Consider the following 114,146-nt stretch of genomic DNA (forward strand, 5'->3'; position numbering starts at 1 on the left):
AACCCTCGACGACGAAGGCGTCTTCCTCAACGTTGTCGGAAAGTTTTGACCGTGGATAACAATGCGCTTGCCGAAACCATTACCAGCACCTCCCTCGAACTATCGCCTTGGAGGTCAAAATCCTGCAGCAACGCGGATTGCGAGGGGCTGCATGCGAACATCAACCCAATCCGTGATTTCCGGAAATAGAAGCATCCAAAAAGAGGATTAAGACATGAGACTGAGCGCGCCAACCGGGATTGTTTTCATTCTATCGGTTATTCTTGCAATATTATCTGTCTTGCCTGTCTTGGGCATATCGGTTCCTGTGGTCGCCGCCTATAGCTATTGGGTGCTGGCTGCTGCCTTTGCCATCCTTGCCGCCGGAAACTTGCTGAAAGGCCTCTAGCGCGCCCACGGGCGAATGCGGAGCCGGCGCATTGGTCGGCAGGGCTGTTACCAAAATCTGAGAACGCGATGAGCCTCCCGCTTCGCGGCTCAGACGGCCGGCGCCGGCAAATTTTGACCGCCTGATCTCCCGTCGTGCGGCAACGCGCGGCGGGAGATCTTTTTTTCGTCGGCGGGTCACTCAGCCGTCGTGGGCGTCCGGTTTGGAAGAATGCCTGAAAGATCGGCAATTGACGTTTCCTGCACGTTTAAATGAAGGGCGGCTACGCGAACTTTCCACCCTTCCGAGACGCAAGCGAACTTCTCCTTTCCGGCCCGCATCAGCAACCGCGATGGCGTTTCTCAACTTGGCAACATCGATTCCGACAAATGCTTCTCCATAATCTGCCACGACTCGTCCTCCTGTGGTGATGCCGCGAACGATCGCCACCTGGGAACGCGCAAACCGTTTGTTCCGCGGCTGTGCGGTCATATCTTACGCCCGAAGTAGAGCACGCCAGCAGCGCAGCGGCGGATGGCGTTGCACGATTATGTCGAGGCCTCCCTCGGCTATGCCTACCGCCCGGTCGACAACGACCGCCTCAACGCGCTGTTCAAATACACCTGGCTCTACGACCTGCCGGGCAACAATCAGGTGATCAGCGGTTCCACCGGCGACCTCTTCGCGCCGGCCCAGCGCAGCCACATCCTGTCGGTCGACGCCATCTACGACCTCACCCCGTGGCTGTCGGTGGGCGGCAAATACGGCTTGCGCACCGGCGAGGTGAAGTACCGCGCCGGCGCCGGCTTCGAGGACGAATGGCAAAAATCCTCCGCCCATCTCGCCATCCTGCGCGCCGACCTGCACGTCATCAGGAAATGGGATGTCCTGCTCGAGGGCCGCGTCATGCACATGCCCGAGGCCGACACCACCGACTACGGCGCCCTCGTCGCCCTCTACCGCCATGTCGGCGACAACTTCAAGGTCGGCCTCGGCTACAATTTCGGCAGATTCTCCGACGACCTCAGAGACCTTACCCTCGACGACCAGGGCCTCTTCCTAAACGTCGTCGGCAAGTTCTGACCGCCAAACTGCCTCCGCCAGCTCAGGAAGATCGACGTTCACCGATGGGTCCGCCTGCCACCGGCACCCGGGCGGCCGAACCAGGTACGCCATCTCGAGCTTTGTCCTTCGTGCAAGTTTCGGATGGGCACGTACGATGCCGTCGTCTCCGGCACGGCTCGGAAACCTGCGTCCTGACGACCGGTACCTGGGGTCCCAATCTCAAGCGCCACCAGGCGTAGCGTGTCGCTCAGACCGCTGGGTGGCGCAAACCGGCCACGGTCCCATAGGGCGATTATCATGATCGATTGACGTGCTACTATTTCACCCTTGGCGGCAAACGCCCCCGTCATGACGGCACGCTTAGACCAGATGAGCGCTTTGCGGCGAAGCCGCCACGTAATTTTCCTTGTCGAACAAACGAAGTTTGGAAAGGAAAATGCTTATGGAAAGTGGAGTGCGCCCCTGAGGGTGGACAGATTGGATTGAGGAATTGACCAGTCTTGTCGGGTTTTCGAAGAGAGAACCATGGCAAGATATCGCACGCACAGCATCGAATTTAAGCGTCAGGTCGCCCAGCCATTTCAAGGGTTTGTACAATGCACACAAAATCCTGTAACTCCGCCCACGGCGGCTTGCCGTGGCGGGGGATCAATGCCGTCAGCTTGCGCGCGACGCGCCGGCCGGAGATGGTCGCGTCGGCAATCCCCCCAGGCAATCGCGCGTCACGTCGTCGACGATGTTGAGCAGGCGGAACCTGCGGCCGCAGGCGAACTGGTCATGTACGAAGTCCAGCGACCAGCGCGCGTGTGGCCGCGCCTCGACCAGGATCGGTATCCGCGTGCCGACGGCACGCCGGTGTGACCGGTGCTTGCGCATCGCCAGTCCCTCCTCGTGGTACAGCCGATACGATGCGGTTGATCCCCGATGGCTCGCCCGCGCGCGTCCCTTTTCCCCGGCGGGTGGGGATTGTGAAGAGCCGCGATGCGGATTTCAGCGGTGTGCGGGCACGTTTTGCCATCATCCGCTGCGTATTCAACCATGCCTTCAGGCTTTTTCGTCCCAACATTATCGGACGATTCGCTGGCCGTGCAATCCTCGCTGAATCGCATTGACAACGTAAGACAATCACTGATATGAGCAGAATTCGTAGATGACATCGTGCGACAATGATCGGGATACTGTGATTGTTTTCCTGGAGGGAGACTGCGCACCCAAGGCAGACGGGCAGCTCATGCACGATCCGCTGCCGGAAAACACGACGCCGTGCGGGCCGACGCCCTTGGCGATTCCAACGAGCAGGAGGTAGTGGCGTAATGGAACCGGCAATCCCTGATCATCTCATCACCGCACGCACACGCCATCCGCGCGTGCCCGCTGATTACGAGCCGCCATACCCCTCCTTCATGGCGCGGCACGGGCCGTCTGTGAAGACCCTGGTCATGGCCTATTTCGGCGTGCAGTTCCGGGCCAGCGACGGGGCCGCTGCCAAAGGCCCGCTGGCCGCCATCGCCGCGTCCTTCACCGCAGAGGACGGGCCGGGCCATTGGGACCGTGCCGCCTATACGGACGAGCAGGGTTTCTCCAATGTCATTTCCATCGCCTACTGGGACCATACCGCCAGTTTCGAGCGCTGGTTCTCCACTTACGGGACCGCTTGGTCCGGTGACGATACAGCCGACGCGCGGCTGGGCTTCTTCACCGAAATTCTGAAACCGAGCGTCGAACGCTACGAGACCCTGTTTTCGGCGCCCGACCGAGCTGAGGGCGTTGCCGTAATCGCAGAGGGCATGAGCGGCATGGTGCGCGAGCACGCCTATTGGGGCGGCATGCGCGACCGAATCCCTCTGTCGCAAACAGATGCGATGGAGCCCACAGGTGCCCCGCGCATCGAGGAGGAGGGCGGACTCCTGCGCGTCATTCCGCACGACAACATCTGTCTCATCCGCTCCGGCCAGGACTGGACGGATACGGACCCGGAAGAGCGGCGCATGTATCTAGAGGAGGTCGAGCCGGTGCTTAAGGCCGGCATGGACTTCCTGCGCGACGAAGGCCTGTCCTGCGGTTGCTTCGCAAACCGCTATATGCGCGTGGTCGATGAGGCGGGCAGGCCGGTGGAGAAGTCCTTCGGCATGAGTTGGTGGAAGAGTCTGGCCCAACTCGAGCGCTGGTCGGAATTCCATCCAACACATGTCGCTATCTTCGGTGCTGCAATGAAGTATCTGTCCAGGTTGGGGCCCGCCGCCAAGCTGCGCCTATATCATGAGGTGACGGTCGCGACCGCTGATCAGCAGTTCTTCGAGTACAGGAACTGCCACCCCAAGACCGGCATGCTCAAGGCGGGCTGAGTTCCACGTCAGGATTCGTATTAGAAGCGGCGAATTGATGGTTGCGCCCGTTGCTGCCGTTCATGGCCGCTTCTGCCGATCCAAAGGTAAAGAGCACGTGCCGCCGCCGAATAGCTCCTCAGCAGCCTAGCTTCTCATTGGGCACGCGGTGCCAGGCGTTATCTATTGCGGCTACCGCGTGGTAACTTGATCTGCGATCAAGCCTCTCCTGATGATGCTGGAGTTTGGCATCAGCAATATTGCCCGTGCGGAGCCTACCGTCGACCGGCGCGACGATCAGCATCGGCATCGGTGTCGGAAAGGCTGGAACGCCTATTCCGGCTTCCTTATACGCAGGAGAAACCCCGCCTTGGGGCTGGGTCCCTCGCCGGGGCGATCAGTCCCGGTTGGGTCGGGACCAGATCAGCTGCAGGCCTTCCTCGCCTTCCACCTCGATCAGGGTGGCGTAGATCGGAGCGGCGAAGCTCAGGTCGTCCAGCTTGACCGAGAGATAGTCGCGGCCCTCGTTGGAGACCTTCTGCCAAGCGGCGCCGAGTTCGGCTTTGGACTAAGCCGCTCCTCCTCGCACGTTGTCCGCCTTAAGCCCGAGCGTCCTTTGGTCTATGTTGTTCTGTGACCTGGAACCTGGAGCGTGAGTTGCGACGTTGGTGGATGAAAAGGATGTTTCGAAGGAAGTCGCGCGCATTCGGCAGCGGCTAGCCGACCTGGATGTGGAGCGGACGGCGCTTACGCGCGAATTGGAAGCGCTGGAGCAAACACGGATTTCCGATAACGGTGCCGCCGGACAGCCCTCTTTTGCCGATGCCCCTGTCACCAACAACTCGTCATCGGCCGAGAAGATCGTGCTGTTCCGCCGTCTGTTTGCTGGGCGCCCAGATGTCTTTCCGGTTCGATGGGAAAACAGAAAGACGGGAGGTTCGGGATATTCGCCGGCATGCTCGAACGAGTGGGCGAAGGGGATTTGCGGCAAGCCGAAGGTGAAATGTGGAGAATGCCCACATCAGGCATTCATCCCGCCATCCGAGGAGATCATCGAAAAGCATCTGCGCGGCGGCGATGCCCGCTCGGGTGACTTTGTCGCCGGGGTGTATCCATTGCTGCAAGACGAGACATGCTGGTTCCTCGCCGCCGACTTCGACAAGGACAGCTGGGCGGACGACGCCAGGGCCTTGCTCGATACCTGTCATGCGAAAGGAATCGACGCCGGCCTGGAGCGGTCGAGGTCAGGGAATGGTGGCCATGTCTGGATATTCTTCTCCGAACCTGTGCCGGCAAGGGCCGCCAGGCAGTTGGGCTCGGCTCTGATCACGGAGACGATGGAGAAGCGCCCAGAGATCGGCTTCACTTCCTATGATCGCTTCTTTCCCAATCAGGACACGATGCCCCTTGGGGGCTTTGGCAATCTGATTGCACTGCCGTTGCAGAGGAAGGCACGCGAGAGCGGCAACAGCGCTTTTGTCGACAAGAACCTGCGGCCTTACGACGACCAATGGGCGTATCTGTCGTCCCTGCCCAGGCTATCGGCGGACATGGTCTTCCGCATCGCGGACGAGGCGGAGCTGTCGGGCCGGGTCTTGGGCGTCCGTATGCCGGTCGACGACGAACATGCCGACGAGCCGTGGAAGATGTCGCCGTCGCGTCGCAGCGCGCCACGGCGTATTGAGGCTGCGATCCCGCGGAACATCAAGATCGTGGTCGCCGATCAGGTTTACATCGACAGGGCAGAACTTCCGCCGGCTCTGATTGCGCAGCTTGTTCGTCTGGCAGCTTTCCAAAACCCGGAGTTCTATCGTGCCCAGGCCATGCGGTTGCCGACATTCGGAAAGCCTCGGGTTGTCTCATGCGCCGAGCTCTATCCCCAGCATGTCGCTCTACCTCGGGGTTGCCTCGAGGAAGCAATCGATCTCATCAAAAGCCATGGCGCCGTTGCCGATCTGGAAGATTGTCGTGAAATCGGCACGGCACTTCCTGCGACCGTTTCCTTCCAGGGCGAATTACGACGGCCGCAGTTGAGGGCTTTCGATGCTCTTGCTACCCATGAAAACGGTGTGCTTGCCGCGACAACCGCGTTTGGCAAGACGGTTGTCGCGGCGGCGCTCATTGCGCACCGTGCGCGAAACACGCTCATCCTCGTCCATCGACGGGAGTTGCTCAATCAATGGGTGGAACGTCTACGATCGTTCATGAGCATAGACCCGATGCAGATCGGCGCTATCGGTGGCGGGAAAAGAAAGCCGACGGGCATCATCGATGTCGCGCTCATCCAGAGCCTCGTCCGCAAGGGGGAGGTGGCGGACCTCGTCGCCGATTACGGCCATCTGATCGTCGACGAATGCCATCACTTGTCCGCGGCAAGCTTCGAGCTTGTCGCTCGGCGGTCGAAAGCGCGGTATGTCGTGGGTCTGTCCGCGACCGTTGCCCGAAAGGACGGACATCATCCCATCATCTTCATGCAATGTGGCCCTGTCCGCCATCGGGTCGATGCGCGGATTCAGGCAGCCGAGCGCGGCATGCGCCATCGTGTGCGCGATCGGTCGACGAAATTTGAATTGCCTCCGTCCCTGGCCTCGGCCGAGCGACCCTCGATGCCTGCGATCTATGCGGCTTTGGCTCAGGACGATGGCCGGAATGATCTGATCTTCGATGATGTGCTGAAGTCGCTCGAGGCCAAGCGTTCGCCTGTCGTTCTAACCGAGCGGAAGGATCACCTCGACTATCTTCGGCAGCGGTTCTCACCCTTCGTGAAGAATCTCGTCGTGCTGCGCGGTGGCATGTCTGCGGGCGATCGCAAAATGGCCGACGCGGCGATACGGGTATCGGAGGATCAGGAGCGCCTGATCCTCGCGACAGGCCGCTACATCGGCGAAGGCTTCGATGACGCTCGCCTCGATACGCTGTTCCTGACGATGCCAATCGCCTGGAAGGGGACTTTGGCGCAATATGTCGGCCGCCTGCATCGCGAGTATGACGGAAAAAGGGATGTCCTGGTCGTGGACTATGTCGATCAGGCTGTGCCGGTTCTCGCTCGGATGGCCGCGAAACGCCGCGCGGGCTATCGTGCGCTGGGCTACGTTCTTGAATAGTGGCGCCCCGCTGTCCGCGGCGCCCCGCCATGTTGCGAGGCGCCGCGGACAGCGGGGCCGTTATTATGCGGAGCGACACAGCGACAAAACCCAGAAAAGCCGGGGCCGTCAGCTCGCGACTCCGCATAATCCCGCGCTACGCATAATCGACGTTGGCGGCAGCGAAGATGCGGAAATGCGGGCCCTTGTCGGAGGGGTTCTCGACGCGAACCAGTTTGACTTTGACTTTGACGTTGAGGTTGAGGGTCTTGGTCGAACCGGTAAAGCTGCCCGTAGAAGTGAAGGTGCCGATGGTAGCCATGTGTCTCATTCGTGCGCCAAGAGTGACGGCTGGAATCCGTCACGCGCACTTGTTGCCCCTGCGGGGTGGGAAACCCTGCCGCCAACGTGCCGCAAGCACGGGGGTTGAAGCAGACGGGTGAGGTAAACCGGGTGCCTCCGGCGAGCCATAAATAAGCAGAACCCGTCAAAGTCGGGTGGCCCGGGACTTCCGTCCGTGGCCGGTCCGGCAAGCATGCCTGCTACGGGAAGAGTGATCGAACCGATGTTTGAAGCCTCGTTGCAACATGGAGCCTGCCAAACCGGAAGTGGGCAGGCCGGTCGAAAGGCCGGAGGAGCGCCGATCCCCGCTGGATTACCGGGGATCAGGGGCGTGCGCGATCGCGCACGTCAACCAACGGCCCAGCTTGCGGTGGCCGGAATCCTCACGGGGTAGAGTCGGTCCCTAAGGCAGGCGAAGGGACATCGGGTGAACTTGGGAACCTTGCTGCGTTCTCTCACGCTAAACGGCGCGAGATGATCGAGGCGACCGATGATCGGCGCAGCAGGGGGCGGAGTCTTCGTAGTAGTCCGAGGGCGGGAAAGCCGTCCACATGGCGAAGGGAGACAGTGGGTGGAGCAAGCCGGCAGGAGGTGGGTCGATGAAGCCCAATGCGGTGAATACCGCGTTCGTCCTCGACATGCAGCGCAAGCTTCACAGGTGGAGTGTCGCGGATGCCGACAAGGTGTTCGCGGATCTGTTCAACATCGTAGGCGACCGCAGGACGCTTTCGGAAAGCTGGCGTCGGCTGACCCGCAACAGGGGCAGCCGCACACCGGGAACCGATGGTGTCACGCGGAAGACGGTCGAAGAGCGGCCGGGCGGCGCGGCACAGTTCATTGAGGATATCCGCGAGGAACTGCGCAGTGGCACCTATCGGCCCGAGCCTGTCCGGCAAAGGCTGATCCCCAAGCCGGGCAAACCCGGCAAGGTGCGTCCACTCGGCATTCCGACGCTCAAGGACCGACTGGTGCAAATGGCTTTGAAGCTCGTGCTGGAGCCGATTTTCGAGGCGGACTTCTATCCGACCTCCTACGGCTTCCGGCCCGGCCGGAGCACCCATGATGCGCTGGCTAAAATCCAGCGGCGACTGCACCCCTCGTCAAGCGGCACCTCCGAGTACCGCTTCGTGATCGAGGGCGACATCAAGGGCTGCTTCGATGCTGTCGATCATCATGTGCTGATGGAGCGGGTACGCCGCCGCATCGGGGACCGTAAGGTTCTCGGGCTCGTACTCGCCTTCCTGAAGGCCGGGTCATGATCGAGGGCTCCGTCCGTCACCCTGTCACGGGTACCCCGCAGGGCGGCATCATCTCGCCGTTGCTGGCCAACGTCTATCTGGCGGCCATCGACGAGAGATACGGACGGTGGTCGATGCGTCCTCGCGAGCGACCGCAGAATGCAGCCGACCGGCGGCTATATGACCGCCGGAGAAATAGGCCGACATTCTTCGCCGTGCGTTATGCTGACGACTTTGTCGTGCTGACGGACGGGACGCGCGAGGAAGCAGAAGCCGAAAAGCTGGCGCTGGCGCAGTTCCTCGAAACGGAATTGCGCATGGAGCTGTCGATGGAGAAGACCAGGATCACGCAAGTCGGGGAAGGCTTCGACTTCCTCGGCTATCGGGTGGTGCAGACCAAGGCACGCCGCACCGGTAATATGGTCGGCAATCTCTTCATTCCGAAGAGCAAGCTGAAGGACTTGCGCTACAAGATCAAGGTCAGGGTGAAGGAGACGCCGACAGGCCAATCCCTTGCCAATCTCATCGACGATCTCAACCCGGTCATCACCGGCTGGCGAAACTATTACCGTTACGCCACATGGGCCACGCGGGACTTCGCCGGTCTGGATTGGTGGCTATGGGAGCGCATCGGGCGATGGCTGCGCAGGAAGCATCCTAAGGCGACGTGGCAATCACTGCGCCGCCGCTTCCTTGCAACAGCGCCTGACAGCCGCTGGCGATGGGTCGACGGACCGAAATCGCTGCGGTTCTTCCGGGAAGGCGGATCGCTCCGCTTCCCGCACCGGGGCATACGCATACCGAACGGATGGAACAATCCCAACGAGAAGTTCCGAAAAGGGGCCGATCGCTTCTGGGTATCGTTCAACACCCTCATGGTCGCATGAGGGCCACCCGTGGCGAAAGCCGCGCATGGAGAGCCGGAGGCTTGGAAACTTGCACGCCCGGTTCGGCGAGAGGGGCGCAGAAACCACCTGCCGCAAGGCAGGCAGGCGCTGTGCTCCTACTCTACCCTTGTTTGTCGGGCCGCGCATATCGCGACCTTGATGACGGTCGATGGATCGGAGGCGATCGACTGGCACCCCGACAGGGGCTGGAACGAAGTGGAAGGCGGCCGGGAGCGGCTTCTTGATCCGCGCGGAATGGCGGCGCAGCCGCCAGGAAAGCCGTGCAGACCGTTGCCGGGACAAGATCGAGAGACCGCCAGTGCGGGATCGGCCTTCGGTCAGATCAGTCACATCGAGGAAACAGCGGAAACAGGAATGAAGACCGGCGTTCCGTCATCGGCGTCACCGCCACACGACGGCCACCGCGATGCTGCGGTCGGAGGGGTGGACGGTGAATGCCAAGCGCGTCGAGCGGATCTGGCGGCGGGAGGGGCTGAAGGTTCCCCAAAAGCAAACGAAGAAGGCAGGCTGCGGCTGAATGACGGATCATGCGTCCGGCTCCGGCCCGAGCATCCCAATCATGTCTGGTCCTATGACTTCGTCGAGGTTGACAACGTAGGACAATATGAGCAGAATTCGTATATGACATCGTGCGACAATGTACGGGATGTTGTTATTGTTTTCCGGAGGGGAGATTGCGCATCCAAGGCAGAATACGGCGGTGTTCTACGTGAAGCAAACGAACTATCCGGTGTTTGAGCGGCTATCGCTTTGAAGGTTGGGTGGCTCAGTCGGTCTGGGGAGACCGGCGGTTGGGAATAGGGGAGACATAGCGCGATCGCGACTTGACCATCGGGTGGCTGTCCACCGAAGGGGGTCATCAATGCACGATGCTACTGCGCTGTCGATTGCCGTTATTGGAGCCGGACCGACGGCCGTCGCCGCACTCGAAAGCCTTATCCACTCGCGCAACATCATCGGCCCCGACGTGCCGCTGGACGTGACTGTGTTCGACCCGTCGCCGCATCCCTGGTGCGGCCATAGCTTTGCTTCCGATCGGCCCGAGGCGCTAACGAATACCTACACGAGCGACATGTCCGTGCGTCATTGGCAGCCAGAGCATGTGGGTTTCTGGCTCAAGGCGACTGGCAATGCAGAATTCGCAGGCAACAATTTCGCGCCGCGTTCCCTTATCGGCCAGTATTTCAAGGAGTCTGCCCAGCAAGCAGCTTCGAGACTGGGAGGCTTCGTGTTCATTCGCGAGCAGGTCACGGGTGTGGCGGTCATCGACGATCGCGCGCGCGTGCACACGCAGAACGGAGGCTTCCCCTTCGATTATGCAATCTTGTCCGTGGGCCGTTCAGACAAGTTCGATCCGTACGGATTGGAGGGTCAGGAGAACTTCTGCATCCGACCGTATCCCTTGAAGGATGCCCTGGCCGGTGTGGATCCTGACGAACACATAGGGATCATCGGCACCGGACTGACCGCGGTTGATTTGGTCATGGCCTTGAAGGCGGACAAGCATCGCGGCCGAATTACGCTTTTCTCCAGAAACGGTCTGCTGCCTGCGGTGCGCCCGCCGTCGCTCAATTACGAACTGCAGCGTTTCACGGTCAAGGGCATTGAGGATATAGCCGCAGCGAAGGGCGGGCTCACTTTGGAGGACATCGTACACCTCGTCCACGAGGAGCTCGACCACGCCTGCACATCTCCGGAACCTCTTACAGAAGAGATTTTTCCAACACGCTACGGGATCGACCGGTTGCGGCACCAACTGATGCATATCGATGATGGCAGAAAGGCCTATTCGATTTTAATCAAGACGCTCCTGGTCCTCCAGGACGCATGGTATTTCCTGAACCCGGCGGATAAAGCGCGCGCGGCTGGCTTTCGGCACATTTACTGCAGTCTATGCTGTCCCATGCCGCGATTCCGTGCGGCGCAGCTGCTCGGCCTCGCCGAGGCGGGCCAACTTGACGTTGTCCGTGGAGTAAGGTCGATGGCCAAGGATGCGAGCGGTCAATTTGTCGCTGTCGCAGCGGACCATCCACCGCTCCACTTCGACAGAGTTTTCTCCGCCGGCTCCAGTGGGACTGAGCCCGACCCCATGGCCATCCCGCTCGTCAACAGCCTGCTGCGGTCCGGACAGGGGCGTGCGCATCCCGTCGGAGGTCTCGCCATCGAACGCACCACCAGTCGGCTCCTGGATGTCCACAGCCGCCCACAGCCGCGCCTTTATGCGGTGGGCACGATGACGAGCGGAGCATTTCAGGTCTTGAACGGGTACTCCGTACTCAGGCTGCGCACGGGCCATATTGCCGACGCCATACTCAAGCACCACCGGGAGAGGCGTGATCGCAGATCAAGGCACCGCGCCGAAGCCCTGACTGAGGACGCCCTGGGGCGGCGGCATCCCTAGCCAGTGCCGAAGTTGAGCCTTGTTGGCATACAGGGTTGAGAAGGCGGCAAGTATGAGTTGGTTCACGTGGTTCTTTTCGATGAATCGGGGGATGTCCTCGGCGCAAACGGAACCCTTTGGCACTGGAGATAGCGAGTTCGTGCCGCCTAGCCTGTCTCAAGAGCGGGCAAAAGTCACTGTGCCCGGCACTCATCCCGACCGAGGAGACCGAGCCGGGGCAGGGAAAGCAGCATGACGTGGAGATCCTCGCATCCTTGCCGGGAGTGGGAAGGATCGTCCTCGCCACGTTGCTTGCAGAAGCCTTCGATGCCCTGCAGCGACGTGACTACGCCGCTTTGCGCAGTTTGGCAGGAGTCGCGCCGGTCACCAAGCGGTCGGGCAAGAGTTGCTTAGGCGGCAATCGCGATTTCCAGCAAGTTCGCCGGCAATGTCAGCTTACAACGGGAAGGTTCACCTCTACGGTCGCCATGGGGGCGCAGAGGCGCCCTTTCCGCTCAAATGTTCACGCGCCGTCACTACGCCGTGCAAGCCGCACGCCGGGGCCGCCGCCGTTCTCAGGAATGAACTCGATTCCGGCCGCTTCGAGTGAGAGCACGAGAGCCTGAACGATTGATGCGGACGCCGGTTTTGAACCACGCTCGATCTGCACGATCGTTCGCAAACTAACCTTCGATAAATCCGCCAACTCCTGCTGAGAAATGTCGAGAAGCCCGCGGGCCGCACGGATTTGAGATGGGGTCACTTCCATTACTCTGTATTGTCCGTTGCGCAAAAAGTGCAAATATGCTTATAATGTGAAGCGGCTGCTGAAGGTGTCGTTACCATCGCCAGCAGCCTGACCACAATCCAAGCTGTAAGGGAGCTCGGATCATGGATGATTCGGACGATACCACGACTTTGCCTTCCGTCACCCGCAGGCATTTGCTGGTAGGCACGATGGCGACAACGGCCGCGTGGCCGTTGCAGGAGGGAGCGGCGATTGCCGGCACGCTGGCCAGTAACCCTTCCTTCGACCCGGCGCTTTCGCTCTGGCATGAATGGAAGGCCGCCTATCTCCACACCGCCGCCCTGTGCCGCAAGCAGCAGCGTTTGGAAACGAAGCTGGTCGGCCGCGTCGGCTTCCCTCAAGCGGACGTCTATCTGCCAGACGAAGACGTCACCGTCACGGTCTCCTGGCTCGGGGACATCGAGGAGCTGTTGGGCGACGATCCCGCGCTGGCCGACATTCGTGCCCAGGCGGAAGCCGATCTCGCCGCCCATCAGGCGCGCTGGGACGATGCCGATGCTCAGATCGGCTATTCCGCCGCCAAACGGGAAGAGCAGGACGCATCCGACCGCGAGCAAGATTTGTTCGATAGCCTGACCCACACGCCGGCCACCTCGCTTTCTGGTGTGGCCGGCAAGCTCGATGCCATCCTGCGCGAGGGCGAGAGCTGGGAGGACTGCTCCGACTTCCCCTGGCCGCAGGTGCGCTCGGCGCTCGTCGATGTCGTGCGCATCGGGCAGGCGCTGCAGCCTGATGCCTTCATGCCGGGCAGCGAGCGCACTGGACCGTATCAGCGCCGCCACAGGGACGGCAGCTGCTTTCGGGTCTGGAAGGCTCCAGAGGGGAGCTGAAGCCATGGCCCGCCAAAAGCCTGACGCCCTCGATACCGAACTCACGCTCTGGGACCTCGCCGATCCTGAGGAGGCGGCCGCGGCGGCGCGTGATCTTTATGGCCCCGCCGCAGCCACTGCTGCCGCATCGGCCGCCTTTACCGCCCGCTATGCCGGACGGGAGGCAGACTTCCGTTTCTGGTTTGAAGTGTTCGTCAAGCTGTCTGCCGATCATGGACGGATCTCGTAATCGCATTGCACCCTCGTTCCCACTAGGTTTCGGGAAAACGGCCTTGTCTGCTTGAGGGGGAGCAAGCCGGAACGCGAACCAGCCCGTCAAGGCCGTAGCCGCTTCCCGGTGGTGCATATCGCACCAGCCTGGACCGGCTGGTTCCGGCCCGGCAAGGGCTTGGGAAGCAGACAAGGGATTGGTGGGCGCGCTGGCGCTCCACGCGTGAGGGCGAGCGGTGGCCGATTCGCCCGCTAAGAGGAGAGGAAGCGGCATTGGCGATGAGAGCTTCCCAGAACATACAACGCCCTATGCACCTTTATGTACCCGCCAGAACGACACGATGAAGATTCTGCTTTGAAGCCGCCGGTTGCCGGTGTTTCCTGCCTAAACGCACAGCGTGTTGGAGAACGGCATGGAAGACGAAGCCAAGTTCGAACGGGAAGACATCGGTCAGCCGGCCAACGACAACCACAGGCCAGCGCAAGAGGATGATGAGGACGCCGACATTGCACCCTGGCAGCGGGTGGACAGGGTGGTCCTGAGCATCGCCCGGCTGATCGGCCGCGATCTCGCCCGCGAGCACTTCGAGGCTCTGCAGGCGGCCAACGACAATAGGCGCCCGGCAGAAGAGGCAAAGGGCCACGGTCCGAAGGGCAGGGAAGAAGGATAGGGAGAAAGCTCCATGCACCGCGCCGCGTTCTACGCCCGCTATTCCTCCGACAACCAGCGGGAAGCCTCCATCGATGACCAGTTCCGGCTTTGCGAGGAGCATGCGGCACGCGAAGGCTGGAAAGTCGTCCAGCGTCAATCGGATGCAGCGATCTCCGGTTCCAGCATGATCCTGCGCCCCGGCATCCAGCAATTGCTCACCGACGCCCAGCGCGGCCTGTTCGACATCGTGCTGGCTGAGGCGCTCGACCGCATCTCCCGCGACCAGGCGGACGTGGCCACCCTGTTCAAGCATCTCCGCTTCGCCGGCGTGCAGATCGTCACCCTGGCCGAGGGGGAAATCTCCGAGCTGCATGTCGGCTTGAAGGGTACCATGAACGCGCTGTTCCTGAAGGACCTCGCCGACAAGACAAGGCGCGGCCTGCGGGGCAGGGTGGCAAAGGGCAAGGCCGGTGGCGGGCTTTGCTATGGCTATCGCGTCGCAAAGAAGGTGGACGCCAATGGCGAGCCGATCCGGGGTGATCGCGAGATCGTGCCGGAGGAAGCCGAAATCATCCTTCGCATCTTCCGTGAGTTCGCCTCCGGCAAGAGCCCCAGGGCCATCGCTGTTGACCTGAACAAGGAGAGCGTTCCCGGCCCGCTCGGCCGCGCCTGGGGCGACACCAGCATCAGGGGCCATGTCTGCCGGGGCACCGGCATTCTCAACAACGAGCTTTATGCCGGCGTCCTGGTCTGGAACCGGCAGCGCTTCCTCAAGGACCCGGCCACCGGCAAGCGTGTGGCGCGCCGCAATCCCGAAAGCCAATGGATCAGGACCGAGGTGCCGCATCTGCGCATCGTCGATGACGATCTCTGGCAGGCGGCCAAAGCCCGCCAGCAGGAAATCGCCAAGCTCTTCGAGGCAACGACGAACGGGGTTCGGGAAGCGCACAAAAAGCGGCTGCACATGACCCGGCGGCCGGTCTCGCTACTATCCGGCCTCATCACCTGTGGCTCCTGCGGTGGCCGGTATGGCCTCATCATGCGCGACCGGTTTGGCTGCCTCAATCATCACCGGCGCGGCACCTGCGACAACAACCGGACCATCCTGCGATCCAGGATCGAGGAACGGGTTCTGTCCGGCCTTCAGGATCGGCTGGTCTCGGCGGAGTCCGTCGCCGAGGCGGTGCGGGCCCACACCCAGGAGATGAACCGCCTCAACCGCGAGCGGCGAACCCAAGGCGAGGCCGACCGCAAGGCGCTGGACAAGATCGAGCGCGCCATCGCCGGCATCATCGCTGCCATCGAGGACGGCATGTATCAGCCGGCGATGAAGGCGCGGATGGAGGAGCTGGAGCGGCAGAAGGCGGAGATCATGGCCCGCCTGGCGGAGGCGCCGGCCGACATGCCGGACGTCCATCCCAACATCGCCAACGTCTACCGGGCGAGGGTGGTGACCTTCACGGAGGCGCTGAATGATCCGGATGGCGGCCGGGAGGCGGCCGCCGCATTGCGTTCACTGATCGGCGAGGTGGTGCTTCTGCCGGGCAAGAAGCGGGGCGAGGTTCACGCCGAGCTACGCGGCGAGTTGATGGGTATTCTCGACTTCGCCAATCCCTGCAAGGGCGGGAATCCTGGAGAAGTTGGGACAAAGGTTGAAGCCGGCCCCCGCAACCACCTTTGCTTGCTTGGCAACGTCGCCAACATCGGCTGGCCCCATGCGTCGGTCGTCCGGCGGCAAGTTATGATAGGGCGGGCCCTCCCGCAACCGATCCTACGTTACACCGTCCCAGAGTATCCAATAGCTGCGATCTGGTTTGCCAGGGCACTACGCTCTGCAGAACGCAACGATTACGTGGCACACAGCCCTCATGTCGGCCGGTCGTGCATCAACCTCGAAGCCCCGATCTGCTAAGCCGGTATCCGCAGGCTGCAGGTCCTAATGAATCGAACTGTCGGCACGCCCCCAACACAAGGGCAGCCCGTCAGGCTGTCCATTCAGGTGCGCGAGGGTGAATGCCGGATGGCGGAGACACTGCAAGGCGGTTCCGTTCACCACAGCCCGATTCGCAGGGCGCACCCGGCGAAAGAACAGAAAGTAATGGAATGAATTGCGCGCGCCACTGCATGGCATGTTGATCCATGCGGCCGTATAGTAAACAGGCATCTGAAAAAGAACCGTCGAATGGAGCATAGCAATGCCAGGCAAGCCAGATAATCCCGGCAAAGGTCCCCCTGATGGCCATCCGAACGGGCCACCTGATGGTGTGCCACCGGGACCGCCCGATGGCGTTCCGCCGGGTCCGCCGGAACCGCCCGCACCACCGCCGCGCAAGGTTGGATGAGGCCGGACCTTGGGCGCAGGGGAAACGGACAAGCCCCAGGCGGGGCCGGTGCCGCGCTGGGAGAAGCGATTTCCCGGTCGATTTGCATACGAACTCAAGGCGCTCAATGACGCCGGTGTCGGGCCTGAAATCGATGATGAAGCCCTCGCAGTGGGGCAGCTTGTCCTGACGTTTTCGTGGTCGCTTGACGCTGAGAGGACCTTGCGGCTGCAGGCGGTCTTTCCTGATTCCTATCCTCATTTTCGCCCGCAGGTATATCTGCTTTCGGGACTGGACCCCGTACCAACGCGGCACCGCAGTCCGATCGAGGGTAATTTGTGTCTGCTTGGCCGAGACACAGGCCAGTGGCGAACCAGCTGGTCCCTGTGCAAGTTGCTTCAGGAGCAACTGGGCCCCGCGCTCGACGGCGGCGATGAGGAAGATCCCCAAGGCGAACCAGCGGAATACTGGTGGAACGCGCTCGGTCGCAGCGGATCATACTGCCTCATCGACAGCAGCTGGGACCTTGGCGATGCGACACAGGGCAGCCTGCTAGTCCGCTATGTATGGGCAAGCGGAAACGATCAGGCACCCAATGGGGAAAGCGACATTCCCGTGGTCAGGGCCGTCGTTGAAGAAATCCGCGATGCTGACGGGTCGGTGCTACATCGCTGGACCTCCATCCTTCCCGTCGACCTGAAGAGTTCGGATCACGTAGTCGAAATTCCCTGGGTGCGGTCTGAGGATACGGTGTTTCCCGAGCCTGATCTGGGTGCGCAGATTCGAGCCATGCGCGACGCTCTTGCGTCACTGGCAAAACCGCAATTGCACAGCTACCGCCCCGGTCATCAATTTGAGTTGTTTGCGATTGCCTATCCGTCGGAACTGGCATTCGGGCAGACGGGGCTCGGTTGGACTTTCATCTTCACCCACGGCCATATCCAGGCCTTCAAGGTGCCGGAAAAACGCAAGGGCACGAAGAAATCGGCACATCTAACCGTCATCCCCGCGCTGCGCGCGGGTGCGGATGATCTCGGCCGGCGGGTACCGGCCGTTGCCGCGCTGAAGGACAAACGTGTGGTGGTTGTCGGCGCCGGCGCTGTCGGCGCGCCGGTTGCCATCGAACTCGCGCGCAATCGCTGCGCGACACTAGATATCATCGAACACGACATCGTCGAACCCGGCAACACGGTCCGCTGGCCATTGGGAGCATCCGCCTGGGCAAAGAACAAGGCATTTGCCCTGCGCGACTTTCTTGAAAGCGAATATCCGGGAACGCAGGTGAGCGCCCATCCGAGTTTTCTCGGATTTGCCGGGCAGGACGGTCAACAGCGAGACGATGATCTTCTCGATGAGCTTTTGCCAAAAGCGGACCTCGTCGTCGATGGCAGCGCCTCGCATGGCGTGACGATGCTTCTTGCCAGCCGCTGCCGTGAGGCAGGTGTTCCGCTCGTGAGCCTGTCCGCAACACCGACCCTGGAAGGCGGTGCAGTAGTGCGTCATGCTGAAGGCGGGGGCTGTCCGAATTGTCTTGAGCATGCCTGGCACGACAAAAATATCGAGCCGCCTCCAGGTCGGGGTGAGGGAGAAGACGATCTCATTCAACCGCCCGGCTGTAGCGAGCGGACATTTGTCGGGGCTGACTTCGACCTGCAGGAATTGTCCTTGCAGGCTGTCCGACTGGTTGTCGAGACGCTAGGCGGTGAGGAAAAAGTTAGCTCCGAAGTGCAGACACTAGGTTTTGTTGACGAGGACGGGAAACGTTGCCCGCCACGCTGGCGGGTTGATGACCTGCCCAAACACCCGAAATGTACATGCTAAAGGACGGGCGTGGCACGGCGGGTTTGGCGCGCGGGAACACAGTTTGGGTTCCCGAGGACGTGGTGCGCGATTGCGTGCTTTCGGCTGACGGACATTATCCGCTGGAAAGCGGCGGCGTTCTTATGGGATGGTGGTCTGTTGAAAACATCGCTGTCGTGACGGCAATGATTGGACCCGGACCGGAGGCGCTGCATGAACGCTACGCATTCCAGCCGGACCAGGACTGGCAAATTGAGCAGATTGCATTGCACTATGAACGCTCGGAGCGGCGGGAAACCTATCTCGGTGACTGGCACACGCATCCGGACGCAAGGAATGGCACGCTCAGCTGGACGGACCGCAGCGTGGTTCGACGCATCATCGCGACCCCTGCGGCGCGTTGTCCCGTTCCTCTGATGATGATCCTTTGGGGCGCGCCTGAGAGCTGGAATTTGTCCATGTGGCAAGGATGGCTTCGCCCGCGCAAATTACTGTGGGACAAGCTGGCGATCGACACCCTGCGTACGGCCACGTACCAACGGTGAGGACATTGAATCCGCCTATGCCGCCTCCCAAACCTGGTTCAAAATCCGCGCGGCGAGAGCTGCCTTGTCCTGCGGCAGGAAACGACCGTAGTGGTGCGCGACCATATCCGGCGTGTCCTGGATGGCGTAGCTCGCCTGCTCATAGGAACCTGTCCGCTTGAGGATATGCGTCGCGAGCACGTCGCGGACATTATGCGGGCCGTGAGGGAGGAGACCGGGAATCGCACCGCGTCCGGTATAGGGGTTGTAAATCCCATATCGCTGGATCGTCAGGCGCCAAGCCTCATAAAACGTGTTCTGGTCGTAGGAAGCGTCTCTGCTCGTCGTCTTCACCGTTTTGACGAAGAATGTGCCCGGATCCGGGGCGCCGCCGAGAAGCACACGCCTGTGCCGATCGATAAAGGCCTCGATACGATCGTAGAGGCCGCCCAAGTCAGGGAGGATCAGTCGAAATGGCTTGCTCCCGAAATAGGATGAATTGGCGTTCTTGAATGCGACCGATGGGATCAGCACCTCCCAACCCTTGTCACGTTCGCTCCATCGGATCTCACCGCGCTTCATGTCGGCGAGCTGGCGCTCGGATCGCGGCAGCCGCCCGCGTTCACAGACCATCAGCTGACGCAGGTTCTTCTGCCGCAATCCAAGGTGCAGCCCGAAGCGCAGCATCAAGAACGATCGGACGGCTTCCGCCGCCGGGCGACGATAGAGCCGCTCGTCCGGCATTAGCCGGAGAATCTCCTCGGTGATCTTCCGATATTCGCCGACCGGGCTTTCAGCCTCCAATACCGGCATGATCGGCTCGAACGGGTCACGGTGGACTCGCGCGACGCGCTGAATCTCCTTCACGCGGGAGGAGGCATGCTTGAAATAGACGTCGCAGGCATCGTCCCAGTCGGCACAGGCGCGGTCGATGTCCGCTTGTGTAACCAGTCCCTCAATCGGCCGGAGCCGTGATCCGAGACGAGGGTGCTGCCGCAGCCAGCCCGTTTCCCTCCGGGTGAGGGCGAGCGAAATGCGCAGCATATCCACCTCCCAGGCGGTATAGAAACCACGCCGCTTCTCGCGCCATTGCACGTACCAGTCCCATATCGAGGCGAAGACGAGCAAGCCGAAGGTCAGGTGCTGCAGCGGCACGCCATAGCCGCGGACCGGGCCGCGCGGATGCGCGGCCAATGCCCCGAACATCAGGCCGAGATGCTCGACCTTCTGCGATGCCGTCTCCTCGCCCCAGACACCGTTCCGCTGGAGACCGAATGCGGTGAGCGTCGCGGTTTTGAAGCGGATGAGCTCGGCCATTTCCATGGCGAGGACGGGTGGAGCATCGATGACGCCGGATCGCAGATCCGGATCGGTGAAGGACATGCTGTCTTCGTCCTGATCCGAGCATCTGTTTGGATAGCGTTCGTCCGCAGCGTCAGACCGACCGTATGTGATCCCTGGAAAACGGATGGCGTAGCGCTGCTTCATCGCGGCGGCCTGGAACCGCCTGTAGTCGGTCGAGCCCCTGATGATGACGCGCTGCACCCATTCGAGGATCTCCTCCTGTTCCTGGCGCGGGCGTGTGTTGAAATCGTCAGGCAGGTGCCAGGCGAGTCTCCGGCGCTCGGCCGGGGTGATGTCGTCGAGGACGTGGCCCGAGGCTGACCGCGTCTGATGCGGAAGCTTCGCCTTGAAATAGCCCGCAGGGAGGCGATACCGGCGCTCGATGCGACTGAGAACCTCCATGCTGGCCACGCTGCGGGGCGCCTTCGTTCCCTTCATCCAGTGGCGGATGGTCGAATGGTCGAGCTTTTCGTCATCGCGAATGACCGCACGGTGGAGATGCCAATAGCTGTCGCCGTGGCGGCGCATGTGCAGCTCCAACGCCTCCCGAAAGGTTGGCGGGTCGAGCCAGTCATCGAAGAGAGGTGTTGGGAACTCTTCGATCGTGCGCGGCTTGGTGCCGGGCTTCCGCCGGTTCGTCGCGGACTGCCGCTCCGATCGGTCCGCCGCGCCAATGTTGCCGGCAACGCTTGGCCTTTTCGCTGGCTGTCGCGGAGGCCGGCCGCGTTGCGGACGCGGCTTTGAATCCTGTGTGCTTCGGATTGTGGCGGAAGGGCGCTTGCTTGGATTTTTCGTGTTCCGCACGATTGCATCCAACGCCGGCTCGATCACCGCTCTCGCACCCCGAAGGGCATCCTTGTCGAGGCCGCATTGAAGGGCGATTTCGTCCCAATCGTAGCCGCGTACCTTGCGAGGCGGCGTTTGCGATTGGGCGATCAGACCAAGGAGAAATTCCTTGATCCGTGTGCTTTCCTGCGGGGGCAATGCTGGTTCGACACGGAGGCGGCAGAAGTCGGAGATCTTGCGGGCGAGCAGTTTGGTATGCGGAAAGTCAGGCATGTCGGCAGGCTATGAAGATTCTCTGTGGTGATTGATGAGGACGGCGGTTCTATCCGATTCGTCGCACCAGATGCCCAATCTCCTTGCCGATACGCTAGCACTGCCGATCGGACGGCTTTATGCTTCTGGTACCCTGGGCAATACCACAGGTTCCGGGTTGTGTATTTTCATCATCATATCGACGGTGTCGATATTCCTGCTCCCGATGATAGACGTGGTGGCGGTTCGAACCGAGGCGAAAGTCGAACAGCCATCGGGAGCAGCATGGGAAGATGATTGCAGCCCCGCAACCAGACCTAATCCTCCGCGAGCATTCGGAAGAACTCCTCCTCGGAGGCCTGCTTGGACGTCTGTAACTGATGCAGATCCTCGGGTTTGAGGTTGGTGTACCGGCGAAGCATTTTCCAATCCCGATGCCCGGTTACCAACGCGACGCGTTCAATCGACAGGCCTGCCTCGAATAGCCTGCTTGTGGCTTCATGGCGCAGGTCGTGAAAGCGCAGGTCCTCGATGCCGAGCTCCTTTCTTCCTCTTCGAAACGCCGTGCCCACCGATTTGTGGTGATAGGGAAAACAGCGGCCTTTCCCACCGGTTAGCACCTTTTGTTCAAGAAGAAGGCGCCATGCATCAAAACCTGCAAGGTTGAGGAGGGGGACCTTTTGATGGTTACCATCCTTGCGGCGCGGATCTTTCCTGTCGCGGATGAGCACCACGCGCTTCTTAAGATCGACGTCGCTCCAATCGATTTTGCAGATTTCCTCCTGGCGCATGGCTGTGGCGACCGCAAAGCGGACGATCCGACCCATTGGAATGATCGTGTTGGACTTATTGTCGAAGTAATCGAGCAGCGCATCGATCTCGTCTTCGGTAGGGCGCCGATCTCGCTCGAATGATCGGCCGACGAGGCCAAGCCGGGTGAGGGCGGCCCGGGCGAGGCGGACGCTTTCGGTATCGACGGAAATTCCGTGAACTGCGGCTGCGTGCGTTAAAACTGTCCGAAGATAGGATAGGTCAACGGAAAGGGTCACAGGACCCGCTCCCTGTTTCGCACGACGCTGGCCGTATTTGATGATAGCCGCGCGGTCGAGACGTTTAATCCGGGTGGTGCCCAGATCACGTTTCAAAGCTTCCATGACAGCCTGCTTTGAACGTCGGAGGGGACGCCCGACCTCATGGAGGTCCGAGACGTGCAGGTCAACGAGATCGGCAATAGTCTTGGCATCTCGAATTTGCCGGTGACTTGGTTCGCCACCAATGTCGATCAAGCGCTCTGTTTCTATCGCCCACTCGTTGGCGAGGGACTTGAGACGGAACGTCTGCGATGCATATTTTCCCTTTCGGCGAACGAGCGCTCTCCAGGTTCCCTCTTTGGTTTTGACTATGGTCGCCATGTTCCGTACAGCTTCCGAAATCCGTACAATTTCCGTACACCAAGAGATCAAAACCGGTACAAATCCGTACAAAATGATCCAGTTCCGTACAGTTCGTTCACGGTTTAGGCCATTGAAGTGTATCATAAATCATTGAAAAATAAAGAGAAAATATTCTCCGTCGCCCCGATGATGGACTGGACTGACAGGCATTGCCGGTTCTTTCACCGGCAGTTCACACAGCGGGCATTGCTTTATACGGAGATGGTGGTTGCCGACGCGGTGATCCGCGGGGAACAGGCGAGGCTTCTGGGATTCGACGCCTGTGAGCATCCGGTTGCGGTGCAGCTTGGGGGGAGCGATGCGGCCAAGCTGGCGGAAGCGGCGCGGGTGGCTGCCGGTTTCGGTTATGACGAGATCAATCTGAATGTGGGCTGCCCGTCCGACCGGGTGCAGTCCGGTGCTTTCGGCGCATGCCTGATGAAGGAGCCGGAGACCGTGGCACGTGGCATTGCTGCCATGAAAAGGGCGGTCGATGTCCCCGTAACCGTCAAGTGCCGGATAGGCGTGGACGATCAGGATCCCGAAACTGCCCTCGACCGGTTGGCGGATATGGTGTTCGAAGCGGGTGCGGATGCGCTTTGGGTACATGCCCGAATGGCGTGGCTGGAGGGGTTGAGCCCGCGCGAGAACCGTGACATCCCGCCGCTCGACTACGATCGGGTCTACCGGCTGAAGCAGCGGCTGGACGAGCGCTTCATTGGCGTCAATGGCGGCATCGGGAGTGTCGAGGAGGCGCTGGCGCATCTTCAAGTGGCCGACGGTGCAATGATCGGCCGCGCCGCCTATCATACGCCGGCGATTCTCGCGCAGATCGATAGGGAAGTATATGGCGACACCGACCGGATCGTCGATATGGGCGCGGTCATCGAGACGATGGCTGCCTATGCCGGGCGACACATAGCGGCGGGCGGCAGGCTTTCCCATGTCACCAGGCACATGACCGGGTTGTTCCATGGTTTGCCGGGCGCGCGACGTTATCGTCAGATATTGTCGACGGATGCGACGCGTCCGAATGCAGGCCCCGAGGTTCTCGTCAGGGCATTCGCCGAGGTCGAAGAGAACGTTTCGCAGCAGGCAGCGTAATAAAACCGGCGGCGGCAATCGCTGCCCGTCTTTTCCTCATCTGTCGGTGGCCAGGCCTTTCCCCTTGTCCGAATAATGCTGTAGCCAGTGGCGCTGAATGGGACGGGGATAACCGGTATGGACGTGCCCGCGGGCGAAATTGTTGCCTTTGTACTGGTGATCGCGGGGGCGGGTGTCGTGACTGGCCTTCTGGCTGGCCTGTTCGGCATCGGCGGCGGGGCCATTCTGGTGCCGGTCTTCTATCAGGTTTTCGGCCTTCTGGGCGTCGATGAAGTCGTGCGGATGCATCTGTCGGTGGGCTCGTCTCTGGCAATCATCGTGCCGACCTCGCTGCGTTCCTGCCGGGCCCATTTTCTGCGTGAAGCGGTGGATATGGCGCTTCTGCGCCGCTTCATCTTCGCCGTTCCGGCAGGTGTCGTCGCCGCGTCTCTGGTGACCGCCGTCATCTCAGGTGCGGGGTTGCGCGCGATTTTCGCAGCGATCATCTTCCTCATGGGCATGAAGCTGATCTTCAACCGCAGGGGCTGGAAGATTGGAGACGAGTTGCCGGGCGACCCCGTCCGTTCCATCGTCGGATTTGTCATCGGTTTCCTGTCGACGCTCATGGGTATTGGTGGCGGCGTCCTGAACAATACCTTCATGACAATGTTCGGCCGGCCCATGCACCAGGCGGTGGCGACTTCGTCGGGCATCGGCGTGCTGATCTCCGTTCCCGGATTTCTTGGCTATATCTGGGCCGGGTGGGGCATGCCGCACCTGCCGCCGGGCTCCACCGGCTTCGTCAATTGGATCGCGGTGGCGCTGGTTGTTCCAATAACGCTCCTCGTTGCGCCGCTGGGTGTGCGGATTGCCCATGCGCTGGGCAAGCGCCACCTGGAGATAGGATTCGGCCTGTTCGCCATTTTCGTCGCCTTCCGCTTCTTCTGGAGCCTCTTGTGAGCGGACGTTAGTCATGGTCGCAATATCGTGCGACAGCTTCAAAAAAATCTGAATAGTCGTTCCGCCTTTCATGACTGATCATCGCGGATAATGAAAATTCCGCACCGACGGAAAGAGGGGCACAATGACTGACACCGTGACAACAGGTCCTTCGGGGACCGGGATCGACCGCACGCGGCTGCGCGATCCCGATTACATGCCGCCGCTGGCGACCGCCGTGCCGCTCGGCATCCAGCACGTTCTGGCGATGTTCGTTTCCAACGTTACGCCTGCCATCATCGTGGCCGGCGCCGCCGGTTTCGGCTTTGGCTCCAACTCGCCGGACTTTCCGAGCCTTCTCTACATGATCCAGATGTCGATGCTCTTCGCGGGCATCGCCACCCTGTTCCAGACCGTTGGCATGGGGCCGGTGGGCGGCAGACTCCCGATCGTGCAGGGAACGAGTTTCGCCTTTCTGCCGGTGATGATCCCTATCGTCGCCGGCCAGGGCGTGGCGGCGATGGGCGCGCTGATGGGCGGTGTGGTCATCGGCGGCATCTTTCATTTCACGCTGGGCTCTGTGGTGGGAAGGCTGCGCTTCGCGCTGCCGCCTTTGGTCACGGGCCTGATCGTGCTGATGATCGGCCTGGCGCTCATTCGCGTCGGCATTCAATATTCTGCGGGCGGCGTGCCGCTGATCGGCACACCGGAATATGGCACCCTGAGCCACTGGAGCGTCGCTATCGTCGTGATCGTGGTGACTTTGCTCCTGAAGTTCTTCACCAAGGGCATGTGGTCGATAGCGGCTGTGCTTCTAGGCCTGATCGCCGGCTATCTTGTGGCGTTTGCCATGGGCATGGTCAGCTTCGCCAATGTCGGCAACGCTGGCTGGGCCGCAATCCCGAGCCCGTTCAGGTGGGGGCTTGAGCTATCGGCTCCCGCCATCATCGGCATGTGTTTCATGGCCGTTATCTCCACCATAGAGACGGTGGGCGACGTCTCCGGAATCACAAAGGGCGGTGCGGGGCGGGAAGCGACGGACCGGGAGATTTCCGGCGCTACCTATGCCGATGGTTTCGGCACTGCAATAGCCGGCATTTTCGGCGGCTTGCCCAACACCTCCTTCAGCCAGAATGTCGGTCTCGTTTCCATGACCGGCGTGATGAGCAGGCATGTAGTCACCTGCGGGGCGATCTTCCTCATCCTGTGTGGTTTGATACCCAAGGTGGGCGCCATCATTTCGACCGTGCCTATCGCCGTTCTGGGCGGCGGCGTGATTGTCATGTTCGGTATGGTGGCCGCTGCGGGCGTGAATATCCTGTCAGGCGTCGACTGGAACCGGCGCAACATGGTGATCTTCGCCGTCTCGCTTTCGGTGGGGCTGGGCCTTCAGCTTGAGCCGGGTGCCCTGCAGCACCTGCCGAGGACGGTGCAGATCCTGCTGACGTCCGGGCTGCTGCCTTCCGCCTTCCTGGCGATCGTTCTCAATCTGGTGCTGCCGCAGGAAGCGGGCGAGGAGGATTAGCGCTCACAATCCGATCATGGCCGCGAGGTCGAGGCGGAACGTGTATAACGCGCTCAAGACCAGGATAAGCAGCGCCCACAAGGCGATGTCCCTCAGCATGGTGCCCCGCCGGTAGTAGTGGCCGGCGAGGCCCACGATCAGGACCGAGCCCCACAGGCTCAGATAGAGCAGGGAGGCGAAGACGTCGTTCTGCACGCCGAAGACGCGCCCGCCGTCGTGATTGGCGATCAGGAGAGCAAGGCCAATGCCGAGGGCGGCCAGGGCGATCCACAATATCTGCATCCTAGCCTCCATTCTCCTCCCGCAGCCGCGCCAAGCGACTTCTGCGGGTTTCGCGACGCGGCTTGCGCTCCACGGTTTCCAGCCTTGCTGGTAAGTCCGCCATTACGGCGCGCCTTCGAGCGGGTTCCATGGCCATCCACGAGCCAATCTCCTCGCGCGTGCGGCCACAGCCGAAACAATAGCCGGTTTTGCTGTCGATGGAGCAGACGAGGATGCAGGGCGATTCGATCATGACGGTAGATTAGCAGCTTCTCATGGGGGCATGTGGGGCATGTGGGCGGCATGGAGGATCAATGCAAGCCCGCGGGCAGGGAGCCATTGCTTTGGCGCGTGCCGGTCGTTATGCCCTGACGCATCCTGGAGAATGCCATATGACTGCCACCGGCCTGCCTTTCGACGACATCCGAAATCTCGTGCGTGATCTGCCGCCCGTTGACATGGGTGCGGGTGAGCGCGTCCGCGCATCGTTGCAGGGAGTAAACGGTGAGCGCCTGGGACGGCTTCCCGATCTGGCCGTCTGGTATTCGGCGGCGACGGGTCGGGCGCCGGGACTCGTGGCGCGCCCGTCCGTCGCACTATTTGCGGGCACTCACGGCATATCTGCCAAGCTCGGTGTGGATCACCCCATCGCATCCTTGCTGGAAAAGGTGGAAGAGATCGCCTCGGGCGCGGCGCCGGTGAGCCAGCTCTGCGGCGCTAACGATCTCGGGCTGAACTTGTTTGATCTGGCGCTTGAGGTGCCGGTGGGCGACGTAACCGTCGAAGCCGCTCTTGAAGAGCGTGACTGCGCGGCGACCATCGCGTTTGGAATGGAAGCCGTGGCCAACGGAGCGGATCTGCTGTGCCTCGGCACGGTCGGCGGCCAGGCGGATGTTTCAGCGCTTGCGTTGCTGCAGGCCGTTGGTGAGGAACTGGACAGCGCCGCGGAAGTCTGGCGCAAAGAGGCGGCCTTGGCGGAGGAGGCTCTTGCTACCCATGCCGGGCATCTGGGCGAACCGCTCGAAGCCTTGCGGCGGCTTGGCGGTCGGGAGATTTCTGCCCTTGTAGGTGCGATGCTCGCCGCCCGGACGCAAAAGGTCGCCGTCGTGCTGGACGGGCTGCCGGCGCTTGCGGCGGCGGCTGTTCTTCATGCGCTCAATCCGGCAGCACTCGATCATTGCCTGCTAGCCGATACCGGTTTCACCAATCGCGATGCCGTGCGGGGTATCCTGCCGTCGCCGGTCTGCCAGTTGGGAATGCGAGACCCGACGGGCCTCGTGCTGGCGGCGGACGTCATCAGGGCGGCGTGCGAGATCGCAAGCGGGGCGGCCGACGTGGCGCAGAGGCGATCCGCCTCCTAAGGCCGTTTCAGGCGCGGGCGCGTTCCGCCACCCGTTGGCGTGGCATGGCGGGAAGCTCCTCCATGACACGTGAGGCGGGAAAGGCGACAATCGCTTCGGTTCCCTCGCGCAGCTTCGATTTCAGTTCGAGCTGGCCGCCGTGAAGGTTGGCCAGTCCTTGCACGATGGGAAGCCCGAGACCTGTCCCTTGCTCGGCACTCTTGATCGCGATCGACCCCTGGCCGAAGGCGGCGAGCACCACCGGTATCTCGTCTTCCGGGATGCCCGGACCATTGTCGCGTATCGCCAGATATTGCCCGCCGCCTGCTGTCCATCCTACGCGCACGCGAATTTCGCCGCCGCTGGGTGTGAACTTGACCGCGTTGGAAAGCAGGTTGAGCATGATCTGTCTTATCGCGCGTTCGTCGGCCACCATCCGGGGCAGGGCGGGCTCGATCTGCTGGACGAGGCGGATGCCTTTGGAGCGCAATTTGAGTTCTACCATGCGGCAGCTTTCCTGCACGATGTCGGCGAGCAGGGTGGGTTCTTCGTTGAGTTGGTAACGTCCTGCCTCGATGCGGGACAGATCGAGGATCTCGTTGATCAGATCCAGAAGATGTTTGCCGGACTCGTGCACGTCACCCGCGTATTCGCGGTAGGTATCGTTCTGGATCGGCCCCAGCACTTCCTTGGCCATGACCTCGGAGAAGCCCAGAATGGCGTTGAGCGGCGTGCGCAACTCGTGGCTCATTGAGGCCAGGAAACGGGATTTGGCGAGGTTGGCTTCCTCGGCGCGCCTCCGCGCCTCGTCAGACATCGCCTTGGCGGTTTCCAACTCCGCTATGAGCCCGTCCTTTTCGCTGCGAAACGACAAAAGCGTGACGGCGGCCTGGTTCCTATGATGAGAGACATAGGCGAAAAAGGGCAGCGAAATCGTCAGAAGCCCTGCCATGATGGTCTGTATGGACAGCGCCGGGCCGGCGAAAAACCAGACGAACACACCCACCGGCAGTGCGAAAGCAACGATGACCGCGCCACGAAGCGAGGCAGCGATGAGGGCTGTCGCGGCGATCGCCATGAGGAGGATGATCGCCAGGATCAACGGCATCTGATCGACGCTCCAGGAGAAGCGACCGAGCGAAACAAGCCAGGCCCAGCCGATACCGCTCACAAAATAGAGGATGAGCAGATGGCGCTGCGTGGCCACTGCGTCGATGTCGGATATCTGCGCCCGGTCGATGCGGCGGGCCAGGAGAAAGAGGCTGGCATAGCTGCAGGCGGTCGGCAGCGCCCAGCCCACAAGGGCAAGATTCATATTGACCGAAAAGCCGAAAGCAGCAACCAGCAGCGCCATGGCCAGCACCGCCGGCCCGCTGTTGATGATGGCGCGGGCGTGGATCTTGAGCATCTCGCGCTCGAAATCGGGGCTGCCTATGCGCTGGGAAAGGCGGTCGCGCGTTTTGCGCACCGTGCGCGCCACCTCGCTGTTGCGGTGCGGCTTGGTACGGTCCACAATGAATTTATCTGGTGTATGGTTGCTGCCAGGCACCATAGGCTGCTTCGATTTCCCCGCCTTGTTGCCGGCAGGCTAGCCTTTAATGATTAAAAGACCCTTCACCATATGAGTGTGCGCTGGCGGGCAAGGCGTAGCAGAAGGCGAAACGGCAGCAGATGGCGGCGCTATGGCGACTGGCTTCTCGCCCTTGCCCTTCTGGCTGGCGTCGCGTTCGTATCGGCGCGGTTGGAGCGCATCGCCACCCGCGAATATGCGGGCGCGGTACAGATCGTTGATGGCGACAGCCTGAGGTTATTGTCGGAGGATATCAGATTGCGCGGCATCGATGCGCCGGAGCTGGATCAGCAGTGCGTTCTGGACGACGGGCCCTATGCCTGCGGGCGTAGGGCGCGTGCGGCGCTGAACGAACTCGTGCAGGGTCGCCGCGTCATCTGCGAAGGTTGGGAGTTCGATAAATATGGCCGGCTTCTGGCGCGATGCACGACGGAAGCGGGAGATCTGGCGCAAAGGATGGTGGAATCGGGGTGGGCAATCTCCTACGGTGACTTCCGTGCCGAGGAAGCGCGGGCACGGGCCAACCGCCGGGGCCTGTGGGCTGGTTCCTTCGATCAGCCGCAGGACTGGCGGTCGCGCGACCGTAGTCTGTCGGCTGAACCGCCCCATGACTGGTTCAGCCAGGTTGCGGGTTTCCTGCGGCAGTTGTTGGGGTACGGCCCGGCAATGGACACGCAGCGAGCGAAGGAGGACCGATGAAGCTATACGATGGAGGCAGGGCGCCCAATCCGCGCAGAGTGCGCATCTTTCTGCACGAGAAAGGGATCTCTGTGCCTATGGTGCCCGTCGACATGGGCGTTATGGAGCACAAGGGGCCGCAGATGAGTGCGCTCAATCCGATGCAACGGCTGCCGGTGCTGGAACTTGACGACGGCACCTGCCTTACGGAATCCGTTGCCATCTGCCGCTATTTCGAAGAGCTCAATCCAGAACCTCCGCTGTTCGGCGAAGGGGCGCTTGGGCGGGCGAGGGTGGAAATGTGGCAACGACGCATCGAGTTTCATCTCTTCATGGCTGTCGCCGCTGCGTTCCGTCATCTGCATCCCGCGATGAAGGAATGGGAGGTGCCGCAGGTGCCGGACTGGGGCGAGGCGAACAAGCCCAAGGTGAAGGAGTTCCTGGAGTTTCTCGACAAGGAGCTTGCAGACAGGAGATTTATTGCCGGGGACGATTACACGATTGCCGACATCACAGCGCTGGTGAGCGTCGATTTCATGAAGCCGGCCCGTATTGATATTCCGGACGGGCTCGACCATCTGATGCGCTGGTATCACACGGTGGCGGGCCGACCGAGCGCGAAGGCGTAAACGGCCGCTTGACGCGAATGAACGGTACGCTGGACAATCTGCTGGAGGAAATACGCGCCTGCAGGCACTGCAGGGATAGCGTACAAGGCAAAAGCCTGCCGCATGAGCCCAGGCCAGTGGTCGTGGGGTCGCGGACGGCGCGCATCTTGATTGCCGGGCAGGCTCCCGGCACACGCGTTCACGCATCAGGCATCCCTTTCGACGACCGCTCGGGCGACCGGCTTCGCGACTGGCTGGGGGTATCGCGCGAGACATTTTACGATCACGACCACTTTGCGATTGCCCCGATGGGCTTCTGCTTTCCCGGGCTCGATGCCAAAGGCGGAGATTTGCCGCCGAGACGGGAATGTGCACCGCTGTGGCGCGAGCGGCTGATGGCCGCCATGCCGCAAATCGAACTGGTTCTGACAATCGGCCAATACGCCCAAGCCTGGCACCTCGGCGATCTCAGGCATACGACGCTGACCGAGACGGTGCGGGACTGGCGCGGGATCTTTGAGCGTTCGGCCAGACCGAAGGTCCTGCCCCTGCCGCATCCTTCATGGCGAAACACGGGGTGGCTGAAAAAGAACCCCTGGTTCGAGACGGAACTGCTGCCAGTCCTGCGGGCGGAAATTGCCCGGCGTATTTGACGGGCAGTTCAGCGCTCTTCAACTATCATCAAGAATATTTTTCTTGCAAATACCTTATGACAGCATCATTTTAGAATTTCATTCTAAGGAGTCTGATGTATGGATCGCCTCGACCGAAAAATTTTGCGCCTGCTCCAGGAAAACGCAACGCTGGCGGTGGCCGACATTGCCAAAAAGGTCGGTCTGTCGACGACGCCGTGCTGGCGACGCATCCAGAAGCTGGAGGAGGAGGGTGTCATCCGCCGCCGCGTCGCCGTGCTGGACCCGGTCAAGGTCAATGCGCGGGTGACTGTTTTCGTCTCGATCCGAACCAATGCGCACAGCCATGAATGGCTCAAGCGCTTTGCTGAGGTAATCAAGGAATTTCCCGAAGTAGTGGAATTCTACCGCATGAGCGGCGATGTCGATTATCTGCTGCGCGTTGTGGTGCCGGACATTGCCGCCTATGACGCCTTTTACAAGCGGCTGATCTCCAAGATCGAGATAAGGGACGTGTCCTCGACATTTGCGATGGAGCAGATCAAGTACACGACCGAACTGCCGCTCGACTATCTGGTGCTGGACAAGGAGCCGGCGGGGTCCGCCGCTTGAGTGCCCGCCGCATGCGGATTGTCGATGAAAGACCAGGGAGAGCGGCCTTCTGCCGGCGATGCCGTGCGGTCTGAAACCGTGTCCGGCGCGACCTGCGCCATGCGGATCGTATAGCCCGATTCCACTACGGCAGGACCGTCGAGAATGAATATTTGGGTTTTCTCGAGCCCAAGTGTCAGTTTGCCCGTCACCGAGACCGCTTCGTAATTCATGCTGAGCCTATAGGGTTCCTTCGGCACCACGCGCACCATCTGAGCTGGCGGTGGCTGTACCATGTGGCTGCACGCACCGCTGCGTGGCACCAGCATGAATGAATAAACCAGTTCGCCCTCGCGGTCGGCCGGGAGCAGATAGCCTGAAAGCTCGACGGTCTTTCCGCCGAGTTCCGTGGCGAGAATAGGGGGATGGGTTGCGGCGGAGGGCGCTGGACCGATCTTCTGCCAGGTGGGGGATACGCCGGAAGGCAACAGATCGCTCCAGCCGACCCGCATGCTTTCGGCAGCTGTTCCGAAAGTCGGAAGGCAGATGGCCAGTACGACGGCTGATAGTCCGATCCGCATGTTCATCTGCCGCTCTTCCGGTTCTCGCTATTTCTCCAGCCTTGCTAGCAGCGACGACGTATCCCAGCGTTTGCCACCCATTTCCTGCACTTCCTTGTAGAACTGGTCCACAAGCGCGGTGACGGGCAGCTTTGCGCCGTTGTTGTTGGCTTCGGTCAGGCAGATTCCGAGATCCTTACGCATCCAGTCGACGGCGAAGCCGAACCCGTATTCGCCCTTGTTCATGGTCTTGTAGCGGTTTTCCATCTGCCAGGAGCCGGCCGCGCCCTTCGAGATCACCTCTATTACCTTCTCTATATCGAGGCCCGCCTTCTTGCCGAAGTGTATTCCTTCGGCAAGACCCTGCACCAGCCCGGCAATGCATATCTGGTTGATCATCTTGGTCAACTGACCGGCACCGGCCGCTCCCATCAGGCCGACCATGCGGGCGTATGCCTCGATCACCGGCTTGGCTCTGTCGAAAACGGCCTGTTCGCCGCCGCACATGACCGTCAGAGCGCCGTTTTCGGCTCCGGCCTGGCCGCCCGAGACCGGGGCGTCGATAAAGCCGAAATTCTTTCGCGCGGCGGCGTCGGCCAGTTCGCGCGCGATGTCGGCCGAGGCGGTCGTGTTGTCGATGAACACCGAACCGGATTTCATAGCGCCGAAGGCGCCGTCATCGCCAAGCGTCACGGAGCGCAAATCGTCGTCGTTGCCGACGCAAGAAAATACGAAATCCTTGCCGCTGGCAGCTTCGGCCGGCGTGGGAGCGGAGGAGCCACGGTGTTCGGCTACCCATTTTTTGGCCTTGGCTTTCGTGCGATTGTACACCGTTACCTCGTGGCCGCCGCGGTTTTTCAAATGCGCGGCCATGGGATAACCCATCACCCCAAGCCCGATGAATGCTATCTTTGCCATGGTGCTACCTCCTCGTTCGATATGCACGGACGTATCATGATGCTCAACATCGTGATCCGGACCCATCCTTTTGCTTTTGTGTCATCTTTCGATTTCCCATCACGCAATGAAGATCAGCGGATCAGGTGGCGTGTCAAGCGCCGTTCGATCCGGTCGATGGCCCTGCGCAGCATCTCGACGATGCTCAGATAGATGAGCGCCGCCCAGATATAGGTCTGGAAGTCGAAGGTGCGCGCATAGGCCCGGCGCGTCTCGCCCATCAGGTCGTAGACAGTGATGATGGCGACGATCGCCGAACCCTTGATCATGAGGACGATCTCGTTGCCATAGGGGCGCAAGGCGACCAGCAGCGCCTGGGGGACTATGATCTTGCGTATGGTTTGCAGCCGCGAGAGGCCGAGCGCGGAGGCTGCTTCCCACTGGCCCCGGCCAACGCTCTGGATGGCGCCACGCAGGATTTCCGCCTGGTAGGCGGCGGTGTTCAGCGTGAAGGCGAAGACCGCGCAGTTCCATGCGTCGCGAAAGAAGCCCCAGAGGCCCACGACCTGCAATTCCTCGCGGAAGGAACCGAGGCCGTAATAGACGAGAAAGGTCTGGGCAAGAAGCGGCGTGCCGCGAAAGAAATAGACATAGCCGTAGGCCAGTGCAGCGATTGGCCGGCTCCGGGAGTTCCGTCCGAGCGCAATCGGCACCGAAAGCAGGGCCCCCGCTAAAACCGATAGCGCGACCAGCTTGATCGTCACCCAAAGGCCCGAGGCGTATCGCGGCAGGTAGCGTTGGAAAAGCTCGGGGTTCAACGACGAGATCAGGAAAAGCATGATGCCGACGCCGAGGACCGCCCATAGGGAGATCAACGCGATGCCGAGCGCGCGCGCGCGCGTCATCCTTCGCGCTGGCGGCGGCGGTGGCAAATCCTCGGTTACGACGGCTGGGCGCACGGCGCTCATCGCGGCGCCCCGCCGGCCGAAACCCTGCGCTCGATCGCCGATAGGACGACGGAGGACAGCATCGCCAGCACGAGATAGAGCAGACAGGCGATGCCGAAGAACAGGAACGCCTCCTTGGTCACGCGGGATGCGATGCCTGTCTGCCGCAATATATCGGAAAGCCCTATTACCGATACGAGCGCTGTCTCCTTCAAGAGGATGAGCCAGAGATTGGAGAGGCCCGGCAGTGCGACGCGGATAAGCTGGGGCAGGATGACAAAACGCATGGTAAGCCAGCGCGACAGGCCGATGGCATAGGCGCCTTCATATTGTCCCGCCGGTATGGCGCGGAAGGCGGACAGGAAGACTTCACTCGCATAGGAAGAGAACACCGCGCCCAGTGCCACCATTCCGGCGACGAAGGCGTTGATCTCGATGCCGCCCGTGCCGCCCAGGAGACGCCAGAGTTGCTGGACGCCGATCTGTGCACCGTAATAGACGAGGAAGAGGGTGAGCAGTTCCGGCAGTCCGCGGAATATGGTCGTGTAGATGTTGGCGGCCAGCCGGAGCGCCGCTTCCTCCGAGCGCTTTCCAAGGGCAACGGCGAAACCGACGACAAGGCCGAAGGGAAGCGTTGCCAGCGCCAGCGATATTGTGACCAGCACACCTGCCGCAATGTCGTCGCCCCAGCCCTCGCGGCCAAAGCTGAGAAGGGTCAAGACCCTGTCCATGAGGCTCCCCAAGGCATTTTCGACGGGAGGGGATCCGCCGCGATCCACCCGGCCGCATTCACATTCGGCGCTGGGCTGCCCGAAAGCCCGGGCGCCCCCTTACGGTTCTAGAGCAATTCCAGGACAAGTGGAAACCGGGTTTCCGTCCGGAATTGCTTTAAATCAAATAGTTAGATCAGTTCAGCGTTTCCGTGAAACCGTGAATTGATCTAGCAGGATACAGTGGAGCAAGTGAAAGCGCGGCGGGACCGGCTCGCCGCGCTCTGACGGGGGCTCTTACTCTCCGTACGCGTCGAAGCTGAAATACTTGTCGTTGATTTCCTTGTAGGTACCGTTTTCACGGATAGCCGTTATGGCGGCGTTCAGCTTTTCGCGCAGTTCGTCCTCGCCTTTGCGGACGGCGATGCCGATACCTTCACCGTAGATTTCCTCCACCGGTGTCAGCGTGTCGAGCACCTTGCAGCATTCACCATCCGGCGTACCGAGCCATTCCTCAAGCACGATTATGTCGTCGATGACGGCATCCAGACGGCCGTTCGCCATGTCCAGCTTGTATTCTTCTGCGGTCGGATAGGCCTTGACTTCGCTGTCGGGAAAGGTCGCCTCGGCGAACTGGGCGTGGGTCGTGGCGGCCTGGGCGCCGATCACCTTGCCAGCCATTTCCTCGGCTGTGGCGGCCGCGATGTCGGAATCCTTGGGCACGACCAGCGCCGGCGGTGTGTTGTAGTACTTCTCAGTAAAGTCGACCTGCTCCTTGCGCTCCTCGGTGATGGACATGGAAGCGATGATGGCGTCGAACTTGCCGGCCTGAAGCGCCGGAATGATACCGTCCCAATCCTGGGTGACGAACTCGCACTCGGCGTTCATTTCCTCGCACAGTGCCTTGGCGATGTCGATGTCGAAGCCTTCCAGCTCGCCGGCGGCGTTGAGGTTGTTGAAGGGCGGATACGCCCCCTCCGTGCCGATCTTCAGCTGCATCTTCTCCTGCGCGCCGGCCACACCCATCGTGGCGGCCAGGGCCAGTGCCGAAAGACCCAGCGCGATACGCCTTGAAACCTTCATGAATGTTCCTCTCTGTCTTGCTTGTCCCCGGGCATTTGTCTTGCGACCGCCGGGTTTGAGCGGCGATATTCCCACTCTTTGAAACAAAATTGCAACCGTAAAACTGCGGTCCCGGATCGCTCAGCCACGCTTCATGCCCAGATATTGCTGGATGAAATCGGCGATGCCGGCAATGTCGTCGCGGGAAAATGTGGGGCCTTCTTCCTTTGCGCTTCCGGTGGCGGAGGCGATAGCCACGACCGAGGGAACCCGGTCGGCGAGGGGAGCCTGGCCGGAGGTGGAGCCGCGACACTCGATCTTGGGATGCGGCTCATTCTTGTAACCTTCGACCAGCACGATATCGGCAGGGGAAAGCTTTGCCAGTACTGCCTCCAGCGGCGGTTCGTTCTCGTCGCCCAACTCATGCATCAACGCCCAGCGGCGGCCTGATACGATGGCGGTCTCCGTGGCGCCGGCAGCGCGGTGGCGGAACGAATCTGTGCCTGGTTTGTCGATATCGAAAGCGTGGTGGGCATGCTTGACCGTCGCCACCCGCAAGCCCCGCGCGGCAAACTCGGTGACCAGCCGCTCGGTCAGTGTCGTTTTGCCGGAATTCTTCCATCCGGTGATGCCGAAGACATGGCGGTTCATAGGGCGCCCATCTTACGGGCAACGTGAATGACGTAAAGAGTGGTCAGCACGCCCGCTATCGAAGAGAAGAACATAACGAAAAGCAGCGGGTAAGGACCCGATTCTGGAGCAAGCAGCGCGCCGGCAATCACCGAGAGTACCGCGCCGCCGCCGATCTGCAGCGCACCGCCGAGCCCGGAAGCGGTCCCCGCGAGGTGAGGGCGCACGCTAACGACGCCTGCCGTGGCGTTAGGCAGCGTTATGCCGTTGCCCATACCGACGAAAAAGGTAGGGCCGAAAAGCGAAAGCGGGTGGTAGAAGCCGGCGGCGAACAGGCCGATCGACAGCCCCATCCCCACAGCTGCCGTCATGTTCCCGGCCAGCATCATCCGGTTGATGCCGATGACTCGCGAAAACCGCCCCGAGATGAAGTTGCCCAGCATGTAGCCTAAGGTAATCAGCACAAAGTACATGCCGTATTGCGAAGGCGACAGGTTCAATTGCACGGTCGCCACGAACGGCCCCCCGCCCAGGAACGCGAAAAAGGCGCCGGAGGAGAAGGCGGCAGTGGCCCCATAGCCCCAGAAGCGACGAGACCGGAACAGCTCAGGATAGTTCCTCAACTGGCTGGACATAGAAGCCGACCGGCTGTGATTGGTCTCTCCCAGATCGAGCCAGACGACGATGAAGGCCACAACGCCGAAGGCGAGCATCAGGTGGAAGGTGGCTTGCCAGCCATAGAGCTCGTCCAGGAAGCCGCCGATCAACGGGCCGATCATGGGGGCGACGGTCATGCCCATTGTGATGTAGCCGATGCGGCTCGCTGCCTCGTCTGCCCCGACAGTGTCGCGCACGATGGCGCGGGACAGCACCATTCCGGCCGCCGCGAAGGCCTGGAAGACACGGCAGACCAGAAGGATTTCGATCGACGGCGCATAGGTCGCCGCCAAAGTGCTTGCGATGAAGATTGCGAAGCTTATCAGCATCACCGGCCGGCGTCCAAACCGGTCGGAGGCCGGGCCGATGCCGAGTTGGAGAATTGCGGTAGCCACGAGATAGAGCGAAACCGCGAGCTGCACGACGCCGTAATCCGCCTCGAAATGCCGTGCCATGCCGGGCAGGGACGGCAGGAAGACGTTCATGGCGACGGCCGCGGTGGCGGCGGCCATTACGAGAGTCAGAATGTGCGGCGGGGTCGTGCGATCTAAGCTGCGGACCGACATGCTGTTTCCTTCTCCGCCCTACACGCCGTCGGGCGCCATGCCTGGCCCGGTGCTGTGGACGATAGGCGTTTTCCTCGCCACGACCTGCTCGCGGTAGAGGGCGTAAAGCCCCGAGGTCACGACGATCGCCGCCCCTCCAAGCATCATCAGATCAGGAATATCGCCAAAGATTACAAGGCCTAGCAGAATGGCCCACAACAGCCCGGTGTAACGGAAGGGAGCCATGAAGGAGACGTCGCCCTCTCGCATGGCCATGATGATGAACTGATAGCCGAAGATCAGGAAGACCGCGGCCGCCAGAAGCAGGCCGACATTCGTGAAGGTGAGCGGGGACCAGCCGCCGAAAGGCTCGACCAATGCTGCGCCGCATACGGAGACGGCGATCGAAGTCGCAAGGGATACCAGCGCCGTGGGTGTGGCGGCGGGAATCTGCCTTGTGGCAAGGTCGCGCACCGTGCAGAAGCCGACGGCGGCAAGCGCAAGCAAAGACCAGCCGCTGAAACCTTCCAGCCCGGGGCGAACGATGATCATGACGCCGGCGAAACCAACCGCGATGGCTGCCCATCTGCGCCAGCCGACGGGCTCTCCGTAAAACAGCGCCGCACCCATGGTTACGGCGAGCGGCAGGGCCTGGAGGACGGCATGAATATTGGCTATGGGCAGCCGCATGAGCGCTGTCAGGAATGTGACAGTGGCCGCGACCTCGCAACCCATGCGCAGGAAAACGCTTGGGTGGCGGAGCCCGCCAAGCCTGGAGAATGCGCCGGTGCGCCACACGAGCAGCGCTAGCAGGATGGTGGCAAAGACGCCGCGCACGAGCATGATCTGGCCCATGTTCATGCCCTGCGATGCCAGCTTGGCAAATGCGTCGTTGATGGTGAAGCCGGCCATCGACACCGACATGAAAAGCGCACCACGCAGATTGGGAGAAAGAACCACGCGCACCCCGTCGGCAGAATTGATCAGGATGCCTTATTGTTTTCAAGCGCAACTGGCAATCGGTCCAGTGCCGTAAAGATGTGGTTCAGCCGCCCGTAACGCTCATGTGGCGGGAGACGGCCGGACGTCTGGTCCGCCGGTCGATTACGAAATCATGTCCCTTCGGCTTGCGCGAGATCGCCTCGTCAATCGCCCCCGACAGAAGGTCGTTGCCTTCCGAGGCCCGCAGCGGGCTGCGCAGGTCGGCGGCGTCCTCCTGGCCGAGGCACATGAACAGCGTGCCGGTGCAGGTTATGCGGACACGGTTGCAGCTTTCGCAGAAATTATGGGTCATCGGCGTGATGAAGCCGAGCCGGCCTCCGGTCTCCGCGACCTCGACATAGCGTGCCGGCCCACCCGTCTTGTAGGGGATGTCCGTCAGCGTGAAGCGCTTTTCCAGGTCGGCGCGCAATTGGGAAAGGGGCAGGTACTGATCGGTGCGGTCGCCGTCGATTTCGCCGAGCGGCATTGTCTCGATCACGGTCATGTCCATGCCGCGGCCATGGGCCCAGGAAAGCATCGCCGGGATCTCGGCTTCGTTGAACCCCTTGAGCGCCACCGTGTTGAGCTTGACCTTCAGGCCCGCGGCAGCGGCGGCTTCGATACCTCGCATCACACGGTCGAGATGGCCCCAGCGGGTAATGGAGCGGAACTTTTCCGGGTCGAGGGTATCAATCGAGACGTTGATGCGCTTGACGCCGCAGTCGGCAAGTTCGCCAGCGAAGCGTTCGAGTTGGGAGCCGTTGGTGGTCAGGGTCAGTTCGTCGAGCGAGCCCGATTTCAGGTGCCGCGACAATTCGCGGACGAGATGCATGATATTCTTGCGGACCAGCGGTTCGCCGCCTGTCAGCCTCAGCCTGCGCACGCCCTTCTCGATGAATACCGTGCAAAGCCGGTCGAGTTCCTCGAGGCTGAGCAGGTCGCGCTTGGGCAGGAACGTCATGTCCTCCGCCATGCAGTAGACGCAGCGGAAGTCGCAGCGGTCGGTAACCGAGACGCGCAGATAGTCGATGGCGCGTCCGAATGGATCAATCATGCTGGATACCGTGCTCATTCCGCGATCCTGGTTCGTTTTTCCGGCTGGACCGAATGTCAGGCCGATCAGGGGCTTTTTCAATAGGCTGGGGCAGGCTAGCATCATGGCAGACGCTTCGGCAATATTCATCGCTCCAACCTCCGGACATACTCATGAAGCCTCCCAGCGAACTCAGGGTTTCTCGCGATCGGCGAACATTGACCGTCACGTTCGACGGGGAAGAGCCCGTCGCGCTCGGTGCGGAACTGCTGCGGGTGCTCTCTCCCTCGGCGGAAGTGCAGGGCCATTCACCTGACCAGCGCGTGACGGTGGGCGGCAAGCGCGAAGTCGGCATCGCTCGTATGGAGCCAGTGGGAAACTACGCGGTGCGCATCGTTTTCGACGACGGCCATGATACGGGGCTCTTTAGCTGGACATATCTGGCTGCCTTGTGCCGCGAGCGCGATGCGCGCTGGCAGGAATATCTTGAAGAACTGGACCAGAAGGGGCTGAGCCGTGATCGATGAAGCTGGCGCCACGTCCGGATTTGTCGAAAGCGTGGAAGCTCTGGAAGCGATCTATGGCAAGCCCGGCACGGCCTCCCTTGTGAAGGAGGTCGACCACATCATTGCGCCCTATGCCGCGTTCATCGAGGTAGCGCCTTTCGTGGCCCTCGCCACGTCGGGACCGGAAGGACTCGATTGCTCGCCGCGCGGCGACGAGCCGGGCTTTGTCCGGGTTCACGACGAACGGACCTTGCTGATGCCCGACCGGCGGGGCAACAATCGCATCGATTCGCTGCGCAATATCGTGCGCGACGGCCGGGTGGCGCTGCTGTTCCTGGTGCCGGGATCAGGCACGACGCTGCGGGTCAACGGCAGTGCCCGGCTGAGCGTTGATCCAGCCCTGTGTGACAGCTTCGCCGTTGGCGGCAAGGCGCCCCGCTCGGTCGTCGTCGTGCATGTGGAAACCGTGTATTTTCAGTGCGCCCGCGCCATACAGCGGTCCAGGCTGTGGGATGCCGCGTCACAGGCTGCGGCCTTGGGCCTGCCGACGCCCGGGGATATACTCGACACACTTACCTCGGGCGAAATTAACGGCGCCAAGTATGATCAGGAATGGCCAGAGCGTGCTGCCAAGACGATGTGGTAGGCTCGAGATTCGTGGACGGGAGCCGGGTCTAATCCCGCTCGAGTTCGTCGATGATGCGCCGCATATGCTCTCCGAGCGCGTGGCATTGCGAAGGTGTCGACTGCGCCATGACGCGGTCGATCAACCCCGTATAGACCTCTAGCGCCTTCATCAGCAGGGCCTCGCCCTTTTTGGTCAGGTAAAGGCGCATAATGCGCTTGTCGTTGGGGTCGCCCTCCCGGTGCAGGAGCTCCTGCATCTCCAACTGTGGCAGCAGCATTGTGATGTTGGACCGCCCGACGAGAAGCCGCCGTGCGAGATCGTGCTGGGAAGTTCCGGGATGCCGGTAGAGATTCATCAGGACGTCGAGCTGGGCGATCTTGAGGCCGAGCGGCGCCAGCGCCTGACTGAGCGCCTTGACGACAGCCTTCTCGGCACGGACAACGGCGATCCAGTTGTGGAACCGGGGATTGTCCCAAGGGAGTTGTTGCTTATTGTTCATGGCTGAACTATAATGTTCAAGGATGAACATTTAAAGGCGACGACGATGGCTTCTCTCCGATTGTCTGTACTGCGGACCTTGTTTGGAATAGCAGAACATATCACGCCGCGCCTAGCCGGACGTGCGGCTTTCGAGATATTTTGCCGGACACCGGCGCCCGATGGTCCGTCGCCAAAGGCGCGTGAAAGGATCGCGGCGGCCGAAGCTTTCATGCTGGAAGCGCGGCGGCACTGCCTTAAATCCGACTATGGCTATTTCGTCGCCTACGAATTCCGGCCTCAAGGGGCATGGCGGGGCAGGGGCACGATCCTGGTTACGCATGGCTGGGGATCGCGCAGCGAATATATGCAGGCCATTATCGAGGAATTGCGGTCACACAGCTTTCGGGTGGTGGCGCTCGATCTTCCCGGTCATGGCGCTTCCCCCGGTCGGCGGCTTCACATGGCGAGCGCCGTGGCGGCGGTGAAAACCGTCGAGGAATGGTTCGGACCTTTCACCGGTGCCGTGGGTCATTCCTTCGGAGGCGCGGTGCTGATCACTGCGCTCAAGGGGGCGGTCAACGGGCTGAAACCCGTCGATGCCGGCCGCTTGGCGCTGATCGCATCGCCGAACTCGATGCCTGATCTGTTCGCGTATTTTTCTCGCGAGCTCGGATTGGGCCGCATAAGCCGCGCGGCATTCTTCCATCAGGTCGAACTCGTCACGGGCTCGCCATTGTCCGAGTTCGTCACAGCACGGCAGGCTGCATCACTGGCTATCCCGATCCTGGTTCTCCATGCGCCCGACGATCGCGAGGTTCCATTCGCCGATGCGCAAGCCATCGCGGCAGGCGGAAACCGTGCCCAGCTTCGCCTCGTCAACCGAGCCGGCCACCGCCGCATCCTCTCCGATCCGGTTACGCTCGCCCATCTCGCCGAGTTTTGCGCTGGCGAGCGCCTGCTTGCCGCCGCTGAATAGGAAACTCGGCTGTTGCCTCCACGTTAAACTGATGGCGTGGCTTCACCCGCGCACGGTCTATTTAGCCCTCGCTTAACCTTAGTTTGATGAATCACTATAATATTCAATGGCTGGTGCTCTTGCAGTTGAGGTCGTTCCATGTCGCTAGTCCGGCTGATTTGGGCCCCGACGGTGCGGGAAAGATCATAACCAGCAAACCTTGGGGGTACGCCAGATGGCAAAGCGGTCCGTTAAATGTCTAAGCTTGACCGTTCTGGCGTTCGCCGCCGGGTTTACGGGACCTGTGCCGCAGGCAAGTGCGGAGCAGTATCTGTTCGATATGCTTTTCGGCAATCGTGCGAACCGCCAGCCCGTGCGGCAGGCTCCGGTGGTTCGTGAGCCGGAGCGGCCAGCGCCAAGAGTGGCCGCGCCGAAGATCAGCGGACCCAGCTATTACAACTACCGGGCCGAGGATCTGCGGAAGCTCGACGTGACCGCTATTGCGCCGAAAGCGGAAGACGGGGCGCAGTTTCCACCGGATTCACGCTTCACCAGAGCGCTGGCAGCGGCTGGTGATCTCGACATCCTTGCAGAAAAGCTGATCGTCGACGCCATCACTGCCTATTACCAGAAGAATCCCGCCTTCATCTGGAGCGACGAGAATGGGCCGAACGAGCGGGCGCTTGCCACGCTCGGCGTCCTTCGCGCCGCCAATGAGGATGGGCTGGTCGAGGCCGATTATGCGGTCCGGGAACCCTCCGCTTCGGGTGACGAGGATGCGCGGCTGGCGGATCTGATGCGCTTCGAACTGATGCTGTCGGCGCGGGCGCTTCGATATGCCAGGGATGCCACACGGGGGCGCGTCGATCCCAACAAGCTTTCAGGCTACCACGATTTCCCGGAAAAGCCGTTCGACGCCGGACGCGTATTGAATATCCTGTCGCAGACGGCCAACGCCCCGCGCTATCTGGCGTCGCTTCAACCGGCCAACGAGATCTACGCCGCGCTGCGGAAGGAACTTGCCGAATTGCGCGTCAGCCAGGAGCGGGAGATCGTCGTCGATCCCGAAACATTCGTGCGGCCGGGCGGGAGCCATCCGGATTTCGCGAAATTGCTGCGCATCATCGAAAGGGATGCCGATGAGGCATTCCACCAGGAGCACGGCGTTGTCCTGGACTCCTATGCCGGCAGCGAGGTCTATGCGCACGACCTCGTTCCGGTGATCAAGGCAGCGCAGAAGCAGCACGACCTCAATCCCGACGGCATCGTCGGAAGGCGCACGGTGGGGGCGCTTGCAGGCGAGACGAAGGCCGCCCGTATCGATAAGGTCATCCTGGCGATGGAGCGGATGCGCTGGCACCCGTCGCATCTGGGCAGCCGCCGCGTGATGATCAACGCGGCCTCCTTCACCGCCAGCTATATCGAGAATGGCGAGGAGAAGCTGTCCATGCGCACGGTGGTCGGCAAGACGGGCAACCAGACCAGCTTCTTTTACGACGAGATCGAGTATGTGGAGTTCAACCCTTATTGGGGCGTTCCGCGCTCAATCCTGATTAACGAGATGCTGCCGCGCCTGCGTAACGACCCCGGCTATCTGGACCGGGCCGGTTACGAGGTCACCGATGGCAGTGGACGCCGGATTCCTTCATCGGCCATCAACTGGTCGCGCTATGGCGCCAATATTCCCTACCATGTCCGCCAGACGCCGAGCGAGCGCAACGCGTTGGGCGAATTGAAGATCATGTTCCCCAACAAGCACGCCATCTATATGCACGACACGCCGGCCCGCAATCTCTTCAGCCGCGATACCCGCGCTTTCAGCCATGGCTGCGTGCGGCTGCATGAGCCGCGGGCGATGGCGGCTGCCGTCCTTGGAACGACTGAGGAAGAGATCGGCGCGGCTGTTACGAGGGGCAAGAACAGCCGCCGGAGCGTACCGTCGAAGATTCCCGTCTATGTCGCCTATTTCACGGCCTGGCCCGAGGCGTCGGGCACAGTCACCTATCATGACGATGTCTACGGGCGCGATGCGCGCCTTTCCACGGCGCTGTCCAAGGTGGAGGATGCACGCACAGCCGGTAGCTGATCCCTTCTGCTAATCTCGCCAGAAGGCCGGCGACAGCAGCACGAGGACCGCCAGGATCTCGAGCCGGCCGAGCAGCATGGTCAGTGTGAGTATCCATTTGGCGTAATCGTTGAGCGAGCTGAAATTGCCCGCTGGGCCTACGACCGGCCCGAGACCGGGGCCGACATTGGTTATCGCAGTAAGCGTTGCGGTGGTCGACGTGATTAGATCGAGCCCGCCCGCAGACAAAGCCAGAGAGGCGGCAGCCCAGATTCCGATGAAAGCAACGGCGAAAAGCGTGACCGAACGCTGCATCTGAGGATCGACGGTTCTTGAGCCGTAGCGTAGCGGCTGGATCGAACTGGGATGGATCAACGAGCGCAGCCCATTGCGCAGCATCAATCCCAGGATCAGAAAACGGTAAGCCTTGATCCCACCGGCGGTCGAACCTGAACAGCCGCCAAGGAATGTCGCGAAGAAGAAGAGGGTGATCGCGAAAGGACCCCACAATGTATAGTCCTCGCTGGCGAAACCTGCGGTGGTGATAATCGACACAAGGTTGAAGGCCGACGAGGTCAGCGCATCACCGAAGTCCACACTCGTCGTAAGTCGCCGGTAGATGGCGATTACGAGGACGGTGGCCGCCACGTATCCCAGGAAAACCCGGATCTGCGGGTCGCGCAGGGCGTCTAGCCGGCCGCTGACCAGGAACAGGATCAAAATCGAAAAGGGGAGCGCCGAGAGCACCATGAAAACGACCCCGACCCATAGCACGGCACGGCCTTCGAAATAGCCGAAGGAAGCGTCATGCGTGGAAAACCCACCTGTGGCGATTGTGGTCATAGCGTGGTTGACGGCGTCGAAAAGGTTCATCCCGGCCATGCCGTAGGCGATCGTGCACAACAGGGTCAGGGCGATATAGATGGCTATCAGCGCCTGGGTATAGGTTGCCAGCCGCCCGAACGGCCGATCCTCCTCGATATCGGATGATTCGATGCGGAAGTAGGAGAAGCCGCCCACGCGCAGCATGGGCAGAAAGAACAGCCCGAGCGCGATGACACCGAGACCGCCGATCCACTGCAGCAAAGAGCGCCACAGGAGCATGCCCGGTGGAAGACCATCGAGTCCCGATATCACAGTGGAACCGGTCGTGGTTATGGCCGACACGGACTCAAAGACGGCGCCGGCAAGGTCTAGTTTCAGGGACGCCGTGTAGAAGGGCAGTGCCCCGACGAGGCCGAGCGTGGCCCACAACACCACGACAACGAAGAAGGCAAACCGCGTCGACCCGACATGACGGCGCCCGTGCGTGGCGGCGGCGATCGTCAACGCTAACCCCCCGGTGGTGAGGGAACAGATGACGAAAACCTGCCAATCGGTATTGCCGTAATAAAGATCGACAGCCGCAGGAACAAGCATTGCGCCGGCGACGTAGAGGGCGAAGATGGAAGCTGCGAAAGCACTTGCCCGAACAACGGAAGCGTGCACGGTTTCTTCACTTTCATGAATGCGGGCGGCAGGGAACCATGAGAAACCGGCCCGATGGAGCCGGCAAAGCTCAATTAAATGGTGGGCGCGACAGGGATTGAACCTGTGACCCCACCCGTGTGAAGGGTGTGCTCTCCCGCTGAGCTACGCGCCCGCCCGGTGCTCAATTACCGAGCGCGCGGCGATATAAGGGGGGCAGGGGCCGCAAGTCAAGAGACCGCAATGCCCGATGCCTCGCGGATGAGTGCTTCGGCGAGGCCGACTGTAAGCTCGTCGAAATGGGAGATGACGCGACTGGGCTCGAAATGGCGGACATGCACGTCCGTATAGCCGAAATCCACGGCGACGACGGGAATGCCCGCGGCCTTGGCGGTGTCGATGTCGGTGCGCGAATCGCCGACCATCACGGCGCGACCACGGTCACCGCCGGCCCGCTCGATCGTGTCCAGCAGGTGGCGGGGATCGGGTTTGCGATGAGCGAAAGTGTCGGCGCCGCAGACCGCTTCGAAATTCTCGGTTATTTCGAGCGCGTCCAGCAGCGACACCGAAAGTTCTTCAAGCTTGTTGGTGCACACGGCGGTCAGGTAGCCTGCCTGGCGAAATCGCGAAATCGCCTGCAGTACCCCGGCGAAGGGGCGGGACTTGCCTGGCATCTTGGCTGAGTAATGCTCCAGAAATATTGCTTGCAGGATGTCGAGCTGACCCTCGGCGAGCGGCTGTCCGTGATCGGCGAAGGCCCTTTCGATCATCACGCGGCTGCCGAACCCGACGAAACGGCGGATTTCGTCCGCTTCGACTGGGGGAACATTTGCCGTCTGCAGACAGTGATTGAGGCTGTCGAGAAGATCGGGCGCGGTGTCGACCAGCGTCCCGTCGAGATCGAATACGATGATCGGCAATCCCATGGTGCATCTCCTGAACCTGCGAAAATATGTGGAGCCGATACCCCTCTAGACTGCCGCGGGCAAGGGCCAGACGCAAAACGGAGGTTTGCCGTGACGGCGGAAAACGGCTACAGCGCCGTGCGTCCTTCACCGTGTTTGCCGAAAATCGATTTCGATTTCCGGGCCGATGCGTTAGAGGCAAGTGCGAATTTCAGGGGGAGTCGATGACGCTCGATGCAAAGGCATTGAAAATCGCGGCCGCGCGGGCCGCGCTCGCGCATGTGGAAGACGGCATGAAGCTGGGCATCGGCACCGGCTCCACCGCGGAAGAATTCATCAGATTGCTGGGCGTCAGGGTCAGCGAGGGGCTGAAGGTGGTCGGCGTGCCGACATCCGAGCGTACGGCCGCGCTTTGCCGTCGATTGTCGATTCCGTTGACCGACCTGGATGAGACCCCGCGCCTGGACCTGACCGTCGACGGTGCCGACGAGGTCGGGCCGGAGCTCGCGCTGATAAAGGGTGGCGGCGGCGCACTGCTGCGCGAAAAAATCGTGGCGTCCGCCTCGAGCCGCATGATCGTCATCGCCGACGAAAGCAAGCATGTCGCGATGCTCGGCAAATTTCCGCTGCCGGTCGAGGTGGTGCCGTTCGGCCTGCGTTCCACGCTGTTGACCATAGAGGAATCGGCCGAGCGGCTGGGTCTTTCCCTTTCCCACGAAATGCGGTTGGCTGACGGCAAGCCATTTGTTACGGATGGCGGCCATTTCATCCTCGATGCATCATTTGGCCGTATTCCGGAGCCAAGAGCGCTGGCACAGGCGCTGAACGGTATTCCGGGCGTCGTCGAAACGGGGCTCTTTACGGGGTTGGCCAGCCTGGCGATCCTGGCGGGCGGGGACGGCATCAGGACCATCGACGCGTAACGGTTGAATTGCACAAGAAACGGAGTCCAACAGATATGAACATGGCCAAGAATGTTCGCCACATCGCGCTGGCCGCGGCGATGGCCTTCACCGCCTTCACCTTGCCGGCTGGCGCGCAGGAGATATCTGATACGCATCTGCGGGCCGCACGCCAGGCGATCGGCGCCATCAACGCCACCGAGAATTTCGACAATGTGCTGCCCCAAGCCGCACGGTCGCTGAAGAGCGAGCTTATCCAGCAGAGTCCGAACCTCGTCGATCTTATCAACGCGACGGTTGATGAAAAGGCACTGGAGCTGGCCAGCCGCCGGGCCGACCTGGAAAGGGAGGCCGCGCTTGCTTATGCGCGTGTGTTCAGCGAGGAAGATCTCACCAACATCGCCAATTTCTATAACTCCGAGACAGGCCAGAAGCTTCTGTCGGACGGACCCATCGTCACGCGCGAAGTGCTCAATGCGGCTGAGATCTGGCGCCGCGGCATCGTGCGCGACCTGACACAGAGCGTGACGGAGCAGATCGAGGCAGTGACCAATGCACAGGCACCGGCGCCTGCCGGCGATAGCGGTCAGTAGACTAGACTGCGTGCATGGTTGAATATTATTGAAAGCCCGGCCGCCGCGCCGGGCTTTCAATTTGTGTGGCAAAAGCATAGCTGCCTGAAGCGACAGAACGAGCAGTAGCGGGGTTTCCGACATGAGCAATTTCGATCTCGATCTTTTTGTCATCGGCGGAGGATCGGGGGGTGTGCGGGCCGCGCGACTGGCGGCGGGCATGGGAAAAAGGGTTGCCATAGCCGAGGAGTACCGGTTCGGCGGCACCTGCGTCATCCGCGGCTGCGTGCCGAAGAAGCTTTATGTCTATGCCTCGCAGTTCCCCGAGCATTTCGAGGATGCGGCGGGTTATGGCTGGACCGTCGGCGAAACGCGCTTCGACTGGAGAACGCTGGTCGCCAACAAGGATCGCGAGATCTCCCGCTTGGAAGGCCTCTATCGCAAGGGACTGGAAAATGCCGGCGCGCGCATCATGGAGAATCGTGCCGTGCTGGTGGACCGTCATACGGTGCGGGTGGGTGACGAGACCTTGACGGCGGAGAACATCCTGATCGCGGTCGGCGGCCGGTCCAATCCGCATGAGGCCTTGCCTGGACACGAGCATTGCATCTTCTCCAACGAGGCTTTCGATCTGGAGGAACTGCCCAAGCGAATCGCCATCGAAGGTGGCGGCTATATTGCTGTGGAATTCGCCAACATCTTTCACGGTCTGGGCGTAGAGACGACGCTCATCTATCGCGGCAAGGAAATTCTCAGCCGCTTCGACAGCGATCTTCGGCGCGGGTTGCATGAGGCGATGGAAGCCAAGGGGATACGCATTCTCTGCCACGAACTCATCGAAAAGGTCGACAAGCGGGCTGATGGGGCGCTCGACGCGCACCTCAAATCGGGCGCGGTGGAAACCTTCGACCAGATCATGCTTGCCATCGGCCGCATTCCCAACACGGAAGGCCTGGGGTTGGAGAAAGCGGGCGTCGAGACCGGGGTGAAGGGCGAAATCGTCGTCGATGAATATTCACGCACCAATATCGAAAACATCTGGGCCGTGGGCGACGTGACCGACAGGGTGCAGCTGACGCCGGTGGCGATCCACGAGGCTATGTGCTTCATTGAGACCGCATTCCGGAACAATCCCACGAAAATCGACCACGAAGTCATTGCCACCGCGGTCTTCTCGCAGCCTGAAATCGGCACGGTGGGGCTCGGCGAGGAGGAAGCGGCCAAGCGTTACGACGCCCTCGAGGTCTATCGTGCGAGCTTCCGGCCGATGCGGCACACGCTTTCCGGCCGGCAGGAAAAGATGATCATGAAGCTGGTGGTGGATGCGGCCTCGCGGCGTGTGGTCGGGGCGCATGTGCTGGGGCCCGATGCCGGCGAGATGGCGCAACTTCTCGCGATCCCGCTCAAGGCCGGGCTGACAAAGGCAGACTTCGACCGCACCATGGCCGTTCATCCCAGCGCGGCGGAGGAACTGGTGACGATGTACAAGCCGAGCTACAGGGTCAGGAATGGCGAACGCACCGACAGCTGATTTGACGAAGAGAGAAGACATGGCCGAGGGCGCGGTCGTCGGCTATTTCGGCTATGGCTCGCTGGTGAATGCCGACACGCACCGCACACGCATCGTGGCCAGCGTGCCTGCGCGGCTGAAAGGCTGGCGGCGCCACTGGATACCCCATCACGAAGCGGACATGCGCAGCGCCGTCCTGTTGAGCGTCAAGCGGGATGAGGCTCATGTCTGCGACGGGCTGCTTGTTCTCGACCGGCTGGAGAACCTTCCACAGGTTGATGAGCGCGAAATCGGCTATCTGCGCCGGCAGGTCCAGCGGCAGGAACTGGAATTGGAGGCGGAACTTCCGTTCGACTGCCCCCTTTACGTATACGAAGCGCTGCCGCCGGCGACGAAACGGGATGCCGAAGGCCACATTCTGCAGTCCTATCTCGACGCTGTTCTGCAAGGCTTCCTGCGCGTGCACGGCGAGGAGGGAATGCGGCGGTTCGTCAGCGACACCCATGGCTTCGATACGCCGGTGCTGGCCGATCGGGATGCGCCGCTCTATCCGCGGCCGGTCAGGCTGAGCGAAGCCGAGCGAGAGCTGATCGACAGCGTCCTGGCCCAGCTTCCCGTGTGCTTCATCCGTAATGCCGGCGCAACAATCGCGCAGGGATGAAGGGCCCCGGTTCGTTTTGCATTCATTTCCGGGGTAGTATGTGAACGCAGCTTTCGCTAAATAGCGGCCTTACCGGCCGAAATGCCATGCATTTCGGCCCGTTGCGTAACATCTATTGGGTGCTGAGATGACAAACTGGTCGCCGAATTCCTGGAGAAGCAAGCCGATCAGTCAGGTTCCGGCTTATCCGGACCAGGCTGCGCTGGCCGAGGTCGAGGCGCGGATGGCGACCTATCCGCCGCTCGTTTTTGCAGGTGAGGCGCGCAAGCTGAAGAAGCACCTCGCGGCGGTCGCCAATGGCGATGGCTTCCTGATGCAGGGCGGCGATTGCGCCGAGAGCTTCGCCGAGCATGGTGCGGACAATATCCGCGACTTCTTCCGTGTGTTCCTCCAGATGGCGGTGGTGCTGACCTTTGCCGGCTCCCAACCTGTGGTCAAGGTCGGACGCATAGCCGGTCAGTTCGCCAAGCCGCGCTCTTCCGACATCGAGAAGAAGGGCGACGTGGCGTTGCCCAGCTACCGCGGCGACATCATCAACGGCATCGAATTCGACGAAGCCTCGCGCATTCCGGATCCGGCGCGCCAGGAGATGGCCTACCGCCAATCGGCAGCGACGCTCAACCTGTTGCGCGCTTTCGCCCAGGGCGGATTTGCCAATCTGGAAAACGTGCACAAATGGATGCTGGGCTTTATCTCCGACAGTCCACAGGGCGAGCGCTACCAGGCGCTGGCAGATCGAATTTCAGAGACGATGGACTTCATGCGGGCGGTCGGCATCAATGCCGAAAGCCATCCTTCGCTGCGGGAGACGGACTTCTACACCAGCCATGAGGCACTGCTGCTCGGCTACGAAGAGGCGCTGACGCGTATCGATTCGACCTCCGGCGACTGGTACTCGACCTCGGGTCATATGATCTGGATAGGTGACCGCACGCGCCAGCCTGACCATGCGCATGTGGAATACTGCCGTGGCATCAAGAACCCGCTCGGCCTCAAATGCGGACCGTCGATGACGCCGGACGGGCTCATCGAGCTGATCGATCTGCTTAATCCGCAGAACGAGGCGGGCCGCCTGACGCTGATCGCGCGCTTCGGTGCGGACAAGGTCAGTGAGCACCTGCCGAAGCTGATCCGCGCGGTCGAGAAGGAAGGCCGCAAGGTGGTGTGGTCCTGCGATCCCATGCACGGCAACACGATCACCGCTGCCGGCTACAAGACGCGTCCCTTCGACCGCATCCTGAAGGAGGTTCAGACCTTCTTCGACGTTCATCGGGCCGAGGGCACGCATCCGGGCGGCATGCATATCGAGATGACCGGCAAGAACGTGACCGAATGCACGGGTGGTGCCCGCGCCATCCGCGACGAGGAGCTGCAGGACCGCTACCACACCCATTGTGACCCCCGGTTGAACGCGGACCAGTCGCTGGAGCTTGCTTTCCTGGTGGCCGAGCTCCTGAAGAAGGACCGTGCGTCGCACACGATGAAGGAAGCCGTTGGCGCCTGAGAGCCGTGTGTTGCGTTGACCGCTGTGTTCAGCAATTTGCGATGCAGATCGAACCCCCGTCATGGCATAGTGGCGGGGGTTTTTCATTGGAGGTTCCATGGTTGAAGAACGAACCGGCGGGTGCCTTTGTGGCGCCGTACGTTTCCGCACACGTGGCCGCCTGCGGGAAGTGGTCTACTGTCACTGCTCCCAATGTCGCAGGCAAACCGGGCTCTACTATGCGGCGACTGATCTTGAGGATTCCCGGCTGGAGATCGACGGCGGGGAACATCTGACGTGGTACGCTGCCTCCGATTTCGCCCGGCGTGCCTTTTGCAGCCGCTGCGGATCGGCCATGTTCTGGAAGCGTCTCGGCGCCGATGTCACGTCCATTCTTGCCGGGAGCTTTGATCAGCCCAGCGGCCTGGTGGCGAAGTCACACATATTCGTCGCCGACAAGGGCGACTTCTACGAGATCCAGGATGGGCTGCCGCAATTCGAGCGTTCGTCTTGGGACGTGCCTGTGGCTGGGGAAGCCGGCCCGCATGAATAACCGGATCGACGGCCTTGGGCTGGAAATCCGCCACGGCTTGCCCGAGGATTTGCGGTTCCTGCTGGAAAAATACCCGCGCGAACAGTGGAAGACGCACGAAAATCTGGGCGACATGGCCCAGTTCTGGCTTCAGCGGCACGACATGTTTCGGGAGCTGAGCGGCATGTTGCAGAACAGCGTGTTCGACTACCGCGAAGGGCGGTTGGCACCTGATGCTTTCCAGAAATGGTTCGCGCCGCGCCTGCGCTTCTTCCTGCAGCAGCTCCATGGCCACCACCAGATCGAGGACATGCATTATTTCCCGGTATTTGCAGCCGCCGAGGCCAGGATGGTGCGCGGCTTCGAACTCCTCGACAGCGACCATCACATCATCCACGACGCCCTCGAGCGGAACGCCGAAGCGGCCAGGGAATTCCTGACTGTCCTCCAAAAAGCCGACAGCGATGCGAAGCGCTTTGCGGGAGATGCCTATGCGGACGAGAACGCGCGGCTGATCGCCATGCTGGGCAGGCATCTGCATGATGAGGAAGACCTGATCATTCCGCTCATACTGGACAGGGGCGAAGGCGGGCTGGGCATCAGTTAGCGCCGTCCTGACAGCGGCCATTATTGCAACCGGAATGGTTGCAGGCTACAGGGGCTGCATGATCAAGAACGCTTCTCCCGATATCCTGCGCATCGCCATTGCCCAGCTCAATCCAGTCGTGGGTGACGTCGCGGGAAATCTTGCAATGGCGCGCGCGGCCAGGGCCGATGCGGCACGGCAAGGCGCCGATCTCGTGCTCTTCACCGAGCTGTTCATCGCCGGCTACCCGCCCGAAGATCTGGTCATGAAGCCGGCCTTCGTCGCGGCCTGCGAGAAGGCGGTGGCGGACCTGGCCGCCGATACGGCCGACGGCGGGCCGGGCATGGTGATGGGCACTCCGCTGCGGCGCGATAGCGGGTTGCACAACTCGATCGTCGTGCTCGACGACGGCAAGATGATCGCGGAGCGCTACAAGCTCGATCTGCCCAATTACGGCGAGTTCGACGAGAAACGCGTTTTTCAGGCCGGGCCGAGCGTGCCGGGCCCCGTGAACTTCCGCGGGGTGCGGCTGGGCATTCCGATCTGCGAGGACATCTGGGGCACGCTCGGCATCTGCGAGACGCTGGCCGAATCCGGTGCCGAACTGCTGCTCGTACCCAACGGATCGCCCTATTATCGGGGCAAGGTGGACGTGCGCCAGCAGGTGGCGATCCTCCAGGTGATCGAGAGCGGCCTGCCGCTGATCTACGCCAACCAGCTCGGCGGGCAGGACGAGCTTGTTTTCGATGGCGCATCCTTCGCCATACAGGCCGACAGGACGCTGGCCTTCCAGATGAGCCAGTTTGAGGAAACGCTGGCGGTGACGACGTGGAAGCGGGAGGCAGAGCACTGGGTTTGCGCGTCCGGTCCCATGTCGAAAATTCCGGAGAAGGAAGAGGCGGATTACCGCGCCTGCATGCTCGGGCTGCGGGACTATGTGAACAAGAATGGCTTCAAGAATGTCGTTCTGGGCCTTTCGGGCGGCATCGACTCGGCCATCTGTGCGGCGCTCGCCGTGGATGCGCTCGGCGAGGAACGCGTGCGTTGCGTGATGATGCCTTACCGGTACACGTCGAAAGAGTCGCTCAAGGATGCCGAGGATTGCGCGCGCGCGCTGGGCTGCCGCTACGAAATCGTGCCGATTTTCGAGCCGGTCGAGGGCTTTTTGAACGCGCTGACGCAGGTTTTCGAAGGTACGCAGGAGGGCGTGACGGAGGAGAACCTGCAAAGCAGGACGCGCGGAACGCTGCTGATGGCGCTGTCCAACAAATTCGGCTCGATGGTTGTCACTACAGGCAACAAGTCGGAAATGTCGGTGGGCTACGCCACGCTCTATGGCGACATGAATGGCGGGTTCAACCCGATCAAGGATCTTTACAAGATGCAGGTCTACAGCCTGTCGCGCTGGCGCAATGGGACCGTTCCACCCGGCGCTCTTGGGCCTTCGGGAGAGGTGATCCCCGCAGCGATCATAGACAAGCCGCCCTCGGCCGAGCTCCGGCCCGACCAGACCGACCAGGATTCGCTGCCGCCTTATCCCGTGCTCGACGACATTCTGGAATGTCTGGTTGAAAACGAGATGGGCGTCGACGAGATCGTCGCGCGTGGCCATGACCGCGAGACCGTGCACCGGGTGGAGCACCTGCTCTATATCGCCGAATACAAGCGGCGGCAGGCGGCGCCCGGCGTGAAGATCACCAAAAAGAACTTCGGCCGCGACCGGCGCTATCCGATCACCAACAAGTTCCGCGACCGGAGCTGAGGCCGCTGCCAGACCAGGCAACGAACATCGACGCGCGATAGCCTCGGCCTGTCGCCATGCCATTGCTGCCGTGGCCCAACGGGCAAGGTTGCAAAGCCTGCTTGTGGTTTTAAGATCGCCTGCAGCTCCGGTGCGGCCGCCATTGGCGGATGAGCCGCCTTTCACCCTGCCTCGAGACGTTTTATGCCCTTTTTTCAGTTTCTACGCGAGAACGCGCGCTGGCTTGCGGGCGGGTTCCTGCTCACCTTCTTCTCGGCATTCGGGCAGACCTATTTCATTTCATTGTCGGCCGGAAATATCCGCCAGGAGTATGCGCTTTCGCACGGCGAGTTCGGGCTTCTCTACATGCTCGCTACGCTGGCAAGCGCTCTGACGCTGCCTTATCTGGGCCAGATCGTCGATCGCTATTCGCCGCGCGCGGTGATCCTTTTCATCGTGCCGATGCTGGCGCTTGCCTGCGTTTCCATGGCGCTTTCCCGGTCGATCGCCGTCCTCGTCGTCACGGTCTACCTGCTCCGACTCTTCGGCCAGGGAATGATGACGCAGAACGCCATGACCGCCATCGGCCGATGGTATGCGTCCCAGCGCGGCCGTGCTGTCTCGGTCGTGTCGCTGGGCGTGGACGCGGGGTCGGCCACGATTCCCTTTTTCTTCGTCACGATTGCCGGGCTCGTGGGATGGCGCAACGGGTGGCTGGTCGCCGCAGCCGCCTTGATGGTGCTTGCGATGCCTCTCGTGGCAAGCCTTTTCGCGCAGGAGCGGCGCCCACGGGCCAGCGATCCGCTGCCGCGCGGCGGCGCCGTCCGCGACTGGACCCGAGCGGAGGTGCTGCGCGATCCGTTTTTCTACCTGTTGCTGCTCGGCATCATGGCGCCTGCCTTCATCGGCACGAGCATCTTCTTTCACCAGGTCTACCTGGTGGAACTGCGGGGGTGGTCGTTGGAGGTCTTCGCGGCTTCCTTCACCTTCATGGCGGTGTCGACCGTGACCTTCGCGCTCATCTGCGGGCATCTGATCGACAAATTCTCCGCCACCGCGCTCCTTCCCGTCTTTCTCCTGCCCATGGCGGTTGCCTGTCTGGTGCTCGGCATGCTGGAGGCGCAGTGGAGCGTTTTCGTGTTCATGGGGCTGCTCGGCGTTTCCAGCGGTTTTTCGAACACGCTGATGGGCGCGTTGTGGCCGGAGGTCTACGGCACGCGTTTTCTCGGTGCCGTCCGCGCGATGACGGTGGCGGTCATGGTGTTCTCTTCGGCAATGGGGCCGGGGCTGACCGGCTATCTGATCGATCTCGGCGTGTCGTTTCCCCTGCAGGTGCTGGTGATGGGCTTTTACTGCATCGCCGCGTCGGGCCTGATGCTGTTCGTTTCGCGGCAGCTTGCCTCGCGCGCCTTGCAAACGGCTGAACGGTCGGCTACGCCCGCCGCATGAGCACCACGGTTCGTTTCGCACCGTCCCCGACGGGGCACATCCATATCGGCAACGCGCGCACGGCGCTGTTCAACTGGCTTTTCGCGCTGAAGGCGGATAGCCGCTTCATCCTGCGTTTCGACGATACGGACGTCGAACGGTCGCGCCGGGAATTCGCCCAGCAGATAGAGCACGACCTGGAGTGGCTCGGCATCCACCCGCATATGGTTGCCCGGCAGTCGGACCGCGTCGCAATCTATGATGCAACGGCTGAAAAGCTGAAAGCAGCGGGGCTTCTCTATCCCTGTTACGAGACCTCGGAGGAGCTTGAACGGCGGCGCCGTATCAGGCTTTCCCGCCGGCTTCCGCCGGTCTATGGCCGCGAAGCGCTAAAACTTCAGGAGGACGAGCGCGCAGCGCTGGAAGCCGACGGGCGCCGCCCGCACTGGCGTTTCCTGCTGCCCAATTTCAAGGATGATCCATTCAAGACCGAGCGCACCGAAGTGCATTGGGACGACGTTGTCCGGGGGCCGCAGACGGTTGACCTCGCCTCCATGTCGGACCCTGTCCTCATCCGCGAGGATGGAACGTTTCTCTACACGCTGCCATCGGTTGCCGACGACATCGAGATGGGCGTCACCCATATCATTCGTGGCGACGACCACGTGACCAATACGGGTGCGCAGATCGCCTTGTTCAATGCGCTGGACGCCAAGGCGCCTGCCTTCGGGCATCACAATCTTCTCACCAGCGTGACCGGCGAGGGGCTGTCCAAGCGCACCGGGGCACTGTCGATATCGAGCCTGCGCGAGGCCGGCATAGAGCCCATGGCAGTCGCATCCCTTGCGGTGCTGATCGGAACGTCCGGTCCCGTTATCGCCTGCCGCAACATGGAAGAGCTCGCAGCGCATTTTTCGCCTTCGGCCAGTTCGAAATCGGCGGCGAAATTCGACCCGGCGGAATTGCGCGGGTTGAGCCGCAGCCTTATCCAGGAAATGCCGTTCGAGGCGGTTGAAGACCGGCTGGCAGCGATGGGAATTGTCGGCGAGAAGGCCGAGCCCTTCTGGCTTGCCGTGCGCGGTAACCTTGAAACCGTCGGCGAGGCCGCCGATTGGTGGCGCATCGTTACCGAAGGCATCCAGCGTCCGACAAACCTTTCCGAAGAGGATCGCGATTTCGTGCGCCAGGCCATGGACCATCTGCCGCCCGAGCCTTGGGACGGTCAGACCTGGTCCGCATGGACGTCGGTTCTAAAAGACCGGACGGGGCGCAAGGGAAAAGCGCTGTTCAAACCGCTCAGGGTTGCGCTGACCGGGCTGGAGTCCGGGCCGGAGCTCGCAAATTTATTGCCTCTTCTTGGTCGGGAAGAAACGTTGGCCCGACGACCCTGATCTTGCGTTCGGCCGCCGGCGCGATCTCACTGGGATCGCGTGTGGCGGGTGCGGCGTCAGCCCTGGTCTCGGCATCTGTCTGCTGCTCGGGATCGGGCCGCTGGGTTGGGATGGGTATTGAAGCAACTTTCTGCTCGTCCGGTTCTCCAGCCAGAATCGTGAATTTTTTCTGAGCGGGAGCATTGCTGCACATAGGTGCGCGCGTCTTTGCCTGTCGATACTTGTAAGCCGTCTCAAGCTCGATGTAAGGGCTGCCGTCAGCCACGGAGACCATCGCGCTGCTCTCCTCCGCCGTCACGTTATAGGCGTATAGCGCTACCTCGGTGTCGGGGCACCGCGTTTGACAGGCTTCCGTGTCGCGGTCGAACATCGACTTGGGAACGGCAAAGGAGATCGGGAAATAGTAGCCGTCGCCAACGCGGACGCACATGGTGCGATAAACGGAACCGGCGGAGTTGGGCCGCGCGACTGCTTTCTGCTCACGCTTCGGGGCGGCCTTCCGGGCTGGCTCTGAAATTGCCCGGGTGTTGCCGCATCCGTTTGCCTTGAGGGAAGCAAGAAGGCGGGTCCGCTCTCGCTTCGATCCCGAGGCTGATGCCAAGATACGACGCTTGTTCTGCAGGTCCGCAAGGTTGCGGGCCATCTTGGCGATGGTGGCCTTGAGTTGCCCACATTGCGGCAAGTTGCTTGCGAATAGGCCGCCACAGCGTGCATTTTGGGTATTGTCGCGGGCGCGCCTGAGCTCGACGCCCTGCCGCGCAATGGCGCTGTCGAACTTCGCTACCTGGCCGGAGGATACGCCGGCTGGCAATGAAGCAAGCTGTGCCCGCAAGCTGCGGCAGGTCCGCGATTGCGCTCCAGATTCCAGCGTCAGCGTTGCCATACAGGCGACCGCCAATGTCAGCACCTGCACCATGTACGCGATACGCGTGTGAATATTCATGCCCGCCCCCAGGGAAGGCGGTCGCGCCTTTCCCGAACTTCAGCAGCCGCCAAACCGTTACTTTCGACCGCTTACAGCCACAATGCCCTCTCTCTAGCGCATAGGCCTTAAATACCACTTATCCGAGTATATGCAAATTTAGCGGGCGTGGTTCTGCAGGGCTTCGACCGCCGCCAGCGCGGTCATGTTGACCACACCGCGCGACGTGACTGATGGCGTAAGGATGTGGGCAGGGCGGGCTGTGCCCAGCAGGATCGGACCGACATGCAACGCGTCGGTCATCACCTTTACCGTGGTCAGGGTGATGTTGGCCGCGTCGAGGTTCGGGAAAACCAGCAGGTTGGCCTCGCCTTTCAGGCTGGCGTGCGGGAACACACGCATGCGAAGCGCCTCCGACAGGGCGGAGTCGCCATGCATCTCGCCATCGGCAATCAGGGTTGGCGCGATGCGATGTAGGATGTCGGTCGCCTCGCGCATCTTCAGCGCGCTTGCCGAATCCCGCGACCCGAAGTCGGAATGCGACAGGAGTGCCGCCTTGGGTTCAATGCCGAAACGGCGGATTTCCTCGGCCGCGAGCACCGTCATCTCGGCTATTTCGGCAGCGCAGGGATCGACCGTGACATAGGTGTCGGTGAAGAACATCACACCCTGCTGGGTGATCAGCATCGATAAGGCGGACAGTTCGTCGACGCCCTCGCGGCGGCCGATAATCATGTCGACATTGCGCAGATGGCGCTCGAAACGGCCCTCGAGCCCGCAGATCATGGCGTCGGCCTCATCCCTCATCATCGCGAGCGCGGCAATGACCGTGTTGTTGGTGCGGACCATCGTGCGGGCCGCCTCGGGCGTCACGCCACGCCGGCCCGTGAGACGGCTCAGGAGGTCGACATAGTCCCGGTAGCGCGGATCGTCCTCGGGATTGACGATGGCGAAATCCTTGTCGGGACGGATACGCAATCCGTAGCGCTTAAGGCGTGTTTCGATAACTTGGGGGCGGCCGATCAGTACGGGCTCGGCAATGCCTTCCTCGAGCACGACCTGGGCCGCGCGCAGCACCCTTTCATCCTCGCCGTCGGCATAGATGACGCGCTTTCGCCCAGCCGCCTTGGCGGCCGAGAAAACAGGCTTCATGATAAGTACGGAGCGGAAGACGAAACGGTTCAAACGGTCGAGATAGGCATCCATGTCCGTGATCGGCCGAGCGGCCACGCCACTGTCCATGGCGGCCTTGGCGACGGCAGGCGCGATCCGCAGGATCAACCGCGGGTCGAAGGGCGAGGGTATGAGGAAATCGGGCCCGAAACCTGGTGCCTCGCCTGAATAGGCGCGCGCCGCGACATCGGAGGTCTCCTCGCGCGCCAGCGCGGCGATGGCGCGCACTGCGGCCATCTTCATTTCCTCGTTGATCGCCGTCGCGCCTACATCCAGTGCGCCGCGGAAAATGTAGGGGAAACACAGGACATTGTTGACCTGGTTGGGAAAGTCCGATCTGCCGGTGCAGATCATCGCATCCGGACGGGCTTTGCGGGCAATGTCCGGCATTATTTCCGGTTTGGGGTTGGCGAGCGCCAGAATCAGCGGCCGCTCGGCCATGTGCTTCAGCATTTCCGGCTTGAGGACGCCAGCGGCCGACAGGCCGAGGAAGATGTCGGCGCCGCCGATGACATCGGACAGCGTTCGCGCATCGGTGTCCTTGAGATAGGGCTCCTTCCACCGGTCCATCTCTTCCGTGCGCCCACGAAAAGCGACCCCGAAGCGGTCCGTGATCCAGATGTTCTCGATCCTGGCGCCCAGGAGAACCAGAAGGTTGAGACAGGCAAGGGCGGCCGCGCCGGCGCCGGAGGATACGATCTTAGCTTCGGCGATGTCCTTGCCGGCAAGCTCCAGCCCGTTGAGGATCGCAGCCGCGACGATGATGGCGGTGCCATGCTGATCGTCGTGGAAGACCGGGATATCCATGATTTTCTTGAGCTGTTCTTCCACCTCGAAACATTCCGGCGCCTTGATGTCTTCAAGATTGATGCCGCCGAATGTCGGCTCCAGCGCCGACACGGTGCTCACCATGCGCGCAATATCCGGCGCATCGATCTCAATGTCGAAAACGTCGATGCCCGCGAACTTCTTGAAGAGAACCGCCTTACCTTCCATTACCGGCTTGGAGGCCAGTGGACCGATATCGCCCAGCCCCAGGACGGCGGAGCCATTGGACACCACGGCCACCAGATTGGAGCGTGCGGTATATTCGGCCGCCATACCCGGATCGTCCTGGATGGCAAGGCATGGCGCCGCAACGCCGGGCGTATAGGCCAGCGCAAGGTCACGTTGATTGCCCAACGGCTTGGTTGCCTGGATCTCGAGCTTTCCCGGAATGGGATAGCGATGGAAGAATAGGGCAGCCTCGTCAAGATCTGCGCTGTCGTTCGATACGGGCTGGTCGTCCGCCATGAAATGTCCCCCCTGTCGGTCTCGATGCGGGAAAATTAGAATGCGCTGGTGTAAAGGCCGCCATCCAGAATGAAGTTATGGCCGGTAATGTATCCTGCATGCGAGGAGCACAGGAATGCACAGGCCTTGCCGAATTCCTCGGCCGTTCCGAAACGTTTGGCCGGGATCGCCTCCATCTGGAGCTCAGCCTGCTCCTCAACGCTCATTCCCTGCGTTTCGGCCCCGCGGCGAATGCCGCTTTGCAGGCGCTCGGTGTCCATCTTGCCGGGCAGGATGTTGTTGATGGTCACGTTGCTGGACGCGACCGTGCGCGATACGCCGGCAAGGAACGCGGTGAGACCGGCGCGCGCACCGGACGAAAGGTCGAGACCTTCGATCGGCATGTACACGGAGAGCGACGTGATATTGACGATACGGCCGAAACGGCGTTCGGCCATGCCGTCGACTACGGCCTGAATGAGCTCGAGGGGAACGACCATGTTCTGGGTCACACCATCGAGGATTGCTTCCCGTGAGAGCTCCCGGAAGTCGCGCCGGGGCGGACCGCCATTGTTGTTGACGAGGATATCGGGCGCAGGGCAGGCGGCCAGGAGTGCCTTCTGGACCTCGAATTCAGAAACGTCGCCGATTACTTCCGTGACCTCGACGGAAAAGTTGTCGCGGATTTCATCGGCGGTTCGTTTCACGGATTCGGCGCTGCGCCCGTTGACGACCACATTGCAGCCGGCCTCGGCCAGCGCCATGGCACAACCACGGCCAAGCCCCCGGCTCGATGCGCAGACAATGGCGTTCTTTCCGCTGATGCCGAGATCCATCATTTTCTCCCCGATTTGATGTCCGGTTCATCTAGCCGCAGGCACGACAATAAACAACCGTCACATGGCTGTGACATGAATCGGGCCATAGGAGGCGCGACCACACTTGGAGCACCGGCGTCAATCTGGACGCACAAAATGCGCTCCATCTCCTTGCTAGCACGGACGAAGCGATGACCGCCGCCAAGCCTCGCACCTACCGCACCATTTTCATCTCGGACATTCACCTAGGATCGAAGCCCGCCAAGGCCGAATTCCTTATCGACTTCCTGCGTCACCACGAGGCCGAAACGATTTATCTGGTCGGCGACATTGTCGACGGCTGGCGGTTGCAACGCTCCTGGCACTGGCCGCAGGCCCATAATGACGTGGTGCAGAAGCTGCTGCGCAAGGCGCGCAAGGGGACCAACATCTATTATATCGCCGGCAATCACGACGAATTCCTGCGGCCCTTTCAGGGCGTGCATTTCGGCGGGATCGTCGTAGCGGACCGGGTGATCCACGAGGCCGCGGATGGAAAGCGGTTCCTGGTCATCCACGGCGATCAGTTTGATGCGGTCGTGCACAATGTCCGCTGGCTGGCCTATCTCGGCGACAAGGCGTATGACATGGCTATCCTGATCAATCGCGTGGTCGGCTTCTTCCGCCGGCTCCTGGGGCGACCTTATTGGTCGTTTTCCTCCTGGGCCAAGGTCAAGGTCAAGAAGGCGGTGAAGTTCATCAGTTCCTTTCAGGACGTCCTGGCGCAGGAAGCGGTGCGGTCGAAAGTCGATGGGGTCATTTGCGGTCATATTCACCACGCCACGATCGAAGAGATCGGCGGCGTGCGCTACATGAATACTGGCGACTGGGTGGAGAGTTGCACCGCGCTGGTCGAGGATTTCGACGGCAATTTCGCCCTCCTGTCATGGACCAGCCACCCGGCGATGAAGACAATACCAGCACCCAGGCGCAAACGCTTGAAGCCCAGCGTCGGGCAGAAACCGGCCGAGGTCGAGCCAGCTTAAAGCTCAGCCCCACAATTCCGGATCGGGCGGTGAGACGAGGGCGCCCAGATATTTAAGCCCGGGTATGCGGTCTTCCTTGAGGATCAGCGGCCCGTCGAGATCGACGAAGTCTGCGCCCTGCGCCAGCAGAATACTGGGCGCCATGGCCAGCGAAGTGCCGACCATGCAGCCGACCATTACCGAGAAGCCGAGCTCGCGGGCCTTGTCGCGCAGTTCCAGCGCCGCCGTCAGCCCGCCGGTCTTGTCGAGCTTGATATTGATGGCGTCATAAAGGCCGCGCAGGGCCTCCAGATCGTCCGCGGTGTGCAGGCTTTCATCGGCGCAAATCGGTACGGCGTGTGGGATATGCCGCAATATAGCGTCCTTTCCGACGGGCAGGGGCTGCTCGACCAGGACCACCTTGAGCTGGGCGCAGGCCAGCAGGTTTTCCTGGATGTTGTCGTCGTTCCAGCCTTCATTGGCGTCTATGATGAGTTGGCTGTTTGGTGCCGCCGCCGCCACGGCCTGAATGCGGGCCGCATCTTTGGTTGAGCCGACTTTCACCTTGAGCAGCGGCCGATCGGAAAAGGCGCGCGCCTGGGCAGCCATCTCCTCGGGCTCTCCCAGGGAGATCGTGGAGGCCGTCGTCACCGGCTGGGGCGGTTGCTGGCCGACCAACTCGTGCACCGGCGTGCCGCTTCGCTTGGCTTCGAAATCCCAAAGTGCGCAATCGACGGCGTTGCGCGCAGCGCCCGCCGGCATTTTTGTAAGGAGTTCCTGCCGCGTCAGCCCCCCGGCGATGCCCGGGCGCTGGTTTTCGATGAGTTTCACGACCCCTTCCAGGGTTTCACCGTAGCGCTTGTAGGGCACGCATTCGCCGCGCCCCAAGGCCGCGCCATCGCTGATGGTACAGGTGACGACCGCAGCCTCCGTGCGGGATTCCCTGGAAATGCGGAAAACGCCGGCAATGGGAAATCGCTCGACTTCGACGGTCAGGGAAAGCGGCATTGGTCCTCTCGGGTTCATCTGCTGTGGGCAAGCGCCTCTGTGAAGCCGCAACGGGCGAAATCGGTTCCCACGGATTGGGTTGATGCGCTAAAGCATGCTTATGGCGAGCAATGAGATGACGCAAGCGAATGACAAAGGCAAACTGGAGACGGTATCTGTCCCGGCCGTGGAAATCTCGTCTGAAGGCAGCCTGCTGGTCTGCCGGCTTGCGGGCGACTGGACCACGCGGACAGCCGGCCTTGTGGATCGGGAAATGCGGGCGCTCATGGCGCGCGATGATTTCGAGGCGCTGGAACTTGACCTTTCCCGGACGGACCTTCTGGATACTGCGGGAGCATGGCTGATCGGCCGCCTCATTGCCGAACAGCGGCAGCGGGGAGCCTCAGTTGTGCTCAGCGGCGAAAGCAATGCCGCCAGAATACTACTCGAGGCCGTCGGGCCAATCGCCGAAGAGCCGGAAATGCCGGCCAAGCCGCCGAGAGACGGGTGGCTCGTTCGTATTCCCATGGCCGTCGGCCGCGCCATGTACGATGCGCGCGACGATGTCGTCTACGGGCTTCACATCCTGGGAGCCACCATCAGCGGCGCCCAGATGAAACTCGGCCGCAAGCATGCCATCAATCCAGCCGCCATCATTAACCAGATCGACCGGATGGGGGTCGGGGCGGTCCCCATCATCGTGCTGATGTCGGCCATTGTAGGCGCGATCATAGCCCAGCAGGGGGCGTTCCAGCTGCGCTATTTCGGCGCCGAGATATTCGTAGTCGACCTCGTCGGCATCCTCATCCTCCGCGAACTCGGTGTCCTGATGACCGCGATCATGATCTCCGGCCGCTCGGGAAGCGCGATTACCGCCGAGATTGGTTCCATGAAGATGCGGGAAGAGGTCGACGCGCTTACCGTGATCGGTCTCAACCCGGTGGGTGTCCTGGTCTTTCCGCGCCTCGTCGCCCTCGTCATCGCTATTCCATGCCTCACCATCGTGGCAAATTTCGCCGCGCTGGGCGGCGCGATGGCCACGGCCTGGCTCTATTCGGGGATCCCGCCGGCCGCCTTCATAGACCGTCTGCGCGAGGCCATCGACTTGACGAGCATCTTCGCTGGCCTGATCAAGGCGCCCTTCATGGCGCTGATCATCGGCGTCATTGCTTCGGTAGAAGGCATGAAGGTCGGCGGCAGCGCCGAATCCTTGGGCAACCACGTCACGGCTTCCGTGGTGAAGGCCATCTTCGTCGTCATCGTGGTGGACGGGTTGTTCGCCATGTTCTACGCAGCGATCGATTTCTGATGAGTGTATCTCTACAAGACAACGGCGCCACGCCGGCGCAGCGTGAGCGCCGCGACGTGGTGCTTTCGGCTCGCGACGTTAGCGTAAGTTTTGGCGCGACAAATGTTCTGGAGAACCTGTCGCTCGATGTCTATCGCGGTGAAATCCTGGGCTTCGTCGGCGCCTCCGGGGCAGGCAAGTCCGTGCTGCTGCGCACCATCCTGGGCCTTGTGCCAAAGGCCGGCGGTTCGATCAGCCTGTTCGACAAGGACCTGCAGCATCTGAGCGACCGCGAGCGCATGCTGATCGACATGCGGCTCGGCGTCCTGTTCCAGCACGGTGCTCTATTCTCCGCGCTGACAGTTCTGGAGAATATTCAGGTTCCCATGCGGGAATATCTCGACCTGCCGAAGCCGCTTATGAACGAGCTCGCGCTTCTCAAGGTGGAACTGGTAGGTCTGCCGCGCGAGGCGGCCTACAAGCATCCCTACGAACTGTCGGGAGGCATGATCAAGCGCGCCGCCCTTGCCCGCGCTCTGGCACTCGATCCCGATATCGTCTTTCTTGACGAACCGACCTCCGGCCTAGATCCGATAGGCGCGGCCGATTTCGACGAACTTGTGGCCAAGATGCGCGATACGATGGGCCTGACGGTCTATATGGTGACCCACGATCTCGACAGCCTCTTGACCGTGTGCGACCGCATTGCCGTTCTGGGCAAGAAACGTGTACTGGTGGAAGGCACTGTCGACGACATGATGCAAAGCGAGGAGCCGTGGGTGAAATCTTATTTCCGGGGCAAGCGCGCGCGGCGTATCGAGCGCTAATGAATTGCAGTAAAGAAGATCATTAACTTATGGAAACAAAAGCCAATTATGTCGTCGTAGGGATATTCACGATCCTTGCCGTTCTGGCGGCGTTCGGGTTTGTCTACTGGACCGCGGCTATCGGCGACCGTGGTGAGACCGCGGCGCTGCGTTTCCGTATTCCGGGTTCGGCATCCGGCCTTCAGCGCGGCAGCGCGGTTCTTTTCAACGGCGTGAAAGTCGGCGATGTCCGCCGCGTCTATCTCGACCTCACCAATCCGAGCGTTGCCATCGCCGATGCGGAGGTCGACCGGCTGACGCCCATCACCCGCTCGACCCAGGCCGATGTCGGGCTGGCGGGTCTAACGGGGACGGCCAATATCGAGCTGAAAGGTGGTGATCCCACTGAGCCGAACCTTCTGGAACTGGCCGAGGAGCAGAACACAGTCGCCGAGATCACGGCCAGCCCGTCGGCGGTGACGAACCTGCTGCAGACGGCTCAGAGCCTTTTGACGCGCGCCGACAGTGTTATCGGACAGTTGGAAGGCTTCGTGACGGAAGCGCGCGGACCGCTAACGGAGACAGTGCGCAACGTCGAGACATTCTCGGCCTCGCTGTCGCGCAATGCCGAGGGTATCGACCGGTTCCTGGAGAATGTCAGCAACCTGTCCGGCACCATCGCAAAGGTTTCAGGACAGCTTGAATCGACCCTGCAGGCCACCGAGGAACTGATCGGTTCCGTCGACAGGGAACGGGTGGCCAAGATCGTCGAGAATGTCGAGACCTTCACCGGGCGGCTGGCCAATGCCAGCGACCAGCTGGAGACAATCATGGCCGACGTGGACGAAGCGGTTACTTCGATAGGCGATTTCTCCCGCAACGCGACGACCACACTCGGCAAGGTCGATGAAGTGCTCGACGGCGTGGACGCAGCAGCCGTGGCTGCCGCCGTCCAGAATTTCGAGCAGGCGAGCGCCGCCGTCAACGAGGCCTCGAAGGACATTGCCCGCGTCAGCCAGACCGTCGGCGGGCGCACCGAGGATATCGATCAGTTCATCACCGATGCCGGCCAGCTTGCCACTCGGCTCAACCAGGCCTCCGTTCGCATCGACGGCGTTCTGGCAAAGCTCGACGGTATGCTGGGCTCGGGCGATGGCGAAGGCCAGGACCTGATTGCCGAGGCGCGCAGCACGCTCCAATCTTTCCGACAGGTGGCGGACACGCTGAACGCGCGCATGGGCACGATTACCGACGGGCTTTCCCGTTTTTCAGGCAAGGGATTGCGGGAGGTCGAGGCGCTGGTTCAGGACTCCCGACGGGCGATCAACCGTATCGAACGCGCCGTCACTGAGTTCGAACAGAACCCGCAACGCATCATTACCGGTGGGGAAGGTAGCATTCGCCGGTACGATGGTCGCCAGCGCCGTTGACAAGGACAGGTTGGGTCAGCAAGAAGGACCTTCTACCTGCACGGGGACCGCAGATTTTCCGGGAGCATGAATTGAGACGACTGCGCATCGCATGCGGGCTCGCACTCGCCGCTTCCTTGGGCGGGTGCGCGGTCATTCCCGGTTTTGGTCCGCCGCCGATCGACGCCTACGAACTTGGTTCGCCACGCGTCGAATCCGGGCGCCGGCTAGCGCGCACCCAGATACTGGTAGCCGAACCGGGCGCGCTGAAAGTGTTCGACGGCGAGAACATCGTCGTGCGCACGCAGAATGGCGCTGTCCAGTTCTTGAGCGGCGCGCGCTGGGCTGACAACCTGCCCAAGCTCGTGCAGGCCAAGCTTTCCACAGCCTTCCAGTCGACCGACGCGCTCGGCGGCGTCGGGACACCCGGCGACGGGCTTGCCATCGACTACCAGATCATTCCCGAAATACGTGCATTCGAAATCCGGGTGGACGGCAATCAGACGGCTTTTGTCGAGATTTATGTCCGTGTGCTGAACGACCGAACCGGTGTTGTCCGGGCATCGCACACATTCGTGGCCGGGGCGCCCGTCAGCGGGAGCGGCAACAATGCTTATTTCCGTGCGCTCGACGACGCTTTCCAGATTGCCGCCGCCGACATCGTGAGCTGGTCGCTCGACCGCTTGTAGGCGGTCTGCAAATCCGGCTTCTACCTATAACCAGCCAATGAAAAACCCCCGGCGTTTCCACCGGGGGTTTCTTGGTCGAGATGGGCCTTGCGGCTTAGACCGAGTAGTACATGTCGAACTCCACCGGATGCGGCGTCATCTCGAAACGCAGCACCTCGGCCATCTTGAGTTCGATGTAGGAATCGATCTGGTCGTCGTCGAACACGCCGCCGGCCTTCAGGAAGCCGCGATCCTTGTCGAGGCTCATCAGTGCTTCGCGCAGGGAGCCGCAGACAGTCGGGATCTTCTTCAGCTCCTTGGCCGGCAGGTCGTAGAGATCCTTATCCATCGGCTGGCCGGGGTGAATCTTGTTCTTGATACCGTCGAGGCCGGCCATCAGCATGGCTGCGAAGGCCAGGTATGGATTTGCCGACGGGTCGGGGAAACGGACCTCGACGCGCTTGGACTTCGGTGAGGAGCCGAAGGGAATGCGGCAGGAGGCCGAGCGGTTGCGCGCCGAATAAGCCAGCAGGACCGGTGCCTCGAAGCCCGGAACCAGGCGCTTGTAGGAGTTGGTCGACGGGTTGGTGAAGGCGTTGATCGCCTTGGCATGCTTGATGATGCCACCGATATAATAGAGGCAGGTCTCGGAAAGGCCCGCATACTCGTTACCCGCAAAGGTCGGCTTGCCGTCTTTCCAGATCGACTGGTGCACATGCATGCCCGAGCCGTTGTCGCCATAAACGGGCTTCGGCATGAACGTGGCCGTCTTGCCATAGGCGTTGGCGACCTGGTGGACGACGTATTTGTAGACCTGCTGCATGTCGGCGGTGCGGGTCAGCGTGTCGAACTTCATTCCGAGTTCGTGCTGGGCGGCGGCCACTTCGTGGTGGTGCTTCTCCACCTTCACGCCCATCTCGCCCATCACAGTCAGCATCTCGGAGCGCATGTCCTGGCAGGAATCGACCGGCGGAACCGGGAAGTATCCGCCCTTGATGCGCGGACGGTGGCCAAGATTGCCGGTCTCGTAGTCTGTGTCGTCGTTGGACGGCAGTTCGGTGGAATCAAGTTTGAAACCGGTGTTGTAGGGGTCGGCCTTGTACTTGACGTCGTCGAAGACGAAGAATTCCGCCTCGGGACCGACGTAGACGGTGTCGCCGAAACCTTCCGACTTCACGTAGGCTTCCGCTTTCTTGGCGGTGCCGCGCGGGTCGCGGTTGTACGATTCACCGGAAATGGGATCGAGAATGTCGCAGATCACCGCCATGGTGGACTGGGCGAAAAAAGGGTCCATGTGGGCCGATTCCGTGTCCGGCATCAGCACCATGTCGGACTCGTTGATGGCCTTCCAGCCGGCAATCGATGAGCCGTCGAACATGACGCCGTCGGCGAACATGTCCTCGTCCACGGATCCCACATCCATGGTCACGTGCTGCATCTTGCCCTTGGGGTCGGTAAAGCGCAGATCGACGTACTTCACGTCGTTGTCCTTGATCTGCTTCATAAGGTCCTGTGCTGTCGTCATTCTTTTCAAATCCCTGTCTATGACAACTCTTTAACAATCGGTTCGGTGGCCGTTCAGACCGCGTCCGGTCCGGTCTCGCCGGTGCGGATGCGGATCACTTCCTCGACATTGGTGACGAATATCTTCCCATCGCCGATACGGCCGGTCTGCGCAGCCTTGCGGATCGCGTCGATGGCGGCCTCGACCATGTCGTCGACGAGCACCACCTCGATCTTCACCTTCGGCAGGAAGTCGACGACATATTCGGCGCCACGGTAAAGCTCCGTATGCCCCTTCTGGCGGCCGAACCCTTTTGCCTCGGTGACGGTGATGCCTTGAAGCCCGACTTCCTGAAGGGCTTCCTTCACCTCGTCGAGCTTGAACGGTTTGATGATCGCCTCGATCTTCTTCATGCTTTGGCGGCCTCCGATTGCTTTGTAAAGCAGGGTTTGCCCCCCGCTCCGGTTATCGTATGCACGAAGCGTGCCAGTTCATGCGCTGCCGTTCCGGCATGGAGCGGGAGTGGCTTTTCGCCGGGAAGCGCGGCCCGTTGCGCACAGGATGTCGTTTCAATGAGCCGTCGTGCCCGGCTGGCATGCAATCTGCACCCTAACAACTGATCAATTATTGTGCACTATGCAAAAAGAATAAGCAGAGGGCGAAATGCATTTGCCGCGACGGGCGGGGTCGTGGAAACTCGTTCGCAGAATGGGGATGCCATGATCGAACTGCTTACGCCGCAAGAGATGAGCCGTGCCGATGCTTTGGCAATGGAAAATGGACCGGACGACGGCGGGGGCTTGATGCGCCGTGCGGGCGCCACGGTGGTGGACGAGGTTCTCGCACGGTTCGCCGAAGCCCCCGGCTTCGACATCCTGTGCGGACCTGGCAACAACGGCGGCGACGGCTATGTCGTCGCCGACCTCCTTGGCGAGCGGGGCCTCGACGTAGCGGTCTGGCGGTTGGCGGCGCCGCGCGCCGGATCCGACTGTGAAGCGATGGCGGCGCGGTGCCGTGCGGAAAACTCACCCCTTGAGGACTATCGGCCGGTGCCGGGCCGTATCGCCATTGATGCACTGTTCGGCGCCGGACTTTCCAAGCCGATCGAGGGAACGGCGGCCCAGGCTCTGGGCAAGCTGAGGAATGCCGGTGTGCGCGTGGTCGCCGTGGATATGCCTTCCGGCGTTTCGGGTGCCACCGGCCAGGTGCTTGGGATTGCCGCCCCTGCGGTGCTGACGGTTACATTTTTCCGGCGCAAGCCGGGCCATCTGCTTTACCCCGGCCGGGCGCTATGCGGTGAAACAGTGGTTGCCGATATCGGCATAGATGCCGGCGTACTCGACGAGATCGCGCCGCGATGCTTCGTCAACGATCCGGCGCTTTGGAGGGCGCAATGGCCTGTGATGGAGCCGGACTTGCACAAATACCGGCGTGGACATGTCGGGGTATTCTCCGGCGGGCCGATGGCGACCGGCGCGGCGCGGCTTTCGGCGCGGGCGGCGGCGCGGATCGGGGCAGGGGCCGTCACGTTGTTGTCGCCGGGCGCAGCGCTGGCTATCAATGCCATGCACCTGACCTCGATCATGCTGCGCCGGGTTGAAGGCGAGCAGGAACTTCTTCAGTTCCACGAGGAAAGGAACCCGAAGGCTTATGTGCTGGGGCCGGGCTTCGGCGTTGGTGAGCAGACGCGCCGCTTCGCCGAGCTCGTCCTGGAAGCCCAGCAAAGTGCGGGGCTGGTGCTCGACGCCGATGCGATCACGGCCTTCGCCGGAAATCCGCAGCGGCTGGCCGACGCTGCCTCGAAAAGGCGTGGCGACCTCTTCCTGACACCCCACGTCGGCGAGTTTTCCCGCCTCTTTCCGGAACTTGGCGGGAATGACGATCTTTCCAAGCTTGACCGCGCGCGGGAGGCCGCGGCGCGGATGAACGCCGTAATCGTCTTCAAGGGTCCCGACACCGTGATCGCCGCGCCCGACGGCCGCGCAGCGATCAACGCCAACGCTGGCCCGCATCTCGCCACCGCTGGCAGCGGCGACGTTCTGGCCGGCATGATCGCCGGACTTTGCGCCCAAGGCATGTCCGGCTTCGAAGCGGCCTCGGCCGCAGTCTACCTGCACGGTGAGACTGGCAATTGCTGCGGAGCAGGCCTGATCGCCGAAGACCTGCCCGAACGCCTGCCGCAGATTCTGCGGGATAATTTCTGAGAATGGTGAGCGCGCAGGGGCTCGAACCCTGGACCTACTGATTAAAAGTCAGTTGCTCTACCAGCTGAGCTACGCGCTCGCACGGGCGTAGTGGCATTGCCCCGTGAAAGTGCGGCGGAACATAGTGAGAGGCTTTTGCGGGGTCAACCGCAAATGACGGCTTTTAGGGGAGCAATCGACGCTTTTCACTACCGGTATCCATGGGATGCACGAGCCTGCGGCGGTTTGACCACGCAATGGTTATTGGAGCGTGTAGGCCTGCGCGGTTATATGATTCTTGGGCAAGACAGACTGGAAACGAATGACACTCGATATCGGATATACAAGCGCCCTGCTCGCGGGAGGATTGTCTTTCCTGTCTCCTTGCGTCCTGCCGCTGGTGCCGCCATACCTTTGCTATATGGCCGGCGTCTCGGTGGACGATTTCCGGGAGGGGGCTGCCGCGCGAAGCACCCGGTTGTCGCTGCTTGCCTCCGCGCTGGCTTTCGTGCTGGGTTTCTCGACGGTCTTTGTGGCACTGGGCGCCGGGGCCTCGACAATTGGCGGGCTGCTACGCACCTACCAGCAGGAGCTGGCCATGATAGCCGGCGTGCTGATCATCGTCATGGGGCTCAATTTCCTTGGCATCCTACGCATCCCATTCCTGTCGCGCGAGGCGCGCCTGCACTCGGGCGGCAAGCCGGCGAGTCGGGCGGCCGCCTATCTGATGGGCTTGGCCTTCGCCTTCGGCTGGACGCCCTGCATCGGGCCGGTTCTGGGGCCGATCCTCACCCTGGCGGGCGGGCGCGAGACGGTGGGTGAGGGGGCGATGCTGCTGGGCGTCTATTCGGCCGGCCTTGGCATCCCTTTCCTGATTGCGGCGCTTTTTTCCGGTGCATTCATGACGTTCCTAAAACGGTTCCGGGTTCATCTTGGCCGTGTCGAGAAGGTCATCGGCGGGCTGCTGGTGCTGGCCGGCGTCCTGTTCCTGACGGGCGGTATGCAATCGATGGCCTATTGGATGCTGGAGACGTTTCCGGCGCTGGGACGTCTTGGCTGAGCTCCTTCGAGCGGTTTGACGCGCCGACGCGGGGTGCTACAGATCGGCCACATAGCATTTTGCAGCCGGATGGAATCTCCTGACGTCCGCATAGATGCCGAGGAACAACAAATGGAGCGTCCTTTGTGCGTCCGAATGGACGCACAAAGGACGCCCTAGGGAATCGAGAACGGGCTATCCGATGAGCGACAGAAGCTGCCTTGCCGTCATTCTTGCCGCCGGCGAGGGAACGCGCATGAAGAGTGCGCTGCCCAAGGTTTTGCATGAGGTGGGGCGGCTGCCCATGATCGGCCATGTGCTTGCTGCCGCGCGCCAGGCCGGCGCCAACGGCGAGGCCGTCGTCATCGGGCACGGCGCCGATCAGGTACGGGCGGCGGTCGAACTTCCGGCTGGCGCTTCCGGCCGATCGCCGGAGGTCTTCGTGCAGACGGAGCGGCTGGGAACCGGCCACGCCACCCTGGCCGCGCGTTCAGCGATCGAGCGCGGATACGACGATGTGCTGGTCATGTTCGGCGATGCACCGCTTCTGCAGGCCGATGCACTTGGCGCGATGCGCCATGCGCTTGCCGGCGGCGCTGATGTTGTCGTGATGGGGTTCCGCACGGAACGCCCCACGGGCTATGGGCGGCTGATCGGGCGTGGAGGCACTCTGACGGCCATTCGAGAGGAGAAGGATTGCTCTGACGAAGAGCGCCTCATCACCTTCTGCAATGGCGGCACCATGGCGATTGCTGGAAAACACGCGCTCGACCTGCTCGACCGGATCGGCAACGACAACGCCAAGGGCGAATATTATCTGACCGACGTAGTCGCGATTGCGCATGGCCTGAGCCTGTCGGTGAAAGCCGTCGAAGTGTCGTTCGAGAATGCGCTCGGCGTCAACAACCGCGCTGAACTGGCGGAGGCTGAGGCCATCTGGCAAGAGCGCAAGCGGCGCGAATCGATGCTTTCCGGCGTCACCCTTGTCGCGCCGGAGACCGTTTTCTTTTCCCACGATACCGAGATAGGGGCCGACACCCTGGTAGAGCCGAACGTCGTGTTCGGCCCCGGCGTGAAGATTGCGGTCGGCGCCACCATCCATGGCTTCTGTCACATTGAGGACGCGCAGATTGCCGCCGGCGCCAAAATAGGCCCCTTCGCCAGGCTGCGCGGAGGGTCGATGGTCATGGAAAAGGCCAAGGTGGGGACGTTTTGCGAGACCAAGAAGGCGCGTATCGAGCCGGGCGCCAAGGTGCCGCACCTATCCTATATCGGCGATGCAATTGTCGGCAGCGGGTCGAATATCGGCGCCGGAACGATCACCTGCAACTATGACGGCGTGAACAAGCACCTCACCGAAATCGGCGCGGGCGTTTTCATCGGCACCAATTCGTCACTGGTCGCTCCGCTCAAAGTGGGCGCAGGCGCCTATGTTGCCGCCGGCAGCGTCGTCACGGACGACGTGCCGGACGAGGCGCTGGCCTTCGGTCGGGCCCGGCAGGTCACACGCGAAGGCCGAGGCAAGCAACTGCGCGAGCGGATGGCACGGGCAAAGAACAAGGACGAGGGCTGATCCTTCACGCGCAAAGACCGGTGCAATAGGTCAACCATCTTTCTTGCGGTCGTCGGCCAGGTCGTCGAGCAGGCGGCTCATCTCGTCTTCGATCGACATCTCGCCCGGCTGCTGTGGCGGCTCCTGACGCACCGGCCGATAATCCATTTCATCGATGGAAAGATCGATTTCCTCCAACAACGCCGTCTCGCGCTCCACCGACAAAGGGGCGTTCTGTGCCGGCACGGGCTGCGGGCGATGCTCGGGCTCTTCGCGGGCGGGCTGATGCCGTTCGGGACGGGCCTCGGGCTCCGGCTGCCACGACGCGCGGGGCGCGGGTTCTGCCTGGTGGGCGTTGTCGAGGGGCGAATCATCTGGCCGCATGTCGGCAACGGTGTCAGCGTTCGCCCGGTTGCCTGCGTGACTGGTGGCATGCCCTGCCGCTGCGGTTGTTGGCTCGGCGGCTCGCGGTTCTGCAGCTTGGGCTCGCACGGTCCCAGTTGGGCGCGCTGCAGATTGCGGGACGGGTTCCGCGGGGCGTGTCGGACGGGCAGGGGGCTGCGCAGGTGTAGCCACCGGCCTTTGCGCCGGCCGGCCGATTGCCGGTTCGATGACGATATCCGTTGGCCCGCCGATCAGGATCAGATGTTCCACATCGTCCCGCCTTACAAGTACCAGCCGGCGCTGACTGTCGACCGCTGTCGCATCTACGACGGCCAGGCGCGGCGCACGGGTGCGGCCGCCGGAGATGAACGTGCCGGACCTGGCTCCGCGCGAGCGCTTGACGAATGTCAGCACCACCGCCAGCAGCACAAGCGCCGCCAGGGTCCACAGCAGGGCGGAGACATATTGCCCGCCCCCAAGGTTTGCCAGCCAATCGCTCATGACGCCGCTCCATATGCTTCTTCAGTGCCGCCAAACTATTCGCCGCCGCCGGGTGCGGCAAGCAGGCAATGCGCTCATCCCCCTGCCAGTTCCCATTGCGCCCTCCCGCCGCAGCGTCATCCGCCATGGCCAGCGGAAACCTTGCGCATAATCGCCGCCCTGATATATGCGGTGGACCGAACCGGAGAACAGCCGCTGGCAGTCGGCGCGACAGGCAGGTAACGAATGGCCAAGCAAACGGGCGGCGAGATAGATACGGCTCCCATCATAGACCAGGAGTCGCGTCCGGGCGTCATCACGCGGCTGATCATCTTCATAGTCGTTCTTACGGGATCGGCGTTCGTCTTCGCCATATTCCAGGATCGTCTGGGCCAGAGCTTCCTCTTGGGTGTCCTTGGCATTCTGGCGATGATCGGCGTTGGGTATCTCTTCGCCAGTGCCATCGGCTTCATCCAGATCGCACCGCGGTCCACCGGCGACGAACTCTCGAAGGCCTATGTGGATTCCATGTCCGAAGGCCTCCTCGTCACCGACGTTAAAGGCCGCATTCTCTATGCGAACCGGGCCTATGCCGAACTGACCGGAGCCACGTCGGCGGTCGATGTGAAGACTGTCGAATCTCTGCTTTCGGACAATGCCGAGGCTGCGCCCACCATCGAGCACCTCGTGGCCGCATTGCGCGACGGGCGCCCAGCCGATGGCGAATTCCGTCTGTCGCGCCCCATTCGCGCCGGCGCGGAACCGGGCGCGCGCTGGTATCGGGTTCTGGCGAGAGTCTTCAAGGTACCGGGCCATCGCAAGCCGCTGTCGGCATGGCAACTCGTCGACATTTCCGATGAGCGCGCGGAGCAGGAGCGCTTCTTCCTCGACCTGCAGAAGGCCATCGACCACCTCGACCACGCGCCTGCCGGCTTTTTTGCGACGGATGCCGAAGGGCGCCTGACATATCTCAATGCGACGCTGGCCGAATGGCTGGGCATCGAACTCGCAAGCTTCGTCCCAGGTGGGCTCTCGCTGGCCGATATCGTGGCTGGCGACGGCATGGCGCTGATCAATGCTGTAAAGGCCGAACACGGCACTGCGCGCAATGCCGTCATTGATCTCGACCTGTCGACGGCTCAGGGGGAGGCGCTGCCGGTGCGCTTCATGCACCGCGTAACCGCCAGCAGGGACGGAGCGGCGGGGCCCACCCGCACGATCGTCCTCAACCGCACTTTGGGCGAAGACGCTTCAGCCGATCTCAGGGCCTCAGAGGTCCGCTTCACGCGGTTCTTCAACTCGACGCCGATGGCCATTGCCAGCGTTGATGCCGAAGGCCGCATCCTGCGCACCAACGCGCCTTTCCTCTCGCTGTTCTCGACCGCTGTCGACCGCGACGCGCTCGACCGCCGCATCCGGCTGGACACGGTCATCCACCAGCGCGACCGCGAATTCTTTGCGATCGCTCTGGAAAAGGCCAAGCAGCGGCAGGCCGACATCTCGCCGATAGACACCGTGCTGCCCGACAATGAAGAGCGGCACATGCGATTCTACGTCAACGCCGTCGCCGACCAGGCGGGCGGCGAAGGCGCGGAGGAGGCGGCCATCGTCTATGCGGTCGAGACGACCGAGCAGAAGGCACTGGAAGCGCAGATGGCGCAGAGCCAGAAGATGCAGGCGGTGGGTCAGCTCGCCGGCGGCATCGCCCATGATTTCAACAATGTCCTGACCGCCATCATCATGGCGTCGGACCTCCTGTTGACCAATCATCGTCCGTCGGATCCCTCCTTTCCCGACATCATGAATATAAAGCAGAACGCAAACCGGGCGGCTTCGCTGGTGCGGCAGCTGCTGGCTTTCTCAAGGAGGCAGACGCTCCGGCCGGAGGTGCTCAACCTGATCGACGTGCTGGCGGATTTGCGCATGCTGCTGTCGCGTCTGGTCGGCAACGACATCAAGCTGTCGGTCGAGCATGGCCGCGATCTTTGGCCGGTCAAAGCCGATATCGGGCAGTTCGAGCAGGTGATTGTCAATCTGGCCGTCAATGCCCGCGACGCAATGCCCGAAGGCGGCAAGCTGACCGTGCGCACGCGCAACATCCAGACTGATGAGTGCGCCTCCTTCGGCTATCGCGAACTGGCCGCGGCCGACTACGTCGCGATCGAGGTTTCGGACACCGGTACGGGCATCGCGCCCGAGGTGCTCAAGAAGATTTTCGAGCCCTTCTTCACCACCAAGGAAGTGGGCAAGGGCACGGGTCTCGGCCTTTCCATGGTCTATGGCATCGTCAAGCAGACCGGCGGCTTCATCTATTGCGATTCGCAGGAGGGCGAGGGGACAACGTTCCGCATCTTCCTGCCGCGCCACATCCCTGCCGCAAAAGAGATCGAGGCGTCTGCCGAGGCGGCAACCAGCGCTGCGGCCAAGCAGAAGGAAAAGCACCGCGACCTTTCCGGTACGGCACGCGTTCTGCTGGTCGAAGACGAGGATGCGGTGCGTATGGGCAGCGTGCGCGCGCTCGCCTCGCGCGGTTATGAGGTGCACGAGGCGAGTTCGGGCACCGAGGCGATGGAGATCTTCGAAAAGCTTGAAGGGAAGGTGGACATCGTCGTCTCCGACGTTGTCATGCCGGAAATGGATGGTCCAACCCTGCTGGGCGAACTGCGCAAGGTGCAGCCCGACATAAAATTCATCTTCGTCTCAGGCTACGCCGAGGATGCCTTCGCCAAGAATCTGCCCTCGGACGCGCAATTCGGCTTCCTACCAAAGCCATTTTCACTCAAGCAGCTGGCGACCGTGGTTAAAGAGATGCTTGAATCGGACGGCTGATACTCGATCCGAAAACTGGGATCGATTTTCGGAAGAACCGCCTCTTGCCACTCCGTCTTTTTCCGCTTGCGTGCAGGGCGGAAATCGCTTTGATTGACCCATCATTCGGTTCTTCGACAATGCCAGATCAGCGCCGATATCGCGTTCGATCAGGTGGAGATGCATTATGCCGGGGTTGGAATACTTGCTGCCGTTTGTGCTGGCCGCCCTGCTCCTTTCTATTACGCCGGGGCCGGGGTTGCTTTATATCGCCGCTCAATCGGTAGGACGCGGCCAGAAAGCCGGCTGGTTTTCAGCCATTGGAACGCACTTCGCCAGCTATGTTCATATTGTCGCCGCAGCGTTCGGGCTGAGCTTGTTCCTGGTAGCGGTACCCGCCGCCTATCTTGCTTTGAAAATCGTTGGTGCAACGTATCTTTTTTGGCTTGGCATCAAGTTTCTGATGACCGAGGAACAGGACACGGGGCAAAACCTGAAGTCGCAACCACACTCGCATATCCGCGCTCTCAAGGAGAGCTTGATCGTTGAACTGACCAACCCCAAGTCCGCCGTGTTCTTCATTGCTTTTCTGCCACAGTTTTCGGATCAGAATGCGCCCTACCCAATTTGGCTGCAGATTATCCTCCTGGGCGTTATTGCGAATATAATTTTTACCCTCGCGGAAATCTCGTGTGTGATCTTCGCCGATAAAGTCTCATCTTTTCTGAAGAAATCGCGATATGTCGGTCGTTGGATAAGACGAGTTGCTGGATCGGTTCTGATAGCGCTGGGCGCAAATCTGCTTCTCTCGGAACGCTGAACCAGGCCCGAAAGACAAAAGGTTCGCCGACGGGCAGTACTTCACCGATGTGGCGAACGGCGCTTTCGTCCAATAAGGCGACCGCTGCCCGACTTTCGGAAAGCACGATGCCCAAAATGAGCGTACCGTGCGCCGGAACGGCCACAGCCCCTAAACGTTCACCTTCTGGCGAACCCTGTTGGCGCTGCCGAACACCCGCAGATAGCGTTCGATCTCCTTCGGGTCTCCCGTCGCCTTTTCGGGATTGTCCGAAAGCTTGACCGCGGGTCGCCCATTGGCCTCACTCACCTTGCAGACGACCGAGATTGCCTTGAGACTGCCGATCTCGTCGGGTGCGCAATCCTCGAAATCATTCGTTAAATTGGTGCCCCAACCGAAGGCCATGCGCACGCGCCCTTCGAAGTGGCGATAGGTCTTCTCGATAGTGTCGACCTCGAGCCCGTCGGAGAAGATCAGGAGCTTATCCCGCGGGTCCTTGCCGTGCTCCTGCCACCAGGAGATGATCCTCTCTCCGCCTTCGATGGGGGGTGCGCTGTCAGGGCGGAAACCGGTCCAGTCGGCGATCCAGCCCGGCGCCGAGCGCAGGAAGGATTCGGTTCCGAAAGAATCGGGCAGGACGATCAGCAGATTCCCGCCATAATAGCTCTGCCAGTCCTGCAGCACATCGTGGGGCGCGGCCTTGAGCTCTTCGTCGCTTTCCGCAAGGGCGGCGAGGACCATCGGCAGTTCGTGGGCATTGGTGCCCAGCGCTTCCAGGTCGGTATCCATGGCCATCAGCACGTTGGAGGTGCCCGTGAAGGATTCTCCGATGCCCTCTTTCAACGCCTCCACACACCAGCGCTGCCAGAGGAAGGAATGGCGGCGCCGCGTGCCGAAATCCGATATACGGATGTCCGGCACTTTCCTCAGCCGCTCGACCTTCGACCACACCTTGGCCTTGGCGCGGGCGTACAGCACGTCGAGTTCGAACGGCCCGAGGCTGCGCATGGCAGCACGCGAGCGCAATTCGTTGATGATGGCCAGCGCAGGGATTTCCCACATGGTGGTTTCCATCCAACGGCCATGGAATTCCAACTCATACTGCCCGTTTTTGCGGCGCAAGTCGTATTCAGGCAGGTGGAAATCGGCCAGCCATGCCAGGAATTCAGGCTGGAATATCTGCTTTCGGCCGTAAAATGTATTGCCGGCCAGCCAGATCATTTCTTTTTTGCTGAAGCGGATCTGGCGTGCGTGGTCGAGTTGTTCGCGCAGTTCCTGCTCATCGATCTCCTCGGCGAGCAGTACCTTCTTGTTGCGGTTGATGAGCGAGAAGGTCGCGTCCACATGCGGGTAAAGCCCCCAGATCATCTGCAGCATCAGGAGCTTGTAGAAATCCGTGTCGAGCAGGCTGCGACAGATTGGATCAAGCTTCCAGGTGTGATTGTAGACCCGGCGTGCGATGTCGGTCTTTGCCATGAGTTCGTGCCGTCCTGCGCTTTGTCGGCAGACGCGCTCCTGTCGGACGATGCGCCGCCATCCACCCAATCGAGGCCAAACGACACTGGCAACAGGCAAATGTCAATGATCGCCAGCGGTTGGCAAATGGTCGTCGGGCGCTACCTAGGGGTATTAAGGATTTGTTAACTTTATCGGGTTGATGATGTCGGGTTGGGAGGACAACCTCGAGGCTGGGCCATGAACGCCTTTCGCTCTTACATCCTTCCGGGATCAACTTCAGCGGTGTTTGTCGCCGCGATTTTGCCTGCAGTGCTTACGGCTGATGTGCAGGCCCATGAGGCAACTTCGGGCTGGGCATATCCTTATGCCTGCTGCTCGAACAGGGATTGCCGGGAAATACCGCAATCGGCGGTTCTGGAGCGGCCGGAGGGCTATGTACTCAAGACCACGGGCGAGGTGGTTGCATATTCCGACCGGCGCGTGCGCCAGTCGCCTGACGGCGTTTTCCATCTGTGCACGGTCGCCGGAATGGAAACGTCGAGAACCATCTGCCTGTTCGTGCCGCCGCGCCTTTTCTAAGCGCAGTGTGCCTGGAATGCTGAAGGTGCGGCCAAGCGCCGTCACAAGGGGATATTGTCGTGCTTTTTCCAGGGGTTGGATAGGTCCTTGTTACGCAGCATGCGCAGCGCGCGCGCGACGCGGCGGCGTGTCGAATGTGGCATGATGACCTCGTCCACATAGCCTCGCTCGGCCGCGACGAAGGGCGATAGGAACCGGTCTTCATACATCTTCGTATGAGCCGCGATCTTTTCGGGATCGTCGATGTCCTTGCGGAAAATGATTTCCACGGCGCCCTTGGCGCCCATCACGGCGATCTGGGCGGTCGGCCAGGCGTAGTTGATGTCGCCCCGCAGGTGCTTTGACGCCATCACGTCATAGGCGCCGCCGAACGCTTTGCGGGTGATGATCGTTATCTTCGGCACTGTTGCCTCGGCATAGGCGAAGAGAAGCTTCGCGCCGTGCTTGATCAGACCTCCATACTCCTGTGCCGTGCCCGGCAGGAAGCCCGGAACGTCGACGAATGTGACGACGGGTATCGAGAAGCAGTCGCAAAATCGCACGAAGCGGGCCGCTTTCCGGGAAGCGTCCGAATCCAGAACGCCGGCCAGCACCATGGGCTGATTGGCGACGATACCGACCGTCCGCCCCTCGACGCGGCCGAAGCCGGTGACGATGTTGCGGGCAAAGGCTTCCTGGATCTCGAAAAAGTCGCGCTCATCGACCGTCTTCAGGATCAGCCCCTTGATGTCGTACGGCTTGTTAGCGTTGGCCGGTATCAGGCGGTCGAGCGCGGGATCGTCCTGGGGCTCGCCGTGGAAATCAATCTCCGGCAGTTCCGACGTGTTGGACGAGGGAAGGAAGTCGATGAGCCGGCGCATCTGCAGAAGCGCCTCGATGTCGTTGTCATAGGCGCTGTCGGCAATGGAGGATTTGACGGTGTGAACCGATGCGCCGCCGAGCTGTTCGGCGGTGACAGTCTCGTTCGTCACCGTCTTGACCACGTCTGGACCAGTCACGAACATGTAGGATGTGTCGCGAACCATAAAAATAAAGTCGGTCATCGCCGGCGAATAGACGTCACCGCCCGCGCATGGGCCCATAATCACCGAGATCTGCGGAATGACGCCCGAGGCCAGCACGTTGCGCTGGAAGATTTCGGCATAGCCGCCAAGCGCTGCGACACCTTCCTGAATACGCGCGCCGCCGGCGTCGTAGAAGCCGATGATCGGGGCGCGGTTCTTCAGCGCCATCTCCTGGACCTTCATCACCTTTTCGGCATGGGCCTCCGACAGGGAGCCGCCGAACACGGTGAAGTCCTTGGCGAATACGAAGACGGTGCGGCCGTTGACGGTACCCCAGCCGGTGACGACGCCGTCGCCGTAGATTTTGGTGTCGTCCATGCCAAAATCGATGGACCGGTGTTCGACGAACATGTCGAACTCCTCGAAGGAGCCTTCATCGAGGAAGACCTCGATCCGCTCGCGTGCCGTCAGCTTTCCCTTAGCGTGCTGGTGGTCGATCCTCTTTCGGCCGCCGCCGGCGCGCGCCGCTTCCCGGCGGCGCTCCAGTTCCTTCAGGACTTCTTTCATGTTCCTCCCCAGGGATTAAGGTAGTAGCGCAGCAAGGGAATAGGCCAGTGAGGTGGTAAAAGCCAGTTGCACGGCGGTGCCAAGCCGGCACCATTTCTCACCGCCCTGCTGCCCTACCACACGCCGGTGTTTTCCATCGACGCCCACGGTTCCGTTTTCGGTTTCGGCTCGCCGCGCTGGAGGAGCTCGATGGAGATACCGTCCGGCGAGCGAACGAAAGCCATGTGGCCGTCCCGGGGCGGGCGGTTGATGGTCACGCCGCCGTCCATCAGGCGTTGGCAGGTCGCGTAAATGTCGTCCACCTCATAGGCGAGATGGCCGAAATTGCGTCCGCCCTGATATTCTTCCGGGTCCCAATTGTAGGTCAGTTCCACAAGCGGAGCGCGGGTGGCCTCTGCTGCCTTTTCGTCCTCTGGCGCGGCGAGGAAGATCAGCGTGAACCTTCCCTTTTCATTCTCGATGCGCCGCTTTTCCACCAGGCCGAGCTTGTTGCAGTAGAAATCCAGTGAATCGTCGACGTCTTTGACGCGCACCATCGTGTGCAGATAACGCATGATCGTCTTCCTGTTTCTTCGTGGGCTCGCGCGAACATAAAGCCGGTATCCGCTTCGCGCCAATGGCAAATCGTGACTTTGGGATAAACCAGCCTTTATGCGCGGCGCCGGAAGTATTTCCGTGCGCTGTTGAAAATGCCCGCGAAGGTCTTGCTAAGCCACAAGAAAGCAATGCTATCCTGCCACTATAGAATCAGTCCAACGGGCTTGAGGGAAGGCAATCGTATGGAGGACAACTCCTCAACGACACGAGGGCTTGCAGGAAGCGAAAAGGCCCGGGGGGCGGGCAACGACAATGAAACGCCGGAAGTGACGGAAATCTCCGGCTCGATCAAATGGTTCGACGTAGCCAAGGGATTCGGCTTCGTCTTGCCCGACAGCCCCGGCGCCGGCGATGTGCTCCTGCATGTTTCCTGTCTCAGGCGGGACGGCTTCCAGACTGCCTTGTCGGGCGCGCGGGTGGTATGTCTTGCCCGCCAGGGCGAAAAAGGGCTGCAGGCGTTCAAGGTCGTCTCGATGGACACCTCCACGGCCGTACATCCGGCCGAAGACCAGAGCCAGCGTACCCACGTCGCCGTGACGCCGGAAAGCGGCCTCGAAAGGGCGCTGGTCAAATGGTTCAACCGGACCAAGGGTTTCGGCTTTCTCACACGGGGTGAGGGCACGGAGGACATCTTCGTCCATATGGAGACGTTGAGGAGGTTCGGCGTGACGGAGCTTCGTCCCGGCCAAGTGGTGCTGGTGCGTTTCGGGCGAGGCGAAAAAGGCCTTATGGCGGCCGAAATTCACCCGGATATGGGGACACCGCCCGTCTCGCATTGATGCATCGCCGTCGAGGCGTTCGCGGCATTCGTCATCGTCGACCATCAGGGCACAGATCCCATGCGCATTCCCGCCGCCTTCATCCTGTTTCTGTTTCTCGTCCTGCCGGTTCTCGGCGCCGAGCCGATGTTGCTGGCCCCGTCGAGCGATCCCCTGAGAATAGAGACGGACGGAGGCGAGGTTCTGTTCGACATCGAAGTGGCCGACGATGCGGACGAGCGCGCGCGGGGCCTCATGTTCCGGGAAGAGATGGAGGACGATCGCGGCATGCTTTTCGTCTTCGACGGCAGCCAGCGGCGTGGCTTCTGGATGCAGAACACGCCGATGCCGCTCGACCTGCTCTTTGTCGGCGAGGATGGCCGGATCAGAGCCATAGAGCAGGGCGTGCCGTTCTCGATCGCCAATATAGCGCCGCCGGTGCGCGCCCAGTTTGTGCTTGAACTGAAGGCGGGAACCGCGCAAAAAGCGGGCATCAAGATCGGCGACCGCCTGTATCATCCCCTCGTGGACGCGGTTGCCGGCGGCAAGTGAGCGGCGGGTGCATGTGGTTTTTCAACCCTGACGGGTTCGAACTGGCCTTTATCGACGAGGGGGAGGGCGATCCCATTCTTCTCATCCATGGTTTCGCATCGACGCATTTCGTCAACTGGGTCTCTCCAGGCTGGGTGAAGACGCTGCGCGATGCCGGCTACCGCGTCGTCGCGCTCGACAATCGCGGCCATGGCCGTTCGACGAAATCCCACGAGCCCGCCGACTATGTGCCGGCAAAGATGGCGTCGGATGCAGCCGCCTTGCTCGATCATCTGGAAATCGGCCGCGCGCATGTCATGGGCTATTCCATGGGCGCGCGCATCGCGGCCTTCCTGGCACGCGCGAAACCGGAACGCGTCGGCGGTCTGGTCTTCGGCGGGCTAGGGGCAGGCATGGTCGAAGGCGTGGGCGCCTGGGATGCGATTGCGGACGCGCTTTTGGCCGAAGATCCTGCGGCGATCGAGGGCGAGCGCCCCCGCATGTTCCGCGCTTTCGCGGATCAGACCAAGAGCGACCGCAAGGCACTGGCGGCATGCATCTCGACCTCGCGCGAGCTTTTGAGCCCGACGCAGATCGCGGAGATCGACCGGCCGGTGCTGGTGGCGGTCGGGACGGCGGACGACATTGCCGGCGATCCGGAGGTGCTGGCGGACATGCTGCCGCGCGGAGAGGCTTTTGCCATTTCAGGCCGCGATCATATGCTATCCGTCGGAGACCGGCGCTTCAAGGAACGAGTGCTGGCCTTCCTGCAGGAGAACCCGTTGTGACCGGGCCGCAGACCTTTGCCCTTGAAGGTGCCGAAGGCAATCGCCTCGAGGCTACCCTTTGGGACGGTCGTGGCCATCCGGTCATCTTTCTCCACGGCGGCGGCCAGACACGCCGTGCCTGGGACGCCACGGCCAGGCGGGTGGCCGAGCACGGCATGCGGGCGATCGCGGTGGATCAGCGCGGGCACGGCGAGAGCGCGTGGGTGAAGAGCGGCAACTACACCTTCGCTCATTTCGCCGAAGACATGGCCGCCATCGCGCGGCAGGTGCACGAGAGATTTCAGGCGCGCCCCTCAGCGGTCGGCGCATCGCTTGGCGGGCTTGCTTCGCTCGCTGCCCAGACGCGGGATCCCGGTCTTCTGGAATCGCTCGTGCTTGTCGACATCACGCCGCGCATGGATCCGGAAGGCGTTGCCCGCATCCAGGGATTCATGGGTGCGCGCATGGAAGAGGGATTCGCAACGCTGGAGGAAGCCGCCGAGGCCATCGCCGGCTATCTTCCACACCGGCGAAAGCCGCGTTCTCTGGACGGGCTGCGCAAGAACCTGCGGCTCGGAGGCGATGGACGCTACCGCTGGCACTGGGATCCGGCCTTCATCAAGGGGCCGCGCAACGTCAACGAGGGCGCGGATGCGCTGATGCGCGACCTGATCGACGCGCTGCCGGACCTGCGCCTTCCCGTGCTTCTGGTGCGCGGCGTCCAATCCGAACTCGTCCATGAGGACTATGCCCGCGAGTTCGTCGAGCGGACGCCGTCGGCCAGCTATGTGGACGTCCGCGGGGCAGGGCACATGGTGGCCGGAGACCGGAACGACGTTTTTTCCCGCGCTGTGTTGGATTTCCTGACCGATCGGGAGGCGGCCTGATCTTTCCGTCGTCTTGAACAGAGGGCGGACGGCATTTCGCGCATGGATCAAATCCGTTTGAAGATTGTTCAGCAAATTGCTGTTCATTCTTTCCGCGTAGTCGCGTATTCTTGAAAATGCCGAAAGCGTACGGATCCAGGAGAACATCATGCCGGCCAGACATGCAACGAGCAGGAGCGCACCGCAGCCGGTGGATCCGATCTGGTCCGAGGTTCGGCGCGAAGCCAAGGAAGCCGTCACCAGCGACCCGCTGCTTGGCGCGTTCCTGTACTCGTCTATCCTCAATCACGGAACACTGGAGGACGCCGTCATCCACCGGGTTTCCGAGCGGCTTGACCATCCTGATATCGGTGCCGAGCTGATACGCCAAACCTTCGAGACGATGTGGGGCGAGGAGCCGGACTGGAGCACCAGTGTTCGGGTGGACATCCAGGCCTATTTCGACCGCGACCCGGCCTGCGATCGCTATCTGATGCCGATCCTCTATTTCAAGGGGTTTCACGCCATCCAGACGCATCGTCTGGCCCATTGGCTCTGGAAGCGGGACCGCAAGGATTTCGCGCTTTACCTGCAAAGCCGTTCGTCGGCCGTTTTCCAGACGGATATCAACCCGGCCGCGCGTATGGGCAAGGGTATCTTCATCGATCATGCGACCGGTCTTGTGGTTGGGCAGACCGCGGTAGTCGAAGACAATGTGTCGATGCTGCACGGCGTCACGCTCGGCGGCACCGGCAAGGAGACGGGCGACCGGCATCCCAAGATACGCCACGGTGTGCTGATCGGCGCCGGGGCCAAGATTCTCGGCAACATAGAGGTCGGCCACTGCACCAAGGTGGCCGCCGGGTCGGTGCTCCTGACCTCCGTGCCGCCCAACAAGACGGTGGCCGGCGTTCCCGCCCGCATCGTCGGGGAGGCGGGATGCTCGGAGCCGTCGCGGGCCATGGACCAACTGCTCCAGGGGGAATAGGTCGGCTTCGCGGCCTGCGCCAATGGAGGCATCCAGGCTGCTAGAGGGTTTACAGGTGCGCCATGGCCGTGCCAGAAGCGCATCTCACGGCCTTGCCGAAACGGAACAGCCCCCGGAGAAGTTTGTTGAAGCCCGAAGAGATCAGAAAGCTCGACGCCTATTTCAAGCGCACGTTCAACAACCCGTCGCTGATGGTGAAGGCGCGCCCGCGCAAGGACGATTCGTGCGAGCTTTATCTGGGCGACGAGTTCCTCGGAATCATCTTCAAGGATGAAGAGGAAGGCGAGCTTTCCTACAATTTCTCGATGGCAATTCTCGATATCGACCTAGAGTAGATTTCGTCTATCCGTCGGTCCGCAGGAGCGTGCGCGCTTTGCGGATGATAGCCGGGTCCAGGGTGCGCCATTCGGGCAGAAGTTCCAGCGGAAATCTGTAGGTGAGCGACAGGTCATCGCCTATGTGAACGTCGCGCTCGCAGGCCGCAAGCGACTGGCGGGCCATCTCGCCTTCCAGGCACCGGGTGACGAACGGGCCCGTACCTTGCCCATAGCCGACCGCCAATTGTTCGTTCACATAGCCTGACTTTTCCGAAAAGCGGTAGAGCAGAAGACCCGCCGGCCCGTCGGCCGCCTCGCGTTCGATCACGTGGCTGTAGATTGGCTCCAGCCTGGCGCTCATGTCGCGGGAAAGAACCTTCGGCTCGAAGGACAGGAACAGGATCCTTTTCGCTCCGCCCGCATGGTTGAAATCGTCGCGCGCCTCTCGCGAATAGCCTTCCAGTTCCGGCCAACGAAGATAAAGATCAAGCCGCTGCTGGATGCCGTCGCGCCTTGCTTGGCCGAAGCGGATCAGATTCTCCGGAACCCGCAGGACATCGTTGCCGATGACGATCTCGCGCTCGATCGTCGAATCGGTATGGCCGCCGGCCGAGATCATCCCGCCAAACCAGATGGCTGCAAGCTTGATGCAAAGCGCCACAAACGCCAACGCGGCAAAGCCGTAGAAGGCGCGTCCCAGAAGCGGAATACGCCGCGCACCTGTCTCGACATTGCCTTCCGATATGGCGACGGTGTTCAATAGTGCCTCCCGCTTGCCCGACCCCGCTTGCAGCATGGCCATTTATGGTAAATGGCAGGTAAAGGACCGGTCGGTGCGAGACACTGCCGACACGGGCGCTTCAACGCATGGGAGACATCGATGCCGATCTATCAGCTTGACGACAGAAGCCCGGACCTGCCCGACACGGCGTGGGTGGCTCCTGATGCCACAGTGATCGGCGATGTGAGGATTGGGCGGCATGTCGGCATATGGTTCGGCAGCGTGCTGCGCGGCGACAACGAGCCCATCATCATCGGCGCTGGAACCAATGTGCAGGAGCATACGGTGATGCACACCGACATGGGCTTTCCACTGACCATCGGCGAGGGCTGCACCATCGGGCACCGCGCCATGCTGCACGGCTGCATCCTGGGCGACAATGTGCTGATCGGCATGGGGGCGATCGTGCTCAACGGCGCGCGCATCGCCTCCAATTGCCTGGTGGGAGCCGGCGCGCTGGTGACGGAAGGCAAGAGCTTTCCCGAGCGATCCCTTATCGTTGGCTCTCCCGCAAAGGCGGTTCGCGAACTGGACGATGCGGCGATTGAGGCGCTCCGGGGATCGGCCTTGCACTATATCGAAAACGCCAGACGTTTCCGGGTCGGGTTGCGGCAGCTCTAATGCAGTGCATTGAAGGGTGGAGCCGGCCCGGGGACAGGGCCGGCTCCGTAACCCGGTCGTTGGGGACGGGGAGGTGGGGACTCGACCGGGTATTCGAAATCCTCAGCGGTTGGACGAGACCGCACCCACGGCAACCGAACGGCCATCGTTGACGGACACCCACTTGCCCGAATTGCTGGCCGACTGGCGCTTCAGGAACTCATATTGCGTTTGCGACCAGGCAAGGACGCGGGGCTCGATATTGTCGAGGACATAATCGCCCATGCTGGTGTTGATCGTCAGAACCGCATGGCCGTCGCCATTGGGCTGGCGCACGACGGTGATGAGCAGGTTGCCCGCTGGCACACCAGCCTCCCTCAGAAGCCGGCGCTTTTCGAGAACATAGTCCTCGCAATCGCCGAAGGCGTCCGGATAGGACCAGAATTCCTCGACGCCCCACAGCTCCATGTCGGTGCGCGGGATCACCGTCAGGTTAACCCTGTTGTTGATGTCGATGATCTGATCCCACAGATCCCGCGTCAGTTCGACCGGCGCGGTGCGTTGCGTCACTTGGCGGCACTCGTCCGGGCTCCTCGCGCAGAGTTCGTAGTGGCCCACCGGCTGACTGGTGACGCTGCCCGTCGTCATGAAATCCGAGGCGGCCTCCGAAGCCCCCATCAGGCCGAGTATCATGGCCGCGGCCGCCAAAAGCGGAAGCTGTTTCCTGAAAAGCATTTTGTGTCTCCCCGTTTGAGGAGACAATGCCACGGCCCGATTTATTCAGCGCAAAAACACGCAGTAAAACTAAGTACAAGTTTTTGGAAAACAAGTATAAAATCGTCTCTATCGGCTAAGCCATTTGGTAACCATGCAGGCAATTCCAGCTCGGGACTACGGCGATCCGGAGCGGCGAAAACTACCTTGCGACCCACCTGCTCATGGAACTCCTTCGATGTCTTAGAGGCGCGTTTCCGTCGTGAAGCGGGCGACCTTCTCCTCGCCGCACAGTACGAGACATGAAAATGCATAATGCGAAAGCCCTTTGGAGGCGGAAGTGCAGGTGGCCCGGAAGAGGAGCGGGGAGGCTGCCGAGACCAGCTTGTTTGAAGCGATACTGGCTGAGATGATCGTGTATTCGGCCTCGTTGCCGGCAAAGTGATGCAGAAGCCGCTCCATCACGCGCACGGCGTTGTAGCCTATGATCGCTACCGGCCATGATGGGTATTCCGGGAAATGTCCGGCGCAACATTCCGGGCGCAGAGTGCCGCGCACGGTCAGCGTCCGATCATTCGGCTCATCGAAAGCCAGCGGGAGCAAGCTGGCATAGGGGTGACCCCACGTGCTCGTCCGTCTCCAGTCGATGAGTGTGGAATAGCCGCTCGAAGACAGCTTGCGACAAGGCCAGATAGCGAACCCGCAGATGGACGAAAGGGCATCGTCGGACAGTACCGCCTGTGCCAGCAAACCACGCCGGTCGTGTTCGAGCGCCTCCGCTGCGGCCCGGGCGGATGCCGTATCTGCGAGCGCATCAAATCAGCCCGTGACGCAGTCTACAGGCGGCATGTGTCGCGGCTGTGAAAGGCGTTTCTACCCGGAGAACTCGACGTCGAGGGTAGTCTGTTCCTGAACCACGGCGAATTCGATTGCCACGCCGTCGTCGAAATGACGCACGATCTGCCCGCGTATGGTACCGAGAAAGGCCTGCGTGCCGATGGCTGGCTTGTACTCCATCTCGACGGCCGCGCCCGACTGCGAGAGGTCGACAATGCGGCAGGGGTGGTCCTGACCGTCCGCCAGGCGGATATGGGTGAGCGGATTGCGTGGCGTTATGCGCTCGTGGCGCCGGTCTTCGGGCAGGTCCAGCTCATGCCGGTTGGCGAGCCATGTCAGCTGCGCCGCTAGCTTGTCGCGTTTGCGCTCGGAGGCGACGATCGTCATGGCGAATCCATCGTCCAGCCTACGCGTGATGATGCCTTCGATGCGGCCGATATGATCGAGATAGGCGATGACACGCTCGCCCGGACGACCGGCCATCTCGGCTTGCAGAGCGACGTTGCCTGGCGACATGTCGACCACCCGGCAGGAATATTCAGAGCGATCCTGAAGCATGTAGCGGCCGAAGATCGAGATTGCGACACGCTGGAACCCGCGCCGCTCCGAATGCGCTGGCGTGGATTTCGCTGCGGTTGTTGCAAATGCCATCTGGACCACCTTCGCGGCGCGGCATCGAAACTAGGTGTGCCGGCATATTAGTCGCAAATGTATCGCTTAATCGTTAACAACGGGTAATTCGCGATGCGTGCGATGCCTCATTCTAGCTCTTGCCGCCCTTGAAGACGACGAGATGGCGAATACGTCGGCCCGTGCCGGCGCCCGGCCCGCTGTCGAGCGACTTGTCGTCTGGCGACAGGGATGGCGAGGGGATTGCGGGGCGATTACCGAGAAGGAGCGGCTCCCGGTCGGGATCGATCAGACGGAAAGATTCGAGCCTGGACTCCACGATAGGATCGGCGCCCAGCCAGAAGGGCTTTTCGCAGGGGCTGATCGCGCCCAGCGCCCTCGGGCTTTCACTTCCGCCTTCCAGCGGCAGGATGATCATCTCAAGCTCCAGCGTGCGCTGATTGTGGCTTGTGCCGTGGAACGAGACGACGACCACCGACGCATCGTCGAAGACATTGCGGGACAGCCTGCTAATGAGGCCGTGGTCCCACTCGCTCCACAGCGATGTGAAGGAATGGCCCTTGAGTTCCTTGCCGTGCATGGCGCAGAGCCGCGTGCCCGCCAGTCGGAATATCGGTTCTCCGCGCGCATCGCGTTCGAGAATGAAGGTGTCGGCTAGTCGAGACTTGATGTCTGCCGGCTCGATCTCAGTGCGCTGAGGAGCGGGGCGGCGTCCGCGAAGCCTGTTCCAATATTGGAACAGCTCTAAGGTTCCGTCCTGTTTCATGCCGTCCAGTCCCATCCTGAAGTAACGTTTCTGTCCCATGAACGGACAGAAGCAGCGCTTCGCCCGTCTTCATGCAGGATGATGCAGGTGCCATGCCAGCCCCCGCGGAACTTGTGCACGGGAAGGGTTTGTTAAGGTTAAGAAAGGGTTGACGTTGAAGCCTTGGCGAAGGAGTGGCACAAAGCGCCTCACAAACACGAGCGAAACGCCGAAATCTCCAGCAAAGAACTGAGGGGCGGCAGGGGGGCTCGACCGGGAAGCCGCTCAGGGGACAAACTGGGCGGCTTCTTTTTTACCTGGTTGTCTGTTACGCGCCTGCAGGAGAAATCATGCAGGATATGCGCGATCGATGACCGACCAGATGGGAAAAGAGCATGATGAGGGCGGCCGCGAGCCCCCGCGTGGCCGTGAGCCGATATTCAACCTGCCGCCGGTCGTGGTCGCCTTTATTGGCATATGCGTCGCCGTTCATCTTGTGAGGCTGTATGTCGCCGGCCCGGCTTTCGAGCAGTTCGTGCTCCTCAACTTCGCCTTCATTCCGCTGCGATATACGGGTGGCTTTGCGATAGATCTTCCGTGGCTGACAAGCCCGTTGACCTACGCGTTCCTGCACGGCGGGTGGGCGCACCTGACGGTCAATATGATCTGGCTTGCGGCATTCGGCTCGCCGCTTGCGAACCGAATTGGCACACGCCGCTTCATTCTGTTCTGGATTGCAACAGTTCTCGCCGCTGTCGGTCTTCATTTCGTCCTTCATCCTTATGACGCAGTGCCGCTCGTCGGCGCCTCAGGCGCCATTTCCGGCATGATGGGGGCGGCGGCGCGCTTTGCCTTTCGCATCGACCGGCGGGCGGGTAAGGCGGGCTTCGCCGGTCCTGTTCTTCCCCTGAACGCGGTACTGCGCTCGCGCACGGCAATGACGTTCCTGGCCGTGTGGATGGTGGTCAATCTCGTGGTAGGGCTTGGTATGGGCGCAGGGCCGGGAGCGCCGCCGATTGCCTGGGAGGCGCATATTGGCGGCTTTCTCGTCGGCTTCTTCTTCGTTAAAGCCTTCATGCCGGCCGAGAAAAATCTGGCGTCGCAGGACCACTGATCCGGCCTTGCAAACTGCGGCAGCCCGTCGCAACATCGCGCCTAGAGCGCCGCCGGACGTACAAGGGACGCTCTACTTCTTGTTTTTCCGCATTTATGCGGACGTCAGGTGATTCCACCTGATTGCAAAATACTACTGGGCCGGATGAGTATGCCGGCTGTCAATGCGATGAGGAGATCGCCATGACCGTGAAAGCCATTTTGGACAAAAAGGGGCGCGATGTCGTCACTATTGCGGCGAGCAAGACCTTGGCCGAAGCGGCCGCATTGCTGGCAGAGCAAGGTATCGGTGCTGTTGTGGTGCTCAGCGGCGACGACCGTATCGGCGGCATTCTTTCGGAGCGCGACATCGTGCGCGTGGTCGGAAAGGAGGGCGCCAAGGCGCTCGCCAAACAGGTCTCGTCCGTCATGACAGCACGCGTGAAGGTTTGCCACGAGGAGAACACGGTCAACGATGTCATGCAGGTCATGACCGAGGGCCGCTTTCGCCACCTTCCCGTGGAGAAGAACGGACGCCTCGACGGCATTATCTCCATTGGCGATGTGGTGAAACGGCGCATCGAGGAAGTGGAACGCGAGGCGGAGGATATTCGCAGCTACATTTCAACCGCCTGAAGGGAGAGGTCGAAACCTTCCGCAGGAACTCCGCATCACCTGTTGTCGAGTTGAGCGCGCACCAGCTCCAATTCTCGCCGTGTGATGCGATAGGGGCCGCCACTGCGCGGTGAAACGACTCTCTTGCGTTTCAGTTTCCTGAACAATCTGAGATCGAGACCGGGAAAGCCCCAGCCTTCCCTCGTGATGCAGCGAAGCTGCTCAAGTTCACCATTATCGTCCTTTTCAACAGCAATGTGCCCGCCCTGGCGAGGATGTGACGAACGCGCTGTTCAGCACCCGATATGTCCATTGTCGTACCTGGAAACCTGCGGCGAATGCGATTAGCCAATGAGAAACGCCGCACCGCCTTGGGCAGCGCGGATGCTCTGTTTTCATGCCCTGGCCCGAGTTGGGTTCAGGACGTTTCAGCAGGTCTCCAGGTAGCTGGATATAGAGGCTCCCTTGGTGGGAAGGTCCATTACAATAAGGCAGGCGAGGAATAAGGGCCGTTTTGCTTGCCTCGCAGGGCTGATTGGTCTAGCGAGTTCCCAGTTTTATCCGAAATCGACTGAGCACCTCATGACCATTATCGACACGCGTTTGCCCGATCCAAAACGGCTGATTTCCGGCGCGACCGGCGAATGGGAAGTGATCGTCGGCATGGAAATCCACGCGCAGATCTCCTCGCACGCCAAGCTTTTTTCGGGCGCTTCGACTGCGTTCGGCGCCGAGCCGAACTCCAATGTCTCGCTGGTGGATGCCGCCATGCCCGGCATGTTACCGGTGATCAATGAGGAATGCGTCAGGCAGGCGATCCGCACCGGTCTCGGCCTCAAGGCCCAGATAAACCACCGCTCCATTTTCGACCGCAAGAACTACTTCTATCCCGACTTGCCGCAGGGCTACCAGATTTCGCAGTACAAGCAGCCGATCGTTGGCGAGGGGGTCGTCATCGTCTCGGTCGGCCCGGCTAAGGACGGCAGTTTCGAGGAGATCGAGGTCGGTATTGAACGACTGCACTTGGAACAGGACGCGGGCAAATCGATGCACGACCAGCATCCGACCATGTCCTATGTCGACCTCAACCGCTCAGGCGTCGCGCTGATGGAGATCGTGTCCAAGCCCGATATCCGTTCCTCCGACGAGGCCAAGGCGTTTCTCACGAAGCTGCGCACGATCCTTCGCTATCTCGGCACATGCGACGGCAATATGGACGAAGGCTCCATGCGCGCCGACGTGAATGTTTCCGTGCGCCGGCCAGGTGCACCTTTCGGCACGCGCTGCGAGATCAAGAACGTCAACTCGATCCGCTTCGTTGGCCAGTCCATCGAATCGGAAGCGCGCCGCCAGATCGCGATCCTGGAGGATGGCGGCACCATCGACCAGGAGACGCGGCTGTTCGACCCTGCCAAGGGCGAGACGCGCTCGATGCGCTCCAAGGAGGAAGCGCATGACTATCGCTACTTCCCCGATCCCGACCTGGTGCCACTCGAATTCGACCAGGCCTATGTCGATGCGCTGGCGCAGCACCTGCCGGAGTTGCCCGACGAAAAGAAGGCGCGCTTCATGGAGAAGCTCGGCCTTTCTGAATATGACGCCTCCGTGCTGGTCTCGGAAAAGGCTGTCGCCGACTATTTCGAGAAGGTGGCGGAAGGCCGCGATGGCAAGGCTGCCGCAAACTGGGTTATCAATGATCTTCTGGGCGCCCTGAACAAGGCTGGCAAAGACATTGAAAATACGCCTGTTTCACCGGATCAGCTTGGCGCGATAATCGATCTGATCAAGGACGGCACCATTTCGGGGAAGATTGCCAAGGACCTGTTCGAGATCGTCTTCAGCGAAGGAGGTAATCCAGGTGTTCTGGTCGAGGAACGCGGGATGAAGCAGGTAACGGACGCCGGCGCCATAGAGAAGGCGGTGGACGACGTCATTGCCGCCAATCCCGACAAGGTCGAGCAGGTCAAGGCAAAGCCGACGCTTGCGGGCTGGTTCGTCGGCCAGGTTATGAAGGCGACGGGCGGCAAGGCCAACCCGCAGGCGGTCAACGTGCTCGTGAAGGAAAAGCTAGGGATTGATGGCTGAGGCTGGCTTACCGGTTTTCATCCGAACGGCGGCGCACGGCGATATCGACAGCCTGCGCGAACTGCTTTCGCAGACCTGGCACGACACCTATGACGGCATCTATGGCCACGACCGCGTGCGCGACATCGTCGCGCGCTGGCAATCACGGGAGACGGTGGTTGCGCGAATCGACCAGACGGATGGCGAATTCCTGGTCGCCGACGACGGCCAGCGGCTGGTCGGGATGGCCTTCGCAAGCGCCCGGGATCAGGGGAATGTCATGATGTTGCATCAGCTTTACGTGCGTCCCGGCGAACAGGGGCGCGGAATAGGCGGTATGCTACTAGACGAAATCATCGAGAGCTTTCCGCAGGCGCGCAAGGTGCGGCTGGAAGTGGAGGAGACGAATGTGCAGGCCATCCGCTTCTACGTTTCACGCGGCTTCGGACAGGTGGGCCGCACCGGCGATTGCGGTGGACAGGGCGACCATTTGCCGGCGCTCATTCTCGAGCGTGCAGTGTAACCCCCGGTCCACCGATCAATGGCCATGGAGGGCCTTGCCTTCGCCGGCCATGGACGCCATAAGGCACATGGCGGCTTTATACCCGCAGGCAGGCCCAAGTGCCGCCAACGACCCAGAGGCTTGAGGAAGCGATGAAGAATTTCCTGCTTCAGTTTTTCACCTGGTGGAATGGCCAGACGCTTGGCACGCGCTTCCATACGTGGCGCAAGGGCGAGCGCGTCGGTGAAGACGAGTTTGGTAACATCTATTATCAGGGCGGAACCGATTCGGAAGGCCGCACACGGCGCTGGGTGATCTATAACGGTCTTGCGGAGGCCTCGATGGTGCCGCCGGGCTGGCACGGCTGGCTGCATCAAAAGGTCGATGTCGCGCCGGTTGACGAGAACTATAAGGCACGCGAGTGGCAGAAGCCGCACTTGCCCAATCTGACGGGAACGCCGATCGCCTATCGCCCCGACGGCTCGATCCTTTCCAAGGAAGACAGGCCGCGCGTTACCGGCGACTACGACGCCTGGACACCATGACCTGAAACCGCGGGTGAGGGGAATTCCTGCCATATTTGTGCATTAGCACATGGCGGATCGGCGATGGGGCGGTGCACCTCAACGCTTGGTATGGACAGAACGGAATCGATATCGCGTGGTGACCGTGCCTACAGGAAAATTCATTTTGGTGGCTGCTATCGGCCTGTTGGCGGCGGTGCCAGCGGTGGCGGAAGAGCGCATCGCCAATCCCGTCGCGGAGTTCGCCGGGATCGATAAGATTACTGGCCGGATCATCACCTTCGACGTCTATCTCGACGAGACCGTGCAGTTCGGTGCGTTGCAGGTCACGCCGCGGGTTTGCTACAGTTCGCCGGAAGGTGCCGAACCCAAGACGGATGCGTTCGTGGAGGTGGACGAGATCACCCTCGACCGCAAGATCAGGCGCATCTTTACAGGCTGGATGTTTGCCGAAAGCCCCGGTCTCAATGCGGTGGAACATGCCGTTTACGACGTCTGGCTGAAAACCTGCAAGAAGACGTCCGATGTCCCGCCACCGCAAGAATCCTGACTCACCGCTGCCAATCGACCCCGGCTTTCCTCAATCGTTGAACTTGGCGGAATCGCCCAGAGCTTGTGCCAGCAGCGTTTCGTAGCGCCGCCGTGGAACGTCGACGGCGCCGAAGCGCTTGAGATGCGGGGTGGTGAACTGTGTGTCGAGCAGCACGAACGATCGTGCTTTCAGCCGTTCTACAAGATGTACCAGGCACACCTTGGATGCGTTGGGCTCCCGTGAGAACATGCTTTCGCCGAAGAAGGCGCGGCCGAGGGTGACGCCGTATAGCCCGCCGACAAGCTTTTCGTCCCGCCATGCCTCGACCGTGTGGCAGTGACCGGCCTCGAACAGGGCGGAATAGGCTTCGCGGATGGGGCGGTTGATCCAGGTATCCTGGCGGTCGGGACCCGGTTCGGCACAGGCATCGATGACGGCATCGAAATCAAAATCGTAGCGAATATCGAAAGGGGCTGAGCGTATCAGTTTCCTTAGGCTGCGCGGCACATGGAAACGGTCGAGCGGCATGACTCCCCGGACTTCCGGACGCACCCAGAAGACTTCCGGATCATCGGCATGTTCGGCCATCGGGAAAACGCCGGTCGCGTATGCCCGCAGCAGCAGGTCCGGCGGAATCCGGTAGCCAGGAGCAAAGGGGCGGGTCATCGCCCCGGTCTCCCCTCAGGCGGACTTCGCCAGATAGTTCTCCAGCCAGTGAATGTCATAGTCGCCGTTCGCCACATCGACGTTGCCGACAAGATCCCGAAAGAGCGGCAAGGTGGAATTGATGCCATCGACCACGAATTCGTCAAGAGCCCTGCGCAGCCGCATCATGCATTCAACGCGATTCCGCCCATGCACGATCAGCTTGCCGATCAGGCTGTCATAATAGGGGGGGATGCGGTAGCCGGAATAGACGCCCGAATCGACGCGGACGCCGAGACCTCCCGGCGTATGGAAATGGGTGATCGTGCCGGGCGAGGGCACGAAGGTGCGCGGATCTTCCGCGTTGATGCGGCACTCGATGGCGTGGCCGTGGAAACGCACCTCTTCCTGCGTGACCGACAGGCCGCCACCGGAGGCCACACGTATCTGCTCATGCACGAGGTCGATGCCGGTGATGGCCTCGGTCACGGGGTGCTCCACCTGCAGGCGGGTGTTCATCTCGATGAAATAGAACTCGCCGTTCTCGTAGAGAAACTCGATCGTGCCGGCACCGGAATAGCCGAGATCCGCCATGGCCTTCGACACAGTCTCGCCGATCCTCGTGCGCTGCTCGACATTGAGGGCGGGCGAATTGGCCTCTTCCCACACTTTCTGGTGCCGGCGTTGCAGGGAGCAGTCGCGCTCGCCCAGATGAATGGCCTTGCCCATGCCGTCGCCCATGACCTGGACTTCGATGTGGCGCGGCTTTTCAAGGTATTTCTCGATATAGACGGCGTCGTCGCCAAAGGCCGAACCGGCCTCGTTCCGCGCTGTCGAGAGCGCCTCGGAAAGATCGTCCTCGGTGCGCGCGACCTTCATGCCGCGTCCTCCGCCGCCGGCTGAGGCCTTCACCAGCACCGGATAGCCGATGTCGGCGGCGATGCGCTTGGCCTCGCGGTCGTCGGTAACGGCGCCTTCCGAACCCGGCACGACCGGGATGCCGAGCTTCTTGACGGTGCGCTTGGCTTCGATCTTGTCGCCCATCACGCGGATGTGGTCGGCGGTGGGCCCGATGAAGGTGAGGTTGTGGGCGGCTAGGATTTCCGCGAACTTGGCGTTCTCCGAAAGGAAGCCGTAGCCGGGATGAACCGCGTCGGCGCCGGTGATCTCGCAGGCCGCCAGAATCTGGTGGATGTTGAGATAGCTGTCGCGGGATGCGGGGGGGCCGATGCAAACGCTCTCGTCCGCCAGCCGCACATGCATCGCGTCCGCGTCGGCGGTGGAATGCACCGCCACGGTCTGGATGCCGAGTTCCTTGGCCGCGCGCAGCACCCTGAGGGCGATTTCGCCGCGATTGGCAATGAGGATTTTCTGAAACATGGCGCCGGGCTGCTCCGCTCTATTCGATGACGACGAGCGGTTCGCCATATTCCACCGGCTGCGCGTCCTCGAATAGGATCGCGGTTACCGTGCCGGAACGGGGCGAGGGGATTTGGTTCATCGTTTTCATTGCCTCGATGATGAGCAATGTCTGCCCTTCCTTGACCGCCTGGCCGATTTCGATGAAGGGGGCCGCGCCAGGTGTGGACGAACGGTAGGCGGTGCCGACCATGGGCGAGGGTACCGCGTTCTTGCTGTCGGCGGCGGCCGGTTCTTTTTCCGTCGGGGCGCTCGTAACGGCGGCCTGGGCAGGGGCCGGAGCGGCAGCCGGTGCAGCGGGAAGTGATGCCTGGACCGAGGGAGACTGTCTTGATACGCGAATGCGCATATCGCCGTCCTCGACCTCGATCTCCGTCAGCCGGGTTTCGTCGAGGATGCCTGCAAGGTCACGGATCAATTGCTGGTCTACACCGGTCTTTTTCATTTCACGATCTCTTTCGTCATACCTGGCGATGCTCTTTGGCCTGACCTGTTGCGGAAAATGCACTTGCGCATCAACAATCCTGCCGCGCGCATATCACGCAATGCGGGGCGAAAGCCACATTGGAAATGACTATGACGTCGTCCATTGCCCTCAAGTTCCCCGCCAGCGGCAGCTCTGCCGCCGGTTCTCTATAAATGGCTTAGTGACTGCCGGAAAGAGCGCAAGGAACTTCTCTTCCTGTCCACAGGCCGCGCCTTCTATTGGGTCGCTGTCTTGATCTTTTCGCTCAGCGTGTCCTTGCCTAACGCGCCGAACACGAGCTCCTTGCCGACGACATAGGACGGCGTTCCGGTGATCTGCAGCTTGTTCGCCAGTTCGTAGGTTTCATTGATCGCCGCGACGATCGCATCGTCCCTCATCGCCTCGCGCAGCGCGGTTTCATCGGCGCCGAGGCCGAGGGCGACCTGAATGGCGCTGTCCTCATCGGCACGTCCGGTGCCGCCCAGAAGCTGGGTGTGAAACTCTGCGTATTTCTCCGGCATCAGTTTCCGGAACGCCATGGAAACGACATGCGCCTTCTGGGAATCAGGGCCGAGGATCGGAAATTCCTTCATAACGAAGCGCAGGTTCGGGTTCTCCTCGATAAGGGCTTCCATGTCCGACAAGGCGCGTTTGCAATAGCCGCAATTGTAGTCGAAAAACTCGACCACGGTCACGTCGCCGTCGGGGTTGCCGACAATGCCGTCATAGGCGCTGTTGAACAACGTCTGCGACGACTGGGCGATGATCTGTTCCTGGGCGATACGCTGTTCCTGTTTTTGCCTGTCTTCCAGGATCGTCTGCATCTCGATCAGTATTTCGGGGTTGTCGAGAAGATATTCGCGCACGATCTGCCCAACGTCATCACGGGTAACGGCGTTGTCCGCGCTGAACGCCTGCGCCGCAGAAAGGGCCAGGAGCGAAGATGCACCGGCGGCAATAAGCAATTTTCTCATGATCGTTTCCATTTCATTGTAATTCGTTGAACGCAATTCTTTGTGTGGCAAGCTCGGCAAAGGTTCACAGTGCTCACCCCTTACCCGGCGGCCGGTAATCGATGATATCCTGGGCGCGAAGCCACTCGGGTGAGCCCTTCTTCATCTTCATCTGGGCCCGGGCGGCGAATATTTTCGCGTCGCGGTACTGGCCGGAATGGAAGTGCCCCTCCGCGGTCGCCAGTTCCGCTGCGCCTATGTCGCCGAGCTGCCCATAGGCTTGCGCCAGGAAGCGATAGCCATTGGCATACTCAGGCTCGCGCGTAAGGCCGGCCTTGAGTTCGGACGCGGCCTTCCTCATGAGATCCGGCGCGCCGGTCGCAAGCAATGCCTGGCCATAGCCGACCTGGAGAAGGCCCGACGAACCGGGTGCAAGGCTTATGGCCTTCGCATAGGCATTGGCGGCTTCGGCCGGATTGTTGGTTTTCACCAGGATTTCGGCGCGTAGCTCGTGGAAAAAGGGGTTGCGCGGCTGAACGGCGATGAGCCGGTCGACGCGCGCCAGCGCATCGCGCGGATTGCCATAGAGATAGGCGGTGATGGCGTCGGCATAGGCGCGGGGAAGGCTGCTGGGATCGCGGAAAAGGCGGGCGGCTGCATTGCGGCCGGCGGTATAGGCGGCGATCTTCGCCCGCATTAAATCGTGACGCAATTGCAGCGCTGGCGGATCCTTCCTGTCGGCGAAGCGGCTTGCCTCGACCAGCGACTGCAGATTGGAGATACGTTCGCGCGGCACCGGATGGCTGAGCTGGTAGGGGTCGACGTTGACACCGGCCAGAACCATGTCCCGCGACATGCGCTCAAAGGTTTTCAGCATGCCGCGCGGCGACTGGCCGGTCCGTTCCAGATACTCGATCGCCGAACGGTCGGCGGTCGCTTCTTCCGTGCGCTGATAGCCAAGCACGCTGCGCCGGGCCGCCTCGGAGCCGCCGGCTGCAATGCCGACGCCGGCTCCAGCAAGCCCGCCCGCATCGGACGCCGCGCCGGCTACGCCCGCGCCGATGCCGGCGAGAAGCGCGACCACGGCCATGGTCTTGGCGCGCGCCAATTGCTGGCGCAGCCGCTCCTGGTGGCCGCCGGCGATATGTCCTGCCTCATGCGCGATCACGCCAATGATTTCATTCGGCGTTTCCGACAGAAGCAGCGCGCCCGCATGAATGAAGATGCGGCGGCCGGCGACGAAGGCGTTGAAATTGGGATCGTTGACGAGAATGATCTCGATACCCGAGCGGCTGAGGCCCGCCGCCTTGAGGATTGGCTGCGCATATTCCTGGACAAGCGCTTCGATCTCCGCATCGCGGACGATGGGCACGTTTTGCTGGGCGTATGCCGCAGGCATGGCGGTCAACGCGTGGATGAATGCAAGCAGGAAGGCCAGAATGCGCATCGGTTGACGTAGCTATCCTTGTTTCGGATGGTGGTAGGGTCGCTTCGTGGCGAGGAAAAGGCACCTTGCCGCCTTTTCCTCGCGAAATGCGAGCAAATCGTCGAGGGCGGTCGTCACCACCATAGCAAAACAAAACAGCCGGGGCATCAACCCCGGCTGCCGTATTCATCGACGCCGCAACGCCTTTCAGAAGAAGCTCTTGCGTTGCCACCAACCGGATTTGCGCGGCGCTTTCTCTTCCGGCTCGCCGGTAGAGGAAAGAACCGGCTCCATTTTCTGGTTCTCCTTTTTTGCCGCATTTTCAGCGGCTGCGACTTTGCGCCGGGGCGCAGTACGCTTCTTTTTTTCCGCTGGAGCAGGTTCGGCGTCGCCGCTTTCGGCTTCGGTGGGTTTTGCCTCGGGAGTTGCTTCCGCCGGTGCGGCCTTGGCGCGGGAGGTCCGCTTCCTTGGCTTCCTTACCGGCTTTTCAGGGGCCTCGGCGGGCTTGTCTTCGACCCTCAGCTCATCGTCGGCGAGGGCCGTTGCAGCCTCCGCCGGTTCGGCGGCGGCATGTTCGATGGCCGGAGCTTCCTCGCTGCTTGCCGGCGGCGATGCACCTTCCTCGACGGGCTCAGCAACGACGTCGCCGGAGGGGCGTGCCTCCGCTGAAACGGTCTCCTGCTCGGCCTGTTCGTCGCGGCGGTTTCTCCGACCGCCGCGCTTGCCCCGGTGGCGCTTCTTGCGCTCGCTGCCCGCGCCATCTTCATCCGCCGGCTCGTCCGTCGAGGCGGCTTCGCGCTGCTGTTCTTCGTCGCCGTCTTCCTGGGACTGTCGGTCCGCGCCACTGCCGTCGGCAGCTGCGCCTTCCTGGTTGTTGCGGTCGCGGCCGCCGCGACGCCGGCGCTTGCGCCGACGCTTGCGGCCCTGTCCCTGGCCGTCCTCGCCGGCACTCTCTTGGCTGTCCTGACCGTTTGCGACGGCTTCTTCCTCGACTGGTTCAGGCTCGTCCTCGACTTCCGGCTCGAGCATTTCCGGCCCGATGGCAGGAATCTCGATGGTGACATCCCGGGTGGAGGGCGGCCCCTTGACGATCGCATAGTGCTGACCGCCCAGTTCGTCGTCTGTCTCCACAGTGATCGTCACGCCGAAACGGTTCTCCAGATCGACGAGATTGGCGCGCTTGTGATTAAGCAGGTAGAGCGCGGTCGAGGAAGGCGTGCGCACTCGGATATCGTTGCGGGCATCCTTGAGAAGATATTCCTCGATGGAACGAACGACGAGCAGTGCGACCGAGGATTCGGAGCGCACATGGCCGGTGCCGCCGCAATGGGGGCAGGGCTGCATCGTGCTTTCCAGCACGCTGGCGCGGATGCGCTGGCGCGACATTTCCAGAAGACCGAAATGGGAGATGCGACCCACTTGAATGCGTGCACGATCGTTCTTCAGGCAATCCTTGAGGCGCTTTTCGACTGAACGGTTGTTCCGGTTCTCCTCCATATCGATGAAGTCGATGACGATCAGCCCGGCAAGATCGCGCAGCCGCAACTGCCGCGCCACTTCCTCAGCCGCCTCCAGATTGGTCTGGAGAGCCGTATCCTCGATGGAGTGTTCCTTGGTGGAACGGCCTGAGTTGACGTCGATGGCGACGAGCGCTTCCGTCTGGTTGATGATGATGTAGCCGCCGGACTTCAGCGTCACCTGCGGCTGCAACATCTTGTCGAGCTGGCCCTCGATCCCGTTGCGGGCGAAAATCGGCACACTGTCGCGATAGGGCTGGACCGCCTTGGCATGGCTCGGCATGAGCATACGCATGAAATCCTTGGCTTCGCGATAGCCCTCGTCGCCCGCCACCAGGATTTCATCGATATCCTTGTTGTAGAGATCACGCACGGACCGCTTGATGAGGCTGCCTTCCTCGTAGACGAGGGCGGGAGCCGTCGATTCCAAGGTCAGGCTGCGAACCCGTTCCCACATGCGCATGAGATATTCATAGTCGCGCTTCACCTCGGCCTTGGTGCGGTTCGCGCCGGCAGTGCGAAGGATCACGCCCATGCCGTCCGGCACGGAAAGGTCCTTCACCACGTCCTTGAGGCGCTTGCGGTCCTGCAGGCTGGTGATCTTGCGCGATATGCCGCCGCCGCGCGCCGTGTTCGGCATCAGGACTGAATAACGTCCGGCAAGCGACAGATAAGTCGTCAGCGCTGCACCCTTGTTGCCGCGCTCTTCCTTGACAACCTGGACCAGAAGAATCTGACGGCGCTTGATGACTTCCTGGATCTTGTAGTTGCGGCGGCTCGAACGCCGGCGGTTCTGCGCTTCGTCGAGCGCGTCTTCCGCGCCCACCGTGTCTACTTCGTCCTCGCCATTATTGTCAGAGCCGCTGTTGCCCGAAGCGTCAACGTCTTCGGCAACCACGTCGGCGTGGGCTTCAAGCGCCTGGGCGCCGTCCGCCGATCCCTCGGCGGCTGCTTCGGTCTGGGCCTTCTTGTCGCTCCGGCTTGCACGGCGGCGCTTCTTGCCGCGCCCTGAACTCTGGGTTTCCTTTTCGTCGGCTTCATCGTCTGCTGCCTTCGCTTCTTCGGCCTCGGCCTTCAGAAGCGCCTGACGGTCGGCGACGGGGATCTGGTAGTAGTCGGGGTGGATTTCACTGAAGGCGAGAAAGCCGTGGCGATTGCCGCCATACTCTACGAAAGCCGCTTGAAGTGAGGGTTCGACGCGGGTGACGCGCGCCAGATAGATGTTTCCCCGTAGCTGTTTCTTATCCTGTGATTCGAAATCGAATTCTTCGATACGGCTACCGCGAACGACAACGACGCGTGTTTCCTCCGGATGGGAGGCGTCGATCAGCATTTTGTTGGGCATAAAGATGTGTCTCCCCGGCAGGTCCCGGGGGGTGGGCAAGCGCATTTTCGCGCCCCGCCGTCCGTATTGGGACTCTCGTGCCGGATAATCTGAGTTCTGCCGGCAAGGGTGTCGGCGCAACAGGATGCCCCACGGCCGCATTGTCACTGCGGCAGATCGGGGGCATTTTCCTGACTGCGCTCAAATCCATCGCACCGCCTGGCATTACCGTTTCAACCTGGGTCCGGCCAACCGGACCCGCTATTTTGCTCACTATTGAGCCGGCGCAGGATGTATCCCGGCCGTTTTCCTCACGCTAAGGGTCCCGGCGTCGCCGTAAACACCTTGAAGAAATCTCTCTGGACCACCGGTTTCGCCCGCCTCGCGTCGGCTTTGTCTGTCCGCCCTTGCGCCCGCATTTCGACCGCACGGATGGAATACCGGCAGCGGGCATTGCGATGGTCCAATGCCGCTTTTATGATTTGCCAATCCTCATGGCAACCCTGATTTGCGCGGAAGCGGGGCGCGCCGGATCGCTTGCTTTGCACTTGTTATTTGTCTACCCGCCCAAATATTGGCAAAAGCTGCGGCATAAATGTCGCCTCGGGGACTAAGGCAGTCGACGCGCATGCGATTTTTCAATCCGAGACTCTTTAACGAAAACAATGCCGACGAGCCGCTTTTGCGCATGCTTGGCTTGTTCTTCGCCATTGCGTTGTCATCTGTCGGGAACGAATCAGCCTTGGCGCAAGAGCCTGGCGAGCCCCTCCGGATCTCGGAATTCAGAATGGCCGGGGATGAGACGCGCACCCGCATCGTGTTCGACATGGACCGCAAGGTCGAGCCGAAATGGTTCCTGCTGCGGTCTCCGCACCGCATCGTGATCGATCTCCCACGATCTGATTTCGCAATCGGAACGGAGGCGGTCGAGGCGCGGGGGCTGATCGGCAAGGTTCGCTACGGCGACATGGACGATGACCACTCGCGGATGATTCTGACGACGGACGGGCCAATTATGGTGGAGGATCTTTCCGTCCTCGAAAACGAAAATTCACCCGGCTACCGGCTGATCGTCGACATCGTCGCCGGCTCGGAAGAGACGTTCGAGGCGGCCATGAAAGCGCGTATCGGTGAAGCGCCCGATGAGAAACGTCCGGACACGCCCCCCGTGCGACCGCACGAGGGGAGCAATGAAGGCAATAAGTTTACGCTAGTGATCGATCCCGGGCATGGCGGCATCGACGGCGGTACGAGGGGCGTCAACGGGACTTCGGAAAAGCAGATAACGCTCGCTTTCGCGCTGGAATTGAAGAACAAACTGGATGAAACGGGCGCATATCACGTCGTTTTGACGCGAAACCGGGATGTTTTCCTCCGATTGGACGAGCGCGTGCGCATCGCGCGGCAGAATGATGCCGATCTCCTCATATCCATTCACGCCGACGCGATCAGTGTGCGCAACTTCCGGGGCGCCACGATCTACACGCTGTCGGAGCGTGCTTCCGACGCGGAAGCCGCGGCCACGGCGGCGCGTGAGAACCTGTCGGATCAACTGGCTGGGATGACGGTGGAGGCGGAGAGCGACGAGGTGGCGGATATCCTCGTCGACCTGATTCGCCGCGAGACCCATGCATTCTCGATACGCTTCGCGCGCACATTGCTGGGCGAGCTGACAAATGCGGTGGATGTCGTAAATAACCCTTTACGTTCAGCCGGATTCAAGGTCTTGAGGGCGCCGGACGTCCCGTCGATCCTGTTGGAGCTGGGCTATCTTTCCAACCCTAAGGACGAAGCGCTGATGCGGGATGCCGAATGGCGCGGGCGGGCGGCGGAAAATATCGTCCGCGCGATAGAGGCGTTTGTAGCGGCGAAGACGGGGGCGGGCGGCTAAAGCATCTTGCAGTTGGTGAAATCACGTTGCATCGACATAAAAGCGGAAAAACAACCGGATAGGCACTCGACTGCCAGATGCAAGCGTTGCATTGCGGCAACGGTGGGGATCGTAGTTTCAGCCCTGTCCACTTTCTGATTTGGTTGCCCCATTTTGCGCACAAGGCGGCGGCAGAAGTGTAGACGAGCTTGAAGCTCGGCAATGTTTTTCCTTGCGGCGATGATGGTGCTATCTTCGCAAGGATTGTTATTCGGACCGACGGCGGCGGTTTTTGGAGCGGGTATGGTAAGGCTAATCGGATATTTCTTCGGAATCGGCATCGTTCTCGCGCTTATCGCAGCTGCGGGCGTTGCGATCTATATCAGCGACCTCACGAAGGACCTGCCCGACTATGAGGTGCTGGCGCGGTATGAGCCGCCGGTAACGACGAGGGTTCATTCGTCGGACGGCGCGCTGATGTCCGAGTTCGCGCGGGAGCGCCGGCTGTTCCTGCCCATCCAGGCCGTGCCGGACCGCGTCAAGGCGGCCTTCCTGTCTGCCGAGGACAAGAATTTCTACAACCACCCCGGCATAGACGTGACCGGACTTGCCCGCGCGGTCATCACCAATATCCAGAACCTTGGCAGCGGGCGGCGTCCCGTGGGCGCCTCCACGATCACCCAGCAGGTGGCGAAGAACTTCCTCCTGTCGTCCGACCAGACCGTGCAGCGCAAGATTCGCGAGATGATCCTCGCCTTCAGGATCGAGCAGGCCTATTCGAAGGACCGTATCCTGGAACTCTACCTGAACGAGATTTTCTTCGGCCTTGGATCCTACGGCATAGCAGGCGCGGCGCTGACCTATTTCGACAAGTCGGTCAACGAACTCACGGTGGCCGAAGCGGCTTATCTGGCGGCCTTGCCCAAAGGTCCATCTAACTATCATCCGTTCCGCAACACGGAGCGGGCAATCGAGCGCCGCAACTGGGTGATCGACCAGATGGCGGCCAATGGTTATGTATCGGCGGAAGAGGCGGCAAAGGCCAAGGCGACCGATCTCGGCGTGAACCCGCGTCAGCGCGGTAGCTATCTGTTCGCCGCCGAGTATTTCACCGAGGAAGTGCGCCGTGAAATCATATCCCGCTATGGTGAGGACGCCCTTTACGAGGGCGGGCTTTCGGTGCGCACGACCCTCGATCCGGAACTCCAGCTCCATGCGCGCAAGGCGCTGCAAAACGGCCTCATGCGCTACGATACGCTGCGTGGCTTCCGCGGTCCGGTGACCCATGTCGATGTCGATGGGGATTGGGGCCCGCCCCTGGGCGAGGTGCAGGGTCTGAGCGATGTACCGGAATGGAAGCTGGCGATCGTTCTGGAGACCTCGGAAGACGAGGTGAAGATCGGCCTCAAGCCTGACAACGAAGTTTCCGGCAAGCTTTCCGACGAACGTAAGACGGGCACGATCGCAAGGAAAGACATGGAATGGGCGCTGCGCCATGTGGTCGACGGCAAGCTGCTCAAGGCTTCGTCCCTGGCGGATGTTCTGAAGGTCGGGGATGTCGTCTATGTCGAGCGGCTCGAGGAAGGCGCCTCATCCTGGAAGCTGCGCCAGGTGCCTGAAATCGAGGGTGGGATGGTGGCCATGGACCCGCATACGGGCCGCGTGCTCGCCATGGTGGGCGGATTCTCCTATGCCGATTCGGAGTTCAACCGGGCTACGCAGGCCTACCGCCAGCCGGGCTCCTCGTTCAAGCCGATCGTCTACGCGGCTGCGCTCGACAATGGCTATACGCCGGCCTCCGTCGTGCTCGACGCTCCCTTCAGCAAACAGGTGGGCAACACGGTTTGGGAGCCCAAGAACTATGGCGGAGGCTTTGCCGGCCCATCCACGTTGCGCGAAGGCATCGAACGCTCGCGCAACCTGATGACAGTTCGCCTGGCCGACGATATGGGCATGAACCTGGTTGCCGAATATGCCGAGCGCTTCGGCATCTACGACAAGATGCTTCCGGTGCTGGCCATGGCGCTCGGATCGGGGGATACGACGGTGATGCGTATGGTCTCGGCCTATGCCGTGATGGCCAATGGCGGTAAGCAGATCAAGCCGTCGCTCATCGACCGCATCCAGGACCGCTACGGCAAGACGGTCTATAAGCACGAAGAGCGGGAGTGCCGGAACTGCAATGCGGAAGAGTGGAATGGTCAGGCCGAGCCCGAACTGATCGACCAGCGCGAACAGGTTCTTGACCCGATGACAGCCTACCAGATCACATCCATGATGGAGGGCGTGGTCACGCGCGGGACGGCAGTGACCGTATCCGAGCTTGGCAGGCCTATCGCAGGCAAGACCGGCACCACCAATGACGAAAAGGATGCGTGGTTCATAGGCTACACACCCGACCTCGTGGTCGGCGTCTTCATGGGCTATGACCAGCCGCGCCCGATGGGCCGGGGCTCCACCGGCGGCGGGCTTGCAGCGCCAATCTTCAAAGAGTTCATGGCCGCGGCCCTCAAGGATACGCCACCTTCCGACTTCCGCGTGCCCGAAGGCATGAAGCTGATACCGATCGATCGCAAGTCGGGCATGCGCGCAGAGGCGGGCGAGCCAGGCGTGATCATGGAAGCGTTCAAGCCTGGGACGGGGCCTGCCGATACCTATTGGGTCATCGGCTCGGACTCCTTCCAGACGAGCGAGCGCAGCAAGGCGATATCCCCGAGCGCGGACCGCGCCATCAGCACCGGGGCCGGCGGCCTGTTCTGACCTCGTGAAGCAATGGCAGGGCCGGTGGCGGGCATGTTCCGCCGGTCCGTATTGTCCGCGGCTTTACAGGCGGGGCGGCCGGCCATAAGTTCCGCGCCGACTCGTGCAAGATCATCACTCCAGAACACAAGGCAATCCACATGCGCGCCGAAACGGCAAACCTCGTTGACGAAATCAAGCAGGCGATCGACCTGCTGAGGAGGTATCTTTGACTGGGACGAGGCCATAAAGCGACTGGAATATCTGAACATGCGCGCCGAGGACGGCGCGTTGTGGGACGATCCCCAGGAAGCGCAGAAGCTGATGCGCGAGCGGCAGACGCTAGAAGACAATATCAATGCGATTAATGGCCTTTCGCAGGCCCTTGAAGATAATGTCGAACTGATCGCCATGGGCGAGGACGAGGGAGATAACGCCGTCGTCGAGGAAGCCGAGGCTGCCATCCGCTCGCTGAAAGGCGAGATTGCGGCCCGGCAGATCGACACGCTTCTGTCCGGCGAGGCCGACGCCAACGATACTTATCTCGAGGTACACGCGGGAGCGGGCGGCACCGAAAGCCAGGACTGGGCCTCCATGCTCCTGCGCATGTATATCCGATGGGGCGAACGGCGCGGCATGAAGGTCGAGGTGCTGGAAGTGCACGACGGCGAGGAAGCCGGCATCAAGTCCGCCACGATCCAGATCAAGGGACACAACGCCTATGGCTGGCTGAAGACCGAATCGGGCGTCCACCGGCTGGTCCGCATCTCGCCCTTCGACAGCAATGCCCGGCGTCATACTTCCTTCGCCAGCGTCTGGGTCTATCCTGTCATCGATGAGACCATCGAAATAGACATTCCCGAATCCGAAGTCCGTATCGACACCTACCGTGCATCCGGTGCCGGCGGCCAGCACATCAACACGACCGATTCAGCCGTGCGCATCACGCATATGCCGAGCGGCATCGTCGTGCAGTGCCAGAAGGAGCGCTCGCAGCACAAGAATCGGGCGACCGCATGGGACATGCTTCGCGCCCGCCTCTACGAGGAAGAGCTCAAGAAGCGCGAGGAAGCGGCCAGCGCCACCGAAGCCTCGAAGACGGAGATCGGCTGGGGTCACCAGATCCGCTCCTATGTGCTGCAGCCTTATCAGTTGGTGAAGGACTTGCGCACCGGGACGGAGAGCACCAACCCGCAGGATGTGCTCGACGGCAATCTGGATGCCTTCATGCAGGCTTCCCTGTCGCAACGCGTCAGCGGGGGCGCCGGCGAGGCCGTTGCCGATATAGATTGATGCAGCATCGGCGCGGGCTGTGTCAGGGCTGAAACCATATTTGTATTTGGTTCGTGCGCGGTCCGTTCTAGAGCGGTATAGGCAAATCTGGGGATGTACCCGGACGCTCGATACGCGAACGTAGCGTCGGCAATGCTCCAAAGGGGGATCTTGGTCCATGTGTGGAATCGTCGGCATCGTAGGACATTCGCCGGTCGCGCCGCTTATCGTGGATGCGCTGAAACGGCTGGAATACCGCGGCTACGATTCGGCCGGCGTGGCGACGATCGCCGGCGGTGTGCTGGGCCGCAGGCGCGCCGAGGGCAAGCTCGTCAATCTTGAAAGGCGTCTCCAGCGCGAGCCGCTCGACGGGCTGATTGGTATCGGTCATACGCGATGGGCGACCCATGGCGTTCCCAACGAGACCAACGCCCATCCGCATTTTTCCGACAATGTCGCCATCGTTCACAACGGGATTATCGAGAACTTCTCCGAGCTTCGCGACGAGTTGAGGGCCGACGGTTACGAATTCGCCTCGCAGACCGACACCGAGGTGGTAGCCCATCTGATTTCGCGCGAACTGAAGCGGGGCGCGAGACCGGAGGAGGCCGCCTTCGCAGCGCTGAGGCGCCTTCAGGGCGCGTTTGCGCTGGCGATCATGTTTTCCGGCGATGAGGACTTGATTATCGGGGCACGCAGCGGACCGCCGCTCGCGGTCGGCCATGGCGAGGGGGAAATGTTCCTTGGCTCCGACGCCATCGCGCTCGCGCCCTTTACCGATGCCATCACCTATCTCGAGGATGGCGATTGGGTAGTGGTGCGGCGCTCCGGCGTCGAGATCTTTGATATGACGGGCGCCCGTGTCGAACGCAAGCGCCAGCAGAGCATCGGCACGAGCCTGCTCGTCGACAAGGGTAACCACCGCCATTTCATGGAAAAGGAAATCCATGAGCAGCCGGAGGTGATCTCCCATACGCTGGCCCATTATCTCGACTTCGCCCAAGGCGGCTTCCGGGAACTCGAGGTGCCGTTCGATTTTGCAGCGATCGACCGCTTGTCCATTTCGGCCTGCGGCACTGCTTATCTGGCGGGCCTGATCGGTAAATACTGGTTCGAGCGCTATGCCCGCTTGCCGGTGGACATCGATATTGCATCGGAATTCCGCTACCGCGAGATGCCGCTGTCGCCAATGAGCGCTGCGCTTTTCGTTTCGCAATCCGGCGAGACGGCCGATACGCTCGCATCGCTCCGCTATTGCAAGAGCGCCGGCGTGCCGATCGGCTCCATCGTCAATGTGCGCGATTCGACCATTGCGCGGGAAAGCGACGGCATTTTCCCGACGCTGGCAGGCCCGGAGATCGGCGTGGCGTCGACCAAGGCCTTCACATGCCAACTCTCCATCTTCGCCGCGCTTGCCGTACGCGCCGCGGTAGAGCGCAAGGCGATTTCAACCGAAGAAGCCGCGCGGCTGGTGCGCGCCCTTTCGGAAGCGCCGCGTTTCGCCTCGCTCGCGCTCAAGACAGAAGAACGCATCGAGAAGATCGCGCGCGAACTCGCCCAGGTGCACCACGTGCTCTATCTCGGCCGCGACACGAACTATCCGCTGGCGATGGAAGGCGCGCTCAAGCTCAAGGAGATTTCCTACATCCATGCAGAGGGCTATGCGGCAGGCGAATTGAAGCACGGGCCCATCGCGCTCATCGACAAGCACATGCCGGTCATCGTGATCGCGCCCTACGACCGCATCTTCGACAAAACCGTGTCCAATATGCAGGAAGTCGCCGCGCGCGGCGGGCGGATTATCCTTATCACGGACGAGGAAGGGGCTGCGCGCGCGTCGCTCGATGGGATCGAAACGATCATCATGCCCGCCGTTCCCGAGATCATCGCACCGATCATCTATGCCATTCCCGTGCAGATGCTGGCCTACCACACGGCCGTTGTGATGGGGACGGATGTCGACCAGCCGCGCAACCTGGCCAAGTCGGTAACGGTGGAATAAGTCGTCGATGCGGTTTCACGGGGGGCATCGGGTTCGCCCGATTGCCCGGCACCGTTTCATGGAAGCACTGGACGCCGGGCGGGCGGGCGGATAGTCTTGCCTCGGTAGCTTATGTGCCCTCCCATGAAAACACTTGAGGCCGTGCCCGGTGATGACCCGCCTGCGCAATTATTTTCTGACGGGATTCGTCGTCACGGCGCCGCTCGCCATTACAGCCTATCTGGCGTGGTCCTTCGTCGGCTGGGTGGATTCGTGGGTCAAGCCGCTCATTCCGATGCGCTACAACCCGGACACCTATCTGCCGTTCGCGGTGCCGGGCTTCGGCCTGATCGTGGCCCTGATCCTGATTACGCTGATCGGCTTCCTGACCGCCAACATCATCGGTCGAACCATCGTTTCCTATGGCGAGTATTTCCTGGGGCGGATGCCGCTGGTGCGCAGCGTCTATCGTGGGGTGAAGCAGATATTGGAGACCGTACTTTCAGAGCGTACGGACACCTTCAAGAAGGTTGCGCTGATCCAGTATCCGCGCAAGGGATTGTGGGCGCTCGTTTTCGTTGCCACCGACGCGCGTGGAGAGGTGCAGGCGAGCCTCGGCACAGATACCGGCCAGACCGTGGCGGTGTTTTTGCCGACAACGCCCAACCCAACCTCCGGCTACCTCCTCTATTTGCCGAAAAGCGAGATCATCGAACTCGATATGAGCGTGGAGGATGGCGCCAAGCTGGTCATTTCGGCCGGCCTCGTCAGCCCTGACTATCATGAAAAGACCAAGGTGCTCGCGGAACAGGCCCTGCGCAAGAAGGCGTAACGCCTTCTCAACCGGCCCGCAGCAGCCGGATCGCCTCGTCCTTGCCGAACAGATAGAGCAGCATCCGCAGCGCTTTCCCCCGGTCGGACAGGAGCTCAGGGTCGCGGGAAAGTGTCAGCCTTGCATCGTCCCGGGCTGTAGGCAAAAGGTCCGCGTGAAACTCGATCCTTGCGACCTGAAAGCCGGGCGAACCCGATTGGCGCGTGCCGAGAAGGTCTCCTTCGCCGCGCAGGCGCAAATCCTCCTCGGCGATGAGAAAGCCATCTTCCGTGTCACGCAGGATCTGCAGCCGTCGCTTGGCCGTTTCTCCGATGGGGCCCTTGTAGAGCAGCACGCAGGACGAGGGGAGATCGCTGCGCCCGACGCGCCCGCGCAATTGATGAAGCTGGGCCAGGCCGAAGCGTTCGGCGTGTTCGATGACGATGATGGTGGCATCGGGCACGTCGACGCCGACCTCGACGACGGTCGTGCCGACGAGGATGCGGGCTTGGCCTGTCTTGAACGCCAGCATCGCCGCGTCCTTGTCGCGGCTCGCCATGCGGCCGTGAACGAGGCCCACCTTTTCCCCGAAGACCCGCTTCAGAGAAGCCGCCCGATCCTCGGCCGACATGAGTTCCACGGCCTCCGATTCCTCCACCAGCGGACAGATCCAGTAGACCTTCTGCCCGCCTTCGATCGCATCCTGCAGGCGCGCGACCAGCTCGGCGGCGCGCTCGACCGGCATCGTCACCGTCTTGATGGGGCGACGGCCGGCCGGCTTCTCGGTCAGGCGCGATACGTCCATGTCGCCGAAGGCCGTCAGCACCAGCG

The 114,146-nt window shown here is 61.6% G+C and carries 104 protein-coding genes, 2 tRNA genes and 7 pseudogenes (1 of these 113 running past the window's edge); 66 read left to right on the forward strand and 47 right to left on the reverse strand.

Going from position 1 to position 114,146, the window contains the following annotated elements; all coding sequences use genetic code 11:
- Positions 1–214 precede the first annotated feature (214 nt).
- Entirely contained in the window at positions 215–388 is a 174-nt protein-coding gene (locus tag N1058_RS16505; RefSeq protein ID WP_265518708.1) for a hypothetical protein, read from the forward strand.
- 267 nt (positions 389–655) lie between these two features.
- Here N1058_RS16505 and N1058_RS24325 read toward each other — a convergent pair.
- Positions 656–778 (reverse strand): annotated as a pseudogene (locus N1058_RS24325) (IS110 family transposase); the annotation flags it as partial.
- A 123-nt stretch (positions 779–901) separates the two neighbouring features.
- On the opposite strand from N1058_RS24325, the gene N1058_RS16515 reads away from it, so the two are divergent.
- Positions 902–1,450 (forward strand): hypothetical protein, encoded by a 549-nt coding sequence (locus N1058_RS16515; RefSeq protein ID WP_338040693.1) that lies wholly within the window; start codon positions 902–904, stop codon positions 1,448–1,450.
- Between the two features lie 610 nt (positions 1,451–2,060).
- Here N1058_RS16515 and N1058_RS16520 read toward each other — a convergent pair.
- Positions 2,061–2,372 (reverse strand): annotated as a pseudogene (locus N1058_RS16520) (IS3 family transposase); the annotation flags it as partial.
- A 373-nt stretch (positions 2,373–2,745) separates the two neighbouring features.
- Between N1058_RS16520 and N1058_RS16525 the strand changes: the two are divergent.
- On the forward strand, positions 2,746–3,777 hold the full coding sequence (locus N1058_RS16525; RefSeq protein WP_265518709.1) for a phenylacetaldoxime dehydratase family protein: 1,032 nt from the start codon (positions 2,746–2,748) through the stop codon (positions 3,775–3,777).
- Positions 3,778–4,153: 376 nt separating this feature from the next.
- Here the strand turns inward: N1058_RS16525 and N1058_RS16530 are convergent.
- Positions 4,154–4,315: pseudogene (locus tag N1058_RS16530) on the reverse strand (DUF736 domain-containing protein); the annotation flags it as partial.
- Positions 4,316–4,424: 109 nt separating this feature from the next.
- Between N1058_RS16530 and N1058_RS16535 the strand changes: the two are divergent.
- Positions 4,425–6,860 carry a TOTE conflict system archaeo-eukaryotic primase domain-containing protein gene (locus tag N1058_RS16535; protein ID WP_265518710.1) on the forward strand — a complete coding sequence of 812 codons (2,436 nt, stop codon included), beginning with the start codon at positions 4,425–4,427 and terminating at the stop codon, positions 6,858–6,860.
- A gap of 154 nt (positions 6,861–7,014) precedes the next feature.
- Here the strand turns inward: N1058_RS16535 and N1058_RS16540 are convergent.
- Positions 7,015–7,161 (reverse strand): annotated as a pseudogene (locus N1058_RS16540) (DUF736 family protein); the annotation flags it as partial.
- 619 nt (positions 7,162–7,780) lie between these two features.
- Here N1058_RS16540 and N1058_RS16545 point away from each other — a divergent pair.
- The 5 genes and pseudogenes from N1058_RS16545 to N1058_RS16565 all read left to right on the forward strand — a co-directional run bounded on the left by N1058_RS16545 (position 7,781) and on the right by N1058_RS16565 (position 12,333).
- Positions 7,781–8,440: a reverse transcriptase domain-containing protein gene (locus N1058_RS16545; RefSeq protein ID WP_265518711.1), complete on the forward strand. Its 660-nt coding sequence runs from the start codon at positions 7,781–7,783 to the stop codon at positions 8,438–8,440.
- Entirely contained in the window at positions 8,437–9,306 is an 870-nt protein-coding gene (locus N1058_RS16550; protein WP_265518712.1) for a group II intron maturase-specific domain-containing protein, read from the forward strand. The genes N1058_RS16545 and N1058_RS16550 overlap by 4 nt, the downstream gene beginning before the upstream one ends.
- A 421-nt stretch (positions 9,307–9,727) precedes the next feature.
- Positions 9,728–9,912, forward strand: a pseudogene (locus tag N1058_RS16555) (IS3 family transposase); the annotation flags it as partial.
- Between the two features lie 250 nt (positions 9,913–10,162).
- The gene (locus N1058_RS16560) at positions 10,163–11,728 is read left to right on the forward strand and encodes an FAD/NAD(P)-binding protein (RefSeq protein WP_265518713.1); all 1,566 of its coding nucleotides are present in this window, start codon (positions 10,163–10,165) and stop codon (positions 11,726–11,728) included.
- Positions 11,729–11,964: 236 nt separating this feature from the next.
- Entirely contained in the window at positions 11,965–12,333 is a 369-nt protein-coding gene (locus N1058_RS16565) for a transposase (RefSeq protein WP_265518714.1), read from the forward strand.
- On the opposite strand, the gene N1058_RS16570 is transcribed toward N1058_RS16565, so the two are convergent.
- Positions 12,231–12,476, reverse strand: a complete 246-nt coding sequence (locus N1058_RS16570) for a helix-turn-helix transcriptional regulator (protein WP_265518715.1) — start codon at positions 12,474–12,476, stop codon at positions 12,231–12,233. The genes N1058_RS16565 and N1058_RS16570 overlap by 103 nt on opposite strands.
- Positions 12,477–12,598: 122 nt before the next feature.
- Here N1058_RS16570 and N1058_RS16575 point away from each other — a divergent pair, with 122 nt between their 5' ends.
- The 6 genes from N1058_RS16575 (at position 12,599) to N1058_RS16600 (ending at position 18,873) form a co-directional block, all read left to right on the forward strand.
- Positions 12,599–13,345: a hypothetical protein gene (locus tag N1058_RS16575; RefSeq protein WP_265518716.1), complete on the forward strand. Its 747-nt coding sequence runs from the start codon at positions 12,599–12,601 to the stop codon at positions 13,343–13,345.
- A 4-nt stretch (positions 13,346–13,349) separates the two neighbouring features.
- A complete protein-coding gene (locus tag N1058_RS16580) occupies positions 13,350–13,574 on the forward strand; it encodes a hypothetical protein (RefSeq protein ID WP_265518717.1) in 225 nt (74 codons plus the stop codon).
- 394 nt (positions 13,575–13,968) lie between these two features.
- A complete protein-coding gene (locus tag N1058_RS16585) occupies positions 13,969–14,226 on the forward strand; it encodes a hypothetical protein (RefSeq protein ID WP_265518718.1) in 258 nt (85 codons plus the stop codon).
- Between the two features lie 12 nt (positions 14,227–14,238).
- Positions 14,239–16,119, forward strand: coding sequence for a recombinase family protein (locus N1058_RS16590; RefSeq protein WP_265518719.1), 1,881 nt, complete (start codon positions 14,239–14,241; stop codon positions 16,117–16,119).
- Positions 16,120–16,558: 439 nt separating this feature from the next.
- Entirely contained in the window at positions 16,559–18,349 is a 1,791-nt protein-coding gene (locus N1058_RS16595; protein ID WP_265518720.1) for a ThiF family adenylyltransferase, read from the forward strand.
- The gene (locus N1058_RS16600; protein WP_265518721.1) at positions 18,343–18,873 is read left to right on the forward strand and encodes a Mov34/MPN/PAD-1 family protein; all 531 of its coding nucleotides are present in this window, start codon (positions 18,343–18,345) and stop codon (positions 18,871–18,873) included. Before N1058_RS16595 ends, N1058_RS16600 begins: the two co-directional genes overlap by 7 nt.
- Before the next feature lie 15 nt (positions 18,874–18,888).
- Here the strand turns inward: N1058_RS16600 and N1058_RS16605 are convergent, their stop codons facing one another.
- Positions 18,889–21,255: a hypothetical protein gene (locus tag N1058_RS16605; RefSeq protein ID WP_265518722.1), complete on the reverse strand. Its 2,367-nt coding sequence runs from the start codon at positions 21,253–21,255 to the stop codon at positions 18,889–18,891.
- A 296-nt stretch (positions 21,256–21,551) separates the two neighbouring features.
- Entirely contained in the window at positions 21,552–22,646 is a 1,095-nt protein-coding gene (locus tag N1058_RS16610; protein WP_265518723.1) for a site-specific integrase, read from the reverse strand.
- A gap of 132 nt (positions 22,647–22,778) precedes the next feature.
- Here N1058_RS16610 and dusA point away from each other — a divergent pair, with 132 nt between their 5' ends.
- From dusA to N1058_RS16625, 3 genes are all read left to right on the forward strand, one after another.
- Positions 22,779–23,771, forward strand: coding sequence for a tRNA dihydrouridine(20/20a) synthase DusA (gene dusA / locus N1058_RS16615; protein ID WP_265518724.1), 993 nt, complete (start codon positions 22,779–22,781; stop codon positions 23,769–23,771).
- Positions 23,772–23,888: 117 nt separating this feature from the next.
- On the forward strand, positions 23,889–24,710 hold the full coding sequence (locus N1058_RS16620; RefSeq protein WP_265518725.1) for a sulfite exporter TauE/SafE family protein: 822 nt from the start codon (positions 23,889–23,891) through the stop codon (positions 24,708–24,710).
- A gap of 124 nt (positions 24,711–24,834) precedes the next feature.
- Positions 24,835–26,214, forward strand: a complete 1,380-nt coding sequence (locus N1058_RS16625) for a uracil-xanthine permease family protein (protein WP_265518726.1) — start codon at positions 24,835–24,837, stop codon at positions 26,212–26,214.
- Positions 26,215–26,217: 3 nt separating this feature from the next.
- Here N1058_RS16625 and N1058_RS16630 read toward each other — a convergent pair whose 3' ends face one another.
- Both N1058_RS16630 and N1058_RS16635 read right to left on the reverse strand, forming a co-directional pair.
- Positions 26,218–26,496, reverse strand: a complete 279-nt coding sequence (locus tag N1058_RS16630) for a hypothetical protein (RefSeq protein WP_265518727.1) — start codon at positions 26,494–26,496, stop codon at positions 26,218–26,220.
- 1 nt (position 26,497) lies between these two features.
- Positions 26,498–26,728, reverse strand: a complete 231-nt coding sequence (locus N1058_RS16635) for a DUF1289 domain-containing protein (RefSeq protein ID WP_265518728.1) — start codon at positions 26,726–26,728, stop codon at positions 26,498–26,500.
- 139 nt (positions 26,729–26,867) lie between these two features.
- On the opposite strand from N1058_RS16635, the gene N1058_RS16640 reads away from it, so the two are divergent.
- Positions 26,868–27,836 (forward strand): nicotinate-nucleotide--dimethylbenzimidazole phosphoribosyltransferase, encoded by a 969-nt coding sequence (locus N1058_RS16640; protein WP_265518729.1) that lies wholly within the window; start codon positions 26,868–26,870, stop codon positions 27,834–27,836.
- A gap of 7 nt (positions 27,837–27,843) precedes the next feature.
- Here N1058_RS16640 and N1058_RS16645 read toward each other — a convergent pair whose 3' ends face one another.
- A complete protein-coding gene (locus N1058_RS16645) occupies positions 27,844–29,367 on the reverse strand; it encodes a sensor histidine kinase (RefSeq protein WP_265518730.1) in 1,524 nt (507 codons plus the stop codon).
- A gap of 69 nt (positions 29,368–29,436) precedes the next feature.
- Here N1058_RS16645 and N1058_RS16650 point away from each other — a divergent pair, with 69 nt between their 5' ends.
- The 4 genes from N1058_RS16650 to N1058_RS16665 all read left to right on the forward strand — a co-directional run bounded on the left by N1058_RS16650 (position 29,437) and on the right by N1058_RS16665 (position 31,915).
- Positions 29,437–30,084, forward strand: coding sequence for a thermonuclease family protein (locus N1058_RS16650; RefSeq protein WP_265518731.1), 648 nt, complete (start codon positions 29,437–29,439; stop codon positions 30,082–30,084).
- Positions 30,081–30,692 (forward strand): glutathione S-transferase family protein, encoded by a 612-nt coding sequence (locus N1058_RS16655; RefSeq protein ID WP_265518732.1) that lies wholly within the window; start codon positions 30,081–30,083, stop codon positions 30,690–30,692. Before N1058_RS16650 ends, N1058_RS16655 begins: the two co-directional genes overlap by 4 nt.
- A 17-nt stretch (positions 30,693–30,709) precedes the next feature.
- Positions 30,710–31,324, forward strand: coding sequence for a uracil-DNA glycosylase family protein (locus tag N1058_RS16660; protein WP_265518871.1), 615 nt, complete (start codon positions 30,710–30,712; stop codon positions 31,322–31,324).
- 99 nt (positions 31,325–31,423) lie between these two features.
- Entirely contained in the window at positions 31,424–31,915 is a 492-nt protein-coding gene (locus tag N1058_RS16665) for an Lrp/AsnC family transcriptional regulator (protein ID WP_265518733.1), read from the forward strand.
- On the opposite strand, the gene N1058_RS16670 is transcribed toward N1058_RS16665, so the two are convergent.
- From N1058_RS16670 to moaA, 9 genes are all read right to left on the reverse strand, one after another.
- Positions 31,873–32,481, reverse strand: coding sequence for a DUF3299 domain-containing protein (locus N1058_RS16670; protein ID WP_265518734.1), 609 nt, complete (start codon positions 32,479–32,481; stop codon positions 31,873–31,875). The genes N1058_RS16665 and N1058_RS16670 overlap by 43 nt on opposite strands.
- A gap of 21 nt (positions 32,482–32,502) precedes the next feature.
- Positions 32,503–33,372, reverse strand: coding sequence for an NAD(P)-dependent oxidoreductase (locus N1058_RS16675; protein WP_265518735.1), 870 nt, complete (start codon positions 33,370–33,372; stop codon positions 32,503–32,505).
- Between the two features lie 113 nt (positions 33,373–33,485).
- On the reverse strand, positions 33,486–34,256 hold the full coding sequence (locus tag N1058_RS16680; protein ID WP_265518736.1) for an ABC transporter permease: 771 nt from the start codon (positions 34,254–34,256) through the stop codon (positions 33,486–33,488).
- A 59-nt stretch (positions 34,257–34,315) separates the two neighbouring features.
- Positions 34,316–35,029: an ABC transporter permease gene (locus N1058_RS16685; protein ID WP_265518737.1), complete on the reverse strand. Its 714-nt coding sequence runs from the start codon at positions 35,027–35,029 to the stop codon at positions 34,316–34,318.
- 276 nt (positions 35,030–35,305) lie between these two features.
- On the reverse strand, positions 35,306–36,091 hold the full coding sequence (locus N1058_RS16690) for an ABC transporter substrate-binding protein (RefSeq protein WP_265518738.1): 786 nt from the start codon (positions 36,089–36,091) through the stop codon (positions 35,306–35,308).
- Positions 36,092–36,211: 120 nt separating this feature from the next.
- Complete coding sequence (gene mobB, locus N1058_RS16695) at positions 36,212–36,721, reverse strand: molybdopterin-guanine dinucleotide biosynthesis protein B (RefSeq protein WP_265518739.1); 510 nt, start codon at positions 36,719–36,721, stop codon at positions 36,212–36,214.
- On the reverse strand, positions 36,718–37,923 hold the full coding sequence (locus N1058_RS16700) for a multidrug effflux MFS transporter (protein WP_265518740.1): 1,206 nt from the start codon (positions 37,921–37,923) through the stop codon (positions 36,718–36,720). Before N1058_RS16700 ends, mobB begins: the two co-directional genes overlap by 4 nt.
- 18 nt (positions 37,924–37,941) lie before the next feature.
- Complete coding sequence (locus tag N1058_RS16705) at positions 37,942–38,862, reverse strand: DMT family transporter (protein WP_265518741.1); 921 nt, start codon at positions 38,860–38,862, stop codon at positions 37,942–37,944.
- Between the two features lie 85 nt (positions 38,863–38,947).
- Positions 38,948–39,955 carry a GTP 3',8-cyclase MoaA gene (moaA, locus tag N1058_RS16710; RefSeq protein WP_265518742.1) on the reverse strand — a complete coding sequence of 336 codons (1,008 nt, stop codon included), beginning with the start codon at positions 39,953–39,955 and terminating at the stop codon, positions 38,948–38,950.
- A 134-nt stretch (positions 39,956–40,089) separates the two neighbouring features.
- On the opposite strand from moaA, the gene N1058_RS16715 reads away from it, so the two are divergent.
- Both N1058_RS16715 and N1058_RS16720 read left to right on the forward strand, forming a co-directional pair.
- Positions 40,090–40,443: a gamma-butyrobetaine hydroxylase family protein gene (locus N1058_RS16715; protein WP_265518743.1), complete on the forward strand. Its 354-nt coding sequence runs from the start codon at positions 40,090–40,092 to the stop codon at positions 40,441–40,443.
- Positions 40,433–41,068, forward strand: a complete 636-nt coding sequence (locus tag N1058_RS16720) for a pyridoxamine 5'-phosphate oxidase family protein (RefSeq protein WP_265518744.1) — start codon at positions 40,433–40,435, stop codon at positions 41,066–41,068. The genes N1058_RS16715 and N1058_RS16720 overlap by 11 nt, the downstream gene beginning before the upstream one ends.
- A gap of 28 nt (positions 41,069–41,096) precedes the next feature.
- Here N1058_RS16720 and N1058_RS16725 read toward each other — a convergent pair whose 3' ends face one another.
- Positions 41,097–41,549, reverse strand: a complete 453-nt coding sequence (locus N1058_RS16725) for a MarR family winged helix-turn-helix transcriptional regulator (RefSeq protein ID WP_265518745.1) — start codon at positions 41,547–41,549, stop codon at positions 41,097–41,099.
- A gap of 210 nt (positions 41,550–41,759) precedes the next feature.
- On the opposite strand from N1058_RS16725, the gene N1058_RS16730 reads away from it, so the two are divergent.
- A complete protein-coding gene (locus N1058_RS16730; protein ID WP_265518746.1) occupies positions 41,760–42,506 on the forward strand; it encodes an alpha/beta hydrolase in 747 nt (248 codons plus the stop codon).
- Between the two features lie 244 nt (positions 42,507–42,750).
- Positions 42,751–44,571, forward strand: a complete 1,821-nt coding sequence (locus N1058_RS16735) for a L,D-transpeptidase family protein (RefSeq protein ID WP_265518747.1) — start codon at positions 42,751–42,753, stop codon at positions 44,569–44,571.
- 9 nt (positions 44,572–44,580) lie between these two features.
- On the opposite strand, the gene N1058_RS16740 is transcribed toward N1058_RS16735, so the two are convergent.
- The 3 genes from N1058_RS16740 to N1058_RS16750 all read right to left on the reverse strand — a co-directional run bounded on the left by N1058_RS16740 (position 44,581) and on the right by N1058_RS16750 (position 46,943).
- Positions 44,581–46,038: a TrkH family potassium uptake protein gene (locus N1058_RS16740; protein ID WP_265518748.1), complete on the reverse strand. Its 1,458-nt coding sequence runs from the start codon at positions 46,036–46,038 to the stop codon at positions 44,581–44,583.
- 79 nt (positions 46,039–46,117) lie between these two features.
- A tRNA-Val gene (locus N1058_RS16745) sits at positions 46,118–46,192 on the reverse strand.
- 55 nt (positions 46,193–46,247) lie between these two features.
- Positions 46,248–46,943 (reverse strand): HAD family hydrolase, encoded by a 696-nt coding sequence (locus tag N1058_RS16750; protein WP_265518749.1) that lies wholly within the window; start codon positions 46,941–46,943, stop codon positions 46,248–46,250.
- Positions 46,944–47,146: 203 nt separating this feature from the next.
- On the opposite strand from N1058_RS16750, the gene rpiA reads away from it, so the two are divergent.
- The 10 genes from rpiA (at position 47,147) to gltX (ending at position 57,728) form a co-directional block, all read left to right on the forward strand.
- Positions 47,147–47,845 (forward strand): ribose-5-phosphate isomerase RpiA, encoded by a 699-nt coding sequence (gene rpiA, locus N1058_RS16755; protein ID WP_265518872.1) that lies wholly within the window; start codon positions 47,147–47,149, stop codon positions 47,843–47,845.
- A 41-nt stretch (positions 47,846–47,886) separates the two neighbouring features.
- Positions 47,887–48,417: a DUF2059 domain-containing protein gene (locus N1058_RS16760; protein ID WP_265518750.1), complete on the forward strand. Its 531-nt coding sequence runs from the start codon at positions 47,887–47,889 to the stop codon at positions 48,415–48,417.
- A 121-nt stretch (positions 48,418–48,538) separates the two neighbouring features.
- Positions 48,539–49,927, forward strand: a complete 1,389-nt coding sequence (gene gor, locus N1058_RS16765) for a glutathione-disulfide reductase (RefSeq protein WP_265518751.1) — start codon at positions 48,539–48,541, stop codon at positions 49,925–49,927.
- A gap of 19 nt (positions 49,928–49,946) precedes the next feature.
- Positions 49,947–50,567 carry a gamma-glutamylcyclotransferase family protein gene (locus N1058_RS16770; protein WP_265518752.1) on the forward strand — a complete coding sequence of 207 codons (621 nt, stop codon included), beginning with the start codon at positions 49,947–49,949 and terminating at the stop codon, positions 50,565–50,567.
- A gap of 127 nt (positions 50,568–50,694) precedes the next feature.
- On the forward strand, positions 50,695–52,071 hold the full coding sequence (locus tag N1058_RS16775; protein WP_265518753.1) for a class II 3-deoxy-7-phosphoheptulonate synthase: 1,377 nt from the start codon (positions 50,695–50,697) through the stop codon (positions 52,069–52,071).
- Between the two features lie 97 nt (positions 52,072–52,168).
- On the forward strand, positions 52,169–52,603 hold the full coding sequence (locus tag N1058_RS16780; protein ID WP_265518754.1) for a GFA family protein: 435 nt from the start codon (positions 52,169–52,171) through the stop codon (positions 52,601–52,603).
- Positions 52,596–53,189: a hemerythrin domain-containing protein gene (locus tag N1058_RS16785; RefSeq protein WP_265518755.1), complete on the forward strand. Its 594-nt coding sequence runs from the start codon at positions 52,596–52,598 to the stop codon at positions 53,187–53,189. The genes N1058_RS16780 and N1058_RS16785 overlap by 8 nt, the downstream gene beginning before the upstream one ends.
- A 58-nt stretch (positions 53,190–53,247) precedes the next feature.
- A complete protein-coding gene (locus tag N1058_RS16790) occupies positions 53,248–54,930 on the forward strand; it encodes an NAD+ synthase (RefSeq protein ID WP_265518756.1) in 1,683 nt (560 codons plus the stop codon).
- Between the two features lie 183 nt (positions 54,931–55,113).
- Complete coding sequence (locus tag N1058_RS16795) at positions 55,114–56,358, forward strand: MFS transporter (protein WP_265518757.1); 1,245 nt, start codon at positions 55,114–55,116, stop codon at positions 56,356–56,358.
- A complete protein-coding gene (gltX, locus tag N1058_RS16800) occupies positions 56,355–57,728 on the forward strand; it encodes a glutamate--tRNA ligase (protein WP_265518758.1) in 1,374 nt (457 codons plus the stop codon). The genes N1058_RS16795 and gltX overlap by 4 nt, the downstream gene beginning before the upstream one ends.
- On the opposite strand, the gene N1058_RS16805 is transcribed toward gltX, so the two are convergent.
- The 3 genes from N1058_RS16805 to N1058_RS16815 all read right to left on the reverse strand — a co-directional run bounded on the left by N1058_RS16805 (position 57,634) and on the right by N1058_RS16815 (position 61,931).
- Positions 57,634–58,671: a DUF2865 domain-containing protein gene (locus tag N1058_RS16805; protein WP_265518759.1), complete on the reverse strand. Its 1,038-nt coding sequence runs from the start codon at positions 58,669–58,671 to the stop codon at positions 57,634–57,636. The two genes, gltX and N1058_RS16805, sit on opposite strands and share 95 nt — an antisense overlap.
- Before the next feature lie 138 nt (positions 58,672–58,809).
- On the reverse strand, positions 58,810–61,116 hold the full coding sequence (locus N1058_RS16810) for an NADP-dependent malic enzyme (RefSeq protein WP_265518760.1): 2,307 nt from the start codon (positions 61,114–61,116) through the stop codon (positions 58,810–58,812).
- A gap of 35 nt (positions 61,117–61,151) precedes the next feature.
- Positions 61,152–61,931: an SDR family oxidoreductase gene (locus N1058_RS16815; protein ID WP_265518761.1), complete on the reverse strand. Its 780-nt coding sequence runs from the start codon at positions 61,929–61,931 to the stop codon at positions 61,152–61,154.
- Positions 61,932–62,104: 173 nt separating this feature from the next.
- Here N1058_RS16815 and N1058_RS16820 point away from each other — a divergent pair, with 173 nt between their 5' ends.
- Entirely contained in the window at positions 62,105–62,938 is an 834-nt protein-coding gene (locus tag N1058_RS16820) for a UDP-2,3-diacylglucosamine diphosphatase (protein WP_265518762.1), read from the forward strand.
- 3 nt (positions 62,939–62,941) lie between these two features.
- Here N1058_RS16820 and dgcA read toward each other — a convergent pair whose 3' ends face one another.
- A complete protein-coding gene (gene dgcA, locus N1058_RS16825) occupies positions 62,942–63,925 on the reverse strand; it encodes an N-acetyl-D-Glu racemase DgcA (protein ID WP_265518763.1) in 984 nt (327 codons plus the stop codon).
- Positions 63,926–64,040: 115 nt separating this feature from the next.
- Here dgcA and N1058_RS16830 point away from each other — a divergent pair, with 115 nt between their 5' ends.
- The 4 genes from N1058_RS16830 (at position 64,041) to N1058_RS16845 (ending at position 68,096) form a co-directional block, all read left to right on the forward strand.
- Positions 64,041–65,213 carry an ABC transporter permease gene (locus tag N1058_RS16830; RefSeq protein WP_265518764.1) on the forward strand — a complete coding sequence of 391 codons (1,173 nt, stop codon included), beginning with the start codon at positions 64,041–64,043 and terminating at the stop codon, positions 65,211–65,213.
- On the forward strand, positions 65,213–66,019 hold the full coding sequence (locus N1058_RS16835; protein ID WP_265518765.1) for an ABC transporter ATP-binding protein: 807 nt from the start codon (positions 65,213–65,215) through the stop codon (positions 66,017–66,019). Before N1058_RS16830 ends, N1058_RS16835 begins: the two co-directional genes overlap by 1 nt.
- A 29-nt stretch (positions 66,020–66,048) precedes the next feature.
- Positions 66,049–67,428, forward strand: coding sequence for an MlaD family protein (locus N1058_RS16840; RefSeq protein WP_265518766.1), 1,380 nt, complete (start codon positions 66,049–66,051; stop codon positions 67,426–67,428).
- A gap of 71 nt (positions 67,429–67,499) precedes the next feature.
- On the forward strand, positions 67,500–68,096 hold the full coding sequence (locus N1058_RS16845) for an ABC-type transport auxiliary lipoprotein family protein (RefSeq protein WP_265518767.1): 597 nt from the start codon (positions 67,500–67,502) through the stop codon (positions 68,094–68,096).
- Between the two features lie 94 nt (positions 68,097–68,190).
- Here N1058_RS16845 and glnA read toward each other — a convergent pair whose 3' ends face one another.
- Both glnA and N1058_RS16855 read right to left on the reverse strand, forming a co-directional pair.
- Positions 68,191–69,600 (reverse strand): type I glutamate--ammonia ligase, encoded by a 1,410-nt coding sequence (gene glnA / locus N1058_RS16850; protein WP_265518768.1) that lies wholly within the window; start codon positions 69,598–69,600, stop codon positions 68,191–68,193.
- Positions 69,601–69,653: 53 nt separating this feature from the next.
- Positions 69,654–69,992 carry a P-II family nitrogen regulator gene (locus N1058_RS16855; protein ID WP_265518769.1) on the reverse strand — a complete coding sequence of 113 codons (339 nt, stop codon included), beginning with the start codon at positions 69,990–69,992 and terminating at the stop codon, positions 69,654–69,656.
- 306 nt (positions 69,993–70,298) lie between these two features.
- Here N1058_RS16855 and N1058_RS16860 point away from each other — a divergent pair, with 306 nt between their 5' ends.
- Positions 70,299–71,783: an NAD(P)H-hydrate dehydratase gene (locus tag N1058_RS16860; protein WP_265518770.1), complete on the forward strand. Its 1,485-nt coding sequence runs from the start codon at positions 70,299–70,301 to the stop codon at positions 71,781–71,783.
- A 3-nt stretch (positions 71,784–71,786) separates the two neighbouring features.
- Here the strand turns inward: N1058_RS16860 and N1058_RS16865 are convergent.
- Positions 71,787–71,862: transfer RNA gene (locus tag N1058_RS16865), tRNA-Lys, on the reverse strand.
- A 222-nt stretch (positions 71,863–72,084) separates the two neighbouring features.
- Here N1058_RS16865 and N1058_RS16870 point away from each other — a divergent pair.
- Both N1058_RS16870 and glmU read left to right on the forward strand, forming a co-directional pair.
- Positions 72,085–72,822, forward strand: coding sequence for a cytochrome c biogenesis CcdA family protein (locus tag N1058_RS16870; RefSeq protein ID WP_265518771.1), 738 nt, complete (start codon positions 72,085–72,087; stop codon positions 72,820–72,822).
- Between the two features lie 181 nt (positions 72,823–73,003).
- Positions 73,004–74,374 carry a bifunctional UDP-N-acetylglucosamine diphosphorylase/glucosamine-1-phosphate N-acetyltransferase GlmU gene (gene glmU / locus N1058_RS16875; protein ID WP_265518772.1) on the forward strand — a complete coding sequence of 457 codons (1,371 nt, stop codon included), beginning with the start codon at positions 73,004–73,006 and terminating at the stop codon, positions 74,372–74,374.
- A gap of 30 nt (positions 74,375–74,404) precedes the next feature.
- On the opposite strand, the gene N1058_RS16880 is transcribed toward glmU, so the two are convergent.
- The gene (locus N1058_RS16880; RefSeq protein WP_265518773.1) at positions 74,405–75,238 is read right to left on the reverse strand and encodes a flagellar biosynthetic protein FliO; all 834 of its coding nucleotides are present in this window, start codon (positions 75,236–75,238) and stop codon (positions 74,405–74,407) included.
- 225 nt (positions 75,239–75,463) lie between these two features.
- Here N1058_RS16880 and cckA point away from each other — a divergent pair, with 225 nt between their 5' ends.
- A complete protein-coding gene (cckA, locus tag N1058_RS16885) occupies positions 75,464–78,046 on the forward strand; it encodes a cell cycle histidine kinase CckA (protein ID WP_265518774.1) in 2,583 nt (860 codons plus the stop codon).
- Positions 78,047–78,212: 166 nt separating this feature from the next.
- A complete protein-coding gene (locus tag N1058_RS16890; protein ID WP_265518775.1) occupies positions 78,213–78,845 on the forward strand; it encodes a LysE family translocator in 633 nt (210 codons plus the stop codon).
- 150 nt (positions 78,846–78,995) lie between these two features.
- Here the strand turns inward: N1058_RS16890 and pncB are convergent, their stop codons facing one another.
- Entirely contained in the window at positions 78,996–80,300 is a 1,305-nt protein-coding gene (pncB, locus tag N1058_RS16895; protein ID WP_265518776.1) for a nicotinate phosphoribosyltransferase, read from the reverse strand.
- Positions 80,301–80,591: 291 nt separating this feature from the next.
- On the opposite strand from pncB, the gene N1058_RS16900 reads away from it, so the two are divergent.
- Positions 80,592–80,861 (forward strand): hypothetical protein, encoded by a 270-nt coding sequence (locus N1058_RS16900; RefSeq protein ID WP_338040697.1) that lies wholly within the window; start codon positions 80,592–80,594, stop codon positions 80,859–80,861.
- A gap of 41 nt (positions 80,862–80,902) precedes the next feature.
- Here N1058_RS16900 and N1058_RS16905 read toward each other — a convergent pair whose 3' ends face one another.
- Positions 80,903–82,432 carry an acyl-CoA carboxylase subunit beta gene (locus N1058_RS16905; RefSeq protein ID WP_265518778.1) on the reverse strand — a complete coding sequence of 510 codons (1,530 nt, stop codon included), beginning with the start codon at positions 82,430–82,432 and terminating at the stop codon, positions 80,903–80,905.
- Positions 82,433–82,545: 113 nt separating this feature from the next.
- Positions 82,546–82,986: a VOC family protein gene (locus N1058_RS16910; RefSeq protein ID WP_265518779.1), complete on the reverse strand. Its 441-nt coding sequence runs from the start codon at positions 82,984–82,986 to the stop codon at positions 82,546–82,548.
- 225 nt (positions 82,987–83,211) lie between these two features.
- Between N1058_RS16910 and N1058_RS16915 the strand changes: the two genes are divergently transcribed.
- From N1058_RS16915 to N1058_RS16940, 6 genes are all read left to right on the forward strand, one after another.
- Complete coding sequence (locus N1058_RS16915; RefSeq protein ID WP_265518780.1) at positions 83,212–83,808, forward strand: cold-shock protein; 597 nt, start codon at positions 83,212–83,214, stop codon at positions 83,806–83,808.
- A gap of 60 nt (positions 83,809–83,868) precedes the next feature.
- A complete protein-coding gene (locus N1058_RS16920; protein ID WP_265518781.1) occupies positions 83,869–84,339 on the forward strand; it encodes a DUF192 domain-containing protein in 471 nt (156 codons plus the stop codon).
- A gap of 11 nt (positions 84,340–84,350) precedes the next feature.
- A complete protein-coding gene (locus N1058_RS16925; RefSeq protein WP_265518782.1) occupies positions 84,351–85,106 on the forward strand; it encodes an alpha/beta fold hydrolase in 756 nt (251 codons plus the stop codon).
- On the forward strand, positions 85,103–85,972 hold the full coding sequence (locus N1058_RS16930) for an alpha/beta fold hydrolase (protein ID WP_265518783.1): 870 nt from the start codon (positions 85,103–85,105) through the stop codon (positions 85,970–85,972). The genes N1058_RS16925 and N1058_RS16930 overlap by 4 nt, the downstream gene beginning before the upstream one ends.
- A 148-nt stretch (positions 85,973–86,120) precedes the next feature.
- The gene (gene cysE / locus N1058_RS16935) at positions 86,121–86,939 is read left to right on the forward strand and encodes a serine O-acetyltransferase (protein WP_265518784.1); all 819 of its coding nucleotides are present in this window, start codon (positions 86,121–86,123) and stop codon (positions 86,937–86,939) included.
- A gap of 125 nt (positions 86,940–87,064) precedes the next feature.
- A complete protein-coding gene (locus N1058_RS16940; RefSeq protein ID WP_265518785.1) occupies positions 87,065–87,274 on the forward strand; it encodes a DUF3126 family protein in 210 nt (69 codons plus the stop codon).
- Between the two features lie 7 nt (positions 87,275–87,281).
- On the opposite strand, the gene N1058_RS16945 is transcribed toward N1058_RS16940, so the two are convergent.
- Positions 87,282–88,016: a hypothetical protein gene (locus N1058_RS16945; RefSeq protein WP_265518786.1), complete on the reverse strand. Its 735-nt coding sequence runs from the start codon at positions 88,014–88,016 to the stop codon at positions 87,282–87,284.
- Positions 88,017–88,136: 120 nt separating this feature from the next.
- Here N1058_RS16945 and N1058_RS16950 point away from each other — a divergent pair, with 120 nt between their 5' ends.
- A complete protein-coding gene (locus tag N1058_RS16950; protein ID WP_265518787.1) occupies positions 88,137–88,658 on the forward strand; it encodes a gamma carbonic anhydrase family protein in 522 nt (173 codons plus the stop codon).
- Positions 88,659–88,760: 102 nt separating this feature from the next.
- On the opposite strand, the gene N1058_RS16955 is transcribed toward N1058_RS16950, so the two are convergent.
- The 4 genes from N1058_RS16955 to N1058_RS16970 form a co-directional block, all read right to left on the reverse strand.
- Entirely contained in the window at positions 88,761–89,372 is a 612-nt protein-coding gene (locus N1058_RS16955; RefSeq protein ID WP_265518788.1) for a transglutaminase-like cysteine peptidase, read from the reverse strand.
- A gap of 222 nt (positions 89,373–89,594) precedes the next feature.
- On the reverse strand, positions 89,595–90,101 hold the full coding sequence (locus tag N1058_RS16960) for a hypothetical protein (protein WP_265518789.1): 507 nt from the start codon (positions 90,099–90,101) through the stop codon (positions 89,595–89,597).
- Between the two features lie 123 nt (positions 90,102–90,224).
- A complete protein-coding gene (locus tag N1058_RS16965; protein ID WP_265518790.1) occupies positions 90,225–90,839 on the reverse strand; it encodes a PilZ domain-containing protein in 615 nt (204 codons plus the stop codon).
- A gap of 112 nt (positions 90,840–90,951) precedes the next feature.
- Complete coding sequence (locus N1058_RS16970; RefSeq protein ID WP_265518791.1) at positions 90,952–91,584, reverse strand: PAS domain-containing protein; 633 nt, start codon at positions 91,582–91,584, stop codon at positions 90,952–90,954.
- A 349-nt stretch (positions 91,585–91,933) separates the two neighbouring features.
- Here N1058_RS16970 and N1058_RS16975 point away from each other — a divergent pair, with 349 nt between their 5' ends.
- A complete protein-coding gene (locus N1058_RS16975) occupies positions 91,934–92,677 on the forward strand; it encodes a rhomboid family intramembrane serine protease (RefSeq protein WP_265518792.1) in 744 nt (247 codons plus the stop codon).
- Positions 92,678–92,859: 182 nt separating this feature from the next.
- On the forward strand, positions 92,860–93,291 hold the full coding sequence (locus N1058_RS16980; protein ID WP_265518793.1) for a CBS domain-containing protein: 432 nt from the start codon (positions 92,860–92,862) through the stop codon (positions 93,289–93,291).
- A gap of 35 nt (positions 93,292–93,326) precedes the next feature.
- Here N1058_RS16980 and N1058_RS16985 read toward each other — a convergent pair.
- Positions 93,327–93,583: pseudogene (locus N1058_RS16985) on the reverse strand (YjhX family toxin).
- A 269-nt stretch (positions 93,584–93,852) separates the two neighbouring features.
- Between N1058_RS16985 and gatB the strand changes: the two are divergent.
- The 4 genes from gatB (at position 93,853) to N1058_RS17005 (ending at position 96,910) form a co-directional block, all read left to right on the forward strand.
- Positions 93,853–95,355, forward strand: a complete 1,503-nt coding sequence (gene gatB / locus N1058_RS16990; protein ID WP_265518794.1) for an Asp-tRNA(Asn)/Glu-tRNA(Gln) amidotransferase subunit GatB — start codon at positions 93,853–93,855, stop codon at positions 95,353–95,355.
- Positions 95,348–95,857, forward strand: a complete 510-nt coding sequence (locus tag N1058_RS16995; protein ID WP_265518795.1) for a GNAT family N-acetyltransferase — start codon at positions 95,348–95,350, stop codon at positions 95,855–95,857. Before gatB ends, N1058_RS16995 begins: the two co-directional genes overlap by 8 nt.
- A gap of 131 nt (positions 95,858–95,988) precedes the next feature.
- Positions 95,989–96,381 carry an NADH:ubiquinone oxidoreductase subunit NDUFA12 gene (locus N1058_RS17000; protein ID WP_265518873.1) on the forward strand — a complete coding sequence of 131 codons (393 nt, stop codon included), beginning with the start codon at positions 95,989–95,991 and terminating at the stop codon, positions 96,379–96,381.
- Between the two features lie 49 nt (positions 96,382–96,430).
- A complete protein-coding gene (locus tag N1058_RS17005; RefSeq protein ID WP_420848004.1) occupies positions 96,431–96,910 on the forward strand; it encodes a DUF2155 domain-containing protein in 480 nt (159 codons plus the stop codon).
- A gap of 30 nt (positions 96,911–96,940) precedes the next feature.
- Here the strand turns inward: N1058_RS17005 and aat are convergent, their stop codons facing one another.
- From aat to N1058_RS17035, 6 genes are all read right to left on the reverse strand, one after another.
- Entirely contained in the window at positions 96,941–97,558 is a 618-nt protein-coding gene (gene aat, locus N1058_RS17010) for a leucyl/phenylalanyl-tRNA--protein transferase (protein WP_265518796.1), read from the reverse strand.
- A gap of 15 nt (positions 97,559–97,573) precedes the next feature.
- Positions 97,574–98,917 (reverse strand): acetyl-CoA carboxylase biotin carboxylase subunit, encoded by a 1,344-nt coding sequence (gene accC / locus N1058_RS17015; protein ID WP_265518797.1) that lies wholly within the window; start codon positions 98,915–98,917, stop codon positions 97,574–97,576.
- A gap of 19 nt (positions 98,918–98,936) precedes the next feature.
- Positions 98,937–99,401, reverse strand: a complete 465-nt coding sequence (accB, locus tag N1058_RS17020) for an acetyl-CoA carboxylase biotin carboxyl carrier protein (protein WP_265518798.1) — start codon at positions 99,399–99,401, stop codon at positions 98,937–98,939.
- A gap of 257 nt (positions 99,402–99,658) precedes the next feature.
- Entirely contained in the window at positions 99,659–100,396 is a 738-nt protein-coding gene (locus N1058_RS17025) for a DsbA family protein (RefSeq protein WP_265518799.1), read from the reverse strand.
- A 73-nt stretch (positions 100,397–100,469) separates the two neighbouring features.
- Entirely contained in the window at positions 100,470–101,822 is a 1,353-nt protein-coding gene (locus N1058_RS17030; RefSeq protein ID WP_265518800.1) for a M48 family metalloprotease, read from the reverse strand.
- Between the two features lie 186 nt (positions 101,823–102,008).
- Complete coding sequence (locus tag N1058_RS17035) at positions 102,009–104,663, reverse strand: Rne/Rng family ribonuclease (RefSeq protein ID WP_265518801.1); 2,655 nt, start codon at positions 104,661–104,663, stop codon at positions 102,009–102,011.
- A gap of 766 nt (positions 104,664–105,429) precedes the next feature.
- Between N1058_RS17035 and N1058_RS17040 the strand changes: the two genes are divergently transcribed.
- The 5 genes and pseudogenes from N1058_RS17040 to N1058_RS17060 all read left to right on the forward strand — a co-directional run bounded on the left by N1058_RS17040 (position 105,430) and on the right by N1058_RS17060 (position 113,392).
- Positions 105,430–106,533 (forward strand): N-acetylmuramoyl-L-alanine amidase, encoded by a 1,104-nt coding sequence (locus tag N1058_RS17040; protein ID WP_265518802.1) that lies wholly within the window; start codon positions 105,430–105,432, stop codon positions 106,531–106,533.
- 282 nt (positions 106,534–106,815) lie between these two features.
- Positions 106,816–109,272 (forward strand): penicillin-binding protein 1A, encoded by a 2,457-nt coding sequence (locus N1058_RS17045; RefSeq protein WP_265518803.1) that lies wholly within the window; start codon positions 106,816–106,818, stop codon positions 109,270–109,272.
- A gap of 140 nt (positions 109,273–109,412) precedes the next feature.
- A protein-coding gene (prfB, locus tag N1058_RS17050; RefSeq protein WP_265518804.1) for a peptide chain release factor 2 occupies positions 109,413–110,544 on the forward strand; the annotation gives its coding sequence in 2 pieces (ribosomal slippage) (positions 109,413–109,478 and positions 109,480–110,544; 1,131 coding nt in all).
- Between the two features lie 157 nt (positions 110,545–110,701).
- Complete coding sequence (gene glmS, locus N1058_RS17055) at positions 110,702–112,525, forward strand: glutamine--fructose-6-phosphate transaminase (isomerizing) (RefSeq protein ID WP_265518805.1); 1,824 nt, start codon at positions 110,702–110,704, stop codon at positions 112,523–112,525.
- 151 nt (positions 112,526–112,676) lie between these two features.
- A pseudogene (locus tag N1058_RS17060) lies at positions 112,677–113,392 on the forward strand (DUF502 domain-containing protein).
- Here the strand turns inward: N1058_RS17060 and recG are convergent.
- Positions 113,344–114,146: the final stretch of an ATP-dependent DNA helicase RecG gene (recG, locus tag N1058_RS17065; RefSeq protein WP_265518806.1), read on the reverse strand. It continues 1,306 nt past the right edge of the window; 803 of the gene's 2,109 nt are visible here — the last part of the coding sequence; its start codon lies off the right edge, out of view; it ends in the stop codon at positions 113,344–113,346. The pseudogene N1058_RS17060 and the gene recG sit on opposite strands and share 49 nt — an antisense overlap.

Origin of the sequence: Nitratireductor luteus (genome assembly GCF_026162365.1) — a bacterium.
In the GTDB taxonomy this organism is placed as follows: domain Bacteria; phylum Pseudomonadota; class Alphaproteobacteria; order Rhizobiales; family Rhizobiaceae; genus Chelativorans; species Chelativorans luteus.

Bases quoted from the DNA above. Each gene is read 5' to 3' on its own strand.
- N1058_RS16715 (WP_265518743.1), top strand. From the start codon at position 40,090: ATGAAGCCTCCCAGCGAACTCAGGGTTTCTCGCGATCGGCGAACATTG.
- N1058_RS17030 (WP_265518800.1), bottom strand. From the start codon at position 101,822: ATGCGCATTCTGGCCTTCCTGCTTGCATTCATCCACGCGTTGACCGCC.
- N1058_RS16785 (WP_265518755.1), top strand. From the start codon at position 52,596: ATGAATAACCGGATCGACGGCCTTGGGCTGGAAATCCGCCACGGCTTG.
- N1058_RS17045 (WP_265518803.1), top strand. From the start codon at position 106,816: ATGGTAAGGCTAATCGGATATTTCTTCGGAATCGGCATCGTTCTCGCG.
- N1058_RS16995 (WP_265518795.1), top strand. From the start codon at position 95,348: ATGGCTGAGGCTGGCTTACCGGTTTTCATCCGAACGGCGGCGCACGGC.
- accB (WP_265518798.1), bottom strand. From the start codon at position 99,401: ATGAAAAAGACCGGTGTAGACCAGCAATTGATCCGTGACCTTGCAGGC.
- N1058_RS16685 (WP_265518737.1), bottom strand. From the start codon at position 35,029: ATGGACAGGGTCTTGACCCTTCTCAGCTTTGGCCGCGAGGGCTGGGGC.
- N1058_RS16830 (WP_265518764.1), top strand. From the start codon at position 64,041: ATGACGCAAGCGAATGACAAAGGCAAACTGGAGACGGTATCTGTCCCG.
- N1058_RS16970 (WP_265518791.1), bottom strand. From the start codon at position 91,584: ATGAAACAGGACGGAACCTTAGAGCTGTTCCAATATTGGAACAGGCTT.
- N1058_RS16655 (WP_265518732.1), top strand. From the start codon at position 30,081: ATGAAGCTATACGATGGAGGCAGGGCGCCCAATCCGCGCAGAGTGCGC.
- N1058_RS16590 (WP_265518719.1), top strand. From the start codon at position 14,239: ATGCACCGCGCCGCGTTCTACGCCCGCTATTCCTCCGACAACCAGCGG.
- rpiA (WP_265518872.1), top strand. From the start codon at position 47,147: ATGACGCTCGATGCAAAGGCATTGAAAATCGCGGCCGCGCGGGCCGCG.
- N1058_RS16625 (WP_265518726.1), top strand. From the start codon at position 24,835: ATGACTGACACCGTGACAACAGGTCCTTCGGGGACCGGGATCGACCGC.
- N1058_RS16950 (WP_265518787.1), top strand. From the start codon at position 88,137: ATGCCGATCTATCAGCTTGACGACAGAAGCCCGGACCTGCCCGACACG.
- gor (WP_265518751.1), top strand. From the start codon at position 48,539: ATGAGCAATTTCGATCTCGATCTTTTTGTCATCGGCGGAGGATCGGGG.
- pncB (WP_265518776.1), bottom strand. From the start codon at position 80,300: ATGGCAAAGACCGACATCGCACGCCGGGTCTACAATCACACCTGGAAG.
- N1058_RS16795 (WP_265518757.1), top strand. From the start codon at position 55,114: ATGCCCTTTTTTCAGTTTCTACGCGAGAACGCGCGCTGGCTTGCGGGC.
- N1058_RS17035 (WP_265518801.1), bottom strand. From the start codon at position 104,663: ATGCCCAACAAAATGCTGATCGACGCCTCCCATCCGGAGGAAACACGC.
- N1058_RS16620 (WP_265518725.1), top strand. From the start codon at position 23,889: ATGGACGTGCCCGCGGGCGAAATTGTTGCCTTTGTACTGGTGATCGCG.
- N1058_RS16545 (WP_265518711.1), top strand. From the start codon at position 7,781: ATGAAGCCCAATGCGGTGAATACCGCGTTCGTCCTCGACATGCAGCGC.
- glmU (WP_265518772.1), top strand. From the start codon at position 73,004: ATGAGCGACAGAAGCTGCCTTGCCGTCATTCTTGCCGCCGGCGAGGGA.
- N1058_RS16505 (WP_265518708.1), top strand. From the start codon at position 215: ATGAGACTGAGCGCGCCAACCGGGATTGTTTTCATTCTATCGGTTATT.
- N1058_RS16515 (WP_338040693.1), top strand. From the start codon at position 902: ATGGCGTTGCACGATTATGTCGAGGCCTCCCTCGGCTATGCCTACCGC.
- gatB (WP_265518794.1), top strand. From the start codon at position 93,853: ATGACCATTATCGACACGCGTTTGCCCGATCCAAAACGGCTGATTTCC.
- N1058_RS16890 (WP_265518775.1), top strand. From the start codon at position 78,213: ATGCCGGGGTTGGAATACTTGCTGCCGTTTGTGCTGGCCGCCCTGCTC.
- N1058_RS16650 (WP_265518731.1), top strand. From the start codon at position 29,437: ATGAGTGTGCGCTGGCGGGCAAGGCGTAGCAGAAGGCGAAACGGCAGC.
- N1058_RS16805 (WP_265518759.1), bottom strand. From the start codon at position 58,671: ATGAATATTCACACGCGTATCGCGTACATGGTGCAGGTGCTGACATTG.
- N1058_RS16815 (WP_265518761.1), bottom strand. From the start codon at position 61,931: ATGGATCTCGGCATCAGCGGAAAGAACGCCATTGTCTGCGCATCGAGC.
- N1058_RS16605 (WP_265518722.1), bottom strand. From the start codon at position 21,255: ATGCCTGACTTTCCGCATACCAAACTGCTCGCCCGCAAGATCTCCGAC.
- N1058_RS16580 (WP_265518717.1), top strand. From the start codon at position 13,350: ATGGCCCGCCAAAAGCCTGACGCCCTCGATACCGAACTCACGCTCTGG.
- N1058_RS16780 (WP_265518754.1), top strand. From the start codon at position 52,169: ATGGTTGAAGAACGAACCGGCGGGTGCCTTTGTGGCGCCGTACGTTTC.
- N1058_RS16550 (WP_265518712.1), top strand. From the start codon at position 8,437: ATGATCGAGGGCTCCGTCCGTCACCCTGTCACGGGTACCCCGCAGGGC.
- N1058_RS16870 (WP_265518771.1), top strand. From the start codon at position 72,085: ATGACACTCGATATCGGATATACAAGCGCCCTGCTCGCGGGAGGATTG.
- N1058_RS16965 (WP_265518790.1), bottom strand. From the start codon at position 90,839: ATGGCATTTGCAACAACCGCAGCGAAATCCACGCCAGCGCATTCGGAG.
- N1058_RS16750 (WP_265518749.1), bottom strand. From the start codon at position 46,943: ATGGGATTGCCGATCATCGTATTCGATCTCGACGGGACGCTGGTCGAC.
- N1058_RS16570 (WP_265518715.1), bottom strand. From the start codon at position 12,476: ATGGAAGTGACCCCATCTCAAATCCGTGCGGCCCGCGGGCTTCTCGAC.
- N1058_RS16730 (WP_265518746.1), top strand. From the start codon at position 41,760: ATGCTGGAAGCGCGGCGGCACTGCCTTAAATCCGACTATGGCTATTTC.
- glmS (WP_265518805.1), top strand. From the start codon at position 110,702: ATGTGTGGAATCGTCGGCATCGTAGGACATTCGCCGGTCGCGCCGCTT.
- N1058_RS16955 (WP_265518788.1), bottom strand. From the start codon at position 89,372: ATGCTTTTCAGGAAACAGCTTCCGCTTTTGGCGGCCGCGGCCATGATA.
- N1058_RS16820 (WP_265518762.1), top strand. From the start codon at position 62,105: ATGACCGCCGCCAAGCCTCGCACCTACCGCACCATTTTCATCTCGGAC.
- moaA (WP_265518742.1), bottom strand. From the start codon at position 39,955: ATGAGCACGGTATCCAGCATGATTGATCCATTCGGACGCGCCATCGAC.
- N1058_RS16920 (WP_265518781.1), top strand. From the start codon at position 83,869: ATGCGCATTCCCGCCGCCTTCATCCTGTTTCTGTTTCTCGTCCTGCCG.
- N1058_RS16690 (WP_265518738.1), bottom strand. From the start codon at position 36,091: ATGAAGGTTTCAAGGCGTATCGCGCTGGGTCTTTCGGCACTGGCCCTG.
- N1058_RS16700 (WP_265518740.1), bottom strand. From the start codon at position 37,923: ATGTCGGTCCGCAGCTTAGATCGCACGACCCCGCCGCACATTCTGACT.
- N1058_RS16675 (WP_265518735.1), bottom strand. From the start codon at position 33,372: ATGGCAAAGATAGCATTCATCGGGCTTGGGGTGATGGGTTATCCCATG.
- N1058_RS16975 (WP_265518792.1), top strand. From the start codon at position 91,934: ATGACCGACCAGATGGGAAAAGAGCATGATGAGGGCGGCCGCGAGCCC.
- N1058_RS16760 (WP_265518750.1), top strand. From the start codon at position 47,887: ATGGCCAAGAATGTTCGCCACATCGCGCTGGCCGCGGCGATGGCCTTC.
- N1058_RS16770 (WP_265518752.1), top strand. From the start codon at position 49,947: ATGGCCGAGGGCGCGGTCGTCGGCTATTTCGGCTATGGCTCGCTGGTG.
- N1058_RS16910 (WP_265518779.1), bottom strand. From the start codon at position 82,986: ATGCGTTATCTGCACACGATGGTGCGCGTCAAAGACGTCGACGATTCA.
- N1058_RS16790 (WP_265518756.1), top strand. From the start codon at position 53,248: ATGATCAAGAACGCTTCTCCCGATATCCTGCGCATCGCCATTGCCCAG.
- gltX (WP_265518758.1), top strand. From the start codon at position 56,355: ATGAGCACCACGGTTCGTTTCGCACCGTCCCCGACGGGGCACATCCAT.
- accC (WP_265518797.1), bottom strand. From the start codon at position 98,917: ATGTTTCAGAAAATCCTCATTGCCAATCGCGGCGAAATCGCCCTCAGG.
- N1058_RS16575 (WP_265518716.1), top strand. From the start codon at position 12,599: ATGGATGATTCGGACGATACCACGACTTTGCCTTCCGTCACCCGCAGG.
- mobB (WP_265518739.1), bottom strand. From the start codon at position 36,721: ATGAACCGCCATGTCTTCGGCATCACCGGATGGAAGAATTCCGGCAAA.
- N1058_RS16660 (WP_265518871.1), top strand. From the start codon at position 30,710: ATGAACGGTACGCTGGACAATCTGCTGGAGGAAATACGCGCCTGCAGG.
- N1058_RS16915 (WP_265518780.1), top strand. From the start codon at position 83,212: ATGGAGGACAACTCCTCAACGACACGAGGGCTTGCAGGAAGCGAAAAG.
- N1058_RS17040 (WP_265518802.1), top strand. From the start codon at position 105,430: ATGGCCGGGGATGAGACGCGCACCCGCATCGTGTTCGACATGGACCGC.
- N1058_RS16980 (WP_265518793.1), top strand. From the start codon at position 92,860: ATGACCGTGAAAGCCATTTTGGACAAAAAGGGGCGCGATGTCGTCACT.
- N1058_RS16665 (WP_265518733.1), top strand. From the start codon at position 31,424: ATGGATCGCCTCGACCGAAAAATTTTGCGCCTGCTCCAGGAAAACGCA.
- N1058_RS17000 (WP_265518873.1), top strand. From the start codon at position 95,989: ATGAAGAATTTCCTGCTTCAGTTTTTCACCTGGTGGAATGGCCAGACG.
- N1058_RS16645 (WP_265518730.1), bottom strand. From the start codon at position 29,367: ATGGTGCCTGGCAGCAACCATACACCAGATAAATTCATTGTGGACCGT.
- N1058_RS16835 (WP_265518765.1), top strand. From the start codon at position 65,213: ATGAGTGTATCTCTACAAGACAACGGCGCCACGCCGGCGCAGCGTGAG.
- N1058_RS16610 (WP_265518723.1), bottom strand. From the start codon at position 22,646: ATGGCGACCATAGTCAAAACCAAAGAGGGAACCTGGAGAGCGCTCGTT.
- N1058_RS16525 (WP_265518709.1), top strand. From the start codon at position 2,746: ATGGAACCGGCAATCCCTGATCATCTCATCACCGCACGCACACGCCAT.
- N1058_RS16600 (WP_265518721.1), top strand. From the start codon at position 18,343: ATGCTAAAGGACGGGCGTGGCACGGCGGGTTTGGCGCGCGGGAACACA.
- aat (WP_265518796.1), bottom strand. From the start codon at position 97,558: ATGACCCGCCCCTTTGCTCCTGGCTACCGGATTCCGCCGGACCTGCTG.
- N1058_RS16635 (WP_265518728.1), bottom strand. From the start codon at position 26,728: ATGATCGAATCGCCCTGCATCCTCGTCTGCTCCATCGACAGCAAAACC.
- N1058_RS16860 (WP_265518770.1), top strand. From the start codon at position 70,299: ATGATCGAACTGCTTACGCCGCAAGAGATGAGCCGTGCCGATGCTTTG.
- N1058_RS16680 (WP_265518736.1), bottom strand. From the start codon at position 34,256: ATGACGCGCGCGCGCGCGCTCGGCATCGCGTTGATCTCCCTATGGGCG.
- N1058_RS16670 (WP_265518734.1), bottom strand. From the start codon at position 32,481: ATGAACATGCGGATCGGACTATCAGCCGTCGTACTGGCCATCTGCCTT.
- N1058_RS16905 (WP_265518778.1), bottom strand. From the start codon at position 82,432: ATGAAAGAAGTCCTGAAGGAACTGGAGCGCCGCCGGGAAGCGGCGCGC.
- N1058_RS16775 (WP_265518753.1), top strand. From the start codon at position 50,695: ATGACAAACTGGTCGCCGAATTCCTGGAGAAGCAAGCCGATCAGTCAG.
- cckA (WP_265518774.1), top strand. From the start codon at position 75,464: ATGGCCAAGCAAACGGGCGGCGAGATAGATACGGCTCCCATCATAGAC.
- N1058_RS16630 (WP_265518727.1), bottom strand. From the start codon at position 26,496: ATGCAGATATTGTGGATCGCCCTGGCCGCCCTCGGCATTGGCCTTGCT.
- N1058_RS16880 (WP_265518773.1), bottom strand. From the start codon at position 75,238: ATGAGCGATTGGCTGGCAAACCTTGGGGGCGGGCAATATGTCTCCGCC.
- N1058_RS16585 (WP_265518718.1), top strand. From the start codon at position 13,969: ATGGAAGACGAAGCCAAGTTCGAACGGGAAGACATCGGTCAGCCGGCC.
- cysE (WP_265518784.1), top strand. From the start codon at position 86,121: ATGCCGGCCAGACATGCAACGAGCAGGAGCGCACCGCAGCCGGTGGAT.
- N1058_RS16925 (WP_265518782.1), top strand. From the start codon at position 84,351: ATGTGGTTTTTCAACCCTGACGGGTTCGAACTGGCCTTTATCGACGAG.
- N1058_RS16840 (WP_265518766.1), top strand. From the start codon at position 66,049: ATGGAAACAAAAGCCAATTATGTCGTCGTAGGGATATTCACGATCCTT.
- glnA (WP_265518768.1), bottom strand. From the start codon at position 69,600: ATGACGACAGCACAGGACCTTATGAAGCAGATCAAGGACAACGACGTG.
- N1058_RS17025 (WP_265518799.1), bottom strand. From the start codon at position 100,396: ATGAGAAAATTGCTTATTGCCGCCGGTGCATCTTCGCTCCTGGCCCTT.
- dgcA (WP_265518763.1), bottom strand. From the start codon at position 63,925: ATGCCGCTTTCCCTGACCGTCGAAGTCGAGCGATTTCCCATTGCCGGC.
- N1058_RS16725 (WP_265518745.1), bottom strand. From the start codon at position 41,549: ATGAACAATAAGCAACAACTCCCTTGGGACAATCCCCGGTTCCACAAC.
- N1058_RS16640 (WP_265518729.1), top strand. From the start codon at position 26,868: ATGACTGCCACCGGCCTGCCTTTCGACGACATCCGAAATCTCGTGCGT.
- N1058_RS17005 (WP_420848004.1), top strand. From the start codon at position 96,431: ATGGCGGATCGGCGATGGGGCGGTGCACCTCAACGCTTGGTATGGACA.
- N1058_RS16810 (WP_265518760.1), bottom strand. From the start codon at position 61,116: ATGGCGGACGACCAGCCCGTATCGAACGACAGCGCAGATCTTGACGAG.
- N1058_RS16855 (WP_265518769.1), bottom strand. From the start codon at position 69,992: ATGAAGAAGATCGAGGCGATCATCAAACCGTTCAAGCTCGACGAGGTG.